Source organism: Streptomyces sp. SYP-A7185 (assembly GCF_046103685.1).
Taxonomy (GTDB): Bacteria; Actinomycetota; Actinomycetes; order Streptomycetales; family Streptomycetaceae; genus Streptomyces.
The window spans coordinates 2746986-2859589 of sequence record NZ_CP122310.1 but is presented as its reverse complement, the minus strand read 5'-3'; the positions used below and the strand labels follow the sequence as shown (position 1 = coordinate 2859589).

Annotated in this window: 105 protein-coding genes (2 of these 105 cut by a window edge); 66 read left to right on the top strand and 39 right to left on the bottom strand. The window is 71.5% G+C overall.

What is annotated here, in order from left to right; all coding sequences use genetic code 11:
* Positions 1 to 435, top strand: partial view of a class I SAM-dependent methyltransferase gene (locus tag QBL25_RS12580; protein ID WP_409057121.1) — the 3' portion only. It extends 258 nt beyond the left edge of the window; 435 of the gene's 693 nt are visible here — the last part of the coding sequence; its start codon lies off the left edge, out of view; it ends in the stop codon at positions 433 to 435.
* A 215-nt stretch (positions 436 to 650) separates the two neighbouring features.
* Here the strand turns inward: QBL25_RS12580 and QBL25_RS12575 are convergent, their stop codons facing one another.
* The gene (locus QBL25_RS12575) at positions 651 to 1169 is read right to left on the bottom strand and encodes an RNA-binding S4 domain-containing protein (RefSeq protein WP_409057120.1); all 519 of its coding nucleotides are present in this window, start codon (positions 1167 to 1169) and stop codon (positions 651 to 653) included.
* Between the two features lie 214 nt (positions 1170 to 1383).
* On the opposite strand from QBL25_RS12575, the gene QBL25_RS12570 reads away from it, so the two are divergent.
* The 4 genes from QBL25_RS12570 to pip all read left to right on the top strand — a co-directional run bounded on the left by QBL25_RS12570 (position 1384) and on the right by pip (position 6604).
* Positions 1384 to 2835 carry a M20/M25/M40 family metallo-hydrolase gene (locus tag QBL25_RS12570; protein WP_409057119.1) on the top strand — a complete coding sequence of 484 codons (1452 nt, stop codon included), beginning with the start codon at positions 1384 to 1386 and terminating at the stop codon, positions 2833 to 2835.
* Positions 2832 to 4358, top strand: a complete 1527-nt coding sequence (locus QBL25_RS12565) for a YfcC family protein (protein WP_409057118.1) — start codon at positions 2832 to 2834, stop codon at positions 4356 to 4358. The genes QBL25_RS12570 and QBL25_RS12565 overlap by 4 nt, the downstream gene beginning before the upstream one ends.
* A complete protein-coding gene (locus QBL25_RS12560; protein WP_409057117.1) occupies positions 4355 to 5566 on the top strand; it encodes an MFS transporter in 1212 nt (403 codons plus the stop codon). The genes QBL25_RS12565 and QBL25_RS12560 overlap by 4 nt, the downstream gene beginning before the upstream one ends.
* Before the next feature lie 84 nt (positions 5567 to 5650).
* The gene (gene pip / locus QBL25_RS12555; RefSeq protein WP_409057116.1) at positions 5651 to 6604 is read left to right on the top strand and encodes a prolyl aminopeptidase; all 954 of its coding nucleotides are present in this window, start codon (positions 5651 to 5653) and stop codon (positions 6602 to 6604) included.
* An 11-nt stretch (positions 6605 to 6615) separates the two neighbouring features.
* On the opposite strand, the gene QBL25_RS12550 is transcribed toward pip, so the two are convergent.
* Positions 6616 to 7395, bottom strand: coding sequence for a GntR family transcriptional regulator (locus QBL25_RS12550; protein ID WP_409062625.1), 780 nt, complete (start codon positions 7393 to 7395; stop codon positions 6616 to 6618).
* 194 nt (positions 7396 to 7589) lie between these two features.
* Between QBL25_RS12550 and QBL25_RS12545 the strand changes: the two genes are divergently transcribed.
* The 3 genes from QBL25_RS12545 (at position 7590) to QBL25_RS12535 (ending at position 11514) form a co-directional block, all read left to right on the top strand.
* Positions 7590 to 9146, top strand: a complete 1557-nt coding sequence (locus QBL25_RS12545; RefSeq protein WP_409057115.1) for an NCS1 family nucleobase:cation symporter-1 — start codon at positions 7590 to 7592, stop codon at positions 9144 to 9146.
* Positions 9146 to 9862 carry an aspartate/glutamate racemase family protein gene (locus QBL25_RS12540; protein WP_409057114.1) on the top strand — a complete coding sequence of 239 codons (717 nt, stop codon included), beginning with the start codon at positions 9146 to 9148 and terminating at the stop codon, positions 9860 to 9862. The genes QBL25_RS12545 and QBL25_RS12540 overlap by 1 nt, the downstream gene beginning before the upstream one ends.
* Before the next feature lie 635 nt (positions 9863 to 10497).
* Positions 10498 to 11514, top strand: a complete 1017-nt coding sequence (locus tag QBL25_RS12535; RefSeq protein WP_409057113.1) for a glycoside hydrolase family 6 protein — start codon at positions 10498 to 10500, stop codon at positions 11512 to 11514.
* Positions 11515 to 11609: 95 nt separating this feature from the next.
* On the opposite strand, the gene QBL25_RS12530 is transcribed toward QBL25_RS12535, so the two are convergent.
* The 4 genes from QBL25_RS12530 to QBL25_RS12515 all read right to left on the bottom strand — a co-directional run bounded on the left by QBL25_RS12530 (position 11610) and on the right by QBL25_RS12515 (position 15478).
* Positions 11610 to 12035, bottom strand: coding sequence for a RidA family protein (locus QBL25_RS12530; RefSeq protein ID WP_409057112.1), 426 nt, complete (start codon positions 12033 to 12035; stop codon positions 11610 to 11612).
* A gap of 186 nt (positions 12036 to 12221) precedes the next feature.
* Positions 12222 to 13220, bottom strand: coding sequence for a TolB family protein (locus QBL25_RS12525; RefSeq protein ID WP_409057111.1), 999 nt, complete (start codon positions 13218 to 13220; stop codon positions 12222 to 12224).
* Positions 13217 to 14488: an MFS transporter gene (locus QBL25_RS12520; protein WP_409057110.1), complete on the bottom strand. Its 1272-nt coding sequence runs from the start codon at positions 14486 to 14488 to the stop codon at positions 13217 to 13219. The genes QBL25_RS12525 and QBL25_RS12520 overlap by 4 nt, the downstream gene beginning before the upstream one ends.
* A 9-nt stretch (positions 14489 to 14497) precedes the next feature.
* Complete coding sequence (locus tag QBL25_RS12515) at positions 14498 to 15478, bottom strand: metallophosphoesterase family protein (protein WP_409057109.1); 981 nt, start codon at positions 15476 to 15478, stop codon at positions 14498 to 14500.
* Positions 15479 to 16129: 651 nt separating this feature from the next.
* Here QBL25_RS12515 and QBL25_RS12510 point away from each other — a divergent pair.
* The 3 genes from QBL25_RS12510 to QBL25_RS12500 all read left to right on the top strand — a co-directional run bounded on the left by QBL25_RS12510 (position 16130) and on the right by QBL25_RS12500 (position 21163).
* Entirely contained in the window at positions 16130 to 19273 is a 3144-nt protein-coding gene (locus QBL25_RS12510; protein ID WP_409062624.1) for a DEAD/DEAH box helicase, read from the top strand.
* On the top strand, positions 19270 to 20538 hold the full coding sequence (locus QBL25_RS12505; RefSeq protein WP_409057108.1) for an SWIM zinc finger family protein: 1269 nt from the start codon (positions 19270 to 19272) through the stop codon (positions 20536 to 20538). Before QBL25_RS12510 ends, QBL25_RS12505 begins: the two co-directional genes overlap by 4 nt.
* A gap of 79 nt (positions 20539 to 20617) precedes the next feature.
* Positions 20618 to 21163, top strand: a complete 546-nt coding sequence (locus QBL25_RS12500; protein ID WP_409057107.1) for a CchlQ — start codon at positions 20618 to 20620, stop codon at positions 21161 to 21163.
* On the opposite strand, the gene QBL25_RS12495 is transcribed toward QBL25_RS12500, so the two are convergent.
* Positions 21160 to 21465, bottom strand: coding sequence for a hypothetical protein (locus tag QBL25_RS12495; protein ID WP_409057106.1), 306 nt, complete (start codon positions 21463 to 21465; stop codon positions 21160 to 21162). The genes QBL25_RS12500 and QBL25_RS12495 overlap by 4 nt on opposite strands.
* A gap of 161 nt (positions 21466 to 21626) precedes the next feature.
* Here QBL25_RS12495 and QBL25_RS12490 point away from each other — a divergent pair, with 161 nt between their 5' ends.
* Positions 21627 to 23504, top strand: coding sequence for an FUSC family protein (locus QBL25_RS12490; RefSeq protein WP_409057105.1), 1878 nt, complete (start codon positions 21627 to 21629; stop codon positions 23502 to 23504).
* A 9-nt stretch (positions 23505 to 23513) separates the two neighbouring features.
* Here QBL25_RS12490 and QBL25_RS12485 read toward each other — a convergent pair whose 3' ends face one another.
* The gene (locus tag QBL25_RS12485) at positions 23514 to 23999 is read right to left on the bottom strand and encodes a DUF3574 domain-containing protein (RefSeq protein WP_409057104.1); all 486 of its coding nucleotides are present in this window, start codon (positions 23997 to 23999) and stop codon (positions 23514 to 23516) included.
* Positions 24000 to 24309: 310 nt separating this feature from the next.
* Here QBL25_RS12485 and QBL25_RS12480 point away from each other — a divergent pair, with 310 nt between their 5' ends.
* Positions 24310 to 25374, top strand: coding sequence for a phosphatidylinositol-specific phospholipase C domain-containing protein (locus tag QBL25_RS12480; protein WP_409057103.1), 1065 nt, complete (start codon positions 24310 to 24312; stop codon positions 25372 to 25374).
* Positions 25375 to 25456: 82 nt separating this feature from the next.
* Here QBL25_RS12480 and QBL25_RS12475 read toward each other — a convergent pair whose 3' ends face one another.
* The gene (locus QBL25_RS12475; protein ID WP_409057102.1) at positions 25457 to 26413 is read right to left on the bottom strand and encodes an endonuclease/exonuclease/phosphatase family protein; all 957 of its coding nucleotides are present in this window, start codon (positions 26411 to 26413) and stop codon (positions 25457 to 25459) included.
* Positions 26414 to 26566: 153 nt separating this feature from the next.
* Here QBL25_RS12475 and QBL25_RS12470 point away from each other — a divergent pair, with 153 nt between their 5' ends.
* The 3 genes from QBL25_RS12470 (at position 26567) to QBL25_RS12460 (ending at position 29133) form a co-directional block, all read left to right on the top strand.
* Positions 26567 to 27928: an amidohydrolase gene (locus QBL25_RS12470; protein WP_409057101.1), complete on the top strand. Its 1362-nt coding sequence runs from the start codon at positions 26567 to 26569 to the stop codon at positions 27926 to 27928.
* A 192-nt stretch (positions 27929 to 28120) separates the two neighbouring features.
* Complete coding sequence (locus QBL25_RS12465) at positions 28121 to 28810, top strand: DUF899 domain-containing protein (RefSeq protein ID WP_409057100.1); 690 nt, start codon at positions 28121 to 28123, stop codon at positions 28808 to 28810.
* 116 nt (positions 28811 to 28926) lie between these two features.
* On the top strand, positions 28927 to 29133 hold the full coding sequence (locus tag QBL25_RS12460) for a hypothetical protein (protein WP_409057099.1): 207 nt from the start codon (positions 28927 to 28929) through the stop codon (positions 29131 to 29133).
* Between the two features lie 22 nt (positions 29134 to 29155).
* Here the strand turns inward: QBL25_RS12460 and QBL25_RS12455 are convergent, their stop codons facing one another.
* On the bottom strand, positions 29156 to 31066 hold the full coding sequence (locus tag QBL25_RS12455; protein WP_409062623.1) for an ABC transporter ATP-binding protein: 1911 nt from the start codon (positions 31064 to 31066) through the stop codon (positions 29156 to 29158).
* A gap of 366 nt (positions 31067 to 31432) precedes the next feature.
* Between QBL25_RS12455 and QBL25_RS12450 the strand changes: the two genes are divergently transcribed.
* On the top strand, positions 31433 to 31750 hold the full coding sequence (locus QBL25_RS12450) for a hypothetical protein (protein WP_409057098.1): 318 nt from the start codon (positions 31433 to 31435) through the stop codon (positions 31748 to 31750).
* Here the strand turns inward: QBL25_RS12450 and QBL25_RS12445 are convergent.
* Positions 31730 to 32182, bottom strand: coding sequence for a hypothetical protein (locus QBL25_RS12445; RefSeq protein ID WP_409057097.1), 453 nt, complete (start codon positions 32180 to 32182; stop codon positions 31730 to 31732). The genes QBL25_RS12450 and QBL25_RS12445 overlap by 21 nt on opposite strands.
* Before the next feature lie 45 nt (positions 32183 to 32227).
* Positions 32228 to 32704 (bottom strand): ATP-binding protein, encoded by a 477-nt coding sequence (locus QBL25_RS12440; protein ID WP_409057096.1) that lies wholly within the window; start codon positions 32702 to 32704, stop codon positions 32228 to 32230.
* Between the two features lie 155 nt (positions 32705 to 32859).
* On the opposite strand from QBL25_RS12440, the gene QBL25_RS12435 reads away from it, so the two are divergent.
* Together QBL25_RS12435 and QBL25_RS12430 are read left to right on the top strand one after the other, a co-directional pair.
* Positions 32860 to 33720 carry a helix-turn-helix domain-containing protein gene (locus tag QBL25_RS12435; RefSeq protein WP_409057095.1) on the top strand — a complete coding sequence of 287 codons (861 nt, stop codon included), beginning with the start codon at positions 32860 to 32862 and terminating at the stop codon, positions 33718 to 33720.
* Positions 33721 to 33813: 93 nt separating this feature from the next.
* Positions 33814 to 34029 (top strand): DUF397 domain-containing protein, encoded by a 216-nt coding sequence (locus QBL25_RS12430; RefSeq protein ID WP_409062622.1) that lies wholly within the window; start codon positions 33814 to 33816, stop codon positions 34027 to 34029.
* A gap of 226 nt (positions 34030 to 34255) precedes the next feature.
* Here the strand turns inward: QBL25_RS12430 and QBL25_RS12425 are convergent, their stop codons facing one another.
* The 3 genes from QBL25_RS12425 to QBL25_RS12415 all read right to left on the bottom strand — a co-directional run bounded on the left by QBL25_RS12425 (position 34256) and on the right by QBL25_RS12415 (position 37565).
* Positions 34256 to 35746, bottom strand: coding sequence for a glutamate synthase subunit beta (locus tag QBL25_RS12425; protein ID WP_409057094.1), 1491 nt, complete (start codon positions 35744 to 35746; stop codon positions 34256 to 34258).
* Between the two features lie 183 nt (positions 35747 to 35929).
* Positions 35930 to 36409 (bottom strand): DUF1772 domain-containing protein, encoded by a 480-nt coding sequence (locus QBL25_RS12420; RefSeq protein ID WP_409057093.1) that lies wholly within the window; start codon positions 36407 to 36409, stop codon positions 35930 to 35932.
* Between the two features lie 463 nt (positions 36410 to 36872).
* The gene (locus tag QBL25_RS12415; RefSeq protein ID WP_409057092.1) at positions 36873 to 37565 is read right to left on the bottom strand and encodes a DUF2293 domain-containing protein; all 693 of its coding nucleotides are present in this window, start codon (positions 37563 to 37565) and stop codon (positions 36873 to 36875) included.
* A gap of 88 nt (positions 37566 to 37653) precedes the next feature.
* Between QBL25_RS12415 and QBL25_RS12410 the strand changes: the two genes are divergently transcribed.
* From QBL25_RS12410 to QBL25_RS12400, 3 genes are all read left to right on the top strand, one after another.
* Positions 37654 to 38316, top strand: a complete 663-nt coding sequence (locus tag QBL25_RS12410) for a uridine kinase (RefSeq protein ID WP_409057091.1) — start codon at positions 37654 to 37656, stop codon at positions 38314 to 38316.
* 171 nt (positions 38317 to 38487) lie between these two features.
* Positions 38488 to 38892, top strand: coding sequence for a PPOX class F420-dependent oxidoreductase (locus QBL25_RS12405; protein WP_409057090.1), 405 nt, complete (start codon positions 38488 to 38490; stop codon positions 38890 to 38892).
* Positions 38893 to 39030: 138 nt separating this feature from the next.
* Positions 39031 to 39450: a CBS domain-containing protein gene (locus QBL25_RS12400; protein ID WP_409057089.1), complete on the top strand. Its 420-nt coding sequence runs from the start codon at positions 39031 to 39033 to the stop codon at positions 39448 to 39450.
* Positions 39451 to 39549: 99 nt separating this feature from the next.
* Here the strand turns inward: QBL25_RS12400 and QBL25_RS12395 are convergent, their stop codons facing one another.
* Both QBL25_RS12395 and corA read right to left on the bottom strand, forming a co-directional pair.
* A complete protein-coding gene (locus tag QBL25_RS12395) occupies positions 39550 to 41853 on the bottom strand; it encodes a protein kinase domain-containing protein (protein ID WP_409057088.1) in 2304 nt (767 codons plus the stop codon).
* A gap of 88 nt (positions 41854 to 41941) precedes the next feature.
* Positions 41942 to 43078: a magnesium/cobalt transporter CorA gene (corA, locus tag QBL25_RS12390; RefSeq protein WP_409057087.1), complete on the bottom strand. Its 1137-nt coding sequence runs from the start codon at positions 43076 to 43078 to the stop codon at positions 41942 to 41944.
* Between the two features lie 147 nt (positions 43079 to 43225).
* On the opposite strand from corA, the gene QBL25_RS12385 reads away from it, so the two are divergent.
* Entirely contained in the window at positions 43226 to 44029 is an 804-nt protein-coding gene (locus QBL25_RS12385) for a methyltransferase domain-containing protein (RefSeq protein ID WP_409057086.1), read from the top strand.
* An 807-nt stretch (positions 44030 to 44836) separates the two neighbouring features.
* Here the strand turns inward: QBL25_RS12385 and QBL25_RS12380 are convergent.
* Both QBL25_RS12380 and QBL25_RS12375 read right to left on the bottom strand, forming a co-directional pair.
* On the bottom strand, positions 44837 to 45778 hold the full coding sequence (locus tag QBL25_RS12380; protein WP_409057085.1) for a carbohydrate kinase family protein: 942 nt from the start codon (positions 45776 to 45778) through the stop codon (positions 44837 to 44839).
* 31 nt (positions 45779 to 45809) lie between these two features.
* A complete protein-coding gene (locus QBL25_RS12375) occupies positions 45810 to 46715 on the bottom strand; it encodes a pseudouridine-5'-phosphate glycosidase (protein ID WP_409057084.1) in 906 nt (301 codons plus the stop codon).
* Positions 46716 to 46814: 99 nt separating this feature from the next.
* Between QBL25_RS12375 and QBL25_RS12370 the strand changes: the two genes are divergently transcribed.
* Both QBL25_RS12370 and QBL25_RS12365 read left to right on the top strand, forming a co-directional pair.
* The gene (locus tag QBL25_RS12370) at positions 46815 to 47267 is read left to right on the top strand and encodes a VOC family protein (RefSeq protein WP_409057083.1); all 453 of its coding nucleotides are present in this window, start codon (positions 46815 to 46817) and stop codon (positions 47265 to 47267) included.
* A 115-nt stretch (positions 47268 to 47382) separates the two neighbouring features.
* Positions 47383 to 47763, top strand: coding sequence for a cupin domain-containing protein (locus tag QBL25_RS12365; protein ID WP_409057082.1), 381 nt, complete (start codon positions 47383 to 47385; stop codon positions 47761 to 47763).
* A gap of 92 nt (positions 47764 to 47855) precedes the next feature.
* Here QBL25_RS12365 and QBL25_RS12360 read toward each other — a convergent pair whose 3' ends face one another.
* The 3 genes from QBL25_RS12360 to QBL25_RS12350 form a co-directional block, all read right to left on the bottom strand.
* Positions 47856 to 49124, bottom strand: coding sequence for an MFS transporter (locus QBL25_RS12360; protein WP_409057081.1), 1269 nt, complete (start codon positions 49122 to 49124; stop codon positions 47856 to 47858).
* Positions 49125 to 49549: 425 nt separating this feature from the next.
* A complete protein-coding gene (locus tag QBL25_RS12355; protein WP_409057080.1) occupies positions 49550 to 50164 on the bottom strand; it encodes a methylated-DNA--[protein]-cysteine S-methyltransferase in 615 nt (204 codons plus the stop codon).
* Positions 50165 to 50272: 108 nt separating this feature from the next.
* Entirely contained in the window at positions 50273 to 51181 is a 909-nt protein-coding gene (locus QBL25_RS12350; RefSeq protein ID WP_409057079.1) for a glycerophosphodiester phosphodiesterase, read from the bottom strand.
* 248 nt (positions 51182 to 51429) lie between these two features.
* On the opposite strand from QBL25_RS12350, the gene QBL25_RS12345 reads away from it, so the two are divergent.
* The 6 genes from QBL25_RS12345 to QBL25_RS12320 all read left to right on the top strand — a co-directional run bounded on the left by QBL25_RS12345 (position 51430) and on the right by QBL25_RS12320 (position 59810).
* Positions 51430 to 52299 (top strand): MHYT domain-containing protein, encoded by an 870-nt coding sequence (locus tag QBL25_RS12345; RefSeq protein ID WP_409057078.1) that lies wholly within the window; start codon positions 51430 to 51432, stop codon positions 52297 to 52299.
* Between the two features lie 40 nt (positions 52300 to 52339).
* A complete protein-coding gene (gene uvrB, locus QBL25_RS12340; RefSeq protein ID WP_409057077.1) occupies positions 52340 to 54472 on the top strand; it encodes an excinuclease ABC subunit UvrB in 2133 nt (710 codons plus the stop codon).
* A 133-nt stretch (positions 54473 to 54605) separates the two neighbouring features.
* Positions 54606 to 55184 carry a TerD family protein gene (locus tag QBL25_RS12335; RefSeq protein ID WP_409057076.1) on the top strand — a complete coding sequence of 193 codons (579 nt, stop codon included), beginning with the start codon at positions 54606 to 54608 and terminating at the stop codon, positions 55182 to 55184.
* A gap of 45 nt (positions 55185 to 55229) precedes the next feature.
* Positions 55230 to 57188 carry a TerD family protein gene (locus QBL25_RS12330; RefSeq protein WP_409057075.1) on the top strand — a complete coding sequence of 653 codons (1959 nt, stop codon included), beginning with the start codon at positions 55230 to 55232 and terminating at the stop codon, positions 57186 to 57188.
* A gap of 376 nt (positions 57189 to 57564) precedes the next feature.
* Positions 57565 to 58554: a TerC family protein gene (locus QBL25_RS12325; protein ID WP_409057074.1), complete on the top strand. Its 990-nt coding sequence runs from the start codon at positions 57565 to 57567 to the stop codon at positions 58552 to 58554.
* A 158-nt stretch (positions 58555 to 58712) separates the two neighbouring features.
* Entirely contained in the window at positions 58713 to 59810 is a 1098-nt protein-coding gene (locus QBL25_RS12320; protein ID WP_409057073.1) for a calcium:proton antiporter, read from the top strand.
* Here QBL25_RS12320 and QBL25_RS12315 read toward each other — a convergent pair.
* A complete protein-coding gene (locus tag QBL25_RS12315; RefSeq protein ID WP_409057072.1) occupies positions 59800 to 61098 on the bottom strand; it encodes an MFS transporter in 1299 nt (432 codons plus the stop codon). The genes QBL25_RS12320 and QBL25_RS12315 overlap by 11 nt on opposite strands.
* A gap of 79 nt (positions 61099 to 61177) precedes the next feature.
* Here QBL25_RS12315 and aroQ point away from each other — a divergent pair, with 79 nt between their 5' ends.
* A complete protein-coding gene (gene aroQ, locus QBL25_RS12310) occupies positions 61178 to 61645 on the top strand; it encodes a type II 3-dehydroquinate dehydratase (protein WP_409057071.1) in 468 nt (155 codons plus the stop codon).
* Here the strand turns inward: aroQ and QBL25_RS12305 are convergent.
* Positions 61630 to 62286: an MBL fold metallo-hydrolase gene (locus tag QBL25_RS12305; protein ID WP_409057070.1), complete on the bottom strand. Its 657-nt coding sequence runs from the start codon at positions 62284 to 62286 to the stop codon at positions 61630 to 61632. The two genes, aroQ and QBL25_RS12305, sit on opposite strands and share 16 nt — an antisense overlap.
* A 10-nt stretch (positions 62287 to 62296) precedes the next feature.
* Positions 62297 to 62980, bottom strand: a complete 684-nt coding sequence (locus QBL25_RS12300) for a maleylpyruvate isomerase family mycothiol-dependent enzyme (RefSeq protein ID WP_409057069.1) — start codon at positions 62978 to 62980, stop codon at positions 62297 to 62299.
* A 223-nt stretch (positions 62981 to 63203) separates the two neighbouring features.
* On the opposite strand from QBL25_RS12300, the gene uvrA reads away from it, so the two are divergent.
* Both uvrA and QBL25_RS12290 read left to right on the top strand, forming a co-directional pair.
* Positions 63204 to 66251, top strand: a complete 3048-nt coding sequence (gene uvrA / locus QBL25_RS12295; protein ID WP_409057068.1) for an excinuclease ABC subunit UvrA — start codon at positions 63204 to 63206, stop codon at positions 66249 to 66251.
* Positions 66252 to 66327: 76 nt separating this feature from the next.
* Positions 66328 to 67128, top strand: a complete 801-nt coding sequence (locus tag QBL25_RS12290) for a crotonase/enoyl-CoA hydratase family protein (RefSeq protein ID WP_409057067.1) — start codon at positions 66328 to 66330, stop codon at positions 67126 to 67128.
* On the opposite strand, the gene QBL25_RS12285 is transcribed toward QBL25_RS12290, so the two are convergent.
* Positions 67125 to 67697: a YceI family protein gene (locus QBL25_RS12285; RefSeq protein ID WP_409057066.1), complete on the bottom strand. Its 573-nt coding sequence runs from the start codon at positions 67695 to 67697 to the stop codon at positions 67125 to 67127. The genes QBL25_RS12290 and QBL25_RS12285 overlap by 4 nt on opposite strands.
* Before the next feature lie 101 nt (positions 67698 to 67798).
* Here QBL25_RS12285 and QBL25_RS12280 point away from each other — a divergent pair, with 101 nt between their 5' ends.
* Positions 67799 to 68653, top strand: a complete 855-nt coding sequence (locus tag QBL25_RS12280; RefSeq protein WP_409057065.1) for a helix-turn-helix domain-containing protein — start codon at positions 67799 to 67801, stop codon at positions 68651 to 68653.
* Positions 68654 to 68668: 15 nt separating this feature from the next.
* Here the strand turns inward: QBL25_RS12280 and QBL25_RS12275 are convergent, their stop codons facing one another.
* A complete protein-coding gene (locus QBL25_RS12275) occupies positions 68669 to 69622 on the bottom strand; it encodes a carbohydrate kinase family protein (protein ID WP_409057064.1) in 954 nt (317 codons plus the stop codon).
* A gap of 192 nt (positions 69623 to 69814) precedes the next feature.
* On the opposite strand from QBL25_RS12275, the gene QBL25_RS12270 reads away from it, so the two are divergent.
* Positions 69815 to 70243 carry a Rieske (2Fe-2S) protein gene (locus QBL25_RS12270; protein ID WP_409057063.1) on the top strand — a complete coding sequence of 143 codons (429 nt, stop codon included), beginning with the start codon at positions 69815 to 69817 and terminating at the stop codon, positions 70241 to 70243.
* A gap of 61 nt (positions 70244 to 70304) precedes the next feature.
* On the opposite strand, the gene QBL25_RS12265 is transcribed toward QBL25_RS12270, so the two are convergent.
* The gene (locus QBL25_RS12265; protein ID WP_409057062.1) at positions 70305 to 71252 is read right to left on the bottom strand and encodes a hypothetical protein; all 948 of its coding nucleotides are present in this window, start codon (positions 71250 to 71252) and stop codon (positions 70305 to 70307) included.
* 229 nt (positions 71253 to 71481) lie between these two features.
* On the opposite strand from QBL25_RS12265, the gene QBL25_RS12260 reads away from it, so the two are divergent.
* The 13 genes from QBL25_RS12260 to pgi all read left to right on the top strand — a co-directional run bounded on the left by QBL25_RS12260 (position 71482) and on the right by pgi (position 87250).
* Positions 71482 to 72135 carry a papain-like cysteine protease family protein gene (locus tag QBL25_RS12260; RefSeq protein ID WP_409057061.1) on the top strand — a complete coding sequence of 218 codons (654 nt, stop codon included), beginning with the start codon at positions 71482 to 71484 and terminating at the stop codon, positions 72133 to 72135.
* Between the two features lie 5 nt (positions 72136 to 72140).
* A complete protein-coding gene (locus QBL25_RS12255; protein WP_409057060.1) occupies positions 72141 to 73025 on the top strand; it encodes a hypothetical protein in 885 nt (294 codons plus the stop codon).
* A gap of 114 nt (positions 73026 to 73139) precedes the next feature.
* Entirely contained in the window at positions 73140 to 75188 is a 2049-nt protein-coding gene (uvrC, locus tag QBL25_RS12250) for an excinuclease ABC subunit UvrC (protein WP_409057059.1), read from the top strand.
* A complete protein-coding gene (rapZ, locus tag QBL25_RS12245; protein WP_409057058.1) occupies positions 75185 to 76117 on the top strand; it encodes an RNase adapter RapZ in 933 nt (310 codons plus the stop codon). Before uvrC ends, rapZ begins: the two co-directional genes overlap by 4 nt.
* Positions 76114 to 77121 (top strand): uridine diphosphate-N-acetylglucosamine-binding protein YvcK, encoded by a 1008-nt coding sequence (yvcK, locus tag QBL25_RS12240; protein ID WP_409057057.1) that lies wholly within the window; start codon positions 76114 to 76116, stop codon positions 77119 to 77121. Before rapZ ends, yvcK begins: the two co-directional genes overlap by 4 nt.
* On the top strand, positions 77112 to 78101 hold the full coding sequence (whiA, locus tag QBL25_RS12235) for a DNA-binding protein WhiA (RefSeq protein WP_409057056.1): 990 nt from the start codon (positions 77112 to 77114) through the stop codon (positions 78099 to 78101). The genes yvcK and whiA overlap by 10 nt, the downstream gene beginning before the upstream one ends.
* Before the next feature lie 160 nt (positions 78102 to 78261).
* Positions 78262 to 81243, top strand: coding sequence for a M14 family zinc carboxypeptidase (locus QBL25_RS12230; RefSeq protein WP_409057055.1), 2982 nt, complete (start codon positions 78262 to 78264; stop codon positions 81241 to 81243).
* A gap of 189 nt (positions 81244 to 81432) precedes the next feature.
* Positions 81433 to 82443 carry a type I glyceraldehyde-3-phosphate dehydrogenase gene (gene gap / locus QBL25_RS12225; RefSeq protein WP_384550680.1) on the top strand — a complete coding sequence of 337 codons (1011 nt, stop codon included), beginning with the start codon at positions 81433 to 81435 and terminating at the stop codon, positions 82441 to 82443.
* Between the two features lie 108 nt (positions 82444 to 82551).
* Positions 82552 to 83763 carry a phosphoglycerate kinase gene (locus tag QBL25_RS12220; RefSeq protein ID WP_409057054.1) on the top strand — a complete coding sequence of 404 codons (1212 nt, stop codon included), beginning with the start codon at positions 82552 to 82554 and terminating at the stop codon, positions 83761 to 83763.
* 6 nt (positions 83764 to 83769) lie between these two features.
* Positions 83770 to 84546 (top strand): triose-phosphate isomerase, encoded by a 777-nt coding sequence (tpiA, locus tag QBL25_RS12215; RefSeq protein ID WP_409057053.1) that lies wholly within the window; start codon positions 83770 to 83772, stop codon positions 84544 to 84546.
* Between the two features lie 113 nt (positions 84547 to 84659).
* On the top strand, positions 84660 to 84890 hold the full coding sequence (gene secG, locus QBL25_RS12210) for a preprotein translocase subunit SecG (RefSeq protein ID WP_135329442.1): 231 nt from the start codon (positions 84660 to 84662) through the stop codon (positions 84888 to 84890).
* A gap of 192 nt (positions 84891 to 85082) precedes the next feature.
* The gene (locus QBL25_RS12205; protein ID WP_078077905.1) at positions 85083 to 85418 is read left to right on the top strand and encodes an RNA polymerase-binding protein RbpA; all 336 of its coding nucleotides are present in this window, start codon (positions 85083 to 85085) and stop codon (positions 85416 to 85418) included.
* A 179-nt stretch (positions 85419 to 85597) separates the two neighbouring features.
* Positions 85598 to 87250, top strand: a complete 1653-nt coding sequence (gene pgi, locus QBL25_RS12200) for a glucose-6-phosphate isomerase (protein ID WP_409057052.1) — start codon at positions 85598 to 85600, stop codon at positions 87248 to 87250.
* 88 nt (positions 87251 to 87338) lie between these two features.
* Here pgi and pgl read toward each other — a convergent pair whose 3' ends face one another.
* The 5 genes from pgl to tkt are packed head-to-tail and all read right to left on the bottom strand — an operon-like array spanning position 87339 to position 93915.
* On the bottom strand, positions 87339 to 88073 hold the full coding sequence (pgl, locus tag QBL25_RS12195; RefSeq protein ID WP_409062621.1) for a 6-phosphogluconolactonase: 735 nt from the start codon (positions 88071 to 88073) through the stop codon (positions 87339 to 87341).
* 41 nt (positions 88074 to 88114) lie between these two features.
* Complete coding sequence (gene opcA / locus QBL25_RS12190) at positions 88115 to 89143, bottom strand: glucose-6-phosphate dehydrogenase assembly protein OpcA (RefSeq protein WP_409057051.1); 1029 nt, start codon at positions 89141 to 89143, stop codon at positions 88115 to 88117.
* Positions 89140 to 90663: a glucose-6-phosphate dehydrogenase gene (gene zwf, locus QBL25_RS12185; RefSeq protein WP_409057050.1), complete on the bottom strand. Its 1524-nt coding sequence runs from the start codon at positions 90661 to 90663 to the stop codon at positions 89140 to 89142. Before zwf ends, opcA begins: the two co-directional genes overlap by 4 nt.
* A 5-nt stretch (positions 90664 to 90668) precedes the next feature.
* Positions 90669 to 91787 (bottom strand): transaldolase, encoded by a 1119-nt coding sequence (tal, locus tag QBL25_RS12180; protein WP_409057049.1) that lies wholly within the window; start codon positions 91785 to 91787, stop codon positions 90669 to 90671.
* 34 nt (positions 91788 to 91821) lie between these two features.
* Entirely contained in the window at positions 91822 to 93915 is a 2094-nt protein-coding gene (gene tkt, locus QBL25_RS12175; RefSeq protein ID WP_409057048.1) for a transketolase, read from the bottom strand.
* 388 nt (positions 93916 to 94303) lie between these two features.
* On the opposite strand from tkt, the gene QBL25_RS12170 reads away from it, so the two are divergent.
* From QBL25_RS12170 to QBL25_RS12160, 3 genes are all read left to right on the top strand, one after another.
* Entirely contained in the window at positions 94304 to 95257 is a 954-nt protein-coding gene (locus QBL25_RS12170; protein ID WP_409062620.1) for a heme o synthase, read from the top strand.
* A gap of 109 nt (positions 95258 to 95366) precedes the next feature.
* Positions 95367 to 95714 (top strand): hypothetical protein, encoded by a 348-nt coding sequence (locus QBL25_RS12165; protein WP_409057047.1) that lies wholly within the window; start codon positions 95367 to 95369, stop codon positions 95712 to 95714.
* 92 nt (positions 95715 to 95806) lie between these two features.
* Positions 95807 to 96895: an amidohydrolase family protein gene (locus QBL25_RS12160; protein WP_409057046.1), complete on the top strand. Its 1089-nt coding sequence runs from the start codon at positions 95807 to 95809 to the stop codon at positions 96893 to 96895.
* A gap of 25 nt (positions 96896 to 96920) precedes the next feature.
* Here QBL25_RS12160 and QBL25_RS12155 read toward each other — a convergent pair whose 3' ends face one another.
* The 4 genes from QBL25_RS12155 to QBL25_RS12140 all read right to left on the bottom strand — a co-directional run bounded on the left by QBL25_RS12155 (position 96921) and on the right by QBL25_RS12140 (position 100569).
* Entirely contained in the window at positions 96921 to 97910 is a 990-nt protein-coding gene (locus QBL25_RS12155; protein WP_409062619.1) for a COX15/CtaA family protein, read from the bottom strand.
* A 106-nt stretch (positions 97911 to 98016) separates the two neighbouring features.
* Entirely contained in the window at positions 98017 to 98787 is a 771-nt protein-coding gene (locus tag QBL25_RS12150; protein WP_409057045.1) for an ABC transporter permease, read from the bottom strand.
* Complete coding sequence (locus QBL25_RS12145; RefSeq protein ID WP_409057044.1) at positions 98784 to 99710, bottom strand: ABC transporter ATP-binding protein; 927 nt, start codon at positions 99708 to 99710, stop codon at positions 98784 to 98786. Before QBL25_RS12145 ends, QBL25_RS12150 begins: the two co-directional genes overlap by 4 nt.
* Before the next feature lie 10 nt (positions 99711 to 99720).
* On the bottom strand, positions 99721 to 100569 hold the full coding sequence (locus QBL25_RS12140; protein WP_409057043.1) for an aminoglycoside N(3)-acetyltransferase: 849 nt from the start codon (positions 100567 to 100569) through the stop codon (positions 99721 to 99723).
* Positions 100570 to 100730: 161 nt separating this feature from the next.
* Between QBL25_RS12140 and QBL25_RS12135 the strand changes: the two genes are divergently transcribed.
* The 8 genes from QBL25_RS12135 (at position 100731) to QBL25_RS12100 (ending at position 107306) form a co-directional block, all read left to right on the top strand.
* Positions 100731 to 101462 carry a helix-turn-helix transcriptional regulator gene (locus tag QBL25_RS12135; protein ID WP_409057042.1) on the top strand — a complete coding sequence of 244 codons (732 nt, stop codon included), beginning with the start codon at positions 100731 to 100733 and terminating at the stop codon, positions 101460 to 101462.
* Entirely contained in the window at positions 101459 to 102880 is a 1422-nt protein-coding gene (gene sufB / locus QBL25_RS12130) for a Fe-S cluster assembly protein SufB (RefSeq protein WP_409057041.1), read from the top strand. The genes QBL25_RS12135 and sufB overlap by 4 nt, the downstream gene beginning before the upstream one ends.
* Positions 102881 to 102944: 64 nt before the next feature.
* On the top strand, positions 102945 to 104126 hold the full coding sequence (gene sufD / locus QBL25_RS12125; RefSeq protein ID WP_409057040.1) for a Fe-S cluster assembly protein SufD: 1182 nt from the start codon (positions 102945 to 102947) through the stop codon (positions 104124 to 104126).
* Entirely contained in the window at positions 104123 to 104440 is a 318-nt protein-coding gene (locus tag QBL25_RS12120) for a bifunctional 3-phenylpropionate/cinnamic acid dioxygenase ferredoxin subunit (RefSeq protein ID WP_409057039.1), read from the top strand. The genes sufD and QBL25_RS12120 overlap by 4 nt, the downstream gene beginning before the upstream one ends.
* A 5-nt stretch (positions 104441 to 104445) precedes the next feature.
* Positions 104446 to 105210, top strand: coding sequence for a Fe-S cluster assembly ATPase SufC (gene sufC, locus QBL25_RS12115; RefSeq protein ID WP_409057038.1), 765 nt, complete (start codon positions 104446 to 104448; stop codon positions 105208 to 105210).
* Positions 105207 to 106475, top strand: coding sequence for a cysteine desulfurase (locus QBL25_RS12110; RefSeq protein WP_409057037.1), 1269 nt, complete (start codon positions 105207 to 105209; stop codon positions 106473 to 106475). Before sufC ends, QBL25_RS12110 begins: the two co-directional genes overlap by 4 nt.
* A gap of 16 nt (positions 106476 to 106491) precedes the next feature.
* On the top strand, positions 106492 to 106974 hold the full coding sequence (gene sufU, locus QBL25_RS12105; RefSeq protein WP_409057036.1) for a Fe-S cluster assembly sulfur transfer protein SufU: 483 nt from the start codon (positions 106492 to 106494) through the stop codon (positions 106972 to 106974).
* Complete coding sequence (locus QBL25_RS12100) at positions 106971 to 107306, top strand: metal-sulfur cluster assembly factor (protein ID WP_160504340.1); 336 nt, start codon at positions 106971 to 106973, stop codon at positions 107304 to 107306. Before sufU ends, QBL25_RS12100 begins: the two co-directional genes overlap by 4 nt.
* Before the next feature lie 67 nt (positions 107307 to 107373).
* On the opposite strand, the gene QBL25_RS12095 is transcribed toward QBL25_RS12100, so the two are convergent.
* Positions 107374 to 108480 (bottom strand): hypothetical protein, encoded by a 1107-nt coding sequence (locus tag QBL25_RS12095; protein WP_409057035.1) that lies wholly within the window; start codon positions 108478 to 108480, stop codon positions 107374 to 107376.
* Positions 108481 to 108620: 140 nt separating this feature from the next.
* Between QBL25_RS12095 and QBL25_RS12090 the strand changes: the two genes are divergently transcribed.
* From QBL25_RS12090 to QBL25_RS12075, 4 genes are all read left to right on the top strand, one after another.
* Entirely contained in the window at positions 108621 to 108941 is a 321-nt protein-coding gene (locus QBL25_RS12090; protein ID WP_409057034.1) for a DMT family transporter, read from the top strand.
* Positions 108941 to 109486, top strand: coding sequence for a TetR/AcrR family transcriptional regulator (locus tag QBL25_RS12085; protein WP_409057033.1), 546 nt, complete (start codon positions 108941 to 108943; stop codon positions 109484 to 109486). Before QBL25_RS12090 ends, QBL25_RS12085 begins: the two co-directional genes overlap by 1 nt.
* Before the next feature lie 98 nt (positions 109487 to 109584).
* Entirely contained in the window at positions 109585 to 110574 is a 990-nt protein-coding gene (gene dapD / locus QBL25_RS12080; protein WP_409057032.1) for a 2,3,4,5-tetrahydropyridine-2,6-dicarboxylate N-succinyltransferase, read from the top strand.
* Between the two features lie 151 nt (positions 110575 to 110725).
* Positions 110726 to 111334 (top strand): hypothetical protein, encoded by a 609-nt coding sequence (locus QBL25_RS12075; protein WP_409057031.1) that lies wholly within the window; start codon positions 110726 to 110728, stop codon positions 111332 to 111334.
* Here the strand turns inward: QBL25_RS12075 and dapA are convergent.
* Positions 111273 to 112223 (bottom strand): 4-hydroxy-tetrahydrodipicolinate synthase, encoded by a 951-nt coding sequence (dapA, locus tag QBL25_RS12070; RefSeq protein WP_409057030.1) that lies wholly within the window; start codon positions 112221 to 112223, stop codon positions 111273 to 111275. The two genes, QBL25_RS12075 and dapA, sit on opposite strands and share 62 nt — an antisense overlap.
* A gap of 182 nt (positions 112224 to 112405) precedes the next feature.
* Between dapA and QBL25_RS12065 the strand changes: the two genes are divergently transcribed.
* Both QBL25_RS12065 and QBL25_RS12060 read left to right on the top strand, forming a co-directional pair.
* On the top strand, positions 112406 to 112573 hold the full coding sequence (locus QBL25_RS12065; RefSeq protein ID WP_409057029.1) for a hypothetical protein: 168 nt from the start codon (positions 112406 to 112408) through the stop codon (positions 112571 to 112573).
* On the top strand, positions 112570 to 112604 hold the 5' portion of the coding sequence (locus QBL25_RS12060; RefSeq protein WP_409057028.1) for a hypothetical protein. Its footprint extends 634 nt past the window's final position; the window shows 35 of its 669 coding nt (coding positions 1-35); it begins with the start codon at positions 112570 to 112572; the stop codon falls past the right edge of the window. Before QBL25_RS12065 ends, QBL25_RS12060 begins: the two co-directional genes overlap by 4 nt.

Here is a 112604-nt window from a genome sequence, read left to right as displayed (position 1 = left end):
CGCACGATCCGGAGCCCGATCGAGAAGCTCGACCTGGGGGAGCGGTTCGAGGTGGTGATGCTCGCGTCGTTCCTCGTGCACGAGGGCGACCCCGCGGTCCGGCGCGGGATGCTGCGGGCCTGCCGGAGCCATGTGACGGACGGCGGATGTGTGCTGATCCAGCGGGAGGGCGCGGATTACCACACCAATCTGCCGAGGGAGCGGGTCGACCCGGCCGGGTACACCGTGCGGATCCTGTCGGCGGAACCGGTCGGGGGCGGGGTGAACGAGGTGCGCGCGGAGTACGTCTTCCCGGACGCCGTATGGACCCAGACGTTCCGCGCCCAGCCCCTCACGAAGGAAGAGTTCGAGCGGACCTTGGAGGAGGCGGGACTGAGGGTCGAGGAGTACCTGACGGAGGACGGCACGTGGGTCCGGGCGGTGCCGGTCCTGTAGGGGGATTTTCGGAACCCGCCGGCCGGCCCCTGAGGAAACCGTGCCTGCACAGCCGGGGTGGTGGTGTCGGGGTGTCGGGGTGTTGGTGTGGCGTATCGGGGTGATGGCGGTGCGTCGGTGGGGGTTCACCTGCGCTGCGGGTGAACCCTCACCACCGAGCCAGGGCGTTCTCAGCGCACTGAGGGCGGGTTGGGTGCGCGGCCTCGCGGGCCTTCTCAGCCTTCGAAGCCGCGGAGGCGTTCCATGTCGCGGCGGTCGCGTTTGGTGGGGCGGCCCGTACCCCTGTCCCGTACGCCGGCGGGGGCCACGGCCTCGCGGGGCGGCGGGGGAGGGCTGTTGTCGACGTAGCACTCGACGGCCACCGGTGCGCCGACGCGCTTGCGGATGAGGCGCTTGACGACGACGACATGTTCGCGGCCGCCCGCGTGGCGCAGGCGTACCTCGTCGCCGACGTGCAGGCCGTAAGCGGGCTTCACGCGCTCGCCGTTGACCCGGACATGGCCACCCTTGCAGGCCGCCCCGCCGGCGGAGCGCGTCTTCACCAGGCGGACGGACCAGATCCAGGCGTCGACCCGCACGGAACCACCACCGGCGCCCGTGCCACCACCCGCGCCCGTGCCGCCACCCGCGCCCGTGCCGCCGCCCGTTGTCGGAGCGGGGCCCGTGGGTGTGTCCGCCGGAGCGGTGCCCGCTCCCTTGGTGTCGTCGTCACCGCCTGAATTCTGCGAAGCCATGCCCCGACTTTAGTGCCTGCCCGGTGGTTCGGGGCCGGGGTCGCGAGGCCCGGGTGCGGCCCCCCGTGGCAGGGGCGGGCGAGGTGGCGCGGGGGTGTGGCAGCAGTGCGGCATCCCTGGCCGTACGGCGAGCCGTGCGGAAACCGTTCGCCCCGGAGTCCGATAATTCGGGCTATTCGCCGCAAAGCAGGACGTAGATCGAGGGGTGCCGCCGATGAAGCTCGAAGCCGCTGTCGATGACCTGATGGAGACGTTGCGCGCCGACCTCGTACGGCTCGCCGAGATTCCGTCGATCGCCTTCCCCGGCTTCCCGGACGCACCGGTGCACGCGGCGCACGATCTGCTGGTCGAACTGCTGCGGGACGCGGGCGTGCCGAGCGTCGAGCGGCTCGACCTGCCGGACACGGCACCCGTGATCTACGGGGAGATCCCGCCACCGACACCCGAGGCGCCGACGGTCCTGCTCTACGGCCATTACGACGTCCAGCCGCCCGGCGACGAGAACCTGTGGAAGTCGCCGCCCTTCGAGCCGACCCCGATCGAGGGCGGCCTGCGCGCCCGTGGCATCGCGGACGACAAGTCCAACGTCATCGCGCACCTGGGCATGCTGCGGGCCTACGGCGGCCGGCCGCCGGTCGGGATCAAGATCGTCATCGAGGGCCAGGAGGAGTACGGCAGCGCCTTCGACGACTATCCGCCCACCGACCCGGAGCGGTTCGCCTGCGACGCCATGGTCGTCGCCGACCTCGGCAACCTCCGGCCGGGCACCCCCACCCTCACCACCGCCCTGCGCGGCGCCTCCGAGGTCGTCGTGGAGGTGCGCACCCTCGACGAACCGCGCCACAGCGGGGAGTTCGGAGGGGCGGCGCCCGACGCGCTGCTCGTGCTCCTCAAGGCCCTGGCCACCCTGCACGACGTACACGGCGACGTGGCCGTGGAGGGGCTGCGGCGGGAGGACTGGAGCGGCACGAGCTACACCGAGGAGGAGTTCCGCGCGCTGGCCGGGGTGCGCGAGGGGGTGCCGCTCGTCGGCAGCGGCAGCCTGGGCGAGCGGCTGTGGAGCGGCCCCGCCATCACGGTGATCGGCCTGGACGCGCCCAGCGTGGAGCACGCGGCGTCGGCCGTCGTGCCGTACGCGCGAGCCAAGTTGAACCTCCGTTTCCACCCCCGGCAGGACGCGCGGGAGGCGCAGGGCAAGCTGGTCGACCACCTGCGCTCGCTCACCCCCTTCGGCGTCTCCCTCACCGTCACGCCCGGCGACACGGGCCCCGGGTACGAGGCCGCCACCGGCGGACCCGCCTACCGCGCCGCACGCGCCGCGCTCAAGGAGGCCTGGGGCGAGGACGCCTCCTTCGTGGCGACCGGCGGCTCCATCCCCCTGGTCAACGGCCTCGCGCAGGCGGCACCCGGCGCCGAGGTCCTGCTCTTCGGCGCCCAGGACAGCATGTGCAATCTGCACGCCCCGAACGAACGCGTCCTCTTCTCCGAGCTGCGCAACACGGTCGTCGCCATGGCCGCCTTCGTCCGCGAGTACGCCGCCGACTTCACCGGCGCCGATACGGACTCCGGCGCCGATGCAAACACCGGATCAGGTACCGGATCAGGCACCGGATCAGGCACCGGCGCGGACTTCGGTCCCGGCGCCGACGGGGAGCGCGGCGCATGAGTACCACCGCGACCGACCCCGGCACCGAAGAGCCGCGGCGCAAAAGGAAGTTCACCTTCCCCAGCGCCCTGACCATCCTCGCGATCGTCACCGTGGCGGTCTGGCTGCTGGCCTTCCTCATCCCCTCAGGGGCCTACGACCGCAACGCCGAAGGCGCCCCCGTAGAGGGCAGCTACCACCGCGTCGACTCGGGACAGACCTTCGTCGACCGGCTCAACGACCTCTTCCTCGCCCCGGTCAACGGCCTGTACGGGATCCAGGACGAGAAGTCGGGCGTCGTCGGGCCCGACCTGGCCGGTGAGCTGTACGGCAGTGCTGGCGTGTTCCTGTTCGTGCTCGCCATCGGCGCGTTCATCACCGTCGTCTTCGCCACCGGCGCCCTCGACCGCGGCATCGGCCGTCTCGCCCACCGGCTGCGCGAGCGCGGCGCGATGCTCATCGCCGGAGTGATGCTCGTCTTCTCCGTCCTCGGCACGGTCGAGGGATTCGCCGAGGAGACACTCGGCTTCTACGGCCTGATCGTGCCGCTGATGCTCGCCCTCGGCTACGACCGGATGGTCGCGGTCGGCGCGATCATCCTGGGCGCGGGGATCGGGGTGCTCTGCTCGACGGTCAACCCGTTCGCCACCGGAGTCGCCTCGTCCGCAGCCGACATCTCGCTGGGCGACGGCATCGTGCTGCGGTTCGTGATGTGGATCGTCCTGACCGCGGTCACCATCGCCTACGTCATCCGCTACGCGAAGCGCGTACGGAAGAATCCCGAACGCTCCCTCACCGGCTTCCTGCCCGGCGACCGCGAGCAGACCGCCGCCGACGCGGGCGAGGTACCCGAGCTGACGCGGCTGCACAAGGCCGTGCTCGTCCTGGTCGGCCTGGTCTTCGCCTTCATGATCTTCTCGGTGGTGCCCTGGTCGAGCGCGCTCACGGGCAAGGCGGACGCGAAGCCGTACGGATTCGAACTGGGCTGGTCCTTTCCGCAGTTGGCGGCGCTGTTCCTCTGCGCGGCCGTACTCGTCGGATGCGTGGCCCGGATGGGCGAGCAGAAGCTCAGCTCGACGATCACTCAGGGCGCGGCGGACTTCATCTCGCCCGCCCTGGTTATCGTGCTCGCCCGCGGCGTCACGGTGATCATGAACAACTCGAAGGTCACCGACACCGTCCTGCACTCCATCGAGGGCGTCGTGAAGGGCACGTCGTCCGGCCTCTTCGCGATCATCGTCTTCGTCGTGAACCTGCCGCTGGCCTTCCTGATCCCCTCCACCTCCGGCCACGCGACCCTCGCCATGCCGATCCTCGCCCCGCTCGCCGATTTCGCCGGGGTCTCGCGGTCCGTCGTCGTCACCGCCTGGCAGGCGGCGAGCGGCTGGATGAACCTGTGGGTCCCCACGACCGCCGTGACCATCGGCGGCGTCGCGCTCGCGAAGGTCGGCTACGACAAATACCTGCGGTTCGTCTGGCCGCTGCTCGCCATCCTGTTCCTCCTCATCTGCGCCTTCGTCGCGCTTGGAGCCGCGCTCACATGACAACGAACCCGTCGGTGACCCCGAAAGCCGTCGCGGCGCGTCCCCCGGCCGCCGCCTACCGCAACCTCGCCGTGGCCACGATCGGCTTCACGCTCACCTTCTGGGCCTGGGACCTGATCGCGCCGCTCGGCAGCGACTTCGGGGAGCGGCTCGGGCTCTCCTCGTTCGCGCAGTCCCTGCTGGTCGCCGTGCCGGTCATCGTCGGCTCGCTCGGCCGCGTCCCGGTCGGCGCGCTCACCGACCGCTACGGCGCCAAGCGGATGTTCCCGCTGGTCTCCGCGCTCACCATCGTGCCGGTGCTCCTGATCATCCCGGCCAGGGACAACTACGTCGCGATGCTGGCGGTCGGCTTCCTCCTCGGCCTGGGCGGCACGACCTTCGCGATCGGCATCCCGCTGGTCAACTCCTGGTTCCCGCCCGCCCACCGCGGCTTCGCGCTCGGTGTGTTCGGGATGGGCATGGGCGGTGTGGCGCTCTCCGGCTACTTCACGCCCCGGATCGCCAAGCACGGCGACAACCTCCCCTTCCTGGTCGTGGCGATCGCCCTCGCGGCCTTCGCGGTGCTCGCCGCCCTGTTCATCTCCGACCGGCCCGACCGCCCGGTGCCGACGAGCCCGCTCACCACGCGCCTGGGGGAGGCAGGCCGGCTGCGGGTGACGTGGGAGCTCTCGGCGCTGTACGCGATCGGCTTCGGCGGCATCGTCGCCTTCGGGGTCTATCTGCCCACGTACCTGAAGACCTGGTACGACCTCTCGCCCACCGACGCGGGCACCAAGGCGGCCGGGTTCGCGCTGGTCACGGTCGTCTTCCGGCCCATCGGCGGCTGGCTCTCGGACCGGATCCACCCGGCGACGGTCACCTCGTGGGCCCTTGCGGTCGTCGCGGTCTTCGCCATCGTGCAGGCCTTCGAGCCGACCCTGAACCCGGGCGGCACGATCTGCTTCCTGGTCATGGCGGCGGGGCTCGGCACGGCCAGCGGCAGCGTCTTCGCCCTCGTCTCCCAGGTGACACCCCAGGCGCAGGTCGGGTCCGTCACCGGCATCGTGGGAGCCGTGGGCGGCCTGGGCGGCTTCGTCCCGCCCCTGGTCATGGGCGCGATCTACAGCGCCAAGGACTCGTACTCCATCGGCTTCATGCTGCTCTCCGATCTCGCGCTCGCGGGCTGTGTGTACGCGTACGGGCGGATGCGGAGCCTGCGGGCCGAGTGAGGCGGGCGGAGAGGGCCGGCCCAGGTAGGTACGAGTGCCCGATGGGGCGCGTGGTGCGCGTGGTGTGCGGGATATCGTCGGTCGATGGGCCTCTATCCGGAGATCGAGCCGTACGACCACGGCATGCTCGAAGTCGGCGACGGCAACCGCGTGTACTGGGAGACCTGCGGCAACCCGCTGGGAAAGCCGGCCCTGGTGCTGCACGGAGGTCCGGGCTCGGGGTGCACACCGTTCTTCCGGCGGTACTTCGACCCCGCCGCGTACCGGGTGGTGCTCCTCGACCAGCGCGGGTGCGGGCGCTCGACCCCGCCCGCGAGCGATCCCCGTACCGACATGAGCGTCAACACGACCGGGCACCTGCTGGCCGACCTGGAGCTGCTGCGGCGGCACCTGGGCATCGAGCGGTGGCTGGTGTGGGGCGCGTCCTGGGGTTCGGTGTTGGGACTCCGGTACGCGCAGACCCACCCCGGCCGCGTCTCGGAGCTGGTGCTCACGGGCCTCGCCACGGGCAGCCGGGCCGAGGTCGACCTGCTGACCCGGGGACTCGGGCGGATCTTCCCGCAGGCGTGGGAGGCGTTCCGGGACGGGGTGCCCGAGGGGGAGCGGGACGGGGATCTCGCCGCCGCCTACGACCGGCTCCTGAACTCTCCCGACGCCGGGGTGCGGGCCGCCGCCGCGCGGTCGTGGACCGATTGGGAGACCGCCTTCGCCTCGCAACCGCCCCGGTCCGTCCCCCGGTACGAGGACGAGACGTTCCGCGCGGGCTTCGCCCGGACCGTCACGCACTACTTCGCCCATGACCATTGGCTGGGCGGGGACGAGGTCGTCCTGCGGGACGCGGGGGCGCTGGCCGGGATCCCGGGGACGATGGTGCAGGGGGCCCTCGATTTCGGGAACCTGCTCGGAATCCCCTGGCGGCTGCGAGGGGCTTGGCCGGACGCCGAGTTGATCCTCGTGGAGGACGTCGGGCACAACGCGGGGGCGCGGGGCATCGCGGAGGAACTGGTGGCGGCCACGGATCGGTACCGGGCGGGGTGAGGGGGAGCTAGCTACTTCTCCTGGGGCCCCTCCTGCGGCCCCTCGTTCTCTGGCCGCTCGTTCCCCGGCCCTTCGTTCCCGGGCTTTTCGTTGCCGGGCCGCTCGTTCCCCGGCCCTTCGTTCCCAGGTCCCTCTTCCTCGCCGAAAAGCTGACGTACCGTCGACCGGTAGTTGGTCCGCACGTGGGCCAGTGCCACCTCCCGGGCGCGGGTCGCGTCGCCCGAGGCCACCGCCTCGTACAACTCCCGGTGCTCCACGAGCAGATGGGCCCACTCCTCGTTCCGCCGCGTCATCCATCGCAGCCGTCCGTCGACCGGTTCCATGACCGACGTCAGCAGGCCGTTGCCCGCCATCGCCAGGATGCGGTCGTGGAAGCGGGTGTTGACGTCCGTGATCGCCTCCGCGTCCGCCGTGCGCGTGGCCTGCGCGGCGCTGTCCAGCAGGGCTGCCAGTTCCGCGAGGCCCTCCTCCGTCGCCCGTTCCGCCGCGCGGCCCGCCGCGAAGACCTCCAACGCCTCGCGCAGCTCGAAGAGTTCGGTGACGTCCGTGCGGGTCAGGCGGCGCACCACGGTCCTGCGCGGCGTCTCGAAGGTGACGAAGCCCTCGGCGACCAGAGCCCGGATCGCCTCGCGGACCGGGACCCTGGACACGCCCAGACGGTCGGCGAGCTCCCGTTCGACCAGGCGGTCGCCCGGGCCGAGGCGTCCGGCGATGATCTCCTGGCGTAGCCCGGTGAGCACGCGTTCGCGTACGGCGGCCAGCGGCTGTTCCACGGTCGTCATGGGGTCCATCATCGCCGAACGCCGCATCGATTTACCGATTCGTAACCGTGCGGACATTGCCGGGCGCCCCTGAGAGCGGGAGCATGACGGAATCTTTGGTATACCAAAATTTGGTATACCAAAGACGCGCCGCATCTCAGTCCCCCCTGGCCGCACACCTCCGTCCCCTTGGCCGCACCTCCGTCCCCCTTGCAGGAGGCACCGTGTCCCTCACCCAGCGCGCCGACGCCCACGCCCCAGGCGCCGCGACCGACTTCGTGCCCGATCCCCGCCTCACCAACGAAGACCTCGCGCCCTCCGCCGAGCGCAAGTGGAAGGTCTTCGACCTCTTCGCCCTGTGGATGTCCGACGTCCACAACCTCGGCAACTACACCTTCGCGGCCGGACTCCTGGTCCTCGGCCTGAACGTCTGGCAGATCTTCACCTCGCTCCTCGTCGGCTTCGTGCTCATCTACCTCGGGATGAACATGATGGGGCGCATCGGCCAGCGCCACGGCGTGCCGTTCCCCGTCGTCAGCCGCATCAGCTTCGGGGTCTGGGGCGCCAACATCCCCGCCCTCATCCGGGCCGTGATCGCCATCATGTGGTACGGAATCCAGACCTATCTGGCCTCCATCGCGGTCAACGTCATGCTCATCGCCGCCTTCCCGAGCCTCGACGCGTGGACCGAGCACTCCTTCCTCGGGCTGCACGCCCTCGGCTGGTGTTCGTTCGTCGCCCTCTGGCTGGTGCAGGGGCTGATCATGACGCGGGGCATGGAATCCGTACGGAAGTTCCAGGACTTCTGCGGGCCCGCCATCTGGATCGTGATGATCGCGCTCGCCGTCTGGATCCTCTGGAAGGCCGGCTGGACCATCTCGCTCACCAGCACCCCTCACCCGGTCTCCACCGGCGAGCAGGTGCGCCAGTGGTTCGGCGCCATCGGGCTCATCCTCGCCACCTACGGCACGCTGATGCTCAACTTCTGCGACTTCTCGCGCTTCGCCCCCGACTACCGCACCGTCAAGCGCGGCAACTTCTGGGGGCTGCCCATCAACTCGACGGCCTTCGTGATCCTCTCCGTCGTCGTCACCGCGGGCAGCCTGGAGGTCTTCGGCAAGGCCATCACCGACCCCGCCGAACTGGTCGCCGAGATCGGCAACACCTGGGTGCTGATCTTCGGGGCGCTCACCTTCGCCGTCGCCACGATGGGCGTGAACATCGTGGCCAACTTCGTCTCGCCCGCGTACGACCTGGCCAACGTCTGGCCGCAGAAGATCACCTTCAAGATCGGCGGTCTCATCTCCACGGTCGCGGCCCTGCTCGTCACCCCGTGGAACCTCTACTCCAACCCGACCGTCGTGAACTACTTCCTCGGCGGCCTCGGCGCCTTCCTCGGGCCGCTGTTCGGGATCATCGCGGTCGACTACTTCTGGGTGAAGCGCGGCCGCATCGACGCCGACGCGCTCTTCAAGGCCGAGCCGGGATCGCCGTACTACTACAGGAAGGGCGTCAACCCGAAGGCGCTGGCGGCCTTCGCGCCGACGGCGGGGTTCGCGGCGGTCTGCGCCCTGGTGCCGTTCTTCGACTACGTGGCGCCCTACTCCTGGTTCATCGGGACGGCCACGGCGGCGCTGCTCTACGGCGCGCTGTGCCGCGCCGAGCGGACGGCGGCGCTTGCGGCCGAGCTGGGCGAGGCGGCTGAGTTGGCCGAGGGTGCCGACGTGACCAAGGGTGCCGACGTGGCCAAGGGTGCCGACGTGGCCGAGGTGGAGGCCTAGTGCGCATCGTCGTCAGCAACTGCAACACCACGCGGGCGATGACCGAGGAGATCGTGCGCGGCGCCCGCGACGCGGCCGCCCCCGGCACCACGATCACCGGGCTCACCCCCGCGTGGGGTCCCGAGTCCGCCGAGGGGTGGCTCGACAGCTACCTCTCGGCGGCCGCCGTCCTCGACACCCTGCGCGGACACGACGAGCCGTACGACGCCGTGGTCATGGCCGGGTTCGGCGAGCACGGACGCGAGGGGGCCCGCGAGTTGCTCGACGTGCCCGTCGTCGACATCACCGAGGCCGCCGCGCACTTGGCCTGTCTGCTGGGGCGGCGGTACGGCGTCGTCACCACGCTCGATCGGGCCCGCGGCCAGATCGAGGACAGCCTGCACGCGGCGGGCGTCGCGCAGAACTGCGCCGCCGTGGTCGGCACCGGCCTCGGGGTCCTCGACCTCGGGGACTCCGAGGTCACCGTCCGCGCCTTCCTCGCCGCCGCCGAGCGGGCCCGGGAGGCGGGGGCGGAGGTCCTGGTGCTCGGCTGCGCGGGGATGACCGGGCTCCAGGAGAAGGTCGGTGCCGCGCTCGACATGCCGGTGGTCGACGGCGTGGCCGCCGCGGTGAAGCTCGCCGAGTCGCTCGTCGGCCTCGGCCTGACCACGAGCCGCGCCGGTGGGTATGCCAAACCCCTGCCGAAGAGACGTACTTGGGGGCGCCCGTCGGAGTGATTCTTCGGGTGATCTGCCGCCCGGACGGCGGTGTACGAGGCATGGCGGGCGCCGGGTGACCGCAGACTCCGGGGAACGCGCCGGGCCGTCCGGCGCCGAGCGACTGGAGGTGCCCGGTGTCGCAGCCGCCCTTCCGATCACCGGAGCGTGCCCGCCCCCGCCTCACCCGGCTCCTGGCCGCCGCGCTCCTGGCGAGCACGGCGGCCACCGCCAGCGGCCCGGCGCTGGCCACCGGCCCACTCACCACCGACAACTCCACGCCGACCGGGACCGCGAGGGCGGCTGCGGCTGCGGCTCCGAAGGCGACGGCGACAGCGACGGTGCTGGCGGTGGCTTCCGGCGCCGCGACTGGGGGCGGTGGGGCCGCCGAGTCCGGCGCTGAGTCTGGCGTGGGGCCGGATGTCGTGCCTGGCACTGTGGCTGGCTTGGGGCCGGCCCTCGCGCCTGGCGCCCCGCCCGGCGTTGTTCCCGGTGCGGAGCCGGGGGTCGCTTCGGGCGGTGAACTCGGCGTGGCTTCCGGCGTTGCGTCGGCCCTCGCGCCCGTCGGTTGGGCGTCGCACCTCCCGCCTGGCGCTGTGGCGTCGAAATTCGCGCCTGGCGCTGCGTCCGGGCTTGCTTCCGGTGCTGCTCCTGGCGTGGCGCCCGACACCGCGTCCGGCGTGGCTCCGTACACCGCGCCCGCCGACGACGCTCCGGGCGCCGTGCCCGCGGATACCGTGCCCAGCGGCGCCGCTCCCGGCGTAGCCCCGGGCACCGCTTCCGGCACCGCCCCCAGCGTCACCTTCTGGGTCGATCCGGATAACTCTGCCGCCCGGCAGGCCGCTCTGTGGCGGCGGCAGGGGCGGGTTGCCGATGCCCGGCTCATTCAGCGGATCGCGTGGCGGCCGCAGGCGGTGTGGCTGCACAGCGCCAACCCCGGGCCCACCGTCCGTGCGGCCACGCTCGCGGCCACCGCCGCCCGCCGCACCGCCGTGCTCGTCGCGTACTTCATCCCGCACCGCGACTGCGGTGACTACTCCGGAGGCGGGGCGGGGAACGCGGCGGAGTACCGGCGGTTCGCCGACGAGCTCGCCGCCGGCATCGGCGACCGCGCCGCGTACGTCATCGTCGAACCGGATGCCGTCGCGCAGAAGATCGCGGGCTGCGTGAAGGCGGACGCCCGCGAGCGGTACGGCCTGCTCGCCTACGCCGTCGCCCGCCTCAAGGCGCGCCCGCACACCAAGGTCTACGTCGACGCGGGCAACTCCGGATGGATCCCCGACCAGCGGCGCCTGGTCGGCCCGCTGCGGCAGGCCGGGATCGGCAGGGCCGACGGTTTCGCCGTCAACACCTCCAACTACCAGACCAACGGCGCGAGCGCGGCGTACGGACACCGCCTCGCCGCAGCTCTCGGCGGCGCCAAGCACTTCGTCGTGGACAGCAGCCGCAACGGCAACGGCCCCTACACCGGCGGCGGCGACCAGGCCTGGTGCAACCCCCCGGGCCGCGCCCTCGGCACCCCGCCCACCACGGCCACCGGCGACTCCGCCATCGACGCCTACCTGTGGATCAAGCGTCCCGGCGAGTCCGACGGAACCTGCCGGGGCGGGCCGAAGGCGGGGCAGTGGTGGCCGCAGTACGCGCTGGGGCTCGCGAGCAGGGCGCGCGGCTAGCGCCGGGCGGGGGTCGGGCCCGGCCAGGCAGCAGCGGATACCCAGGGAGCAGCGGATACCCAGGGAGCATCGGACGCCCAGGTAGCAGCGGATGCCTAAGGAGCGGTGGGCGCGTCCGGGACCACGGCCGTGGCGGTGATCTCGACGAGCTGCCCGGGGTAGCCGAGGCACGTCGTGCCCAGCAGCGTCGACGTGTGCGGGCCCTTCGCGAGCAGATCGGAGCGGCGGACGACCTCCCATGCCTCGGTCAGGGGACCCGGCTCGTCGCTGACGACGTACACCGTGCTGGCCACCACCTGGGTCAGGTCGCTGCCGATCGCGCGCAGGGCCTCGTCGAGATTGGCGACGACCTGTTCGGTCTGGCGCGCCACGTCGCCGGCCCCGACGAGGTTCCCCTCGGCGTCGAGCGGCACCGAACCCGCCATGAACGCGAGCGTGGTGCCGGCCTCGACCAAGGCGGCGTGGGCGTATCCGGGCGGCGGGAAGAGGGTGGGCACGACGGTACGAGGAGTGGAGGTCATGGCCCGATCCTGAGGCAGACGGACACGGGCACGCATCCGAATTCCGCAGGGCCGGGACACCGGGGGGCCGGGACACCGGGGGTCGGGATACCGCCGGGTCGGAATACCGCGGGGCCGGGATTCCGCGGGAAGGGCGGGGGCACCCCGGCTCGCGTGCGGGTGGCCCCCGTGGACATCACGGAGGCGTCAGCGCACCGCCGCAGGTGAAGTCCCGCCCCGTACCAGCAGATTCGCGGACCCCTTGCCGTCCGCCCGTGCCCTCCAGATGTCCTGCTTCCTGCCGTCCGCGCCCGGCAAGGCGTAGGCCACGGTGTCGTCGTCCAGCCACGCGGCCTGGTCGTCGACGCTGCGGGTCTCGGCGAGCGGGTGCTCGCGCATCGTGCGCAGGTCGAGGACGTACAGCCGCCAGGGGTCGGACGTGTCCTTCCGTACCCGCTTCTTGAACGCGATGCGGGTGTTGTCGGGGGACAGCGAAGGACACTCCACGTTCGTGCGCAGCGTGCGCGCCGCCCACTTCTTCATGTCGCCCTCGACCAGGTACGTCTTGCCCTTCGTCGAGACCGTCGCGTAGAAGCGGTTGTCGTCGTCGGCGAAGGTCACGCCCCAGTAGTTGACGTCGGGGGAGTGGTGGCGGCGGCCGTCGAGGGTGAGGGGGATCTCCTCCATGTTCTTGATCAAGTACCCCGTGCGGGTGTCCAGGATCGAGGTGCGGGTGGAGAAGGAGGAGCCCGCGTAGGAGTCCCCCGTCGCGAACATCGTCCAGGACAGCATGTGCCCGGACGCCGAGACCCGGGCCCGGTTGGGGATGCCGGTGAGCGCGATGCGGCGCTTCTCGCGCAGCTTGTCGTCCAGGACCAGGGCGAACGACGCGGGCGGGATGCCGGAGCGCCGCTGGAGGCACAGGGCCGTGCCCGCGGCCGCGTAGAAGCGTTCGCAGGACGGGCCGCCGGTGGTGCGGGGCCCCTTGCCCGACGCGCCGGCGGTACGGGCCACGCGCCCCGCGCCCGCCTCCGTGCGGCGGTAGTAGAGGTGGCCCGCGTCGAGCGCGAACCGCGAGGTGGCGGCCGTCGGTGCGGCGCGGTCCGCCGCGCGGAGGGTGTAGGCGACGGCCACCGTCGCGAGGACGGCCGCGGCCGCCGCCACGGCGATGACGCGGGCGCGCAGAGAGCGCGGGGGAGCGGTCATGCCTGCCTCTCGGGAGTCTGGGGCTGGGGCCGGGGGAGCAGCAGCGCCGCCCCGGCGAGCGCCGCCGTCAGGGCGAGCGCCGCGCACGTCAGCGCCGGGCCGATGCCCCACAGCGTCCAGGCCGCGCCGAACCCGGCCGCCGCGACCAGCCGGGCCAGTGCCTGTCCCGTCTGGAGGACCGCCATGCCGCCGGCCCGGCGCCCCCGCGGGAGCACGGGGGTGGCGAGCGCCATCAGTACGCCGTCGGTGGCGGCGTAGAAGACGCCGAGCAGGAGCAGTACGCCGATGAGCAGGGTCCAGCCGCCGGTGGGGGAGAGCAGCAGGACGTAGCCGCCGAGCAGCGCCACGTGCCCGGCCAGGAACGGGACGCGGCGGCCGACGCGGTCCGCGAGGCGCCCGGCGGGCACCGCGAGCAGCAGATAGACCGCGGCGGCGCCCAGCGGAAGCAGCGGGAACCAGCTGATCGCGAAGTCGAGCCGCCGCTGGAGGAGCAGATAGAGGAAGGCGTCCCCGATGGTGGCGGCGCCCAGGAGGGCCGCGGCACCGAGAACGCGCCGGAAGGCGGGCACCCGAAGGATGTCGAGCACCCTTTCGCGCTTGACCGGTGCGGCGTTCGGCGGCACGCCGCCCGGCACGGGTGGCACGCCGCCCGGCACGAACGCGACCAGCATCAGCACTCCGAGCAGCCCGAAGCAGAAACTGACCACGAACACGGCGTCATACGCGTCCGCCGTCGCCCAGAGCAGCGCGAACGCGGCGAGCGGTCCCAGCAGCGCACCCGTGGTGTCCATCGCGCGGTGCACGCCGAACGCCCGGCCGAGGGCGTCCGGCGGACTGCTGAGCGAGATCAGCGCGTCGCGCGGCGCGGTCCGCACGCCCTTGCCGATGCGGTCCGCGGCGAGCGCCGCGCCGATCCCGGCCGTGGCGCCGCCCGCGAGGAGCAGGCCGAGCCGGGACAGCGCGGAGAGGGCGTAACCGCCGCCCGCGACGAGCTTGTGCCGCCCGCCGCGGTCGGCGGCGTACCCGCCCAGGAGTCGGACGAGGGCGGTCACGCCGTTGTAGAGGCCGTCGAGAAACCCGAACTGGAGTGGGGAGAGGCCGAGTTGGAGGACGAAGTAGAGCGGAAGGACCGCCGTGACCATCTCCGAGGAGATGTCGGTGACCAGGCTGACCGCGCCGAGGGCGATGACCGGCCCGGCGACGCGGCCGCGCGCGGCCTTGGCCTTGGCTCTGTCCTTCGCGACCGTGTCCGTCGATGCCAGATACATCTCGGCGGCTCAGCGGCACTTGTAGGACGGGCTGCTGTCCTTCGTCGCGCCGTTCGTGTCGACGAGGTTCCAGGAGAAGCCGGTGTCGGTGAAGTTCAGCTTGACCACGCCGAAGGTCTTGGTGATCCGCTTCTGGCTGTTGGGCTGGACCTCCTCGATCTTGTACGGGTTGGCGCCGCCCATGCCGCCGAGCAGCTCGACGATTCCGTTGGCGTCGGCCTTCCCGTCCGGGTTCTGCGGGGCGAACCGCTCGTAGTGGTGGTCGTGGCCGTTCATGACGAGCTCGGCCTTGTTGGCGTACAGGAGCTTCCAGACGGGCCTGCTGACCGGGTCGTTGCCGTGCTCGCCCGAGGAGAAGAGCGGGTGGTGCCAGTAGGCGGCCACGCACTTCTTGGAGTTGGCGGCGAGGTCGGCCTTGAGCCAGTCGATCTGCGCCCTGTCGTCGAAGCTGTTGGAGTCCAGGGCGATGAAGTGCCAGTTGTCCTGGTCATAGCTGTAGTAGCTCTCGCCCTTGGGGTACGCGATGTCGCCGAAGTAGGACTTGTAGCCCTCCAGGGCGCCGTCCGGGTCGTACGTCTCGTGGTTGCCCGGGACCGGACGCGTCTTGTCCTTGAACGCGCCCCAGCTGGTCTCGTAGTAGTCCTCGAAGTCCTGGAGCCGGGCGTCGTCGTACTGGTTGTCGCCCATCGTCAGGACGAACGAGGGGTTGAGTTTCTCGACGAGCGCGGCGGTCTTGGGGTGGGCGCAGCCGCTGTCGTCCGAGGTGCACTGTTCGGCTATGTCTCCGGCGGCGACGGCGGTGAACGCCGCCCGCGTGTCCCGGCCGCTCGGCGCGGCGTCGGCCTCGCCGGCCGGGGACCAGAGGAGGACCCCGCCGACGAGCGCGAGCGAGGCGCCGGCGGACAGGGGGACGGCCCAACGGGCCTTCCTGGTGCGGGAGTTGCCGGGGGAGGGGGTGGGGGAGTGCGTGACGCGGGGGGTGGTCGGCATGTCCGTCTCCTAGATCGGCGTGGGGGGCCGTGAGCGGCGCGGAGGCCATTCGCAGGCATCTTGTCGAGGGGGCATGTCCGCGTCAATGACTTCGCCCGATAATTGTTAGGAAAGTTTCCTACCAGCGTGGGTTGGGTGGTGGCTGGCCTAGGCTGGCGTGCGGGAATGACGTATGAGCGGCCGAGGGAGAGCGGGGTGGTGAACGTGCGGGCGGGAAGTGCTGGAGTGGGGGCGGGGGCGGGTGCGGCTGCGGCTGTGGGCGCGGGGGTCGGCGCCGGCGGTGCCTCGGCTTCCACCGGGGCTGGGGCCGCTGCCGCTGCCTCACCTTCTGCCGACGTCACGGCCTCCGCCGCCGCGTCTTCCGTGCCCTCTGCCGACGTCACGGCCTCCGCTGCCTCGTCCGCCGCGCCCTCTGCCGACGCGAGGCCTTCCGTCGGAGCTGCGTCCGCCACCAGGGGTCTCTCCGCTGCCGCACCTTCTGCCGAAGCCACCGAAGCCACCGAAGCCACCGAAGTCGCCGAAGCCCTGCGCTCTGCCGAAGCCTCGCTCTCTGCCACCGCCGTGCCCTCGGCCCACGTCACGCCCTCCGCCGACGCCGTGCCCTCCGCCCACGTCGCGCCCTCCGCCGCTGCCTCGTCCTCCGCCGACGCCGTGCCTTCCGCTGAGCGGCGGCGGCAGTTCGCGGAGCTCGTGCGGTCCTGCGCAGCCGTGTTCCTTCCGGCCGGTTCGGCCGAGGTGCCGAGGCAGGGGCGGGTGGCGTTCTGGGCTCCGGAGGGGGAGCTGCCTGCGGGGCTCCTGGAGCTCGCGGGGGCCGCAGGGGGCGGTGCCACTGCGGGCGGTGCTCCCGAGACCGCTGCCACCGAGGCCGACGCCACTGAAGCCAGCACCACCGAGGCCGGTCCCACCCCGGCCGGCCCCGCCCAGGCCGGTCCCATCGCGGCCAGTCCCGCCGAGGCCGCCCCCGCCGAGGCCGCCCCCGCCGAGGCCCATCCCGCCCCCAGTCCCGCCGAGGCCGGCCCCACCCCCAGCCCCACCCAAGCCGGTCTCACCCAGGAAGACCTCCCCGTCGTCCGCCCCCACGGCAAAGGCGTCCGTACCCGTACCGTCCCCGCCCTCATCCTGCCCGTGGCGCAAGCCCTCCCCCTCCTGTTGCATGCCGCGCCCGCGCACCCCACCGGGGCCTGCTGGGCCGCGGCGATCCGGCACGCCCTGCACCTGGCCGCGCGGGGCAGGCTGCTGCCCGGTCTGACCGGCGGTGACCTGGACGCATGGCGGGCGGGGCCGCTGGACGCCGCCGACGTCACGCAGGTGCGGGCGATCGCCGCCGCGCTGCCGGCCGAGGCGCACGCCGTACCGCTGCCCGGCAGTAAGCCCCTCCTGCTCCCCGAGCCCTTCGCCCTGGTCAGGGCCTTCGTCGACGCGGTGGTCGACACCCTGCCGCGTACGCCCGCCGCCGCGCACGCGGTCGGCGCCCCCTTCGCGGCGCGCGACCCGCAGCGGCTGCCGGGCGCACGGGAGTGGGCCGCCGAGGTGGCGGCCGGGATGGACGCCGGGGTGCGGGTGTCGCTGCGGCTGGATCTGCGGGCCCACGAGGTGTTCGACGGGTCGGCGGGCGACGTACCCGGCGAGAGCGGTTCGGCCGAGCCGCCCGAGGGCATGGCGAGCCCGGCCGCCGCCGTCGTGCAGGTCCACAGCCTCGCCGACCCCACCCTCGTGGCGGACGCCGCCCACATCTGGTCCGGCGCCGACCACTTCGGCCCCCGGGCCCGCATCGACACCCTGCTCGCGGTGCGCCGCGCGGCCCGCGTATGGCCCCCGCTCGGCCGCCTCCTGGAACGCCCGCGCCCCGACGTACTGCCCCTGAGCGAGAGCGAGTTGTACGAGCTGCTCGGCGCTGCGGCGTCCCGGCTCGGCGCGGCCGGGGTGGCCGTGCACTGGCCCCGCGAGCTGACGCGCGGCCTGACCGCCACCGCCGTGGTGCGCCCCGCGCCCGGCACGGCGGCGGACAACTTCGACTTCTTCAAGACCGAGCAACTGCTGGAATTCCGCTGGCAGTTGGCCATCGGTCCCGGTGATGGAGAAGGCGACGAGGCGGGCGGGCCCCTCACCGAGGCGGAGATGGACGTCCTCGCGGAGGCGCACCGCCCGGTCGTACGCCTCCGCGACCAGTGGGTCCTGGTCGACCCCGAACTCGTCCGCAAGGCACGCAAGAGGGACCTGGGGCTCCTGGACCCGGTGGACGCGCTGTCCGTCGCGCTGACGGGAGCGGCGGAGGTGGACGGTGAGCGCGTCGAGGCGGTGCCGGTCGGCGCCCTGGCCCGCCTCCGCGAACGCCTGACCGACGACCTCCGCACCATCGCGCCGCCGCCCGCGCTCGCCGCCACCCTCCGCGACTACCAGCTCCGGGGCCTGGCCTGGCTGGACCGGATGACCTCGCTGGGCCTCGGCGGCTGCCTCGCCGACGACATGGGCCTCGGTAAGACGGTCACGCTGATCGCGCTCCACCTGCACCGGGCCCGGCCGGAGCCGACGCTCGTGGTCTGCCCCGCGTCGCTGCTCGGCAACTGGCAGCGGGAGATCGAGCGGTTCGCGCCGGGGGTCCCGGTGCACCGCTTCCACGGCACGGGCCGCAGCCTGGACGGCGAGCTGGCGGGCGGCTTCGTCCTGACGACGTACGGAACGATGCGGACGAGCGCGCCCGAACTGGCCGGCCAGGCCTGGGGGCTGGTCGTCGCGGACGAGGCGCAGCACGTCAAGAACCCGCACGCGGCGACGGCGAAGGCACTGCGCACGATCCCCTCCGCGGCGCGGGTGGCACTCACCGGCACCCCGGTCGAGAACAACCTCTCCGAGCTCTGGGCCCTCCTCGACTGGACGACCCCCGGCCTGCTCGGCCCGCTCAAGTCCTTCCGCGCACGGCACGCCCGGCTCGCGGAGGGCGGCGAGTACGCCGAGAACGACGAGGCGATGGAGCGCCTTGCACGCCTGGTCCGCCCCTTCCTCCTGCGCCGCAAGAAGTCCGACCCGGGCATCGCCCCGGAACTGCCGCCCAAGACGGAGACGGACCACCCGGTGACGCTCACCCGCGAACAGGCCTCGCTCTACGAGGCGGTCGTGCGCGAGACGCTGGCCCGCATCGAGGCGTCCGAGGGCATCGCGCGCCGGGGCCTGGTCATGAAGCTCCTGATGGCCCTGAAGCAGATCTGCAACCATCCGGCGCAGTACTTGAAGGACGGCGAGATCGTCACACGGGCAGGCCGCTCGCGCTCGGGCAAACTGGACCTCCTGGACGAGCTCCTGGACACGATCCTCTCCGAGGACGGCGCGGTCCTGATCTTCACGCAGTACGTGGAGATGGCCCGCCTCCTCGAAGCGCATCTGTCACGCCGCGGCATCGGCACGCAGCTCCTGCACGGGGGCACGCCGGTCCAGCGCCGGGAGGAGATGGTGGACCGCTTCCAGTCCGGCGAGACCCCGGTGTTCCTCCTCTCCCTCAAGGCGGCGGGCACGGGTCTGAACCTCACCCGGGCGGGCCACGTCATCCACTACGACCGCTGGTGGAACCCGGCGGTGGAGGAGCAGGCCACGGACCGCGCCTACCGCATCGGCCAGACCCAGCCGGTCCAGGTCCACCGCCTCGTCACGGAGGGCACGGTGGAGGACCGCATCGCCGAACTCCTCGCGGCGAAGCAGGCGTTGGCGGACGCGGTCCTGGGCGAGGGCGGCGAAGCGGCCCTCACGGAACTCTCGGACGCGGATCTGGCGGACCTGGTGTCGCTGCGGAGGATGTCGTGAGAGCCGGGACGCGGAACCGCGCCACCGGGGCAGGACGCGTCTTCCCGCCGCTGCCCCGGCATCCCGATCCCCGGGCCCCGTTCGCCACCTCCTGGTGGGGGAACGCCTGGATCGGAGCGCTCGAGTCGACCTCGCTCGACGCGGGGCGCCTGGCCCGCGGGCGCGCGTACGCCCGGGAGGGGCACGTCGACACGATCACCGTGGCGCCGGGCCGCATCGTGGCGTACGTGCACGGCAGCCGCCCGCGCCCCTACCGCGCCGAGATCCGCATGCGCACCCTCACCCCGGAGGACTGGGACGGGTTCCTGGACGCGGTGGCCACGGAACCCGCGCACATCGCGGCGCTCCTGGACAAGGACATGCCGCACGCGCTGGTGGCCGCGGCGGAGCGAGCCGGGGTCCAACTGCTCCCTGGCCCGGGCGACTTGGTGCCGTCCTGCACCTGCCCGGACCACGGCCGCCCCTGCAAGCACGCGGCGGCGCTCACCTACCAGACGGCACGACTGCTGGACGCCGACCCCTTCGTACTCCTCCTCCTGCGCGGCGGGGACGAACAGGCGCTCCTCGACGAGCTGGCCCAGCGCAACGCCCACCGGGCCGCCCGCGAACAGTCCGAGACCGCGCAGGGCCCGCGGGCCGAGGCGTTCCCCGGGACCCTGGCCACGGACCACCGCCCGCCGCTCCCGGCCCCGCTCCCGCCCCCGCCGCACCCGGGCGAACCCCCGCTGCTCCCCTCGCTGCCGGGCGCCCCGAACCCCACGTCCCTGGAGTTCCTGGTCACGGACACGGCGAACAGGGCCCACGCGTACGTGACGTCCGGCGCCGATCCCTTCGCCACGGCCGACCCCTGGCGCGACGCGGTACGCCTGGCCGCGTCCCATCCCGGCCTCACGGGCCGCCGCAGCTTCAGCCGCCAATTCGCCGAGCTGGCACGGTCGGTGGACCACACCCCCGCGGACCTGGCCCGCGCGGCGGCGGCCTGGCGCCAGGGCGGCGAGGAGGGCCTTGCCGTCCTGGAATCCCCGTGGGACCCCCCGGCGGGCCCCTTCGACCGGGCCAGGGGCGCCCTGATCGCGGCGGACCTCCCGCGCATGACGATCCACAGGAACCACCTGACGGACGCGGCAGGCACCCTGCAACTCCGCTTCGGCCGGGACGCCCGCTGGTACCCGTACCGGAGCGAACCGGCCCAGAACGACTGGTGGCCGGACGGAGAAGCGGACGAGGACCCGGTGGGCGCCCTGAGCACGACGATCTGTCCCTGAGCGTGACCCCGGGGGTAGATTCCCCACTCGATACGTGGACACGCGGATGCTGCCGTGATCGTCGTCGCTTGGGGGAGCAGTGGACTGGGGGACGCTCGTCGCGGCGGTGAGCGGGGGCTCCATCGCCATCACCGGCACGGTCCTGGCCGACCACCTGCGCCACCGCCGCGAGGCCGATCAGGGACTCGGCGCCCGGCGGCGGGCGGTGTACATCGAGTTCATCGGCGCCGCCGAGGTGTGCCACGCGCGGCTGCGGCAGATCGCGCAGACGCCCCGCGCGGGAAGCGCCGAGGAGGACGACTTCGACGCGATCACCCGCGCGGCCCTGGCCGAAGCGGCCATCTACGAGGTGCGCGAACGCCTGTACATCGACGCGAGCGCCGACGTCGCCGGCGCGGGACAGGTGATGTTCGAACACCTCCGCACGCTGCGAGGCGTGGTGGCGACAGGCGCAACACACTCGTCCCCGGCCTTCCACGCCGCCTACCACCCGTACATAGGCAGCGTCTGGAACTACCGCGTGGCCGTACGCAAGGAACTGGACGGCCAGTCCCTCACACCCAGGGCCTTCGGCTGGACCAACTGGGACGGCAAAGACCGCTGCCCGGTGTGCCGGGACCGCTAGAGAAGGCTCTCGTCGTGGACCACCCAGCCGTGGCCCAACTCGCGCCGCAGACCGTCCAGGGCCGCGTGCGCTTGCCGTGTGAAGCGCTGGTGCTCCTCGGCTGACCACGGCGACGGGTTCGGTGGGTACTCCCAGTCGATCGACGACTGGTATGTCTCGGCCAGCCTCGCAAGTTCGGCCCGGAGCGGGGGGCTGATCGGGAGACGGTCCAGTTCGCAGGGGTAGCCGTACGGGCTGTCCATGTCCTGCGGCCACAGCGGGGTGTCCACGCCGGCCTCGAAGAAGAATCGCAGGTGGATCATGCCGCATCCTCTCAGGTACCGGGAAGCGTCATCGTGGGGAAACATTTCCGTTCCTCTTTCTCCGGGGGTGGCGTTTATCGTGGGCGGGAGCCCAGGCCGATGTCGTCCGGCGGCATGTATCCGTCAATGCCCCACCCGACGACTGGAGCACGGTGAGCTCGGTGATCCCGCGCGTAGCTTCTCTTCCGCCCTGGCTCGGCCATGCCCTGCGTGCGCAGCGGGGGCCCGTGCCGTGGCATGCCGTGCTGCGGGGTGCGCTGGCCGCGGGGCCGTTGTTGTGCGCGGGCGTGGCCTTCGGGCGGGCCTCCGGGGGAGTCGTGGCCGCGCTCGGGGCCATGCTCGCCGGCTTCAACGACCGGCCCGGCAGTCGTCGCGCCGCCGTGCGGCGGCTCGGAGTGCCCGCGGTCGCCGGTGCGGGCGGGCTCGTCTTCGGGTCGTACGTCGGTGAGGTGGCCGGCGGGGCGTATACGCTGCCCCTCCTCTTCGCCCTCCTCGGGCTCTTCGCCGGTGCCTTCAGTGCCGTCGGGCCCGTCGCCTCGGCCGCCGGCACCCAGCTGCTCGTCGCCGCCGCCATCGGCGCCGGGATGCCGTTGCCTGAGCCCGGGTGGCAGCGGGCCCTGTTCTTCCTCGCCGGGGCCGGGTGGCTGATCGTGCTGCGCCTCGCCCTCCCCTCGCCCGGCAGGGGGCGGGCCGCCGCCGGGCCCTACCGTCTCGACGGCGAACGCGCCGCCGTCCGCGCCGTCTACGAAGCCGTCGCCGCGCTCCTCGACTCCGCGGGCACCCCCGAGTCGACCACCCGCCGTGCCGCCCTCACCGCCGCGCTCGACCACGCCCAGGACGCCCTCTCCGGGCCCCGCCTGCGCCGCCACGCCAGCTCCGCGGCCGAGCGGCGCCTGCACGCGCAGTACCGGGCCGCGCTGCCGCTCGGCGAGGCGGCCACCGCGCTCGCCTGGGCCGGCGAACCGCTCCCGGCACGTACGGGCGAGGGGCCCCGCCGTCTCGCCGCCGCCGTCCGCGACGGCGTCCCCTGCGGGCCGCTGCCCGCGCCCGCCCGGTCCGGCGTCGGTCTCCGCGCCCTCGACGACGCCCTGCTGCACGCCGCCGAAGCCTTCGACAGCGGGTCCGCCCGGCCCCCGCGCGCCGCCCACGGGCACGGACCCGTCGGCGTACTGCGCAAGGCGGCCGGTCCCGGCGGGCGCGAGTACGGGGTGCGGGTCGCCCTCTGCTTCGGGGCGAGCGCCGCGGTCGCGCAGGCCCTGCACCACCCGCACTGGTACTGGCTGCCCGCCACCGCCGTCTTCCTGGTCAAGCCCGACCTCGGGCCGCTGGCGTCCCGCGTCCTGTGCCGCGCGCTCGGCACCGTCCTGGGCGCCGTCGTCTTCGCGGCGCTCGCCGCCCTGCTGCCGCGCCCCGCCGGTCTGGTCGCCGTCGTCGCCGTGTGCGGGGCGCTGATCCCCGTGGCCACCCGGCACTTCGCCGCCCAGACCGCCGTCGTCACCGTCCTCGTCCTCGCCCTGGTCATGGTGGGCGGGGAGCCGCAGGCCTCCTGGGGGCGGATCGGCGAGACGCTGCTGGCCTGCGGGATCGTGCTGCTCGTGGGGCACCTGCCCTGGCCGGTGCGGCGCGGCGGCCGCGTACAGGACCGGCTCTCGGCCGCCCGCACGTCCGCGCACGCCTACCTGCGCCACGTCCTGAGCGACGCCGACGCCGACACCGACGACAGTGACGGTGACGGTGACCGAAGCAGTCGCGGCGGGGCGCCCGGCGCCGACCGCCGCGCCGCCCGCTGGGCCCTGCGGCGCGAGGCCTACCGGACGCTGGCCGAGGCCCGCGCCGCGATCGACCTCGCCGCCGCCGAACTCCCCACCCTGGCCCGGCACTCCGCGGGCTCGGAGCAGGTCGCGGTCACCCTCGAACGCCTCGTCGACGCCACCACGGCCTGCGCGGTACACGTCGACGACACGGGACGCCTGCCCCGGCGGCACGCGGAGCGCATCGACGCGCTGCTCGACGAACTGGAGCTCACCCCCGTGGCGTGAGCGGCCGCCTCAGAAGTCCACCCGCACCCGGTCGTCGAGCCGCGCCACCGAATCCTGCGCGTACTCCTTGACGTAGTCCCCGCGGATCTCCTCGATCGCGGCGTCCCGCTTGTGCGCCTGCGAGGTCGGATACAGCAGGATCAGCTCGTACGACCGCTCACGCTCGATCTTGCCGTTCGAGTCCCGCCACTGGCCGCGGCCGTCCTGCACGGTGAGTCCGTCCGGGAACGACGGCGTCACCTCGTCGTCGATGAACTCCATGAACTGCTTGTCGGTCACGTCGGGACCGCCGTCGGGGCGTTCGGTGCCGAAGAGGAGGCGCGTCTCGGTGTATGCCTCACCGCGGGACACCTGCGAGGTCGTGGTCCTGCCGGGCGCCTGCGTGCCGGTGTCGAACGAGGCGTACGCGGCCGGGGCGCCGATGGCGAGGACCGTGGCGGCGGCCGCGGTCACGGCGAGGCGGGTGCGGGAGATGCGGGAGAGGGTGAGGGGCATGACGGCTGATCCCTTTCTGCGGTCTGTGCGGTCTGTGCGGTCTGTGCGGTCTGCGTCGCGAGTCGTCCGTGGCGTCCGTGGCGGCCGTGTCGGTCGTGACGGCCGTGTGGGCCATGACGCCCGTGACGCCCGCGTACGTTGATCCATAACGGGCGCCGACGGTAGCGGACACGCCGTGCTCCCCGCCCTCCCCCACCCGGCCGCACGGCTGGATATCTCTCCCATCCCGTAAGTCGCCGTCTTCCCATACGACACTCAACTCCCATACGTTGCGGAGGACTTGACCGGAGTGGTGGAGGGGACGGCTGGCATGAGGGCACGTATCGGGACAGGCCTTGCCATGGCGGTCGCGGCGGCGAGCGCACTGGCGTTCGGTACCGCGGGGACCGCGACCGGCACCCCCGCGGCGGCGGCCGGCGATCCCGCACCGCAGTCGCCGTACGCCTCCACCACGGGCGTCGGCGTCCACAACGCCTACGAGAAGGCGAAGTACCCCTACTTCGCCGACGCGCTCGACTCCGGCGCCGGGATGCTCGAACTGGACGTGTGGACCAACGTCTTCGGCAGCGGCTGGCGCGTCTCGCACAGCAACCCGCTCGGCAACGACAACAACTGCGAGAACGCCGCGAGTCCGGCCGAATTGCGCACCAAGTCACGCAACCAGAGCCTCGCCGGGTGCCTCTCGGACATGAAGAGCTGGCACGACGCCCACCCCGGCCACCGGCCCATCCTCGTGAAAATGGAGCTGAAGGACGGCTTCCAGGGCAGGAACGGACGCGGTCCCGCCGACCTCGACACCCTCCTGAAGAGCAAGCTCGGCGACGCCGTCTACCGCCCCGGTCAGCTCACCGGAGGCCACGCCACCCTCGACGACGCCGTACGGAGCGACGGCTGGCCCCAGCGCGGCGCCCTCGCGGGCAAGTTCATCGTCGAGCTCATCCCGGGCACGGTCGAGCAGGGCAACCCGGCCGACACCCTGTGGACCGACCGCGAGTACGCCACCCATCTGCGCGACCTCAAGGCCGCGGGGCGCCTGGGCGATGCCGCCGCCTTCCCCGCGGTGCTCGGCGCGGCGGCGGGCGACCCGCGCGGACGGTACGCGGACGCGGCGATCCGGCCCTGGTTCGTGCTGTTCGACGGCGACGCCTCGGCGTACGCGGGCGGCGGCATCGACACCAAGTGGTACGCGGACCGGCGCTACCTGGTCGTCATGTCCGACGCCCACAACGTCGCCCCGGCCATCGACGCGGTGAACCCGACCGAGGCGCAGGCCCGGGACCGCGTGGCCCTGCTCGCACGGAACAACGCCAGCATCGTGTCGTCGGACTGGTACCCGCTGCCGGGCGTCCTCTCCACGGTGCTCCCGCGCGGCTGACCTGACCGCGCGACCGGCCTCCCGCGCGGCTGACCTGACCGCGCGCCCGACCATCCGTACGACATCGGGCCCGCAGGGAGAGCTAGCGTTCGATCCGTATCCACACCGGCGCGTGGTCCGAACCCGTCGCGTTCCTCCGCTCCGCCGGATCCCCGTCCTCCACCGACGGCAGCGCCATCGCCGTGGCACCCGGCACACCCGTGCCCGCCGCCTTCACCAGGTCCAGGAAGCCGCGGCTCACCAGGACGTGGTCGATCAGCTCGCGGCGCCCCGCGTGGATACGGGACCAGCGCTGCTCGGGCGGCACGAGCGGGGCCACGTTCCACAGCCGCTGGGCGTCGCCCTTGTCCGGCTGGTCGAAGCCGGGGGTGCCGATCTCGGAGCCGGGCGGGCCGAGCAGGATCTGGGTCGTCGCCGCCGACACCTCGTCGTTCAGGTCACCGAGCACCACGACGTCGTGCCGCCGGCCGTCGCCCTTCAGGAGACGGCCGGCCACGGACCGCACCAGCGTGGCCTCCGCCGCGCGCCGGTACAGCGCGTACGCCCCGAAGCGGGCCCGCTCGCCCTCGTCCCGCGGCTGGAAGCGCCCGCCGCCGTACGACAGGAGCTTCGACTTCAGATGGCAGACGGCCACGTCGAAGAAGAAGGCGCGCGTGGTCACCGTCACCGCGAGGACCCCGCGGCCCGCCCGCGACACCGGCCTGCCCGCGTCACCGGACTGCACCGGGCGCAGCGGTTCGGGGAAGCGGTTCTCGTCGGCCACGACGAACACCGGCAGGGAACTGAGGAAGCCGACGCGGATGCCGCGCTCGTCCGTGTGTTCCGACAGCGTGGTGTGCCAGGTGCCCTCCAGCATCCCGGCCAGATCCGCGAGGGCCTCCGGGTCGCCGACCTCCTGCACCCCGAGCACGCTCGGGTTCAGCGCCTCGATCGTCGCCGCGAGCGAGGCCAGCTTCGCCTCGTACGTGGCCTTGTCCTTGGGCCCGAACTTGCCGCCGGGCCGGTAGAGGTTCTCCAGGTTCCACGTGCCGACGAGCATGACGGGCTCCAAATGTGCTGGCGAGGCGTTGGGTTGACGGGCCGACGAGTTCCCGGGATCCCGGGATGCCGGGATGCCGGGATGACGTCAGGGTGCTCGCGAATCCGGCGACGCGACAGGCCACGGGATGCGCACTCCCCGTACCGTGAAGAGATGACGCCGCCTCCCGCGCACGGCCCCGCCGAACTCGTCATCACGGGCTGCACGGCCCTCGTCCACGACGCGAAGGGCCGGGTCGGGTTCCTCGACGACGCGGCCCTCGTCGTACGCGACGGCCGCATCGACGCCGTCACCACCACCCCGGCCGTCGCCGGACTCCAGGCCGCCGAGCACATCGACGCACGCGGCCAGGCGGCCCTGCCCGGACTGATCAACTGCCATACGCACACGCCGATGGTGGCCCTGCGCGGCCTCGCGGAGGATCTGCCGGCGCACGAGTGGTTCAACGACTGGATCTGGCCCATCGAGTCCAACCTGACCGAGCGGGTCGTCGGCCTCGGCGCGCGGCTGGCCTGCGCCGAGCTGATCCGGGGCGGCGTGACGACCTTCGCCGACCACTACTTCGCCATGGACACCGTCGCCGACGTCGTCGCCGAGAGCGGGCTGCGCGCCAACCTGGGCGCGGCCTTCTTCTCCTCGCAGGGGCCCGAGGGCCGCGCCGCCTCGCTCGACTTCGCGCTGCGGCGGCGCGGTGCCGCAGGTGGCCGCATCACCACCTCGCTCGCCCCGCACGCCCCGTACACCGTCGACGACGGCGACCTCGCGGCCACCGCCGAACTCGCCCGCGAGCACGGCCTCATGGTCCATCTGCACGCCGCCGAGAACCGCGCCCAGACCGACAACAGCCTGGAGCGCCACGGCCGCACCCCCATCGAAGTCCTGCACCGCACCGGCCTGCTGGACACCGACGTCCTCATCGCGCACGGCACCGGCATCCTCGACCGCGACCTGCCCGTACTGGAGCGGGCCACGGGGCGGGTCGCCGTGGCTTCCGCGCCCCGCGGGTACCTCAAGTTCGGCTGGGACACCACACCCGTGCGCGCCCTGCGCGAGATCGGCGTCCCGGTGGGCCTGGCCACCGACGGGGCCGCCTCGAACAACACCCTGGACGTCTGGCAGTCCATGGCGCTCACCGCACTCGTCCAGAAGTCCACGCGGCGCGACCCGGCCTGGCTGACCGCACGCCAGGCCCTCGACCACGCCACGCTCCAGAGCGCGCGGGCCGTCGGACTCGGCGAGGAGATCGGCAGCCTCGCGCCGGGCCGCCGCGCCGACATCGTCCTCGTGGACCTCGACGGGCCGCACACGCAACCCGTGCACGACCTCGCGGCCACGCTCGTGCACAGCGCCCGCTCGGCGGACGTCACCACGACGATCGTCGACGGGCGGATCCTGATGCGCGACCGGCGGCTGCTGACCCTCGACGTGCCGGGCACCGTCGCGGAGCTGAGCGCCGAACTGCCCGCTCTGATCGACCGGGGCCACGGGAAGCGCATCCAGGAATACGAGGGCTGAGGGCCGAGGGCTGAGGGCCGACGACTGCGGGGGAGGGAGGGAGAGTGAGTGGGGGAGTGAGGGAGCTTTCCGGCTTCCCCCAGATTTCCGGAAGTTTCTTCGCTGCGACCGATGAGTTCCGGCGATCGCGCAGGTCACCCCTCGCAGAAGGCACGGATCCGAGGGGCGGATCCGCCGGAGGGACTGAGGGACATGGGACTTCCCGACATCGTCACGCGCGAGGAGTGGCTCGCCGCGCGCCAGGAGCTGCTGGCCAAGGAGAAGGCGCAGACACGGGCGCGTGACGCGCTCAACGCCGAGCGGCGGCGGCTCCCGATGGTCGAGATCGGCAAGGAGTATCTGTTCGACGGTTCGGACGGCAAGGCGACCCTGTTCGATCTTTTCGACGGAGACGCCCAACTCATCGTCTACCACTTCATGTTCGCCCCGGAGTGGGACGCGGGCTGCCGCAGCTGCTCCGCGTTTCTCGACCAGATCGGCCACCTGGCCCATCTGCGGGCCCGCGGCACGAACTTCATCGCCGTGTCACGCGCGCCCTTCACCAAGATCCTGCCCTTCAAGGCGCGGATGGGCTGGACGGTGCCGTGGTACTCCTCCCACGACAGCGACTTCAACCACGACTTCGCCGCCACCGTCGGCGACGGCGAGACGTCCTTCGAGCAGCCGGGCCTCAGCTGCTTCCTGCGGGACGGCGACCGCGTCTTCCACACGTACTCGACGTACGACCGCGGCCTCGACTGGATCGCCTCCTATTCGAGCCTCCTCGATCTGACCGCCCTGGGCCGCCAGGAGGAGTGGGAGGAGCCGAAGGGCCGGGCCACGGGGCTCGGGGCGCCGGCGGGCAGCGGCCGCGTGAAGTACCACGACGAGTACGAGATGTGACGGACCGGCACGAACAGGTGTCAGGTCCGTCACGTCGCGAGTCCTTTTCGCCCCTCGGCGCGTTCTACTGCATAAGAGTCCGTATGGACTGCCAACGGGGGAGCAGAAGGACAATCATGAACAGCCGAGTGGTACTTGAACGCTTTCCGGCCGGCGGGCCCCGAGGATCGTGGCCCGCGGAGGAGTTCGCGACGGCTCGCCGCAGGGAGGGGCAGCAGGCGGAGGTCGTCATGGACCTCGCCTCCGACGCCTTCCTGGTGATCGTGCGCGAGCCCGCCGCGGCCGCCGTCACCGACCTGGCGGAGATAGCCGCCGCCGCATAGGCCCGCGTGGACACGCCGCCTCTCAGCGCTCGGCGTGCCCGTTCGGCGAGGGGATCTTCGGGACGGCCTTCGTGAACTGGTCGGCCTGGAGCGCGTACAGCTCCGCGTACACCCCGCCCGTCTTCAGCAGTTCGTCCGGCGTGCCCGACTCCACCAGACGCCCGCCGTCCAGGACATGGACCAGATCCGCGTGGCGCACCGACGCCAGGCGGTGGGTGATCAGGATGACGGTCTGGCCCGTCCCGGCAAGCGCCCTGATCTTCTCGAAGACCTCCAGCTCGGCGCGCGCGTCGAGCGCCGCCGTCGGCTCGTCCACGATGAGGATGCTGCCGCGCCGGTACGCCGCACGCGCGATGCCCAGGCGCTGCCACTGGCCGCCCGACAGCTCGTGCCCGCCGGTGAACGCGCGGGCCAGCAGCGTGTCGAGCCCGCGCGGCAGATCGGCCACGACGTCCCCGGCGCCCGCCTCGCCGACCGACGCGCCGATCCGCTCGTCCGTGAGCGGCACGGACGAGCGGCCGATCGCGATGTTCACGCGCGCCGTGAACGGCCAGCGCTTGAAGTCCTGCGCCACCATCGCGATGCGCTCGGCCAGTTGCCCGCGGTCCGCGGTCGCCGCGTCGACGTCGTCCCACAGGATCCGGCCCTCCTTCGGCGCGTACAGACCCGCCAGGAGCTTGACCAGGGTGGTCTTGCCGGAGCCGTTCTCGCCCACGAGGGCGACGATCTTTCCGGTGGGCAGGGTCAGGGAGACGTCGCTGAGGGCGTCCCTGCCCGAGGTCCCGGGATAGCGGAAGGTGACGTTCTCGAACCGGATCTCCCGTGGATCCGGCGGCAGCGCCGCCCCGCCGACCGGGATCGCGCGGTCCGCCGCCTCCACGAACAGCCGCTCCAGGTCGCCCACGAACAAGGCGTCCTCGTGCAGGGAGTTGATCTCCAGGACGAGGGTGTCGAGATTGGACGCCCCGGTGCGGATCGCGATGACGGCGGTACCGGCGACGGACAGCGCCATCGCCCCGGCGAGCAGCAGCCCGCCGAGCGTCGCGTACGTCGCCGCGGTGGCCACGCCCGTCCAGGCCGCCGCGATCAGCCCCGTCCGGGCGGCGAGCCGCGCCAGGCGTGCCTGCTCCTCCTCCGCGGCCTCCGACATGGACCGGAAGTGCCGCAGCAGGAAGGGGCCCACGCCGTGCACCCGGATCTCGGGGGCCGCCCGCGCCTCGGTGAGCAGGCTCCCGATGAGCCGACCCGCGCGGGCGTGCTGCACCCAGGCGTGGAAGGAGACATAGCGGCGCCGGGCGATCGTGAGGGCGCTCCAGGCGCTCGGCAGCGTCATCGTCACCAGGAGCGGCAGCAGCACCGGGTGCAGGACGGTCAGGACGCTCGCCGCCGCGATCAGGGAGATCATCGCGTTCACCACGCGCGTGGCGATGCCGATCATGCGGCGGGCGGAGGAGGCCCCGTACTGCGCGGTGTCGAGCAGCTTGTGGAACGCGTCGTCCTCGATGGCCGAGAGCTCCACCGAGGCGGCCTTCTCCAGGTACTGCTCGGTGGCGACGCGTTCGACCTTCGGTTCGAGCCGTCCCGTCGCGTACGTCGACGCGGCGCGCAGCAGTGCGGCGATCAGCAGCACGCACGCCATCGTCACCAGGGCGGGCGCCGCGCCCCGCAGCCGGTCGGCGATCGGGGCGTCGGTCATCAGCCGCCCGAGGATGCTGTTGACCGCGAGGAGGCTCACCGCCTGGGCGAGGCCGCGGCCCACCTCGGCCCCGATGACGATGCGGGCCGCGCGCCGGTCGGCCTGCCAGGCGAGGCGGAAGCTGGCGGCGAGGAGCGCGGGGAGGCGCTTCAGCATGGTCCGGAACCCCAGCTGGAGGAAGGCCTCCTCGTACTGGGCCCAGCCCGTGTCGTAGCGCAGGGGGCCGCCGAAGAGCAGGGACTCCGACTCCGAGGTCGTACTGGCGTGTGGTTTTTTGCTCTGTTTGTCGTTCGTCTGCTTCTCCTTGTCGGTTCGCGTCACGCGGTGTGCGGGATCGCAACCCCGGGCAGCTGTCACCGGCGCATCCGAGCAGCTGCCATCGGTTCACCCGAGCAGCCGCCGCCGGTTCACCCGGGCCGCAGTGCCATACCCCATGCAGGCAACCGCGCACCCGCGCAGGCAAGGGAGTTCTTCGGCGACCGACGCTCTCCGGCCAGCCTTGGCCCTCACGAGAGCGAGCCGGAAAGGTCCGCACAGCCGGCCGCGGACCGCACCACGCGTACGGTCCGTGACGACGAGGAGCTGCTCCATGAGGAGATCGCGATGAGCGGCAGCTCCGGTTCCGCGCACTTGTACGCAGGTGAGGAGGCGAAGGAGGCGATGGCCGCCGGGTTCCGCGCACCCGTCGACGAGGAGCGTGCCGTCATCGCCGCCCCGCAGAGGGGTCACGGCCCCCGCGGCGCCGAGCGCGCCGACGGGAAGTCGATGATGGCCGAGATCCATGGGCGCACGACCGGGGCGTGCCACGGCAGAGGCGGCTCCCCGCGCATGGCGCCGAGGCGCGGGCGGCACCCCCGCGCGCCCCCGGCGGCAGGGCGGCCGGGCAGCCAGGCGGTCGGACTAGGCCCGCACGGCCCGTGACCACGTCGGGGTGGTCCCCGTGGCGCCGCACCACGCCAGGTACAGCGGAATCGGCGGCGTGTAGGGAACCTCGCCCCCCGAGGGGCTGTGGATCAGGGACGGGGCGCGGCGGGCGCCCGGCACCACCGCTCCCGCGGCGTAATGCGCGGGGGAGGGCCATTCGAGGGCGACGTCCGAGTCCGCCGGGACGATCCACCACCAGCGGGCCGCGTCCACGTCCTCGTACACGCACCCCACGCGGGGCAGCCGCGCCATGAGGCGGGGGCCGAAGCGTGCGGGCACCGAGACCGCGTCGCACCCCAGGGGCTGCGTCATCCCGGCCGGGACGGCGAGCCGTGTGGGCGGCGGTGGCGAGGCGGCGGCGACCCGCCTCCGTTCGAGGCGGACCAGCGTGTCGAGGTCCAACAGCCGCCGTACCGTCACCGTGCTCACACGCCCCCTGTCCACGTCGTCCTCACGCCCGCACTCTCCGTCACGTCACGCCCGCAGTTCCGCCCATACGGTGAGGCCTGCTCCGGGACCTTCGTCCCGCACACCCCACGCGTTGCTCACCGCCTCGACGAGAAGCAGTCCCCTCCCGTGCTCCTCGTCGGCGTCGGGCCCCTCCTGGGCGGGCCGCGGGACACCTGATCCGTATCCGTCGTCACGCACGGCTATGCGCAGTGACCCGGGCTTCGTGCAGAGCTCGCAGACGATCCGGTGACTCGCGGTGTGCACGATCGCGTTCGTGACCAGCTCGGAGACCACGAGGGCCGCGGCGTCGCGGGCGTCCTCGCCTATGTCCCAGCCCAGCAGCTGGGCGTTCGCGAGCCGTCTGGCCTGTGCGGCGGAGCCCGGCCGTGGCACCAGCGCGAAGCTGACGCAGAGCTCGGAGCCGCTCTCGGCCCACGCGTCGGCGGTGACGCCAACAGGGGCTTCGGCGGCAGCTGTGTGTAACGGCGCGGGCGGAGTCACGCCATCCACTATCGCCCCGCCGGGAACACCTTGGCAAGACCCACTCTGAAAAGTGCACAGTGGCGTGTTCCTTCGAGACGGCACGTGGCACACTGCTCGCAACGGCTCCAGGTGCGGAGTGAATTGGCATGTCATGGAGTACGTGGAGGTAGGACGTGAGCGAACCGCGGTCCGCGCCGACCGTCGGCCAGGTCGTCCTAGGCCGTCGTTTGCAGGACCTGCGTGAGCGCGCGGGCCTCAAACGGGAGGAGGCCGCGCGGATTCTCCGCGTGGCCCCCGCCACGGTCCGCCGCATGGAGATGGCCGAGGTCGCGCTCAAGATCCCGTATCTCCAGCTCCTCCTGAAGTCCTACGGCGTCGCCGACGACGAGGCGGACGCCTTCGTCACGCTCGCCGAAGAAGCGAACAAGCCGGGCTGGTGGCAGCGGTTCCACGACATCCTGCCGGGCTGGTTCAGCATGTACGTCAGCCTGGAGGGCGCGGCCAGCCTCATCAGGTCCTACGAACCGCACTTCGTGCCGGGTCTGCTCCAGACCGAGGAGTACGCACGCGGTGTGATGCGCTCCGGAGCGATCGGCCAGACCAACCCCGACGACATCGAGCGGTACGTGGCGCTGCGCATGGAGCGCCAGTCGCTGCTCACCCGCGAGGACGCGCCACGGGTCTGGATCGTGATGGACGAGACCGCCCTGCGCAGACCCGTGGGCGGTTCCGATGTGATGCGCGAGCAGATCGACAAGCTGCTCGACGCCGTCGAACTTCCTCATGTGACGCTGCAGATCGCGCCGTTCGCGGCGGGTCCGCACCCGGGCACGTACGGCCCGTTCGTGCTGTTCCGCTTCGCCATGGCGGAGCTGCCGGACATGGTCTACAGCGAGTACCTGACCGGCGCCGTCTATCTGGACGCGCGCACCGAGGTGGCGACTCACCTCGAGGTCATGGACCGCATGGCGGCGCAAGCCGCGACGGCACATCGCACAAAGGAGATCCTCCGGGATCTCCGCAAGGAGCTGTGAATGGATCGACACCGAGCCGGAACGCGCCCCGGGGGCAAACCCGGAGCCGGATCCCGCCCCGAGTCCCGGGACGACTCCCGGATATACAACGGCATGCCCGCCCGCGAGCTCGGCAGCGAGGGCTGGCACAAGCCGTGGAGCGGCGGCAACGGCGGCAACTGCCTGGAGGCCATGAAGCTGTCCGACGGCCGGGTGGCGGTCCGCCAGTCGGCTGATCCGGACGGGCCGGCTCTGATCTACACGCACGGCGAGATCAACGCGTTCATCCAGGGGGCGAAGGCCGGGGAGGCCGACTTCCTGCTGTCGTGAACCGTCAGCCGCGGGCCGCCGGCCGTGATCTGCTGGTTCTGAGCTGGTCGTGAGCTGGTCGTGAGCTGATCGTGAGCCCGCCGTGAGCCGTCACCCGAAGTCCGGGGGCGGCTCACAGTCGTTTCTGGTGCTGGGTGCTGGGTGCTGGGTGCTGGGTGCTGGGTGCTGGGTGGTGTCTGCCGCGGGTCTGCTGAGGGTCTGGGGAGGAGCGTCCCTCCGTCGTGCCTCACGCCGTCATGGGCCGGTCGTACGGGCCGATCGGCGCCGCCAGGCGGGTCGCTCCGGTCAGCCACCGGTCGACCGCGGCGGCGGTCGCGCGGCCCTCGGCGATGGCCCAGACGACCAGTGACGGGCCGCGGGCCGCGTCGCCGGTCGCGAAGACCCCTGGCACCCCGGTCCCGAAGTCCGCGTCGCGGGCGAGCGTGCCGCGGCCTTCCACGCCCAGGCCCAGCTGGTCGATCAGGCCGCCCGCGGGCCGCTCGGGCCCGGTGAAACCGAGCGCGAGCAGCACCATGTCTGCGGGGAGCTCACGGCGGGTGCCGGGGCGGGGGCGGCGGTCCGCGTCCACCTCGGTCAGCTCCAGGGCGCGTACCCGGCCCGCCCCGTCACCGCCGAAGCGGAGGGTGGACGCGGCGAACAGGCGGGCGTCGGCGTCCGCCGCGGGGGCGGTGCGCAGCTCCCCCGCCTCCTCGTGCGCCCCGGAGAGGCGGTAGACCTTCGGGTACGTCGGCCAGGGCTCGGCCAGTTCGTCGCGTACGTCACCGGGGCGCTCGTAGATGTCCAGCTGGGTGACGGAGGCCGCGCCCTCACGCACCGCCGTGCCCAGGCAGTCCGCCCCGGTGTCGCCGCCGCCGACGATCACGACGTGCTTCCCCGCGGCGCACAGCGGGGAGGTGTCGAAGTCCCCCTCGCAGGCGCGGTTGGCGAGCGGGAGGTACTCCATGGCCTGGTGGATGCCGTCCAACTCCCGGCCCGGCACGTCGAGTTCGCGCCAGGCCGTGGCGCCGGTGGCGAGCACCACGGCGTCGTGCCTGGCCCGCAGCTCGGCGGCGCCGATGTCCCGCCCGACGTCGACGGACGTACGGAAGACCGTGCCCTCGTCCCGCAGTTGCGCGAGCCGCCGCTCCAGGTGGTGCTTCTCCATCTTGAACGCCGGGATCCCGTACCGCAGGAGTCCGCCGACGCGGTCGTCGCGCTCGTACACGACGACGGTGTGCCCGGCGCGCGTCAGCTGCTGTGCCGCGGCGAGCCCGGCCGGCCCGGAGCCGACGACGGCGACCGCCTTGCCGGAGTGCCGCTCGGGGACGCGGGGCGGGTTGAGGCCGTCCGCCCAGGAGCGGTCGGCGATGGCCGCCTCGACGTTCTTGATGGTCACCGCGGGCTGGTTGATCGCGAGGACGCAGCCCGCCTCGCAGGGGGCGGGGCAGAGGCGGCCGGTGAATTCCGGGAAGTTGTTCGTGGCGTGCAGCCGGTCCGCCGCGGCACGCCAGTCGGCGCGCGAGACGAGGTCGTTCCAGTCGGGGATGAGGTTGCCCAGCGGGCAGGCGTCGTGGCAGAAGGGGATGCCGCAGTCCATGCAGCGGTCGGCCTGCCGCTCGACGAGGGGCAGCAGCGCGCCGGGGACGTACACCTCGTCCCAGTCCTTGACCCGCTCGCCGACGGAGCGGCGGGGCCAGTCCTGCCGGGGGGTGGTGAGGAAGCCTCTGGGGTCGGCCATGGCCGTCTCCCTCGGGTGTTTTCTCAGGCTTTCGGCCACTGTACGACGGGCGGGCGGGGGCGGCACGCGCGCGGGGCCTGGTGGCTGGGCTGGGTGCCGGGCTCGGGTGCCGGGCTTGGCGTGCGGCTCGGGCTGGGCCCAGGGGTGGCTCGGGACTGGGTCAGGCTCAGGACCGGTTCTGGCTCAGGTCAGGGCGAGGATGAAGGACGCCGAGGCGGCCAGGGAGGCGCCGACCCGGACGTGGTTCCACATGGTCCATTCGCGGACGTACGCACGCCAGCGGTCCGCGCTCTCCGGGGCGTGGGCGTCGAGCTTGGCGAGGGCGTCGTTGCGCGGGACGTTCGCGGCGATGGTCACGCCGAACGAGCCGAGCAGGTACAGCGCGCTGCCGAGCAGCAACTCGACGGTGCCTTCGTCGGGCCAGAGCACGAACGTGACGACGGCGACGACCGCGCTGAGGCCCGCGGCGCCCATGAACACGGTCATGAACCCGGCGGTGACCGCCTTGACGTTGATCGACTGCATGGCGGCGATGCCTTGCGCCGGGGGCAGCGCGGCGAGGCCCTGCATCACGAACGTCGAGAACGCGACGAATACTCCGGCGACCAGGCCGCAGGCGAGTGCGCCCAGGACGACGAGCACGAAGTACGGTCCCTCGATCATGGCAACTCCCGCGTGGTGTAAGGCAGCCGTCAGGTGAGCGAGCCGCAGTGATCCTCCATGGCGCGGCGCCGCTCCACAAGTGAATTGCCTGGACGGGGTCCTGGGCCATACGCGGGGCGCGCGGCCCCATACGCGGGCGTCTGGCCCCTGGGCCTCGGGTGGGCCACGACACTTCCCGCCCGCTCCGCGGCGGATGGCCTCCCACCCACCCACCCGATCACCCGGCAGCGTGTCAGTCGACCGCCCTCGCCGGGGGCGCTCCTGGCCCGTCGCCGCGCGACGGATGGTCCCCTCCCGCCCGCGGCCCGATCACCCGGCTGCGGGTCAATCGACTGCCCTCCCGCCCGTTGATGCGGGGTAATCGGGTGGGTGGGTGGGAGAGATCCGCCGCGCAGCGGCGGTTCTGGGGTGGTTTCGGCACGAGAGACCTGCCGGAGACGAGGCGCAGACGGCCCTGCGGCGGTCAGACCGCCAGTTCGGCCCGTCCCGGGCGCCAAGGCCGCAGCGTGGACTCCACCGCCGGGGCTATCCGCCGACGCGCCTCCCCGCGAGGGACCCCGCTCATGAGGAGGCGGTCGTACGGCGTCTCCGTGTGCCGCACGGCAGCCACCACCGCCGCCGTCACCGCCGCGGCGGACAACGCGCGGCCCGCCGCACTCCGCCCCACCCGGCCACTGCCCCGCACCGACGCGTGCGCGGCGATCGCCCGGGCCCGCTCCTGTGGGCACCCCGGGAACAGCCGCCGTATCTCGTCCGCGAACTCCGCGGTGAAGCGGACGTCCTCCAGGGCCCGCCGCGCCGCGTCCCGCGCCCGGCGCCGCGCCCTCGCCTCCGCGTCCGCGAGGCACCGCTCCTCCGCCCGCGCGAGCGCCGCCTCCTCGACGAGGACCCCCTGCCGCTCGTACCGCCCCTGCCGTCGGTTGAGCCGGACGACCACCGCCGAGAGCCCGCTCCCCTCGCGGGCCCGCCGCGTCAGCGCGGTGTCGCCGCGCGGCAGGAAGACGAGATGGTCCAGGTCGGCGCAGTCCAGGCAGTGCGGCTCGCCCTCCTCGACGACCAGGAGGGCGAGCGGCCCGCCGCGGCATTCCGCGCAGTGGCGGCGCCGGAGGGGCTGGACGGCGAGAAGTTCTTTCCGGGCGAGGGGAGTTGCTGCCATGGGGGATTCATTCCCCGGGCGGCGGACGCGTACCACCGCGGGGGAGGGGCGCGAGGGCCCACCGCGAGGGCGGGCGGCGCCCGGCATCATGGGACGGGTGCGACTCGAAGCGATCACCTGGGACCGGCTCACGGACACCCTCGCCGACCGGCTGCTGGACCTCAAGACGGCCGACGCGAGCCCGTGGCCCCGCATCGCCTTCGACGGCGCCCCTGCGGGCAGGCCCGGCGAACTGGCGCAGGGCGTGGCCGACGCGCTGCGGGTCCGCGGACGGTCCGCGCTCGTCGTCGGCACGCACGGCTTCCTGCGCCCCGCCTCCCTCCGCCTCGAATACGGCCGCGAGGACGTGGAGGCGTACTACGGCGGCTGGTTCGACACCGGCGCGCTCTGGCGCGAGGTCTTCGGGCCGCTGGACCCGGGCGGCACGGGCCGGGTGCTCCCCGACCTCTGGGACCCGGAGGCGGACCGCGCCACGCGCAGCCCGTACGTGCAACTCCAGCCCGGAGCAATGCTGTTGCTGCACGGCCCCTTGCTGCTAGGCCACTGGTTCCCCTTCGACCTCACGGTCCACACCAGCCTCTCGCCGGGCGCCCTGCGCCGACGTACGCCCGAGAAGGAGCGATGGACCCTGCCGGCCTTCGAGCGCTACGAGGCGGAGGCGGACCCGGCGTCGGTCGCCGACGTCGTCGTCCGCGCGGACGACCCACGGCACCCGGCGTGGAGCGGCTGGCGACACCGCGAGGGCGCCTGAACACGAGGTTTCCTGAGCGCGAGGGCGCCTGAGTCCGCGACGCAAGATGTCGAGGAGATCCGAGCGGAGCAGAGATGCGAGCAGTGCAGAGATCCGAGCCGAGCAGAGATCCGAGCCGAGGAAAACGAGAAAGCCCTTTTATATGCACGTGCATGTAGTTAGAGTCTGGGCATGGCAACGACGGCGCTCCACTTCAGCGAATCGGTCCGCACTCTCCTCGACGGCAAGAACTTCGCCAGCATCGCGACGCTCGGCCCCGACGGCTCACCCCAGAACTCGGTCGTGTGGATCAAACGGGAGGGCGACACCGTCCTGTTCTCGTCCACGGCCCGGCGGCAGAAGGTCCGCAACCTCGAACGCGACCCGCGTATCAGCGTCTCGGTCTTCGACCTGGCCAATCCGTACACCTCGACGGAGATCCGAGGCGTCGCCGAGATCCTCCCCGACCCGCAGAAGCGGCTTCCGCACGAGCTTTCGCACAAGTACCTGGGCATCGACCCGCCCGGCGAGAAGGACGAGGAGGCCCGGGTGATCATCAGGGTGACCCCGGAGAAGGTGATCGGCTTCTCTGCCTGAGAACCCCGGTCCCTCTGTCCGGGCCTCCTGTCCTCCCGGCTCGGCGTGCGGACCTCCGGGGGCGCGGCGAGAATGAGGGGCGCCGGGACTAGCGGTGCCTCCGCGCCGCGCCGGCCGCCCGGCACCGGGAGGTACTTCATGACCACCGCCGGAGACATCATGCACCGCGGCGCCCAGTGGATCCCCGCACACGAGACCCTGGACCGCGCCGCACAACTGATGCGTCAGCTCGACGTGGGCGCCCTGCCCATCAGCGACCAGAACGAGCGCTTGTGCGGCATCCTCACCGACCGCGACATCGTCGTCGGCTGTGTGGCCATGGGGCACGACCCGTCCCGGGTGACCGCGGGCGACATGGCCAAGGGGACGCCGCGCTGGATCGACTCGGGCGCGGGCGTCGACGAGGTGCTCCAGGAGATGAAGACCAGCCAGATCCGCAGACTCCCGGTCATCGAGAACAAGCGCCTCGTCGGCATGATCAGCGAGGCCGACCTCGCCACGCACCTCACCGACGACCAGCTCGCGGGCTGGGTCGAAAGCGTGTACGCGAAAAACTGACCGCCGCACCCGCCGCACCCGCCGCGCCCGCCGAACCTTCCGGTGGCCCCGGGGAGGGCTCATCCCCTGACGGGAGGGCCGCGCCCCGGACGAGAGGGTCTACCTCTTGGCTCCGGCTCCGCCCCTGGCCTTGGCGGCCACCGAGAACGTCCCCTCGTCCGTGACCCCGTAGATCACGCCCTTCAGCGCGAGCGGGGCCGTCCCGCTCGGCGAGCGGTCGTCGACCGATCCGCCCTTGGGATCCTCGGGGTCCGTGAAGGAGGGAGCCGAACGCCACCGCTCCCTGCCGGTCCGGGTGTCGACGGCGATAACGCTGCTGTCGGGCATCGTGGCGTACAGGGTGTCGCCGCGCACCGACGGCTCGCTGAAGATCCGCAGCTCGCGGGAGGTCGTCCAGAGCGGCTTGCCGCGCTTGAGGTCGAGCGCGAGCACGGTCTCGTTGGCGTAGTCGAAGAGGTACATGGCGTCGCCGCGCACCAGCGGCGGCGCCTCGGGCTCCACGGCCCACGGGAAGTCGATGCCGCGCACCTTTCCCGAGGTCAGGTCCTGGATGAAGAAGCGCGACGAGACACCCGAGCCGTCCTCCCAGCGCGCGAAGTACCCCTTGCCCTCGTGCACCGTGGCCAGCCACAGGTCACCCTTGGGCGCCTTCGTCGCGCCCAGCTTCCGGCCGCTTCGCGCGTCGTAGCGGGCTATCTCCGACGATCCGGGTGCGCCTTTGCGCCCGGCGAGACGCAGATCGGCGAAGAGCGTTCCGTCCGGGCCCGCGTAGAACGCGCCCGCCGCATCGCTCGTCACCTCGTGGCTCCACAGCTCCCTGCCGGACCGCGGGTCGTACGCCGCGTACGTCGACGTGGGCGAGGCGCCCAACTCGCCCTTGTGCACGACCAGTACCCCGCTCAGGAACTGGAACTCCGCGTGCGGCCCGGGCAGTCGCCACAGCCTCTTGCCGCTCCGCGCGTCGTACGCGTCGACGCCTCCGGAGCCCTCCGCGCTGTACACGAACACCGCGCCGGCGCCCAGGACGGGATCGGTGACCGAGTAGCCGGAGACCTGCTTCGGGCGGTGCAGCGGCTTCGTCCAGCTGACCTTGCCCGTCAGGGGATCGCGGCGGGTGAGCGCGGTGGTGGGCGACGAGCAGTAGACGCCCTGGGCGTGCGGAGTGCAGGACTCCGACGAGGGCATCATGCCGTCCTCGTCCTTCTGGGCGGCGACGTGCCACGGCTTCCACCCGGCGGGGACCCCTGCCTTCGCGTCCCCGGCCTCCGCGGTGGCGGGTTCCGTGCCTCCCAGGAACGCCGCCGAGACTCCTGTCCCGATCAAGGCCGCCAGCGCGACGGCGCCCACAAGGGCCACCTTGAACCGGCGGCCTCGCCGCGGCCGTCGGGCCGTGGCCGCCGTCGACAGGGCGAAGGTCGCGTCGCCCGTACGCTCGCGCGGCTCGGACGTCGCGTCGCCCGTACGCTCGCGTGGCTCCGACGGCGTATCCGCGTCCGGCGCGGTGTGCGAGGGTGCGTCCGGCAGCGAGCCCGACCGGGCCTCCGACGGGGCGTCCGGCAGCGCGGCCAGCACGCCGAGGACCTGTACGGGAGTGGGCCGGTCCTGCGGCGACTTGGCCAGGCAAGACATCACCAGCGGGCGCAACTCCTCGGGCAGCGAGCCCAGTTCGGGGTCGTTGTGCACGGTCTGGTAGGCGGCGAGGTAGGCGTTCTCCGCCTCGAACGGGCTGCGCCCCGTGGCCGCGTACACCAGGAGGGCGCCCAGCGCGAAGACGTCGACCGGCGGCCCCACGTCACGTGGGCTGCTGAACTGCTCCGGCGCCATGAACGGCGGCGAGCCCATCACCAGGCCGGTCTGCGTCCGTACGTCGCTGTGCGCGGCGCGGGAGATGCCGAAGTCGATGACGCGCGTCATGCCGCCGTCACCACCACCGCTGCCGTCGTCGCCGCCCGTGCCGCCGGGGGAGTCGAGCAGCAGGACGTTGCTCGGCTTCAGGTCGCGGTGCACCACCTCGGCGCGGTGGATCTCGCGCAGGGCTTCGGCCAGTTCGCCGCCGAGCCGCTTCAGTCGCGGCCAGTCCAGCGGGCCCTGGGCGGCGACGCGCTGGGCGAGGGTGTCGCCGGGGACGTACGCCGTGGCCATCCAGGGCAGCGCGGCCTCCGGATCGGCGTCCACGACGGGCGCGGTGAAGGCGCCGCTGACCCGGCGTGCGGCCGCGACCTCCTGGCGGAACCGGGCGCGGAACTCGGGGTCGTCCGCGTACTGCGTGTGGACCACCTTGACCGCGACCGCGCGGCCCGAGGCCGAGCGGGCGAGGTAGACGACGCCCATGCCTCCGGTGCCGATCCGCGATTCGATCCGATAACCGCCGATCGACTCCGGATCGTCCTCGCGCAGAGGCATCGGTCACCGTCCCCCGGGTTCTTCCGTCGATGGTCGTGATGGTTGAAATGGTTGTGATGGTCATGCCGGTTGGCATGACCCGTACAGCCTAGAGCCAGCCGTTGCGGCGGAAGCCGCGGTAGAGCGTGAAACAGATGGTGGCGATGACGCCGATCACCAGTCCGTACCCGTACTTCCAGTGCAGCTCGGGCATGTGGTCGAAGTTCATTCCGTACAGACCGCAGACCATCGTCGGCACGGCGATCACGGCGGCCCAGGCGGTGATCTTGCGCATGTCCTCGTTCTGCGCGACCGTCACTTGGGCGAGATGGGCCTGGAGGATGGAGTTCAGGAGTTCGTCGAAGGCTGAGATCTGCTCGGTGACCCGCTTGAGGTGGTCGTCGACGTCCCGGAAATAGGCCTGTATCTCCGGGGCGATCACCCGCATCGGCTGGGTGGAGAGGATCTGCAACGGACGGCCGAGCGGCACCACGGCCCGCTTCAGCTCCAGCAGTTCGCGCTTGAGCTGGTAGATGCGGCCGGGGTCGGCGCGCTCTCCTTCCTTGGAGAACACGTCCATCTCCACCTGGTCGATGTCGGCCTGCACCGCGTCCGTCACCACGAGATAGTCGTCCACCACGTGGTCCGCCAAGGCGTGCAGGACCGCTGCGGGGCCCTGGGCGAGCTGCTCGGGCGAGGATTCGAGCTCCTCGCGCAGCGGGCCGAGCGAGCCGTGGCGGCCGTGCCGCACGGTGATGACGAACTCCTTGCCGACGAAGACCATGATCTCGCCGGTGTCCACCACCTCGCTGGTCGCGGTGAGTTCGGCGTGCTCCACGTAGCAAACGGTCTTGAAGACGGCGAACAGCGTGTCGTCGTAACGCTCCACCTTCGGCCGCTGGTGGGCGTGGACCGCGTCCTCCACGGCGAGCGGATGCAGGTCGAAGAGCTCGGCGATGCCCGCGAACTCGTCCTGCGTCGGCTCGTGCAGCCCCAGCCAGACGAAGCCGTCGCCGCTCTTGCGGACGCGCTCGACCTCCTCGACGAGGTCGCGGCCGCCGTCCTGGCGCACTCCGTGCCGGTACGTCACGCACTTGACCACCGCCGAGCCCAGGGGGGAGCGGGCGGGGTGGCTCAGGTCGACGCGGTGGTGCTTGCGCACGAACTGGGCGACCCGCGCGACTCTCCGCAGGCCGCCTACCTTGCGGAGGTTCCCTACCTTTCGCAGGTTGCCTGCCATCGACATGCCTGGCTCCTCGTTCTGGTGACGTGACGTGCCAGTGTGCCAGGACGAGCCGTCATCACGATCGGAGCCTGGGGGAACGGACGACTCCACTCCGGGCCTTCGGGGCTGCCTCCCCGGGGCAAGCCCGGCCATCGTGATAATCGACGTATGACGCTCATCGATGGCCATATGACCGGTAATCGGAATCGGCACGCGGAGGGGGCGGGTGCGGGGCAGCGCTCCGAGGCCTTCGCCGCGCTCTTCGACCCCACGACCTTCCGGCACATCGAGCGGCTCGGGATCGGGCCGGGGTGGCGGTGCTGGGAGGTCGGCGCGGGGGGCTTCTCCGTCGTCTCCTGGCTCGCGAAGCGGGTGGGGCCCACCGGGCGGGTCCTCGCCACGGACACGGACCTCTCCTGGCAGACGTCGGCGGCCCGGCCGCCGGTGGAGGTGCGTACGCATGACGTGGGGGTGGAGGGGCCGCCGCCCGGCGGGGGCTTCGACCTCGTGCACGCGCGGCTGGTCCTCGGGCGGGTGGCGGACCAGGAGGTGGCGTTGCGCTCGATGATCCGGCCGCTGCGGCCCGGGGGGCGGCTGCTGATCGAGGAGGCGGATCCCGCGTTGCAGCCGCTGGCCTGTCCCGACGAGTACGGGCCCGCGCAGCGCTTGGCGAACCGGCTGCGGGGCGCGCTGCTGGCGCAGGCGGGCGCCGATCTCTCGTACGGGCGCGGGTTGCCGCGGCTGCTGCGTGAGGCGGGCCTGTGCCAGGTGGGGGCCGACGCGTACTTCCCGCTGTCATCGCCCGCCTGCGCGGCCCTGGAGACGGCCACGATCCAGCAGTCCCGCGCGGCGCTGGTGGCCACCGGGGCGGCCACGGACGCGGACATCGCGGAACACCTGGCGAACATCACCGCGGCCCCCTTGGACCTGGCGACCTCCCCCCTGATCTCAACCTGGGCCCGCAAGCCGTAAGCCCCCTCCGGGCAACCAGGAAAGGCACGACCTACGACGCGCCCACCCCGCACACCCGCGGTCGGCGGAGTGCCCGAGGCGACATGTCGGTATGTCCACCCGGGAGCACGGCGCGCAGCCCTCGCCCGCCGCAGCAGCAACTGCTCACTCGGCCCGCGCCAGCGAGAACGGACGTACCGGCGCGGGTCCGACCCCGAGCCGACCGGCACCGACGTGGCACGCGTCCGCAGTCGGTGGACTAGGTGAGGGGACGTGTCGGTATGTCTGCCCGGAGCACGGTGCGCAGCCCTCGCCCGCCGCAGTAGCCGGGCGTTCGGACCGTGCTGGCGAGGACGGACATACCGGCGCGGCCCCGCCCCTAAGACGGCCGATGCCGACGCCGCACGCGTCCGCAGTCGGCGACGCGCGGGAAGGACCTGGCGGCGTACCCCGGCCAGGGCGCCCGCAACGTACGGCGACTTCTCAGCCGTGCCTGAGCCGGACGGCACGCCACTACGCGCGCACCCCTATCGCGCCACCGCGCGCGTAGCGGCGTGGCCGAACCCCCGCCCGGCGGACGCCTCCTTCCGCGCCCTCGCCGCCGCCAACTGCCCAGCCCCACCCTCCCCCCGAGCAGTGGTCGGGCCCTCACCAGTTCAGCCGCCCTCGCCCCCGCCTACGCCCAGCCCCCGCTCCGCGAACCAGAAGTTGCGGTCGTAGAACTGCCTCGCCCCCGCCTACGCGCAGCCCCCGCCCTCCCCGAGCAGCGGCCGGCCCCCACCAGTTCGACCGCCCTCCCCAAGCAGCAGCCCGTCGCGCGGCCCCGCCCTACCCCAACACCGGCCGACCCCCCACCAGTTCAACCGCCCTCGCCCCCGCCCCGCACCCCTCCGCCGCAGCCTCGCAGAGATCCGTTCCCGTCAGGGTTGCGGCCAGGAACGCTCCCGTGAACGCGTCGCCCGCTCCCGTCGAGTCCCGTGGGGTGGCCGGCAGGGCCGGGATCTCGGCCCGTACCTCACCGGCCCGCACGACCAGTGCCCCCGCGGCGCCCCGCTTCACCACCACCGAGGGAAACCGCCCGCTCAACTTCACGGCCGCCTCCGTCAAGCCGGCCAGATCCCCTACCTCGGGCGCCCCCGCCAGCACCCGCACCTCACCCTCGCTGGGCAGCAGCACGCCCACCCCCTCCACCCCCGCCAGAAACCGCTCCACGCCCAGCTCGACGAGGAACCCCGCCGAAGCCGGATCCACGCTCACCGGCACCCCACGCGCGCGTGCCTGCGCCAACGCCAGCTCGGCCAGCGCCCTGCTCGACTCCGCGAAGAACAAATACCCCGACAGATGCAGCCACCCCACCCCGTCCAGGAGCGCCGGAGACCAGTCCGCGGGGGACAGCCGCAGGGACGCGCCACTGTCCGTCAGAAACGTGCGCTCGGCCCCGCCACCCCCGTCGACCAGGCAGATCACGGTCCCCGTGGGCGCCTCGTGGTCCACCACGAGGCGCGCCCGCACCCCCGCCCGCGTGAGCGCCTCCTCGTGCCAGGCCACGGAATCCGCCCCCACCCGCCCCAGGAACCGCACGTCACGACAGCCCCAGGCAGCGGCCCAGCAGGCCACGTTGGCACCCGCCCCACCCGGCACCGTACGGATCGCCGCAGCCGTGTCCGTGCCCGCGGCGAGCGGCGCGGCATGCCGGGCGACGATGTCCGTGACGACGTCCCCGACGACCAGCAGCGCCCCACCCCGCCCCGAGGTCACCGCTCCGTCCACGCGGCCCCCGCCCTCCCGCCCCGCCAGGACGTCACCGCCCCGCCCACGCCGCCGCGATCCGCCCCGCGAGCCGTACATTGCCCCGCACCGCCGCGAGGTTGGCGGCCAGCGAGGCGCCGTCCGTGCGCCGCACCAGCTGGTCCAGGAGGAACGGCGTGACCGCCTGCCCGGTGATGCCCCGTTCGGCGCACGCCGCCAACGCCTCGGCGAGCACGCGCGCGTGGAGCGCGGGATCGAGCTGCTCGGAGCGCGGCACGGGGTTCGCGACGAGCAGCGCCGACTCCGGACCGCCCACCGCGTCCTGCGCCCGCATCACCGCCGCGACCTCCGCCGGCGTCCGCAGCGTCCAGTCCACCGGATGCCCGGAGTCCGTGAGGTAGAAGCCGGGGAAGCGGTCCGTCCCGTACCCCGCCACCGCCACGCCCAGCGTCTCCAGGCGTTGCAGCGTCGCCGCCACGTCCAGGATCGACTTCACCCCCGCGCAGACCACCGTGATGCGCGTCCGCGCGAGCAGCCCCAGGTCGGCGGACTCGTCCTGGGTCTGCGCCCACTCCCGGTGCACCCCGCCGAGCCCGCCCGTGGCGAACACCCGTACGCCTGCCCGCGCGGCCAGCAGCGCCGTCGCGGACACCGTCGTGGCCCCGCTCGCGCCCGCCGCCACCGCGAGCGCCACATCGCGGTGGCCCAGTTTGCGGATACCGTCCTCGTTGGCGACCCGCTCCAACTGTTCCTTGTCCAGGCCGACATGGGGACGCCCGTCCAGCACGGCGATCGTCGCAGGGACGGCGCCCTCCTCCCGCACGACCTCTTCGAGTTCCCGCGCGACCCGCAGATTGCGCGGGCGCGGCAGCCCGTGGGCGATGATCGTGGACTCCAGGGCGACAACGGGCCGCCCGTCCGTCACAGCCGTCTGCACCTCGTCGGACACCACCAGCACGGGCCTGCCTCCTGCCTGTCGGGTCTCCCCTCATCCCTGGCGGTCGGCGCGCCCCGCCAAACCCTTGCGGCGCCGGGTGGTGGACAGCAGCCTGGGGGCATGACGGACAACACGACACGTCTCGACCACGTCGTCCTGTGGGTACGCGACCCCGTGGCGGCGGCGTCCGGTTTCTACGAGAAGGTGCTGGGCTTCCGAGCCCTGCGCGTCGACGAGTTCACCGCGGGCAAGGTCTCCTTCCCCTCCGTGCGGCTCAACGAAGAGACCATCTTCGACCTCGCCCCGCTCACGCTCGCCGAGCGCATGGACGTCGTGCCGGGCGCGGCCCAGAGCGCGGGCCACCCGGTCAACCACGTCTGCCTCGCCTTGGCGGTCGCCGACTTCGACGCGTTGCGGGTCCGCCTGGAGGAGCACGGGACGCCGGTGTCGGACATCGCGCACCACGCGTTCGGCGCCCGCGGCGAAGCCGCCCGCAGCTTCTACTTCCGCGACCCGGACGGGAACATCTTCGAAGCGCGGCACTACGAGGAGGAGGGCCGGGACGGGGCGTAGGGGAGCGGGGGCGGCGACGGGGCCGGGGACGCGGACGGAGACGGGGACGGGGACGGGGACGGGAGAGGTGACCCCCGGCCGAGGTGCTCGGAACGCCCGGCTAGGGTGACCGGCCATGACCACGAATGATCAGTCTGCCGCCCACCAGCCGGTCGCGTCTTTCGCCGTGCACATCCCGGACGTCGACCTGGAGGCCGAGCCCCTCGACCCCGAGCAGATCGTCTCGGGCACCCCGGAGGTCACCGGCAAGGTCCTGTGGGAGTCGCCCGACGGCAAGCAGCTGCGCGGCATCTGGCAGATCACGCCCGGCGTGGTCACCGACACCGAGGCGAACGAGCTCTTCGTGGTCGTCAGCGGGCGCGCCACGATCAAGGTCGAGGGCGGCGACGTGATCGAGGTCGGCCCCGGCGACGCGGCGTTCCTGCGCGAGGGCGACCGTACGACGTGGACCGTCCACGAGACGCTGCGCAAGGCGTACCACATCACGCTGGCCTGATCCCCGCCTCCGCCTCCGCCCCCGCCTCCGCCCCCGCCTACGCTCCCGCCGGGGGTGACGCCTCGGGGCCTTCCCCTCCCCGGGGTGCGGCCTCAGGCCTTCTTGACCGTGACCGCCCTGCGCAGCGCCAGCGCCGCAAGCGGCAGCAGGAGGCAGACGCCGATGAGGTTGAGCCAGCCGTAGCTCGCCCGCGCGACGATCAGACCGGCCGCCGCGCCGCCGATGCCCGCCGCCGTGTTCATGGTCAGGTCCGAGAGACCCTGTACGGCGGCCCGGGCCGGCTGCGGCACCGAATCGGTGAGCAGCGCGGATCCCGCGACCAGGCCCGCGGACCAGCCGAGGCCGAGCACGAAGAGTCCGGCGGCGGTCTGGCCGTGGCTGGGCCCCGCCGTACCGGCCAGCAGCGCGGCACAGCACAGCAGCCCGACGGCGAGGCCGATCACCGAGAGCCGTCCGAAGCGGTCGGCGAGCCAGCCCATCAGCGGCGACAGCGCGTACATGCCCGCGATGTGGCCGCTGATGACCAGGCCGACCAGTTGCAGGCTCGCCCCGTGGTGCCCCAGGTCGACCGGGGTCATGACCATGATCGAGACCATCACCGTGTGCGAGGCGGCCACCGTCACCAGCGCGAGCCGGGCCATCGGCGACGCGGCCACCGCGGCGACCCCGGCCCGCAGCGAGCGGCTCTGCGCGGAGTGGTTCTCGTGCGGGGCCAGCGCGCGGGCGGTGAGCAGCGGATCGGGGCGCAGCAGCACCGCCACCACGAGCCCGGCGACGCCGAAGATCCCGGCGGCGAAGAGGAAGGGCCCCGCGGACTCGGGTATGGACGTGCCGGCGAAGGCCCTGCTGGTGGGCGCCGCGATGTTGGGACCGAGCACCGAGCCGATGGTGGTGGCCCAGATGACCAGGGAGATGGCCCGCCCGCGCCGCTCGGGCTCGGCGAGGTCGGCCGCCGCGAAGCGGGCCTGGAGATTGGCCGACGAACCGGCCCCGAAGCCCGCCATCCCGAGCAGCAGCAGGGGGAAGCTGTCGACGACCGCGGCAAGGACCACGAGTCCCGCCCCGAGCGCGCCGATCAGGTAGGCGAGGACGAGCCCCGGCCGCCGCCCGCGTGACGTCATCAGGGCGGCGAGCGGCAGCGAGAGCAGGGCCGTGCCGGCCACGGACGCGGTGGGCGCCAGGCCGGAGAGCGCCTCCGTCCCGCTCACCTCGGTGGCCAGCATCGGCGCGAGGGCGATGCCGATCGGCACTCCGAGCCCGCCCAGGATCTGGCTGGCGACCAGCACCGCGGTGGTACGGCGGCGCAGGCCCGGCAGAGCCTCGGGCGTGGGTATGTCAGGAGCGTCGACGGTCGAAGTCACTGACGCAGTGTGCCAGCAGGCCCGCACACGGGAAACACGGATGTCACACACACGAGAGGAAGCCGCGACCCGCCTGCGGACGGCAGGGAATGCGGCCCGCCTTGCGTGCGACGGGGAATGCGGCCCGCGTGCGTACGACGCGGAGTGCGAACCGCCGCGTACGGCGGGAAAGGCGAACTGCCCTACGTACGAGGGAAGTGCGGACCGCCTATGCGTGCGGGAGACGCAAACCGCCTACGCATCCGGAAGAGGCCGGCCGCCTACGCATGCGGGACGCGGGGATCGCCCAGGTGCGCGAGATACGCGGATCGCCCGGGTACACGGGACGTGCGGATCGCCCAGTTACGCCGCAGACGCGGATTACCCAGGCACGCGAGACACGCGGCCCGCGCAGGCACGCGTCAGTCCGGATGCCACCGCTCACCTCAGAACAACGGCTCCGGCAGTACGCCCTCCAGGGCGAGAAGTCGTCGCTTGGTCTCGACGCCGCCGCCGAAACCGCCGATGCCGCCGTCCCGCTCGACCACGCGGTGGCACGGCACCACGACCGGGAGCGGGTTCGCCCCCATCGCCATGCCGACCGCCTGGGCCGCGCCGGGCTGGCCCACGCGGCGGGCCAGATCTCCGTACCCCACGACGGCGCCGTACGGAACGGTGGTCAGTTCGCGCAGGACCTGGCGGTTGAAGCCGGAGATCAGCGACCAGTCGAGCGGCAGGTCGAAGTCGTGCCGCTCGCCCGTGAAGTACGCGGCGAGCTGGCGTATGGGCTCGGCGAGGAGCGGCGATCCCGGTGCCTCGACCGGCTCGGCCCCCAGCCGGGAGCCGAGTCGCTCGATCACCTGCTCGCGCACCGCGTCCGTGGCGTGGAAGGCGACGCTCACCAGGCCCTCGTCGGTCGCGGCGAGCAGCAGCGGGCCGATGTCGCTCGCGACGACGGCCCACACCACCTGCCGCCGGCCCTCCTGACCCGGCCGGTCCTGTCCGGCTCGCCCCTCGGCCTGCTCCGCGCTCTGCCCCTCGGTCTGCCCCTCGGCGTTCATGGGGACCACCGTACGACCGGGCACTGACAACGGACCCGGCCGAGCAGGCCGGAGCAGGCCGGAGCAGGGCGCCGAGCCGCTCACCGGGCCCGCCGGGCCTCCGCGCGGCTAGCCGGAGACGGCCTTGCGCACGACGTCGGGCGTGTTCGTGATGATGCCGTCGACCCCGAAGCCCGCCACCTTCCGCGCGTTCACCGCGTCGTTCACGGTCCACGTGAAGATCTCCAGGCGCTTGCGGTGCGGCCCCTTGTTGGCGTGGATCGCGGCGACGTACTCACGGGAGATGGAGCCGTGCGTCGAGTTGATCTGGTCGGCGAACTTGGCGTACTCGGGCAGATCCGCGACCGCGGGCGTGCCGAGGAAGCCGGTCTTCACGTCGGGACGCAGCTGGTGGACCTTCTTGACGCTGTCCGCGCTGAAGCTCTGGATGACGAGCTTGCTCTTGACGTGGTGCCGGTCGAGCCAGCCCGTCTTGCGCAGGACGTCGAGGCCCTGCTTCTCGATGCCCGGGTAGAGCTCGGGCTTCTTGAACTCGAAGACGAGCTTCTGGTGGTTGCGCGAGACGCGGTTCATGTACTGCTTCAGGGTCGGCACCCGCTGGCCCGCGTACTTCGGGTCGAACCAGCTGCCCGCGTCCAGCCTGGCGATCTCCGCCGCGGTGAAGTCCGCGACCTTCCACGGCGCGCGGTCCGGGAAGAGCTGCTCGACGTTCGTCGTCCGCTTCAGGTTGTCGTCGTGCATGATCACGAGCTCGCCGTCCTTGGTGCGCTGGACGTCGTTCTCGACCCAGCGGAACCCCATGTCAGCCGCCTTGTCGATGGCTGCGAAAGTGTTCTCGGGCGCATAGGCCGAAGCGCCCCGGTGCGCGACGACCAGTGGCCTGTCGTGCGAGAGGGGCGTCCGGGTGGACGTCTGCGCCGACTTCTGGTCGGCGGCGTGAGCGGTGGCGGAAGGAAGAGCGAGTGCACCGGCTCCAAGAAGAGCGGCGGTGGTGGCAGCGGCAACGCGTGCGTACAACGGTGTCTCCTCGTGCTCTGCGGGCACTGACCGGATGAGAGTGACAGTCCACGGCCAACGCGAGACAGGTGCAGGATGGCCACAGGTTGAACGGAGACAACCGGGTTTCTTTCCCGGAAAATCGTTCGCAAGTTCCGGAGTGAGCTTTACTCTCTGCGTCAGCCCACGGCCTGTCAGTGCAGGGGCGGCTGGGGCCACTTGGGGCAATCCCGGGCATTTGGACACAACAGGCGGAAGGGCTACCGCTCATGCAGGGCACGGTCGACGGTTTCAGCTATGGACTTGTCACGCCGGTGGCGGCTTACCTCATGGCGTGTCTCGGCGGAGCGCTCGGCCTGCGGTGCACCACCAGGTCGCTCCTCGTCGCGCACTCCTGGCGGCCCGGCTGGCTCGCACTCGGGTCGGCGGCCATCGGCTCCGGCATATGGACGATGCACTTCATCGCGATGATGGGCTTCAGCGTCGATGAGGCCCCGATCCACTACGACAAGGCGCTGACCTTCGCGAGCCTCGCCGTCGCCATCGTCATGGTCGGCATCGGGATCTTCATCGTGGGCTACCGCGGCGCGACCGGGACGGCGCTGTTCACCGGGGGCACGATCACCGGCCTGGGCGTCGCCTCGATGCACTATCTGGGAATGGCCGGTATGCGTCTGCGCGGGACGCTGGAGTACAACACCCTCACGGTCTCCGCGTCCGTCGTGATCGCCGTCGTCGCCGCCAGCGCGGCCCTGTGGGCCGCCGCGCAGGTCAGGGGATTCCTCTGGAGCCTGGGCGCGAGCCTCGTCATGGGGCTCGCCGTCAGCGGCATGCACTACACCGGGATGGCCGCCCTCAGCGTCCATCTGCACGGCTCGTCGTCGGAGCCGCCCACGGCGGGCGACTCGCCCGCCGAGCTGCTCGCGCCCATGATGATCGGCCCGCTGGCCTTCCTGCTGCTCGCGGGGGTGATCGTGATGTTCGACCCGCTGATGGTGATGGGCAAGGCCGACCTGGAGCGTGCCGCACAGGGGCAGCGCGCCCCCTATCCCGTGCCGCGCTCGGGCGACCGCCACGCCCCGCGGGCGGGCCGCAGGCCCCCGCAGCGCCCCGGCCCGAAGACCCCGCAGAGCTGGTGATCCGACGCCGTTGTCAGTGCGGGGTCGTACGGTTGGTTCCATGCGGCCCGTATCCAAGATCGAACGCACGGTGGCGCCCTTCGAGGTCGTCAGCAACTACACGCCAAGCGGCGACCAGCCGGCGGCCATCGCCGACCTGGAGCGGCGTATCCGCGCAGGTGAGAAGGATGTCGTCCTGCTCGGCGCGACCGGCACCGGAAAGTCGGCCACCACCGCGTGGATGATCGAGAAGCTTCAGCGCCCCACCCTGGTGATGGCGCCGAACAAGACGCTCGCCGCCCAGCTGGCCAACGAATTCCGAGAGCTCCTCCCGAACAACGCGGTGGAGTACTTCGTCTCGTACTACGACTACTACCAGCCCGAGGCGTACGTCCCCCAGTCGGACACGTACATCGAGAAGGACTCCTCGATCAACGAGGAGGTCGAGCGCCTGCGCCACTCCGCGACGAACTCGCTGCTCACCCGGCGTGACGTGATCGTGGTCGCCTCCGTCTCCTGCATCTACGGCCTCGGCACCCCGCAGGAGTACGTCGATCGGATGGTCTCGCTCAAGGTCGGCGACGAGATCGACCGGGACCAGCTCCTGCGCCGCTTCGTCGACATCCAGTACACCCGGAACGACATGGCCTTCGCCCGCGGCACCTTCCGGGTCCGCGGCGACACCATCGAGATCTTCCCGGTCTACGAGGAGCTGGCCGTCCGCATCGAGATGTTCGGCGACGAGATCGAGGCGCTCTCCACCCTGCACCCGCTCACCGGCGAGGTCATCAGCGACGACGACCACCTGTACGTCTTCCCGGCCTCGCACTACGTGGCCGGCCCCGAGCGCCTGGAGAAGGCGGTCACCGGCATCGAGAAGGAGCTCGCCGAGCGCCTCGCCGAGCTGGAGAAGCAGGGCAAGATGCTGGAGGCCCAGCGCCTGCGCATGCGCACGACGTACGACCTGGAGATGCTCCGCCAGATCGGCTCCTGCTCCGGCGTCGAGAACTACTCCATGCACTTCGACGACCGCGAGCCCGGCTCCGCGCCGAACACCCTCATCGACTACTTCCCGGAGGACTTCCTCCTGGTCATCGACGAGTCGCACGTCACGGTCCCGCAGATCGGCGCGATGTACGAGGGCGACGCGTCCCGCAAGCGCACCCTGGTGGACCACGGCTTCCGGCTGCCCTCCGCCCTGGACAACCGCCCGCTGAAGTGGGAGGAATTCCTCGGCCGCATCGGCCAGACCGTCTACCTCTCGGCGACCCCCGGGAAGTACGAGCTCTCGCGCGGCGACGGCTTCGTCGAGCAGATCATCCGCCCCACCGGCCTGATCGACCCGGAGGTCGTGGTCAAGCCCACGGAGGGCCAGATCGACGACCTGGTGCACGAGATCCGCACCCGCACCGAGAAGGACGAGCGCGTCCTGGTCACCACGCTCACCAAGAAGATGGCCGAGGACCTCACCGACTACTTCCTCGAGCTGGGCATCCAGGTCCGCTACCTCCACAGCGACGTCGACACCCTGCGCCGCGTCGAGCTCCTGCGCGAACTGCGCGCCGGTGAGTACGACGTCCTGGTCGGCATCAACCTCCTGCGCGAGGGGCTGGACCTACCCGAGGTCTCCCTGGTGTCGATCCTCGACGCCGACAAGCAGGGCTTCCTGCGCTCGGGCACTTCCTTGATCCAGACGATCGGCCGAGCGGCCCGGAACGTCTCCGGCCAGGTCCATATGTACGCGGACAAGGTCACCCCCGCGATGGAGCAGGCCATCGAGGAGACGAACCGCCGCCGCGAGAAGCAGATCGCGTACAACAAGGAGAAGGGGATCGACCCCCAGCCGCTGCGCAAGAAGATCAACGACATCGTGTCGGCGATCGCGCGCGAGGAGGTCGACACGGAGCAGCTCCTCGGCACGGACTACCGCAAGTCGAAGGGCGCCGACGCCACGGCCGCCAAGGCCCCGGTGCCCGCGCTCGGCGGCAAGGCGGCCAAGGCCAAGGGCAAGGCCGCCGAAAAGGTCCCCACGAACCGCCCCGCGGCCGAGCTGGCCGAGCAGATCGAGGAGATGACCGCGCGGATGCGCGCGGCCGCCGCGGACCTCCAGTTCGAGATCGCCGCACGCCTGCGTGACGAGGTGTCAGAGATGAAGAAGGAGCTCAGGCAGATGAGGGAGGCGGGGCAGGCGTAGGCGTACTGCCTGGTGTGTTGCAAGACCGACACAAAGTGCTTCCCGCGCTACGGCACCGTCAGTGCCTCTGCATAGGGTGCTGGGCAACCGCACAGACCGGCGGTTGCCCAGGCAGTTCGAGAGGGGACAGCGCGTGACGGTCAACATGACCAAGGGTCAGGCCATCAGCCTGCAGAAGGACGACGGGGGAGCCCTGACCGCGGTGCGCATGGGGCTCGGCTGGCAAGCGGCCCCCAGGCGGGGCCTGTTCGGCACGCGCACGCGTGAGGTCGACCTGGACGCGTCGGCGGTCCTGTTCGCCGACAAGCAGCCGGTGGACGTCGTGTTCTTCCGTCATCTCGTCAGCGACGACGGCTCCGTGCGCCACACCGGCGACAACCTGGTCGGCGGGGTCGGCCAGGGCGGGGACGACGAGGCGATCCTCGTCGACCTCCAGCGCGTCCCGGTCCACATCGACCAGATCGTCTTCACGGTGAACTCGTTCACGGGCCAGACGTTCCAGGAAGTGCAGAACGCGTTCTGCCGCCTGGTCGACGAGACCAACGGCCAGGAGCTCGCCCGGTACACGCTCGACGGCGGCGGTCAGTACACCGCGCAGATCATGGCGAAGGTCCACCGCGCGGGCGCGGGCTGGCAGATGACGGCCATCGGCAATCCCGCCAACGGCCGCACGTTCCAGGACCTGATGCCGTCGATCCTGCCGCAGCTGTAGCCGCGCGGCACCACAAGCACCGAGGGCACGAGGGGGACGAAGGCGATGACGGCCGAGCTGGTCCGGGGGCAGAACCACCCGCTTCCCGAGACCCGTCTGGAGATCCGGGTCTCGGTCGGCAAGCCGATCGTGGCGGGGGTCACGCTCAGCGACGACCAGGGCAAGGTGCGCGGCACGGACTGGGTGGCCCACCCCGGCTCGCCCACGCTGCCGGGCCTGGAAGTGCCCCGGCAGGCCGCCGCCGACCACCGCCTCGCGGTGGACCTCGGCGCGGTGCCCGAAGCGGTGCACCGGGTCAACGTCCTCCTCGCGCTGCCCGTCGGCGTCGGGGGACCGGTCAGCTTCGGCTCCCTCGCCGCCCCCTTCGTCGCCGTCACCGGGCTCGACGGCTCCGAGGTCGCCAGCTACACCATCACCGACCTGGACGCCGAGTCCGCCGTCGTCGCCCTGGAGCTCTACCGCAGGCAGGACGCCTGGAAGGTCCGCGCGGTCGGCCAGGGGTACGCGGGCGGCCTGGCCGCCATGCTCACCGACCAGGGCCTGCCGCAGGCCCGCGAGCTGGCGGGCACGATCAACGAAGCGGTGGCCCAGGGTCTGGCCCGCTCGGTGGCAGCGCCCCCGCCCCGCCCCTCGGACGAGGCCCGCGTCCGCACGGCCGGTCAGCCCGCCGCTTCCGGACCGGGCGCCCCCGGCCCCGGGACCCCGGGCCCGGACGGTGCCGCCGCCCCGCAGCCCGCCCCCGCGCCGCACCAGCCCACGGGTGACCCGAGCCCCGCCACCGGCGGCCCGGTCAACTACACCCACCCCAGCCGCCAGACCAGCGCACCGCCGCCGCCCCCGCCGACCGCCGCGCCGGCCGAGCCGGGCAAGGCCGCCCAGCCCGTGGCGGGCGACGCGACCGGCTGGTCCATGGAGGAGCGCCTCTACAACCAGGTGTGGGGCATGTTCGAGGACCTGGCCCGCACCACGGCCGCGTACCGCAGCGCCGTCGACTTCGCCGAGTCGCGCATGGACCAGGAGCTCGACAAGGTCCTCTCCGACCCGCGCAGCCGCATCGGCAACACCGGGGACCTCGCCCGCGAGGCCGCCCGCGCCAAGCACGGCCTCCTCGTCGACCAGGCCAGGGCCGCCCTCGACCGCGACCTGGGCCAGCTCGCCGCCGAGTCCGATGTCGTCGAGCCCGCGCTGCCCCTGGCGTACGCGGGCTGGGACAGCCCCGTCTGGCACGCCTACCGCACGCCCATGGAGATCCCCATGGCCCTGCGCCTGGGCGACCTCCATCTGCCCGAGCGCCCCGACCTGCACATCCCGATGCTGGTCCGGCTGCCCCTGGAGCGCGGCCTGTGGATCGACAGCGGCCGCTCCTCGGGCACGGACTCCCTGGCCGACACCGACCAGCTGCGCCGCCTCGCCCTGGACAGCGCGGTCGCGCACGCCGCGCGGCTGCTCGCGGTCTATCCCGCGGGCGAGTTCTCGGTGCACGTCATCGACGCGGCGGGATCGGCGGCCGCCGCGCTCACCCCGCTGACGGCCGCCGGAGTGCTCGCCGGGCCGCCGGCCACGGGCGCGGCGGGCGTCTCCGCCCTGCTCGCCAAGCTCACCCAGCGCGTGGACCTCGTCCAGATGGCGATCCGCGCGGGCGCCGCCGACGCGCTGCCGCCGGACCTGGACACCGCCGAGCAGCTCCTGATCGTCAACGACTTCCCGCACGGCTTCGACGACCGCGCCGTCACCCAGCTCCGCTATCTCGCGGACGAGGGCCCGGCGGTCGGCGTCCACCTGATGATGGTCGCCGACCGTGAGGACGCCGCGGAGTACGGCCCGCTGCTCGACCCGCTCTGGCGTGCGCTCCTGCGTCTGACCCCGGTGGCCGACGATCACCTCGCCGATCCCTGGGTCGGCCACGCCTGGACGTACGAACCGCCGATGGTGCCGCGCGGCAGCCGGGTGCTCCAGCAGGTTCTCGACCGGGTCGCGCACGCCCGGCGCACGGGCGGCCGCTGACCCGCCGCTGTCCGCGGGCGGTCGCTGACCCGCCGCTGTCCCACGGATGGCCGCTGACCCGCCGCTGACTCGCCGCTGTCCCGCGGACGGCCCGGGAAGCCATCCGGGCCACTGACGGTAAAGCGACTTTTGACCCCGCCTGACCTGGCCTTTTGGCTCTTGTTTGCCATCCCCTTTACTAAGTCTTGGTGTTTCGCGTACTCTTCTTGCAGCGGAGGGGAGTACTCCCGAACGCGACGTGCCCGTCAATACGGATCGCCATCGATCCCGGGGCGTCGGCCCGCGGGGCGGTGAGCCGCCTCGGGTGGAAGAGACCTCCGGCAGCGACGACGCTGATCAGTAGCCGTACGACGCCGGAGGCGCAGTGGACGTTTCAATGACCCTTTGGGTACTGACCATTATTGGTCTGTGTGCCCTGATCGCGGTCGACTTCTTCATCGGACGCAAGCCGCATGACGTGTCGATCAAGGAAGCCGGAATCTGGACGGTCGTCTGGATCGTGCTGGCCGCGCTCTTCGGAGTGGGCCTGGTGATCTGGGGCGGCGGACAGGCGGGCGGCGAGTTCTTCGCGGGCTTCATCACCGAGAAGTCGCTCAGTGTCGACAACCTCTTCGTCTTCATCCTGATCATGGCGAAGTTCTCGGTCCCCAGCCATCTCCAGCAGCGGGTGCTGCTGTTCGGTGTGCTGATCGCGCTCGTCCTGCGAGCGATCTTCATCGCCGCCGGCGCCGCGGTGATCGCCAACTTCTCCTGGGTCTTCTACATCTTCGGTGCGTTCCTGATCTACACCGCCTGGAAGCTCATCCAGGAGGCGCGCTCCGGTGACGAGGAAGAGGAGTGGGAGGAGAACCGCCTCCTGAAGGCCGCGGAGCGGAAGTTCGGCGTCGCCGACCGGTACCACGGCACGAAGCTGTTCATCCAGAAGAACGGCAAGAAGATCATGACGCCCCTCATGGTCGTCATGCTCGCCATCGGCACCACCGACGTGCTCTTCGCGATGGACTCGATCCCCGCGATCTTCGGCCTCACCCAGGACCCGTACATCGTCTTCACGGCGAACGCCTTCGCCCTGATGGGTCTGCGCCAGCTGTACTTCCTCATCGGCGGACTGCTCAAGAAGCTGGTCCACCTCAGCTACGGCCTCTCGGTCATCCTGGGCTTCATCGGCGTGAAGCTGGTGCTGCACGCCCTGCACGAGAACGGCGTGCACGTCCCGGAGATCTCCATCCCGGTCTCGCTCGGCGTCATCTGCGGTGTCCTGGTGATCACGACGATCACCAGCCTCATGGCCACCAAGAAGCAGGCGAAGAAGGAAGCCGCGGAGAAGGCGGCCGACGAGACTCCCAAGGACAGCATCGGAGCCTGACGGCGCCGGTCACCGGAGTTACCGGTACGGGCGGTGGCCCGCGGCGATCCGCCGCGGGCCACCGCCCGTGTTTTTCGCACTTCCCGGGCTTCTGGGACCGAACGCTCCTGACGTACGTGAAGTAGCGGGGCCCCGCCTCCCGGGAGAGCATCGGAGGCATGATCACTCGGCTCCGGGCACTCGCCACCCAGTGGACCGCGGCCGTGCCGGTCCTCGCCGTCGTCCTGCTCGCCCTCACCTGGGGGCGCGAGCTGCCGGGCGTGGTGGTGGCCGTGGTGACGCTCGTCCTCGCCGGGGCCGTGCTCGCCGCCGTGCACCACGCCGAGGTGATCGCCCACCGCGTGGGCGAACCCTTCGGCTCGCTCGTCCTCGCGGTCGCCGTGACGATCATCGAGGTCGCGCTGATCGTCACCCTCATGGCCGACGGCGGCGACAAGAGCGCCACGCTGGCCCGCGACACCGTGTTCGCCGCGGTGATGATCACCTGCAACGGCATCATCGGCCTGTGTCTGCTGGTGGGCGCCCTGCGCCACCGCATCGTCAACTTCCAGTCCGAGGGCACCGGCGCCGCTCTCGCCACCGTCGCCACGCTGGCCACCCTCAGCCTGGTCCTGCCGACCTTCACCACCAGCAAGCAGGGCCCGGAGTTCTCCACGGCGCAGCTCACCTTCGCCGCCCTCGCCTCGCTCGTCCTGTACGGCCTGTTCGTGACCACGCAGACCGTGCGCCACCGCGAGTACTTCCTGCCCATCACCCGCAAGGGCGAGGTCATCGACTCCGAGGAGGATTCGGGGCCCGCCACCCGGACCGCCCTGATCAGCCTGGGGCTGCTCGGCCTCGCCCTGGTCGGCGTGGTCGGCCTCGCCAAGGGCGTCTCGCCGACCATCGAGTCCGGCGTGGAGAACGCCGGCATGCCGCACGCCGTGGTGGGTGTGATCATCGCGCTGCTCGTGCTGCTCCCGGAGACCATCGCGGCCGTCCGCGCCACCCGCCGCGACCGGGTGCAGACCAGCCTCAACCTCGCCCTCGGGTCCGCGATGGCCAGCATCGGCCTGACCATCCCGGCCGTCGCGGTCGCCTCCGTCTGGCTCTCCGGGCCGCTGGTCCTCGGCCTTGGCCCGACCCACATGGTGCTGCTCGCGCTCACCTTGATCGTCGGCACCCTCACGGTCGTGCCGGGACGCGCCACGCTCCTCCAGGGCGGTGTCCACCTGGTGCTGTTCGCGGCCTACCTGGAGCTCGCGGTCACGCCGTGACGGGGGCGGGCTCCGGTACGGGGCGCGTCTCGGGCAGCAGCGCGAAGCAGCCCAGGCTCAGCAGGGCCACCGCCGTCAGATAGGCCGCGACACCCCACGGCGTGCCGTCGCCGCTCGCCACCGCCGTCGCCACGATCGGGGTCAGCGCGCCCCCGACGACCCCGCCCAGGTTGTAGCCCACCGCGGCGCCCGTGCAGCGCACCCGCGGCTCGTACAGCTCGGGCAGATACGCGGCGATCACGGCGAACATCGTGATGAAGGCCAGCATCGCCACCAGGAAGCCGAGGAACATCAGCAGCGGCTCACCGGTGGCGAGCAGCGCGATCATCGGGAACATCCACAGCGCGGAGAGCGCACAGCCCAGCAGGCACAGGGGCCGCCGCCCGTACCGGTCGCCGAGCAGCGCGGCCACGGGTGTCAGCGCGCCCTTCACCACGACCGCCGCCATGATGCAGGCCAGCATGACCGTACGGCTCACGTCGAGCCGCTCCACCGCGTAGGCCAGGGACCACGTGGTCACCGCGTAGAACACGGCGTATCCGACGGCGAGCGCGCCCGCCGTGAGCAGGACGAGCCGCCAGTGCTCGTGCACCACCTCGGCGAGCGGCACGCGCGCGTGCTCCCGCAGTTCCAGGAAGCTCGGGCTCTCCGCGAGGGACGACCGCAGCGCGAGCCCGGCCGCCGCGAGCACGCCCGCCGCCCAGAAGGGCACCCGCCAGCCCCAGGCGGCGAACTGCGCGTCGGTCAGTGTCGCCGAGAGGACCAGCATGATCCCGTTGGCGAGCAGGAACCCGAGTGAGGGCCCCATCTGCGGAAAGCTCGACCACAGCCCGCGCCGCTCGGCCGGCGCGTGCTCGGCGGTCAGCAGCACGGCCCCGCCCCACTCCCCGCCGAGCCCGAGCCCTTGCAGGAACCGCAGCACCAGGAGCAGCACCGGAGCGGCGATCCCGATCGAGTCGTACGTGGGCACGCAGCCGACGGCGACCGTCGCGATCCCGGTCAGGAGCAGCGAGCCGACGAGGACGGGCCGCCGCCCGCGCCGGTCACCGATGTGCCCGAAGAGGACGGAGCCCAGGGGCCGCGCCACGAAGCCCACCCCGAAGGTCGCGAAGGCGGCGAGCGTCCCGGCGAGCGGCGAGAAGGTCGGGAAGAACAGGGGCCCGAGCACGAGGGCCGCCGCCGTGCCGTAGATGAAGAAGTCGTAGAACTCGATGGCGGTCCCGGCCAGCGAGGCGGCCGCGAGCCGGGGCAGGGAAGGGGTTTTGGCGGGGGAGTGGCTCTTGCGCATGCCGCGTCAACTACCCGCTGTGACGGACGGTTACGGGGGTGTGCGGAGGTGCGGAAGGCGTCGTCAGTACGCTGACGGCATGACGCGCACTCTTGCCAACGCCCCGATCATGATCCTGAACGGCCCCAATCTGAACCTCCTCGGTCAGCGCCAGCCCGAGATCTACGGTTCGGACACGCTCGCCGACGTCGAGGCGCTCTGCGCCAAGGCGGCACAGGCGCACGGCGGCACCGTGGACCTGCGGCAGAGCAACCACGAGGGTCAGTTGGTGGACTGGATCCACGAGGCGCGCGAGCACCACGCGGGCATCGTCATCAACCCCGCGGCCTACTCACACACGTCGGTCGCGATCCTGGACGCGCTCAACACCTGTGACGGGATGCCGGTGGTGGAGGTCCACATCTCCAACATCCACCAGCGCGAGGCGTTCCGGCACCACTCGTACGTCTCCCAGCGCGCCGACGGCGTCATCGCGGGATGCGGCGTGCAGGGGTACGCGTTCGCGGTGGAGCGGGTGGCGGCGCTGGTGGCTCACCAGCCGCGCTGACGCCACTCCGCCAGGTGCGGGCGCTCGGCGCCCAGCGTCGTGTCGCTGCCGTGGCCGGGGTAGACCCAGGTCTCGTCGGGCAGCGTGCCGAAGATCTTCGTCTCGACGTCGTCCAGCAGGGTCGCGAAGGCCTGCGGGTCCTGGTGCGTGTTCCCGATGCCGCCGGGGAAGAGGCAGTCGCCGGTGAAGACGTGCGGGTGGCCGTGCGGGTCGTCGTACACGAGGGCGATCGAGCCCGGCGTGTGGCCGACCAGGTGACGCGCGGTGAGGGTGACGTGCCCGACGTTCACGGTGTCGCCGTCCACGAGCGGGACGTCCGTGGGCACGGGGATGCCGGCGGCGTCCTCGCGGCCCGCGTAGGTCCGGGCGCCGGTGGCCTCGACGACCGCGGCGAGGGCCTGCCAGTGGTCGCCGTGCTGGTGGGTGGTGACGACGGACGTGATGCCGTCGTCACCGATGAGCGTGAGCAGCGTCCTGGCGTCGTTCGCCGCGTCGATCAGGAGCTGCTCGTCCGTGGCCCGGCAGCGCAGCAGGTAGGCGTTGTTGTCCATCGGGCCGACGGCGACCTTCGAGATCATCAGGTCCTGCAGCTCGTGCACGTCCGCCCCGCCGCCGACCTTCACTGCTCCGCTGTACGTCATGGGCCTCAGCCTATAGCGGCGGCAGGGAGGGCAGGAGGCCCCCTTCGGCCGTCAACGCGGAGCCGTCGCGACGACCGGAGAGCCAGCCCACGACGTCCGGCGCGGGGCCAAAGACCGTGACCTCGGGATCGCCGTCCCGGCCGGTGGTCCACGCGTGCGTGCCGTCCGTCACCCGCGTCGGCGGCACCTCGGGGTGCCCGGAGAAGCGGGCCGTCAGGAAGTCGGTCTCCCGTCGCACGAATTCCCCGGGCAGGTCTTCGAGCTCGTACCCGATGCCGAGGTCGACGTGGTGCAGCTCCACCTCGACCCACCGCCGGAACGGCACCCGGGATGCCGAGTCCGTCACACCGTTGCGCAGCTCCACCGTGCGGGACCAGTCCGCGGGGATCTCGCCCGCCGCGTCGAACCGCGCCGCGGACTCGCGCAGGTCGACGAGCTGCTCGGCCAGGGGCCGAGGGGCGTCCCGCTCGATGTCCGCGTCCCGGGCGTCGCCGCTCACATACATGGGCCGCCCGGCCAGGACGTTCACGAGCGCGTCCGCGTTGCGGGCGAGGTGGGCGAGGACATGGCCACGGCTCCAGCCCGGCAGCCGTGACGGCTCGGCGGTCGAATCGTTGTTCAGTTTCGTGGCTGCTGTGAGCAGCCGGTCGGTCGCGTCACGTACAGACGCCAGGTCGCGCACATGATCAATCATGCGCCCGACGATAGTCGCGCCACACGTTCGGGTGAAGGTGTCGGAGCGGCACCGCAAATCGAATGCACGTGCTATATGGTCGAGTGCGGCATCGGGCATTCTTGGCGGTCCGGGTTTGTTATCAACCAGGGCATCCGTCCCGGCGTTGTCAGTGGCTCGCCCTAGTCTGTGAATGACGGGGGTCCCGCCCCTGTCACTTCTCTCAAGAAAGGTGCGGACCGGCGTGGCCGACCGTCTCATCGTCCGTGGCGCGCGCGAGCACAATCTCAAGAACGTCTCGCTCGACCTCCCGCGCGACTCCCTCATCGTCTTCACCGGACTCTCCGGGTCGGGCAAGTCCTCGCTCGCGTTCGACACGATCTTCGCCGAGGGCCAGCGGCGGTACGTGGAATCGCTCTCCTCGTACGCCCGTCAGTTCCTCGGCCAGATGGACAAGCCGGACGTCGACTTCATCGAGGGCCTCTCGCCCGCGGTCTCCATCGACCAGAAGTCGACCTCGCGCAACCCGCGCTCCACGGTCGGCACCATCACCGAGGTCTACGACTACCTCCGCCTGCTCTTCGCGCGCATCGGCAAGCCGCACTGCCCCGAGTGCGGGCGCCCCATCTCCCGGCAGTCGCCGCAGGCCATCGTCGACAAGGTCCTGGAGCTGCCCGAAGGCAGCCGCTTCCAGGTCCTGTCGCCGCTGGTGCGCGAGCGCAAGGGCGAGTTCGTCGACCTCTTCGCCGACCTCCAGACCAAGGGCTACAGCCGCGCCCGGGTCGACGGCGAGACGATCCAGCTCTCCGAGCCGCCCACGCTGAAGAAGCAGGAGAAGCACACCATCGAGGTGGTCATCGACCGCCTCACGGTGAAGGACTCCGCCAAGCGCCGCCTGACCGACTCGGTGGAGACCGCGCTCGGCCTCGCCGGCGGCATGGTCGTGCTCGACTTCGTCGACCTCCCCGAGGACGACCCCGAGCGCGAGCGCATGTACTCCGAGCACCTGTACTGCCCGTACGACGACCTGTCCTTCGAGGAGCTGGAGCCCCGCTCCTTCTCCTTCAACTCGCCCTTCGGCGCCTGCCCGGACTGCACCGGCATCGGCACGCGCATGGAGGTCGACCCCGAGCTGATCGTCCCGGACGAGGACAAGTCGCTCGACGAGGGCGCCATCCACCCCTGGTCGCACGGCCACACCAAGGAGTACTTCGGGCGGCTGGTCGGCGCGCTCGCCGACGCCCTCGGGTTCGCCACGGACATGCCCTGGGCCGGTCTTCCGCAGCGCGCCAAGAAGGCCCTCCTGAACGGCCACAAGACGCAGATCGAGGTGCGCTACAGGAACCGGTACGGCCGCGAGCGGGTCTACACCACCGCGTTCGAAGGCGCCGTCCCGTTCGTCAAGCGCCGCCACAGCGAGGCCGAGAGCGACGCCAGCCGCGAGCGCTTCGAGGGCTACATGCGCGAGGTGCCCTGCCCCACCTGTCAGGGCACGCGCCTCAAGCCGATCGTCCTGGCCGTCACGGTCATGGGGAAGTCCATCGCCGAGGTCTCGGCGATGTCCATCAGCGACTGCGCGGACTTCCTGGCCGAGCTGAAGCTGGGCGCCCGCGACAAGAAGATCGCCGAGCGCGTCCTGAAGGAGGTCAACGAACGCCTGCGGTTCCTGGTCGACGTCGGCCTGGACTATCTGTCCCTGAACCGCGCGGCGGGCACCCTCTCCGGCGGCGAGGCCCAGCGCATCCGCCTGGCCACGCAGATCGGCTCCGGCCTCGTCGGCGTGCTGTACGTCCTGGACGAGCCGTCCATCGGCCTGCACCAGCGCGACAACCACCGCCTGATCGAGACCCTCGTGCGCCTGCGCGACATGGGCAACACGCTCATCGTCGTCGAGCACGACGAGGACACCATCAAGGTCGCCGACTGGGTCGTCGACATCGGCCCCGGCGCGGGCGAGCACGGCGGCAAGGTCGTGCACAGCGGCTCCATGAAGGAGCTCCTGGCGAACGCCGAGTCGGTGACCGGCCAGTATCTGTCGGGCAAGAAGTCCATCCCGGTGCCCGACCTGCGCCGCCCCGCGGACCCCTCCCGCCAGCTGACGGTGCACGGCGCCCGGGAGAACAACCTCCAGGACATCGACGTCTCCTTCCCGCTCGGCGTCCTGACCGCGGTCACGGGTGTCTCGGGCTCCGGCAAGTCCACCCTGGTCAACGACATCCTCTACACGCACCTGGCGCGCGAGCTGAACGGCGCCCGCTCCGTCCCCGGACGGCACACGCGCGTGGAGGGCGACGACCTGGTCGACAAGGTCGTGCACGTCGACCAGTCGCCCATCGGCCGCACCCCGCGGTCGAACCCGGCGACGTACACCGGAGTCTTCGACCACGTCCGCAAGCTGTTCGCGGAGACGATGGAGGCGAAGGTCCGGGGCTATCTCCCCGGCCGCTTCTCCTTCAACGTCAAGGGCGGTCGCTGCGAGAACTGCTCCGGCGACGGCACGATCAAGATCGAGATGAACTTCCTGCCGGACGTGTACGTCCCCTGCGAGGTCTGCCACGGGGCGCGCTACAACCGCGAGACGCTGGACGTCCACTACAAGGGCAAGTCCATCGCCGAGGTCCTGGACATGCCGATCGAGGAAGCACTCGACTTCTTCGAGGCGGTCCCGGCGATCTCCCGCCACCTGCGCACACTGAACGACGTGGGTCTCGGGTACGTCCGGCTCGGCCAGTCCGCGCCGACGCTCTCGGGCGGTGAGGCCCAGCGCGTGAAGCTGGCCTCCGAGCTCCAGAAGCGCTCGACGGGACGGACCGTCTACGTCCTGGACGAGCCGACCACCGGTCTGCACTTCGAGGACATCAGCAAGCTGATCACGGTCCTGTCCGGCCTGGTCGACAAGGGCAACACGGTCATCGTCATCGAGCACAACCTCGACGTCATCAAGACCGCGGACTGGGTCGTCGACATGGGCCCCGAGGGCGGCAACGGCGGCGGTCTCGTCGTCGCCGAGGGCACGCCCGAGGAGGTCGCTGGAGTCACCACGAGCCACACCGGCAAGTTCCTGCGGGACATCCTCGTGGCGGACCGGATCAGCGACGCGGTGCCCTCGCAGGGGCGCAAGCGGGTCGCCGCCTCCGCGGTGAAGAAGCCGGCGGCCAAGGCCACCGCCAAGACGGCCGCCGCGAAGTCGGCCGCCGCCAAGCCCGCCGCGGCCAAGAAGACGGCCGCCGCCAAGAAGGCGACCACGAAGAAGACGGCCGCCAAGAAGACGGCCAAGGCCCGCAAGAGCTGACGGGCCCAGCGCACCGGGCCGCCGGACGAGGGTTCTCCCCTTGTCCGGCGGCCCGTTCGCGTGGTCGCCTGGGGCCATGACCGTCCGTACGGAACGCGCAGGCCCAGTCACCACCGTCGTGTTGTCCCGCCCGGGCGTGCGCAACGCCGTCGACGGGCCCACCGCCCGCGCCCTCGCCGACGCCTTCCGCGCCTTCGACGCCGACCCCGACGCGTACGTCGCCGTGCTGTGGGGCGAGGGCGGCACCTTCTGCGCCGGGGCGGACCTCAAGGCCATCGGGACGCCCACGGGGAACGACGTGACCGAGGTGACCGGGGAGTCCGACGGGCCCATGGGCCCGACCCGTATGCGCCTGTCCAAGCCCGTCATCGCCGCGATCTCCGGACACGCGGTCGCCGGCGGCCTGGAGCTCGCCCTCTGGTGCGATCTGCGGGTCGCCGACGAGGACGCCGTGCTCGGCGTCTTCTGCCGCCGCTGGGGCGTCCCCCTCATCGACGGCGGGACCGTCCGGCTGCCCCGCCTCATCGGCGAGAGCCGGGCCATGGACCTGGTGCTCACCGGCCGCCCCGTCCCCGCCGCCGAGGCGCTCGCGATGGGCCTGGTGAACCGGACCGTACCGCCGGGCACAGCGCGCGCCGCGGCCGAACGCCTCGCCGCGGAGATCGCCGCGTTCCCGCAGACCTGCCTGCGCGGCGACCGGCTCTCCCTCAAAGAACAGGACGGCCTCAGCGAGGAGGAGGCGATGGCGGGCGAACTGCGCCACGGCCTGCGCTCGCTCGCCGAGGCGGCGGACGGCGCCGCCCGCTTCGCCGCGGGAGCCGGGCGCCACGGGGCCTTCCACGAGGGCGGGGGAGCGGCGGGGCCCTCCGGCGGCTAGTCCGCCGCGGGCGCGTCCGCCGGCTCCAGGAACTGCATGTCCAGCTGGATCTTCACCACGTCACCGAGCAGCCCGGCACCGAAGTCGAGCCCGAACTCCTTGCGGCTGATCTCCCCGGTCGCCTCGAACCCCGCATGGCGCCGGGAGTCGCCCGGGAAGGCCTGGAGCCCGCCGAACTCGACGGCGAGAGTCAGGGGCCGGGTGACATCACCGATGGTCAGCTCGCCCTCCAGGGTCCACTCGTCCGCCGTGCCCGCGACCCGCGTCGAGCGGAACGTCATCGTGGGCCTGCGCTCCACGTCGAGGAGGTCCGGCGCGCGGACGTGCGCGTCGCGGTCCTTGTTGCCGGTGTCGACCGAGGCCAGGGCGACCGTCGCCGTCACCGACGAGGTCTCGGCGCTCTCGCCGACGACCAGTCCGGCCGTGACCTCCGTGAACCGCCCCCGGACCTTCGAGATCCCCAGATGGCGGATGGTGAAGTTCACGGCGGAGTGGAACGGGTCGATCTCCCAGCTCCCCGCGGGGAGGGGAAGCGCGGACGGGGCGGCGGTGCTCGTGTCAGAAGTCATGCGTCCACGATGCGAGGCCGCCCGCGCCCGAGGAAGGCCGAGCCGAGACTGGTAGTGACAGGGCCACGATCCGGCCCGGCGGCGGCTGGTACGTTCGGCCGGTGAGCGACAACGAGCTCGGCACCTTCCTGCGCACCTGCCGTGAAGCGGTCACGCCCGCCGAGGTGGGACTGCCCACCGGCCCCCGGCGCCGCACGCCGGGCCTGCGCCGCTCCGAGGTGGCCACGCTCGCCGGCGTCAGCGTCGAGTACCTCGCCCGCCTCGAACAGGGCCGGGACCGCCACCCCTCCCCGCAGGTGATGGGCGCCCTCGCGGACGCCCTGCGGCTCACCGTGGAGGAGCGCTTCCATCTGCGCCGCCTGGAGAAGGAGACGAGCGGCGACCCCTGCTGCCCCACGGCGAGCGAGCCCTCCCGCTCGGTGCGCCCCACCGTGCGGGCGCTCGTCGACCGCATGGAGCCCACCCCCGCCGTCCTGCTCAACCGGCTCGGCGACGTCCTCACGTACACCTCGGGCTACGAGCGGATCGTGCGGCCCCTCGGTCTCCTCGACGACGAGCGGCCCAACCTCATCCGCTTCCTGTTCACCGACGAGCGGGCCCGCGCCGCCTATCCCGACTGGGACCGGATCGCCGACGAGCAGATCGCCTCGCTGCGGGCCGGGTCCCTGCTCTCCGACCCCCACGCCGAGGGTTTCGCCGACGAGCTGACCGTGCTCGCCGGAGCGCCCTTCGCGGACCGGATGGCGGCCGTGCCGCGGCTGCCCCGGCACAGCGGCGTCGATTCCCTGACGCACCCGGAGGCCGGTGCCCTGCGGCTGTCGTACGAGACGCTGACCCTGCCCGACGCCGACGGCCAGCGCCTGGTCGTCCACCTGCCGGCGGACGAGGCGTCATCGGCCGCGCTCGACCGCCTCAACGGCCGCCAGCCCGGGGGCCTGCGCGCCGTGACGGGCTGAGGGGCCCGCCGCGCCTCAGCCCAACTCCTTCGCGTACGGGGGCTCCGCGCCCGCCCGGGACACGGTGACGGCGGCCGCGCGGGCCGCGAAACGCAGGACCTCGCCCCAGCTGTCCGCGCCGAGGTCCGCCAGGGACTGCGCGGACAGCGCGTCCCGGGCACAAAGGCCGTGCAGCAGCGCCGCGTTGACCGTGTCGCCCGCGCCGATGGTGTCCACCACGTCGACCCGCTCACCCGGCACCGACCACTCCCCGCCGTTCCGCGTGAAGACGGTGAGACCCTCACCGCCCCGCGTCACGACCACCGCGCCGGGCCCGGACGCGAGCCATTCGCGCGGGGTTCCGCCCAGCCACTGCGCGTCCTCCTCCGACAGCTTGAGCAGCGCGACCGACGGCAGCCAGCTCTTGAACCGGGCCCGGTAGGCGTCCGCGTCCGGGATCAGACCCGCCCGGATGTTGGGGTCGAGCGCCGTGAAGACGCCCCGCGCGGCCTGTCGGCGCAGCAGCTCCTCGTAGGCGCTCGCCCCCGGTTCGAGGACGAGCGAGCAGGTGCCGAACGACACCGCGCGCACGGCGTCGGGCAGCCGGTCCGGGGCCGTGAAGAGCCGGTCCGCCGTGCCCTCGACGTAGAAGGAGTACCCGGCGGAGCCGTCCGCGCCGATGGAGGCGACCGCGAGCGTCGTCGGCTCGGCGCCCCGCTGGACGTACGACACGTCGACCCCCGCGCCCCGCAGGCCCTCGACCAGGGCTTCGCCGAAGGCGTCCGCCGAGATCCGCGAGCAGAGGGCGACGGGTGAGCCCAGCCGGCCGAGGGCCACCGCGGTGTTGTACGGGCCGCCGCCGAGCCGCGGGACGAGCGCGGGCAGCCCGGTGCCGCCACCGGCACCACCGCCATCCCGGCCGTCGGCATCCCGGCCGGCGGCATCCTGCGGGACGAGGTCGATCAGGGCCTCTCCGGCGACGACGATCACGGGTGGTTCCTCTCGGCTCTGCGGTCGTTGCGCCGCACGCGTGCTCCCTGGCTTGCGCCACAGGCTAGGCCTTCGGGGCGGGCCGGGCCCGGCACGGGCGGCACTCGGGCACGGCCGCGCCCAACGCGGGCAGGCGGCGCCCCACCGGTAGGGTCTGATCCGTCACAGAAGCGCCTGAACCGTGGAGATCCGATGCCCGGCACGCCGCCCCCCGCCCGCCGCACCGTGCTGCGTGCCGCCGCCCTCGTCCCGGCCGCCGGCCTGGGGATCGCGGCCTGCTCGTCCGGCGGCGGTGACGGCGACGGCGGGTCCAACCGTTCGGCGCCGACCGCGCCGGTGGAGCTCGGGAAGTCCGACGCGGTGGAGGTCGGCGCCTCGAAGCTCTACACCGACCAGAACGTGGTCGTCAGCCGCGTCTCGGACGACGAGTACAAGGCGTTCAGCACCATCTGCACGCACGAGAGGTGCCCCATCAACAAGCTCCAGGGGCACAAGCTCATCTGCCCCTGTCACGGCAGCCAGTTCGACGCCACGAACGGCAAGGTGCTGCACGCGCCCGCCGTCTCGCCGCTGGAGGAGCTGCCGGTGAAGGTGGAGGACGGCAAGATCGTCGCGGGCTGAGGGCGGGCTCAGGGCGGGCTGAGCGCTGTCGGCAGTCCCATGGTCCCGCTGCCGCAAGCGTTCACTCCCAGTCCCACGCGATCCCCACGATGCCCGCCCGCACCTGCGGTTCCACGAGATGCACCGACCGGTGGCTGCCGCTCAGCGTCAGCTCCTGGCGTCCGCCGCGCGGTGCGGCGGCCGAGTGCTGCGTGAAGCGGTGGCAGCGCACGGGCAGGGCCTCTTCGTCGAACCGGACCTGGAGCGCGTACTGCCCGCCCGCGAAGCTGAAGCCGCGGAAGTACTCGGTGGCCGGGCCCGCCGTGCCGTCCTCGAAGCCGTACCGGAACAGATGGGTGTCGCCCGCGCGCAGCCGTGCGTCGAACAGCAGCTCGGCGACGAGCACCCCCGTCTCGTGGTGCCGGCGCACGCGCCCCGTGCGGCAGTTCTCCAGGGCGTGCACGCCGACGCGGTCGGGGACGCAGCCGGGGTCGCCGTGGTAGATCGCGAGGTAGCGGTCCACGGCGTCCCGGTGGGCGCGGACGACGTGCTGCGAGTCGCGGCCCAGCAGCTCACGGCGTGCGCCGATCCGGACCCGCTCGTGGTGGCCGACGGTGTGCAGGCCGCCGTCCAGCGGCGAACCCAGCTCGGTGATCAGCTCCTGGACGACGTCGGAGGCGTCGAGCAGGGAGCGGTAGGAGCGGGCGGCGGGCCGCTCGCAGTCGGGGTGGTCTGCGGGCTTGGCGAGCAGCCTGATCAGTGATTCCTCGGGGAGTCCGAGGATCTCCTCCAGGGCGCGCACGGCCCGCAGCGACTCGGTGCGCTGGGGGCGGCGGGCGCCCTGCTGCCAGTAACTGAGGCTCGTCACGCCCACGTGCACGCCGTGGCGCGCGAGATGGTGCCGCACGCGTTGCAGGGGGAGGCGGCGAGCGGCGATCGCGGCCCGCAGCGCCACGTGGAAGGGGCCGGTGCGCAGGGCGGTCTCCAGGTCCGCGGGCGCGCCTTCCGCGAGCTGTGTGCCGTGCCGCATCGCAGGGCCCTTCTGTGAACGTTCACATCGGCCGTCCGGGCGTACGCGCCGGTCGGAGCGGGCCACCAGGTGGGCGTACGGGGGGTGTTCACATCCGTACGCCGTCGTTCACGGCCCAAGTAATCCCGCATTGAACCTTGTTGACCTGCACCCGACAACACTCGATGCTCAATCGCAGCGTCCGGACGCGCTCCTCCACCACCCCCACCCCCCGCTCGGGAGGAACGCGATGCGCCACAGAACCAGCAGGTACGGCGGACAAAGACGGCTGTCCGCGCTCGCCGTCACGGTGGCCGCCCTGGTCGCCGCACCGGCGGCCACCGCCACGGCCGCCCCCGACAGCCCTCCCTCCGGCACGGTCCGGACCCTGGAGGCGGCCGACCCGTCCGGCCCCTCCCTCCTCGCCGCCAAGCGCCTGAACATCACGATGCAGGCCCAGCAGAAGACCAACTGGTGCTGGGCCGCCGCCGGGAACACGATCGCCACCTTCTACGGCAGGAACTACAGCCAGAACCAGTTCTGCAACGCGGCCTTCGGGCGCAGCCAGAACACCGAGTGCCCCAACTCCCAGGCCACGCTCGGCGACGTGCAGAACGGCCTGGACTGGGCGGGCATCAACGCCGGCTCGTACGTCAGCGGCTGGCTGCGCTACCCGACCGTGCAGGCCGAGATCAACGCGGGCCGCCCCGTCGAGACCCGCATCCAGTGGTCGAACGGCGGCGGTCACATGCACGTCCTGTACGGCTACGACGACGCGAGCAGCTGGGTCTACTGGGGCGATCCGTGGCCCTCCAGCGACCGCTACAACTGGGCCTCGCACAGCTGGTACGTCAACAACAACACCTTCTCCTGGACCCACTCGCTGTACCGGATCGGGGCGTGAGCGCGATGAACCGTCACCTTTCCCCTCACCTTTCCCCTCACCTTTCCCCTCGCCTCTCCCGTCCCGCGCTGCGGGCCGCGCTCGCCGGTTCGGCGGCCACCCTGCTGCTCGGCCTCGCGGCCCCGCACGCCACCGCCGACTCCGGTCCCTCGGACGCCGGGCCCTCGGCCGCCTCCCGTGAGGCGGCGCACGACGCCGCGAGCGCCCCCGGGACCCTCGACACGCTCTCCCGCTTCTTCGCGCGGGAGGGGGCCGTCAGCAAGGCGGCGGCCGACCCGCGCGTACAGGGCGAGGCCGTGCCCGTGCGCTACCTCTCCCCGGAGTTCGTCGCCGGTGAGAAGGGCGCGCCGATCGCCCGCGTGGAGTTCCTCGCCAGCAAGGCGGTCTCCTCCGTCGGGCAGGAGGCCTCCCTGTGGACGGTGAGACAGGGGGGCTCCTGGCAGGTCGTGAACATCGCCACCGGGGACGACGAGACGCACTACGCGCGCGTGGGCGCCGACAAGCTCCCCGGGGGCACCGTCTTCCACGAGCCGCAGATCAACGCCTGGTACGTGCGGGGCGCGGGGCGCGTGCTTCCGCTGGACGCGGACGCGAAGCGCGCCGTGGGCGCGGACGGTACCTCGGTCGCCGCGTACCAGCGGCGCGTCCAGAAGGCGTACGGCGACAAGCTGCCCGGCTCTGCGTACGCGAAGTCCGGCAAGGCGGGAGGCTTCGCCCCGAAGGAGCGGGGTGCGCAGCCCCCGGCCCCCGCCACGGCCCCTGCCACGGCCACAGCCGCGGCCGACGGCCCCGTCACGGTCGCCTCGGCCGTGGCCGGAGCCGGCGCCCTGACCGCCCTCGGCCTCTCCGGAGCGGCCCTCCTGCGCCGCCGCGCCCGGCAGCACGGCTGACCTGCCCCGGGCCTCTGACCGGGCCGGCTTCCCCGCCCCTGCCCCACACCGCGGGCGGGGGAGCCGCCCCCCTCAAGACCCTGACTGTCAGCCCCCGCCAGTAGGGTGTGGAGCATGGCAGACCCCTCCAGCTACCGCCCCAAGCCGGGACAGATCCCCGACTCGCCGGGGGTCTATCGGTTCCGCGACGAACACCGCCGGGTGATCTACGTCGGCAAGGCGAAAAGCCTGCGCCAGCGCCTGGCGAGCTACTTCCAGGACATCAGCAACCTCCACCCGCGCACCGCCACGATGGTGACGACGGCCGCCTCCGTGGAGTGGACCGTGGTCTCCACCGAGGTCGAGGCGCTCCAGCTCGAATACTCCTGGATCAAGGAGTTCGACCCCCGGTTCAACGTCAAGTACCGCGACGACAAGAGCTATCCGTACCTCGCGGTGACGATGAACGAGGAGTTCCCGCGCGTCCAGGTGATGCGCGGCCACAAGAAGAAGGGCGTCCGCTACTTCGGGCCGTACGGCCACGCGTGGGCGATCCGCGACACCGTGGACCTCCTCCTGCGCGTCTTCCCCGTCCGCACCTGCTCGGCCGGCGTCTTCAAGAACGCCGAGCGCACCGGCCGCCCCTGCCTCCTCGGGTACATCGGCAAGTGCGCCGCGCCCTGCGTGGGGCGCGTCTCCCCGGAAGAGCACCGCCAACTCGCCGAGGACTTCTGCGAGTTCATGGCGGGCCACACGGGTGCGTTCATCCGCCGCGTCGAGCGGCAGATGGCGGAAGCCGCCGAGGACATGGAGTACGAGAAGGCGGCCCGGCTGCGCGACGACGTCGGGGCGCTCAAGAAGGCCATGGAGAAGAGCGCGGTCGTCCTCGCCGACGCCACGGACGCCGACCTCATCGCCCTCGCCGAGGACGAGCTGGAGGCGGCCGTCCAGATCTTCCACGTCCGCGGCGGCCGGGTGCGCGGTCAGCGCGGCTGGGTCACCGACAAGGTCGAGGCGGTCACCAGCGGCGACCTCGTCGAACACGCGCTCCAGCAGCTCTACGGCGAGGAGAGCGGCGACGCGGTGCCGAAGGAAGTGCTCGTCCCCGCCCTGCCCGAGCCGATAGAGCCCGTCCAGGAGTGGCTCACCGAGCGCCGCGGTTCGAACGTCTCGCTGCGCATCCCGCAGCGCGGCGACAAGAAGGCGCTCATGGAGACCGTGGCGCGCAACGCCCAGCAGTCGCTCGTGCTGCACAAGACCAAGCGCGCCTCGGACCTGACCACCCGCTCCCGCGCCCTGGAGGAGATCGCCGAGGCGCTCGAACTGGACAGCGCCCCGCTGCGCATCGAGTGCTACGACATCTCGCACCTCCAGGGTGACGACGTCGTGGCCTCGATGGTCGTGTTCGAAGACGGCCTCGCACGCAAGAGCGAGTACAGGCGCTTCCAGATCAAGGGCTTCGAGGGCCAGGACGACGTCCGCTCCATGCACGAGGTGCTCACGCGGCGCTTCAAGCGCTACCTCTCCGACAAGGAGAAGACGGGGGAGTGGGACCCCGAGGCCGAGCAGGAGAGCCTGACCGAGGAGGACGGCCGCCCCAAGCGCTTCGCCTATCCGCCCCAGCTCGTGGTCGTGGACGGCGGCAAACCGCAGGTCGCGGCGGCCCAGCGGGCCCTCGACGAGCTCGGCATCGACGACATCGCGGTGTGCGGCCTGGCCAAGCGCCTCGAAGAGGTCTGGGTGCCGGGCGACGACGACCCGGTGATCCTGCCGCGCACCAGCGAAGGCCTGTACCTTCTCCAGCGGGTACGCGACGAAGCGCACCGCTTCGCGATCACCTACCAGCGCGCCAAGCGGGCCAAGCGCTTCCGGGCCGGACCGCTGGACGACGTGCCGGGCCTGGGCGACGGGCGCAAGCAGACGCTGATCAAGCACTTCGGTTCGGTGAAGAAGCTGCGATCCGCGACAATCGACCAGATCTGCGAGGTTCCGGGCATAGGCCGCAAGACCGCGGAGGCGATCCTCGTGGCCTTCGCCGCCGCCGCGCCCGCGGCGCCCGCCGTGAACACGGCGACCGGAGAGATCATTGAAGACGAGGAGCCCGCGCGCGCGGGAGCCTCGGACGACGGCGAGGAGCCCGTGGCCGCGGGCACCTCAGAAGAACGACGGGGGCAGGAGACATGACCGAGCACGACGAAGGCGGCGAGCAAGTGAGTACGGGCACGACCATCACCCCAGGTGAGGCCGCGGAGGTGGTCCCCGAGCTGGTGATCATCTCCGGTATGTCGGGAGCCGGGCGCAGCACCGCGGCGAAGTGTCTCGAGGACCTCGGCTGGTTCGTCGTCGACAACCTGCCGCCCGCGCTGATCCCCACCATGGTGGAGCTCGGCGCCCGGTCGCAGGGGAACGTCGCCCGCATCGCGGTCGTCGTCGACGTGCGCGGCCGCCGCTTCTTCGACAATCTGCGCCAGTCCCTCGCGGACCTGGAGGCCAAGCACGTCACCCGGCGGATCGTCTTCCTGGAGTCCTCGGACGACGCCCTGGTGCGCCGCTTCGAGTCGGTGCGCCGCCCGCACCCGCTCCAGGGCGACGGCCGCATCGTCGACGGCATCGCGGCCGAGCGCGAGCTCCTGCGCGAGCTGCGCGGCGACGCCGACCTGGTGATCGACACCTCCAGCCTGAACGTCCACGAGCTGCGCGCCAAGATGGACGCCCAGTTCGCGGGCGACGAGGAGCCGGAGCTGCGGGCCACGGTGATGTCGTTCGGCTACAAGTACGGCCTGCCGGTCGACGCCGACCTCGTCGTGGACTGCCGCTTCCTGCCCAACCCGCACTGGGTGCCGGAGCTGCGCCCCTTCACGGGGCTGAACGAAGAGGTCTCCGGCTACGTCTTCAACCAGCCGGGCGCCAAGGAGTTCCTCGACCGGTACGCCGAGCTGCTCCAGCTCATCGCCGCGGGCTACCGCCGCGAGGGCAAGCGGTACGTGACGATCGCGGTCGGCTGCACGGGCGGCAAGCACCGCTCCGTGGCCATGTCGGAGAAGCTCGCGGCACGTCTCGTGTCCGAGGGAGTCGAGACCGTCATCGTCCACCGGGACATGGGGCGAGAGTGAAGTCCTCCCTGCGGCTGAACCGTCTGGGCCGCAAGCGGGGCACCCAGCCCAAGGTCGTGGCGCTCGGCGGCGGGATGGGCCTGTCCGCCTCGCTCGCCGGGCTGCGCCGCATCACCGGCGATCTGACCGCCGTGGTCACCGTCGCCGACGACGGCGGCTCCAGCGGGCGCCTGCGCGACGAGCTGGGCGTGCTGCCCCCGGGCGACCTGCGCAAGGCGCTGGCCGCCCTGTGCGGGGACGACGACTGGGGCCAGACGTGGTCCCGCGTCATCCAGCACCGCTTCCAGTCCAAGGGCGACCTGCACGAGCACGCGGTCGGCAATCTGCTGATCGTCGCCCTGTGGGAGCAGCTGGGCGACCACGTCCAGGCCCTGGACCTGGTCGGCAAGCTCCTGGGCGCGCACGGGCGCGTGCTGCCCATGTCGGCGGTGCCGTTGGAGCTCCAGGCCCTGGTCAAGGGGCACGACCCAGAGCGTCCGGAGGACGTGAACACGGTGCGCGGGCAGGCCACGGTCGCGCTCACCCCGGGTGAGGTGCAGTCCGTGCACCTCGTCCCGCACGACCCGCCGGCCGTCCCCGAAGCGGTCGCCGCCGTGCTCGACGCGGACTGGGTGGTGCTCGGCCCCGGCTCCTGGTTCTCCTCGGTGATCCCCCATCTGCTCGTCCCCGAACTGCTCGACGCGCTCATCCAGACGAAGGCCCGCAGGGTGCTCTCGCTCAACCTCGCGCCACAACCCGGTGAAACCGATGGGTTCTCTCCGCAGCGTCATTTGGAGGTTTTGGCCCGACACGCCCCTAAACTCGCCCTGGACGTGGTGCTGGCCGACGACGCCGCCGTGCCCGACCGTGAGTCACTCACCGATGCCGCCAAGCGGCTCGGCGCCACGGTCGAGCTGGCGCCGGTGGCCAGGCACGATGGCACTCCGAGGCACGATCCGGAGCTCCTGGCCACCGCGTACGACCGTATTTTTCGGATGCATGGAAGGATCGGCCCATGGCGATGACGGCAGCGGTGAAGGACGAAATCTCCCGGCTTCCCGTCACCCGGACCTGCTGCAGAAAGGCAGAGGTCTCGGCCATCCTGCGGTTCGCGGGCGGCCTTCACCTGGTGAGTGGCCGCATCGTGATCGAGGCGGAGCTGGACACGGCGATGGCCGCGCGACGGCTGAAGCGGGACATTCTTGAGATTTTCGGGCACAGCTCGGAGCTGATCGTGATGGCTCCCGGCGGCCTGCGGCGCGGCTCGCGCTACGTCGTTCGGGTGGTCGCGGGCGGCGATCAGCTGGCCCGGCAGACGGGCCTCGTGGACGGCCGCGGGCGGCCCATCCGGGGGCTGCCGCCGCAGGTGGTCTCGGGGGCCACCTGTGACGCCGAGGCGGCCTGGCGCGGGGCCTTCCTCGCGCACGGCTCCCTGACCGAGCCGGGCCGCTCGTCCTCCCTGGAGGTCACCTGCCCCGGCCCGGAGGCCGCGCTCGCCCTGGTCGGGGCGGCGCGCCGGCTCCAGATCGCGGCCAAGGCCCGTGAGGTGCGCGGCGTGGACCGCGTGGTCGTCCGGGACGGCGACGCGATCGGCGCCCTGCTCACCCGGCTCGGCGCCCATGAGTCGGTGCTGGCCTGGGAGGAGCGGCGGATGCGCCGCGAGGTGCGCGCCACCGCCAACCGCCTGGCCAATTTCGACGACGCCAACCTGCGCCGCTCGGCCCGCGCGGCCGTGGCCGCCGGCGCCCGTGTGCAGCGCGCCCTGGAGATCCTGGGCGAGGAGGTCCCCGAGCACCTCGCGGCGGCCGGACGGCTGCGCATGGAGCACAAGCAGGCCTCCCTGGAGGAGCTGGGCGCGCTCGCCGAGCCCGCGCTGACCAAGGACGCGGTCGCGGGCCGTATCCGCCGCCTGCTCGCCATGGCGGACAAGCGGGCGCAGGACCTGGGGATTCCTGGCACGGAGTCCAACCTGAGCGAGGAGCTCGCCGACAACATGGCCGTCTGAGGGCCCTCGGCCTCGTCCGGAGCCGTCGGTGCCCACCGGGCGTCGGCGGCTTCTTTGCGTCCTGTTCCACCTCGTCCTTCACGCCATATTGACATGATCATGAAGTGTCACGAGCCTGGCGTTCGCGCACAAACGTGCCGGACAACCGCAAGGGGGGCTCATGAGACGAAGCGCGAGATCCAAGAGATCCAGAGCCGGTTTCAGATCCGTCGTCGCCGCGGGCGCACTGCTCGTCGGCGGCCTTGTCGCAGTGCCGCAGGCCCAGGCCGACAGCGGCCCGAAGGCCCCGCCCGCCGACGATCCGGCGGCCGTGAAGGTCTACGACGCCGAGGTCACCCAGAAGCAGATCCCGATCCTCGTCGAGGCGGGCCAGGACGCCCACGAGCTGGCCGGGCAGGCGCCCGAACGCGGCACCGCCCACGTCGAGGTCTATCTGACCGAGGCGCAGGCCAAGGGCGTCGAGCGCGAGGGCGTCGAGCTCACCGAGCAGAAGGTCTCGGCCGCCGCCCAGCAGAAGCTCAAGGCCGCGGGGGACGGCGTGTTCCGCCCGTACAGCGGCAAGGGCGGGCTCAAGGAGGAGATCGTCAAGACCGGGCAGGCCCACCCCGGCCTGACCAAGGTCGTCTCCATCGGCAAGACGCTCAAGGGCCAGGACATCCTCGCCCTGAAGCTCTCCAAGGGCGCGAGCAAGACCAAGGACGGCGCCAAGCCGTCCACGCTCTACATGTCCAACCAGCACGCGCGCGAGTGGATCACCCCCGAGATGACCCGCCGCCTGATGCACCACTACCTCGACAACTACGGCAAGGACCAGCGCATCACCAAGCTCGTGAACTCCACCGAGCTGTGGTTCGTGCTCTCCGCCAACCCCGACGGATACGACTTCACGCACGCCCCCGACGGCGAGCGCCAGTGGCGCAAGAACCTCCGCGACATCGACGGCGACGGCAGGATCGCGGCGGGCGACGGCGTCGACCTCAACCGCAACTTCGCCTACAAGTGGGGCTACGACAACGAGGGCTCGTCACCCGAGCCCTCCTCCGAGACCTACCGGGGCACGGGCCCGATGTCCGAGCCCGAGACCAAGGCCCTCGACCGCTTCCAGAAGCGCATCGGCTTCACGTACGGCGTCAACTACCACTCCGCGGCCGAACTGCTCCTCTACGGAGTGGGCTGGCAGGTCGCCACGCCGACCCCGGACGACGTCCTGTACCGGGCCCTGAACGGCACCCCGGAGAAGCCCGCCGTCCCCGGCTACCACCCGCAGGTCGCCTCCGAGCTCTACACCACCAACGGCGAGGCGGACGGCCACGCGGGCAACATCAACGGCATCTCGATGTTCACGCCGGAGATGTCCACCTGCCAGACGATCTCCGCCCTCGACCCGAACGACCCCTGGAAGCCCGAGGAGTGCGCCTCGGTCTTCACCTTCCCGGACGACGAGAAGCTGATCCAGCAGGAGTTCGCGAAGAACGTCCCGTTCGCGCTCGCCGTCGCCGAGACCGCCCTCCACCCCGACCAGCCGGTCTCCGTCACCGGCATCGAGGCCCCCGACTTCACGCCGGACGCCTTCACGGCCTCGTACGCCCGCGGCGCCGACCAGGAAGTCGCCGTCACCGCCCGCAAGTCGGTGCGCGACAAGGAGCTCAACTACCGCGTCAACGGCGGCCGTACGCACGACGAGAAGCTCAAGGCCTGGAAGGGCGGCGAGACGTACGGCGGCGAGGACAACCTCCACTTCGACCAGTACCGCGCCGAGGTCGAGGACGCGCGCGTGGGCGACAAGGTCGAGGTGTGGTTCACCGGCCGCAACAAGAAGGGGCGCTCGGAGAGCCCGCACTTCACGTACACCGTCACCGAACGGGCCAAGGCGAACACCCTCGTCGTCGCCGAGGAGGGCGCTCCGGCGACACAGGCCCAGAAGTACGTCGACGCCCTGAAGGCCAACGGCCGGTCGGCCGTCGTCTGGGACGTCGCCAAGCAGGGCGTCCCGCACCCGCTCGGCGTCCTGTCGCACTTCTCCGCGGTCGTGCACTACACCGGCGACCCGGTGCCCGGCGCGGCCACCCAACTCGCCGTCCGCTCCTATCTCAACGAGGGCGGCAAGCTCGTCGAGTCCGGTGAGCGCACGGGCGGCAACGTGGACCTCGGGGAGGCACTGACCGACGACTTCGCGCAGTACTACCTCGGCGCGTACGAACGTCTCTCCGCACCCGGCGCCACCGGCTTCGCCGGCAGCGGCGCGCTCAACGGCGTGAACACGCCGCTCGCCGCGGCCCCGGGCAACCCGCTCGACAAGGCGGGCCGCTACACCGTCACGTCCGACAACCTGCCCGCCGACAAGTTCCCGCAGTTCAAGAGCGCGGCAGCAGGCACCTACCCCGGCCTCACCAACCCCTACGCCCCCTTCGCGGGCCAGGGCATGGCCTCGGCGACCCACGCCGACCAGGACTGGAAGCGGCTGACCCGCACGATCGACCTGACCGGGGTCTCCGCCGCGGACCAGCCGCAGCTGCGGTTCGCGCTCAACTGGAACCTGGAGACCGGCTACGACCACGGCGTCCTGGAGGCGCACACCGCCGGAGCGGACGACTGGACCACGCTCCCGGACGCGAACGGCAACTCGTCCCAGGCCGTGCCCGCCGAATGCGGTGCCGGGTTCTTCATCAACGGCCACCCCTTCCTGCGCCACTACCTGACGCAGTCGGCGACCGGCTGCACGGCGTCGGGAACCAGCGGGGCCTGGAACAGCTTCACCGGGTCCTCCGGCGGCTGGAAGCAGGTGACCTTCGACCTGAGCGCCTACGCGGGCAAGACGGTCGAGGTGTCGCTCAGCTCCATCACCGACCCCTCCAGCGGGGGCCGGGGGCTGTTTGCCGACAACGCGCAGCTCGTGATAGAGGGCAACGCCACGCAGACCGAGGGATTCGAGTCCTCGCTGGGCGCCTGGGCGGTCGCTCCGGCACCCCCCGGCAGCCCCAACATCACGGGTGACTGGGCCCGTACGGGGGAGCTCTACAAGCCCTATGCGGCCGTCACAGCGCGTGACAGCGTCCTGCTCGGCTTCGGGTTCGAGCATGTGCCCGGAAGTGCCGAACGGGCCGCTCTTATGGGCGCATCCCTTGCACATCTGCGCCGCTGACGCTCCGTAATCAGGACCAAGGTCCCGGCGGCCCGTGCTCCCTACCCGGGGGTACGGGCCGCCGTGCCGTCCGGACCCCCTGTCGATGTCACCCAAAGGCCTTCAGAGAGGTAGGGTCGGAGGCGGTCGGGGACATCCCATACAACTCGCCGGCGTCTGAAACCGGCGTACCAACGAGGAGATCGGTTCGTGACGATCCGCGTAGGCATCAACGGCTTCGGCCGCATCGGGCGCAACTACTTCCGGGCGCTGCTTGAGCAGGGTGCGGACATCGAGATCGTGGCTGTCAACGACCTGGGTGACACCGCGACTACGGCGCACCTCCTGAAGTACGACACCATCCTGGGCCGGCTCAAGGCCGAGGTGTCGCACACCGAGGACACCATCACGGTCGACGGCCACACCATCAAGGTGCTGTCCGAGCGCAACCCCGCCGACATCCCGTGGGGGCAGCTCGGCGTCGACATCGTGATCGAGTCGACCGGCATCTTCACCAAGAAGGCCGATGCCGAGAAGCACATCGCCGGTGGCGCCAAGAAGGTCCTCATCTCGGCTCCGGCCAAGGACGAAGACATCACCATCGTGATGGGCGTCAACCAGGACAAGTACGACGCGGCCAACCACCACGTCATCTCGAACGCCTCCTGCACCACCAACTGTGTGGCGCCGATGGCGAAGGTTCTCGACGAGAACTTCGGCATCGTCAAGGGCCTGATGACGACGGTCCACGCGTACACCAACGACCAGCGCATCCTGGACTTCCCGCACTCGGACCTGCGTCGCGCCCGCGCCGCCGCCGAGAACATCATCCCGACCACGACCGGTGCCGCCAAGGCCACCGCTCTGGTCCTTCCGCAGCTCAAGGGCAAGCTCGACGGCATCGCGATGCGCGTCCCGGTCCCGACCGGCTCCGCCACCGACCTCGTCGTGGACCTCCAGCGCGAGGTCACCAAGGACGAGGTCAACGCCGCGTTCAAGAAGGCCGCCGACGACGGCGCCCTCAAGGGCATCCTCTTCTACACCGAGGACCCGATCGTGTCGTCCGACATCGTCAGCGACCCGGCCTCCTGCACCTTCGACTCCTCCCTGACCATGGTCCAGGAGGGCAAGACGGTGAAGATCCTCGGCTGGTACGACAACGAGTGGGGCTACTCCAACCGCCTCGTCGACCTCACGGTCTTCGTCGGCGGTCAGCTCTGATCAGCAGAGCAGGCACCTCGATGTGAGCACAGGGTCCGGACCGCGCGATACTGCGTGGTCCGGGCCTTGTTGCACGTCAGCCCTCTAAAGGAGTCCTGGAGTCCAGCCATGAAGACGATTGACGAACTTCTCGCCGAAGGGGTCGAAGGCAAGCGGGTCTTCGTCCGCGCCGACCTCAACGTGCCGCTCGCCGACGGCACCATCACCGACGACGGCCGCATCCGCGCCGTCCTGCCGACCGTCACCAAGCTCGCCGAGGCGGGCGCCAAGGTGATCGTCGCCTCGCACCTCGGCCGCCCCAAGGGCGCCCCGGACCCGCAGTTCTCGCTGCTTCCCGCCGCCGAGCGGCTCGGTGAACTCCTCGGCAAGCCCGTGGCCTTCGCCCAGGACACCGTCGGCCCCGCCGCGCACGACGCGGTGGACGGTCTCCAGTCCGGCCAGGTCGCCGTCATCGAGAACCTCCGCTTCAACGCGGGCGAGACGTCCAAGGACGACACCGAGCGCGGCGAGTTCGCCGACCGGCTCGCCGCCCTCGCGGACGTCTACGTGGGCGACGGCTTCGGCGCCGTGCACCGCAAGCACGCCTCCGTGTTCGACCTCCCGGCGCGCCTGCCGCACTACGCCGGTTTCCTCATCGCCACCGAGGTCGGCGTCCTGAAGAAGCTCACCGAGGACGTCAAGCGTCCCTACGTCGTCGCGCTGGGCGGCGCCAAGGTCTCCGACAAGCTGGCCGTCATCGACCAGCTGCTCGGCAAGGCCGACCGCCTCCTGATCGGCGGCGGCATGGCGTACACCTTCCTCAAGGCCCAGGGCCACGAGGTCGGCATCTCCCTCCTCCAGGAGGACCAGGTCCCGACCGTCAAGGAGTACATCAAGCGCGCCCAGGAGAGCGGCGTCGAGATCGTCCTCCCCGTCGACGTGCTGGTCTCCACGGAGTTCCCGGACCTGAAGACCAAGGCCCCGGCCCACCCCACCACGGTCGCCGCGGACGCCATCCCGGCCGACCAGGAGGGTCTCGACATCGGGCCCGAGACCCGTAAGCTCTACGCCTCGAAGCTCGCCGACGCGGCCACCGTCTTCTGGAACGGCCCGATGGGCGTCTTCGAGCACCCGGACTACGCCGAGGGCACCAAGGCGGTCGCCCAGGCCCTCCTCGACTCCCCGGCCTTCACGGTCGTCGGCGGTGGCGACTCCGCCGCGGCCGTCCGCACGCTGGGCTTCGACGAGAACGCATTCGGCCACATTTCCACCGGCGGCGGCGCCTCCCTCGAATACCTCGAGGGCAAGACGCTCCCCGGCCTCGCCGCACTGGAGAACTGACACCTGATGACTACGCGTACCCCGCTGATGGCGGGCAACTGGAAGATGAACCTCAACCACCTCGAGGCCATCGCCCACGTCCAGAAGCTCGCCTTCGCCCTGGCCGACAAGGACTACGAGGCCGTCGAGGTCGCCGTCCTGCCCCCCTTCACCGACCTGCGTTCGGTGCAGACCCTGGTCGACGGCGACAAGCTCAAGATCAAGTACGGCGCCCAGGACATCTCGGCGCACGACAGCGGTGCCTACACCGGCGAGATCTCGGGCCCGATGCTCTCCAAGCTGAAGTGCACGTACGTGGCCGTGGGTCACTCCGAGCGCCGCCAGTACCACAACGAGACCGACGAGCTGTGCAACGCCAAGGTGAAGGCCGCCTACCGGCACGGCCTGACCCCGATCCTCTGCATCGGCGAGGGCCTCGACATCCGCGAGGCCGGCCAGCAGATCCAGTACACCCTCGCCCAGCTCGACGGCGGTCTGAAGGACCTGCCCGCCGAGCAGGCCGAGACCATCGTCATCGCGTACGAGCCGGTGTGGGCCATCGGCACCGGTAAGGTCGCGACCCCCGAGGACGCCCAGGAGGTCTGCGGCGCGATCCGTGGCCGCCTGGCCGAGCTGTACTCGCAGGAGCTCGCCGACAAGGTGCGCATCCAGTACGGCGGCTCCGTGAAGTCCGGCAACGTCGCCGCGATCATGGCGCAGCCCGATGTCGACGGCGCCCTCGTGGGCGGCGCGGCGCTGGACCCGGAGGAGTTCGTCAAGATCGTCCGGTTCCGCGACCAGTGAGTATGCGGTAGGGCAGATACGTCGTACCCTTGCGGGGGCCGGACGGCTTCGCAATCCGAGGCACCGGCCCCCGTCGTCTATCCAGATCCGAGGAAGTTGGTCCAGCCGTGGTTATGGGGTTCTCGATCGCCCTGATCGTCTTCAGCCTGCTGATGATGCTGCTGGTGCTGATGCACAAGGGCAAGGGCGGCGGTCTCTCCGACATGTTCGGTGGCGGCATGCAGTCCTCCGTCGGCGGCTCGTCGGTCGCCGAGCGCAACCTCGACCGCATCACCGTCGTGGTCGGTCTTCTCTGGTTCGCGTGCATCGTCGTGCTCGGCCTGTTGATGAAGGTGAACAACTGACCGCGAAAGCGGCTTGATTGCCACCTTGCGAAAGCTTCGCTTAAAGCCCCATGTACGGTGCGCGCCGCACGGCGCGGATTATCATGGGGCTTGCGTCTCTGGGTGGGGTGTAACTCCAAACACTGGACGCGCGTTGGGCCTTACGTAGACTGAGGCGCCCGCAGCAGCACCATCACGCAGGGAGTTACGACCGTGGCAAGTGGCAACGCGATCCGAGGAAGTCGGGTCGGGGCGGGGCCGATGGGCGAGGCCGAGCGCGGTGAGTCCGCGCCGCGACTGCGCATCTCCTTCTGGTGCTCCAACGGACACGAGACGGTGCCCAGCTTCGCCAGCGACGCGCAGGTTCCCGATACTTGGGACTGCCCCCGCTGCGGCTTCCCGGCAGGTCAGGACAGGGACAACCCGCCGGACCCGCCCCGCACCGAGCCGTACAAGACGCACCTGGCGTATGTGCGCGAGCGGCGCAGCGACGCGGACGGCGAGGCGATTCTCGCGGAAGCGCTGGCAAAACTGCGGGGCGAGATCTAGAGCGTGAGAAGGGCCGGACATCGATGGATGTCCGGCCGCTGTGTTTTTCATGCGGTGTTTACTGGCACGTGTGCGGACAGACAGCTCCAGAGATCTCATATCGGGCCCTGATCAATTAGGTTGGAACGTGCAGCGGGGCAAGGTACGTACACAGGTACGAGAGAAGGCTGAAGTCCGAGATGAACGCAGAAAGCCGCGCCAGGCTCAACCGGACGCCCGAATGGGCGGCGATCGGCAAGCACCGTGAGCAGCTGGGGGAGGTGCAGCTGCGTGATCTCTTCGCCGAGGATCCGGCACGCGGCACGCGGTACACGCTCCAGGTCGGCGACCTGCACGTCGACTACTCCAAGCACCTCGTCACGGACGAGACGCTGACGCTCCTGCGCGACCTCGCGGCCGCCACCGACGTCTTCGGTCTGCGGGACGCCATGTTCCGCGGCGAGAAGATCAACACCACCGAGGACCGCGCCGTCCTGCACACGGCACTGCGCGCCCCCCGGGACGCGGTGGTCGAGGTCGACGGCGAGAACGTGGTGCCGGCCGTGCACGCCGTCCTCGACAAGATGTCCGCCTTCGCGGACAAGGTCCGCTCGGGCGAGTGGACCGGACACACCGGCAAGCGCATCAAGAACGTCGTGAACGTCGGCATCGGCGGCTCCGACCTCGGCCCCGCCATGGCGTACGAGGCGCTGCGCTCCTTCACGGACCGCGACCTCACCGTGCGCTTCGTGTCGAACGTGGACGGCGCCGACCTGCACGAGGCCGTGCGGGACCTGGACCCGGCCGAGACGCTGTTCATCATCGCGTCGAAGACGTTCACCACGATCGAGACGATCACGAACGCCACGTCCGCGCGCGACTGGCTCCTGGCCGGCCTCGGCGCCGACCAGAGCGCCGTGGCCAAGCACTTCGTGGCCCTGTCGACCAACGCCGAGAAGGTCTCCGACTTCGGCATCGACACGGCCAACATGTTCGAGTTCTGGGACTGGGTCGGCGGCCGCTACTCCTTCGACTCGGCGATCGGCCTCTCGCTGATGATCGCGGTCGGCCCGGCCGCCTTCCGCGCGATGCTGGACGGCTTCCACCTCGTCGACGAGCACTTCCGCACCGAGCCCGCCGAGTCGAACGTGCCGCTGCTGCTCGGCCTCCTGGGCATCTGGTACGGCAACTTCCACGACGCCCAGTCGCACGCGGTCCTGCCGTACTCGCACTACCTCTCCAAGTTCACGGCCTACCTCCAGCAGCTGGACATGGAGTCCAACGGCAAGTCCGTGAGCCGTGACGGCGAGCCGGTCGACTGGCAGACGGGTCCGGTCGTGTGGGGCACGCCGGGCACCAACGGCCAGCACGCGTACTACCAACTGATCCACCAGGGCACGAAGTTGATCCCGGCCGACTTCATCGGCTTCGCCGAGCCGGTCGCCGATCTGCTCCCCGGCCTGGTCGCCCAGCACGACCTCCTGATGGCCAACTTCTTCGCGCAGACGCAGGCGCTGGCCTTCGGCAAGACGCCCGACGAGGTGCGGGCCCAGGGCGTGCCGGAGGAACTGGTCCCGCACAAGACGTTCCGGGGCAACCACCCGACGACGACGATCCTCGCCAAGGAGCTGACGCCGTCGGTTCTCGGTCAACTCATCGCGCTCTACGAGCACAAGGTGTTCGTGCAGGGCGCCGTGTGGAACATCGACTCCTTCGACCAGTGGGGCGTCGAGCTCGGCAAGGTCCTCGCCAAGCGCATCGAGCCCGCCCTGACCGAAGGCGCGGACGTACCGGACCTCGACGCCTCGACGACGGCGCTGGTCGCCAAGTACCGCACCCTGCGCGGACGTTGATCCCTCGGCGGTAGCCGCCAGTAGCCGCAGACAGTACGGCCCGGTCCGCCGAGAGGCGGACCGGGCCGTACTGCGTCTGCGTGAACCCTCAGGGAGAAGCCGGCGGATACAGGTCGCGGGGCAGCTGCGAGGCCGCCGCCGCGTCGAGCAGCCACAGGGTCCGCGACCTGCCGTACGCACCCGCGGCGGGCGCCTGCACCTCGCCGGCGCCCGACAGGGCGATCGCCGCGGCGTTCGCCTTGTCCTCGCCGGCCGCCAGCAGCCACACCTCGCGCGCCGAGCGGATCGCCGGGAGCGTGAGCGTGATGCGCACGGGCGGCGGCTTGGGCGCGCCGTGCACGCCGACCACCGTCCGCTCGCTCTCGCGGACCGCGGGCAACTCCGGGAAGAGCGAGGCGACATGGGTGTCCGGACCGACGCCCAGCATCAGCACGTCGAACGTCGGCACCGGGCCGTGGTCCTCGGGCCCCGCGGCCGCGGTGAGCTCGGCCGCGTATATCTCGGCCGCCGCGTCCACCTCGTAGGCGCCGTCCGACGCGGGCATCGGGTGCACCCGGGCCGGGTTGAGGGGCACGGCGTCGAGCAGTGCCTCCTTGGCCTGGGTGTAGTTGCGCTCAGGGTCGCCGTCCGGCAGGAAGCGCTCGTCGCCCCACCACAGGTCCAGGCGCGACCAGTCGATCGCGTCCTTCGCCGGGGAGGAACTGAGCGCCGCCAGCAGGCCGTTGCCGTTGCGGCCGCCGGTGAGGACCACCGACGCGGAGCCGCGGGCGGCCTGCGCGTCGACGATCTTCGTGATGAGGCGGGCCGCGGCGGCCTGCGCCATCAGCTCCTTGTCGCGGTGCACCACGAGCTGCGGGGCCGTGCTCACTTCGCCGCCGCCTTCTTGGCCGCGGTCTTCTTGGCGGGGGCGGTCTTCTTCGCCGCCTCCGCGGGCTCTTCCACCGCGGGGACCGTGGTCTCCGCGGCGGTCTCGCCCAGGCGGTCCACGCCGAACTTCAGCGCGGACGCGTAGGTGTCGTCCGGGTCGAGACGGCGCAGCTCCTCGGCGATCAGCTCGGCCGTCTCGCGGCGCTTGAGCGCCACCGCACGGTCGGGCTGCCCCTGGATGGAGAGCGTGGCGAGCGAGCCGTCGGCCCGGCCGAGCACGATGGGACCGCAGTCGGTGTCCATGCGTACGCCGGTGAGGCCGGGGCCCGCGGACAGCGAGCGCTTGACGGGCACGTCGAGCCGGTCCGCGAGCCACATGGCGAGCAGCTCGCAGCTCGGGTTGAACTCCTCGCCCTCCACCTCGACCGACGTCACCCGGCAGGCGACCTGGTCCAGGGCCGCGGCGAGCATCGAGCGCCACGGGGTGATCCGGGTCCACGCGAGGTCCGTGTCGCCGGGGTGGTAGGCGTCGGCGCGCGCGGTCAGCTCGTGGATCGGCTGCTCGGCGGCGTACGTGTCCGTGACGCGGCGCTGGGCGAGCGCGCCGAGCGGGTCCTTGGCCGGGTCGAGCGGCGCGTTGACCGGCCACCACACGACCACGGGGGCGTCCGGGAGCAGCAGCGGCAGGACGACCGACTGGGCGTGGTTGATGACCTCGCCGTACAGACGCAGGACCACCGTCTCTCCGGTGCCCGCGTCCACGCCCACCCGTACCTCGGCGTCCAGGCGCGACGTCGTGCGGTCACGGGGGGAGCGCGCGGCGCGCTTGATGACGACCAGCTTGCGCGAGGGGTGCTCGCGGGACGCGTCGTTGGCGGCCTTCAGCGCGTCGTAGGCGTTCTCCTCGTCGGTGACGATGACGAGGGTGAGCACCATGCCGACGGCCGGAGTGCCGATCGCCCTGCGCCCCTTCACGAGCGCCTTGTTGATCTTGCTGGACGTGGTGTCCGTAAGGTCGATCTTCATGGGCGACGCCAGCTCCGTCCGTCTCGTGCGAGCATTTCGTCCGCCTCGGAAGGGCCCCAGGTCCCGGCCGGATACTGCGCGGGCTTGCCGTGCTTGTCCCAGTACTCCTCGATCGGGTCGAGGATGTTCCAGGAGAGCTCGACCTCCTCCGTGCGCGGGAAGAGGTTGGCGTCGCCGAGCAGGACGTCCAGGATCAGACGCTCGTACGCCTCCGGGCTGGACTCGGTGAAGGACTCGCCGTACGCGAAGTCCATCGACACGTCGCGGATCTCCATCGAGGTGCCGGGCACCTTGGAGCCGAACCGGACCGTGATGCCCTCGTCGGGCTGGACGCGGATGACGATCGCGTTCTGGCCCAGCTCCTCCGTCGCCGTGTGGTCGAAGGGGGAGTGGGGCGCGCGCTGGAAGACGACCGCGATCTCGGTGACGCGGCGGCCGAGACGCTTGCCCGTCCGCAGGTAGAAGGGGACGCCCGCCCAGCGGCGGTTGTCCACCTCCAGCTTGATGGCCGCGTAGGTGTCGGTCTTCGACTTGGGGTCGATGCCGTCTTCCTGGAGGTAGCCGACGGCCTTCTCGCCGCCCTGCCACCCCGCGGCGTACTGACCGCGGACCGTGCTCTCGCCGAGGTCCTTGGGCAGCCGCACGGCGCCCAGGACCTTCGCCTTCTCGGCGACCAGCGCGTTGGCGTCGAAGGAGGCGGGCTCCTCCATCGCGGTCAGCGCCATCAGCTGGAGCAGGTGGTTCTGGATGACGTCACGGGCGGCGCCGATGCCGTCGTAGTAGCCGGCGCGGCCGCCGATGCCGATGTCCTCGGCCATCGTGATCTGGACGTGGTCCACGTAGGACCGGTTCCAGATCGGCTCGAACATCTGGTTGGCGAAGCGGAGCGCCAGGATGTTCTGGACGGTCTCCTTGCCGAGGTAGTGGTCGATCCGGAACACCTGGTCCGGGTCGAACACCTCGTGCACGATCGAGTTGAGCTCCTTGGCGGACGCCAGGTCGTGTCCGAAGGGCTTCTCGATGACCGCGCGGCGCCAGGAGCCCTGCGGGGCGTCGGCGAGCTCGTGCTTCTTGAGCTGCTGGACGACCTGCGGGAAGAACTTCGGGGGCACCGACAGGTAGAAGGCGAAGTTGCCGCCCGTGCCCTGTGCCTTGTCGAGGTCCTGGATGGTGGCCTTGAGCTGCTCGAACGCGGCGTCGTCGTCGAAGTTGCCCTGGACGAAGCGCATCCCCTGGATGAGCTGCTGCCAGACCTCCTCACGGAACGGCGTGCGCGAGTGCTGCTTGACGGCGTCGTGGACGACCTGGGCGAAGTCCTCGTCCTCCCAGTCGCGGCGCGCGAAGCCGATGAGCGAGAAGCCCGGCGGCAACAGGCCTCGGTTGGCGAGGTCATAGACAGCGGGCATCAGCTTTTTACGGGACAAATCGCCCGTGACGCCAAAGATGACCAGGCCCGACGGCCCCGCGATACGCGGGAGCCGTCGGTCTGCGGCGTCACGCAGCGGATTGCTGCTTGACAAGATGGTCAGCCCTCCGAAGGGGTGAGGCGCTTGAGCTCCGCCTCGGTGGACTTGAGCAGGTCGTTCCAGGACGCCTCGAACTTCTCGACGCCCTCGTCCTCGAGCAGCTGCACCACGTCGTCGTAGCTGATGCCGAGCTTCTCGACGGCCTCGATCTCGGCGCGCGCGGTGTCGTACGTCCCGGCGACGGTGTTGCCGGTGATCTGACCGTGGTCGGCGGTGGCCTCCAGGGTCGCCTCCGGCATGGTGTTCACCGTGTTCGGCGCGACCAGGTCGTCGACGTACAGGGTGTCCTTGTACGCCGGGTCCTTGACGCCGGTCGAGGCCCACAGCGGACGCTGCTTGTTGGCCTGCGCCTTGTCGAGCGCGGCCCAGCGGTCCGACGAGAAGACCTCTTCGTACGCCTCGTACGCCAGGCGGGCGTTGGCGAGCGCGGCCTTGCCCTTGAGGGCCTTGGCCTCGTCCGTGCCGATGGCGTCCAGGCGCTTGTCGATCTCGGTGTCCACGCGGGACACGAAGAAGGACGCCACCGAGTGGATCTTGGAAAGGTCCAGGCCGGCGGCCTTCGCCTTCTCCAGGCCCGCCAGGTACGCGTCCATGACCTCGCGGTAGCGCTCGAGCGAGAAGATCAGCGTCACGTTCACGCTGATGCCCCGGCCGATGACCTCGGTGATCGCGGGCAGGCCCGCCTTGGTCGCCGGGATCTTGATGAGCGTGTTCGGGCGGTCCACCAGCCAGGCGAGCTGCTTGGCCTCGGCCACGGTCGACTTGGTGTTGTGCGCCAGGCGCGGGTCGACCTCGATCGACACCCGGCCGTCCTGGCCGCCCGTCGCGTCGAAGACCGGGCGCAGGATGTCGGCGGCGTCACGGACGTCCGCCGTCGTGATCATGCGGATGGCCTCTTCGACCGAGACACCGCGAGAGGCGAGGTCGGAGAGCTGCTGGTCGTAACCGTCGCCCTGCGAGATCGCCTTCTGGAAGATCGACGGGTTCGTCGTGACACCCACGACGTGGCTCTGGTCGATCAGCTCGGCGAGGTTGCCGGACGTGATCCGCTTGCGCGACAGGTCGTCCAGCCAGATCGCGACGCCTTCGTCGGAAAGGCGCTTGAGTGCGTCTGTCATGGGGATTACATCTCCTACGTGTCGTATGTCGGCGTCAGCGCTGAGCGGCGTCGATCGATTCCCGGGCGGCGGACGCGACCGCGTCGGCGGTGAAGCCGAACTCGCGGAACAGCACCTTGCCGTCGGCCGAGGCACCGAAGTGCTCCAGCGAGACGATGCGCCCGGCGTCACCCACGAAGCGGTGCCAGGTCAGGCCGATGCCCGCCTCGACCGCCACGCGCGCCTTGACGGACGGCGGAAGGACGCTGTCGCGGTACCCCTGGTCCTGCGCTTCGAACCACTCGACGCACGGCATCGAGACGACGCGCGTGGGCACGCCCGCGGCCTGGAGCTGCTCGCGCGCCTCGACGGCGAGCTGCACCTCGGAGCCGGTGCCGATGAGGACGACCTCGGGAGTGCCGCCGTCGGCCTCGAACAGGACGTAGCCGCCCTTGACGGCGCCCTCGGTGACCTCGCGGTCGTACGTGGGCACGCCCTGACGGGTCAGCGCGAGGCCGTGCGGGGCGCCCTTGCCGAACTCCTTGGTGTAGCGCTTGAGGATCTCGCGCCACACGACCGCGGTCTCGTTCGCGTCCGCCGGGCGGACGACGTTCAGGCCCGGGATGGCGCGCAGCGAGGCCAGGTGCTCGACCGGCTGGTGCGTCGGGCCGTCCTCGCCGAGACCGATGGAGTCGTGCGTCCACACGTACGTCACCGGGAGGTGCATCAGCGCGGACAGGCGGACGGCGTTGCGCATGTAGTCGGAGAACACCAGGAAGGTGCCGCCGAAGATGCGGGTGTTGCCGTGCAGCGCGATGCCGTTCATCTCCGCGGCCATGGAGTGCTCGCGGATGCCGAAGTGGATCGTTCGGCCGTACGGGTTCGCTCCCGGCAGGGGGTTGCCCGTGGGGAGGAACGACGACGTCTTGTCGATCGTGGTGTTGTTCGAGCCCGCGAGGTCGGCGGAGCCGCCCCACAGCTCGGGGATCACCGCGCCGAGCGCCTGGAGGACCTTGCCGGACGCGGCACGCGTCGCGACGCCCTTGCCCGTCTCGAAGACCGGGAGCTTCTCCTCCCAGCCCTGCGGCAGCTCGCCCGCGGCGATGCGGTCGAACTCGGCGGCGCGCTCGGAGTTCGAGGAGCGCCAGGCGGCGAAGCCCTTCTCCCACTCGGCCTTGGCGTCACGGCCGCGGTCGAGCGCGGCACGGGTGTGCGCGAGGACCTCGTCGGCGACCTCGAAGTTCTTTTCCGGGTCGAAGCCGAGGACGCGCTTGGTGGCCGCGACCTCTTCGTCGCCGAGCGCCGAGCCGTGCGCGGCCTCGGTGTTCTGCGCGTTCGGGGCGGGCCAGGCGATGATCGAGCGCATCGCGATGAAGGAGGGGCGCTCCGTCTCCGCCTTCGCGGCCTGGATCGCGGCGTAGAGGGCGGCCGGGTCGAGGTCGCCGTTCTCCTTGGGCTCCACGCGCTGGACGTGCCAGCCGTAGGCCTCGTACCGCTTCATGGTGTCCTCGGACACCGCGGTCTCCGTGTCGCCCTCGATGGAGATGTGGTTGTCGTCCCACAGCAGCACGAGGTTGCCGAGCTTCTGGTGCCCGGCCAGCGACGACGCCTCGCCGGAGATGCCCTCCTGGAGGCAGCCGTCACCGGCGATCGCGAAGATGTGGTGGTCGAACGGCGACTCGCCGGCAGCGGTCTCCGGGTCGAACAGGCCACGCTCGTAACGGGCGGCCATCGCCATGCCCACGGCGTTGGCGACGCCCTGGCCGAGGGGGCCCGTCGTCGTCTCCACGCCCGTGGTGTGCCCGTACTCCGGGTGGCCGGGGGTCTTCGAGCCCCAGGTGCGGAAGGCCTTCAGGTCATCGAGCTCCAGGCCGAAGCCGGCCAGGTAGAGCTGGATGTAGAGGGTCAGGGACGAGTGGCCCGCGGACAGGACGAACCGGTCGCGCCCGGTCCACTCGGCGTCCGCGGGATCGTGCCGCATCACCTTCTGGAAGAGGGTGTACGCGGCAGGCGCGAGGCTCATGGCCGTACCCGGATGGCCGTTGCCGACCTTCTGTACGGAGTCCATGGCCAGGACGCGGGCAGTATCAACAGCCCGCTGGTCCAGTTCGGTCCACTCGAGGTCTGTGGTGGTCGGCTTGGTGCTCACCCTGAGTCAGGGCTCCTCTCCACATGTCGAATGCCGGCGATGTAGATCCCACCGGCCGATGTCGAGCCTACCGCTGTAAAGACGTGCATTTTTTCGAGTCATTCCAGAGTGCCGGGGTGCGCCGGTATCCGCCTCCCGAAAGGGATCCACGGTGTTCACCATGTGATCCGCGAGCCGCTCATCTGGACTCCGAGAACGAGTACGGCACCGCTCATCTGAACGGGTGTCGGCCCGCGTTTCGGGCGAGCCAACACGCCGCTCAACACGACCCCACCCCCGCGAAGGGCGAGGTATGGGCAACGTCTACAGTGGCGTGGTACGCGCGAGCCTTTACCGGATCTTCATGTCTGAACGTCCGACGCGGCTTGCTGGGAAGTCTCTGTCAGGGGTGTGCGTGACGGCCGTTGAATCCCGTCCAGCGGGAGCGATTGGGACGAGCTCTAGCCCAAGCCACCGGCCGCTCGGGGCCCGTGTCATGGCGTTCGTGGCGCTGACCAAGCCGCGAATCATCGAGCTCCTCCTGATCACCACCGTTCCGGTGATGTTCCTCGCCGAGCAGGGGGTGCCCGACCTCTGGCTGGTCTTCGTGACCTGCCTGGGCGGTTACCTCTCGGCGGGCGGCGCAAACGCGCTCAACATGTACATCGACCGTGACATCGACGCCCTGATGGACCGCACGTCCCAGCGGCCCCTGGTCACGGGGATGGTGAGCCCCCGGGAGTGCCTGGCGTTCGGCGTCGCGCTGGCGGTCGCCTCGACGCTGCTCTTCGGCCTCGTCGTCAACTGGCTGTCCGCGTGGCTCGCCCTCGGGGCGCTGCTCTTCTACGTGGTCGTCTACACGATGATCCTGAAGCGCCGCACCTCGCAGAACATCGTCTGGGGCGGCATCGCGGGCTGCATGCCGGTGCTCATCGGGTGGTCCTCGGTGACCAACTCGCTGTCGTGGGCCCCGGTCATCCTCTTCCTCGTCATGTTCTTCTGGACGCCGCCGCACTACTGGCCGCTGTCCATGAAGGTCAAGGACGACTACGCCCGCGTGGGCGTGCCGATGCTGCCGGTCGTGGCGTCGAACAAGGTGGTCGCCCGCCAGATCGTCCTCTACAGCTGGGTGATGGTCGCCGTCTCGCTGCTGCTCCAGCCCCTCGGCTACACCGGCTGGTTCTACACCGTGGTGGCCGCCGTGACCGGCGGCTGGTGGCTCTGGGAGGCGCACGGCCTCCAGAACCGGGCCAAGGCCGAGGTCACGGGCGGCAAGCTCAAGGAGATGCGGCTCTTCCACTGGTCGATCACCTATGTCTCGCTGCTGTTCGTGGCGGTCGCGGTGGACCCCTTCCTGCGGTGACCCGCTGATCCGCTGATCCGACGACTCGCCGACGGGCGGGGTGCGTGGTGGTGAACGCCACGCACCCCGCCCGTCGCCAGTTGATCTACCCGTCGGTAGCATCCTGGCCATGGCAGACACGCAGCAGGTGGACGACAGCAAGAAGGCCGCCAAGGCCGAGCGCCGGGCGGCCAAGCTGGCCAAGGAGATCGGCGCCTTCGCCCGCGCGCACGGCGGTGCCGAGGGGCAGGTCGCGTACATCGGGCACGAGGGCACCCGTATCGTCCTGGTCGGCGAGGACGGCGCCTGGGGCGACCTGGTGGCGCCCACCCACGCCATCGCGCTGAGCGCCGTGGAGAAGGCCGGGATCACCGTCCACGAGGAGTTCGACGGCGACTTCGCCGCCAAGGTGAAGACGGGCCCGTACGAGTGGTCTCGTATGGCCGGTATTCAGCTCGGCGGTCCGAGCAACGGCTGAGGCCGTCGGGGACAGAACGGCCGTGAGCAACACCTGACACCCGGGTCACCCGTTAGGACGGTAGGAGCACGGTCCGTCCACAGGGAGTCCGGATGATCGAAACGCCGTCCCTGGTGGACCAGTACTGCCACGGAGTGCTGCGCACGGAGTTGGGCCTCGGCACCTTCGAGGCCCACCTCGGCCGCGGCGAGGGGCCGCCCGCGCCCGGGACCACCTTCTTCGACACCCAGACGGGCTTCGCCGTACGCCGCTGGTGCCCGCCCCTGCTGGGCCTGGAACCGCACTGCACGCCGGCCCGCTATCTCGCCCGCCGCCGCGAGCTGGGCGTCCTGGAGGCGGGGCGGCGGCTGCTGCGGGGCAGCGGCATCACCACCTACCTCGTCGACACGGGGCTGCCGGGGGACCTCACGGGGCCCGGCGAGATGGCGTCCGCGGGCGACGCCGAGGCCCATGAGATCGTGCGCCTCGAATTACTGGCCGAACAGGTGGCCGACACCTCCGGGACCGTGGACTCCTTCCTCGCCAATCTCGCCGAGTCGGTCCACGCGGCCGCCGCGCACGCCGTCGCCTTCACCTCCGTGGCCGGTGTCCGGCGCTCGCTCGCCCTGGCCCCCGAACCGCCCGGGCCCGGCGAGGTGCGGGGAGCCGCGGGGCGCTGGCTCGCCCGGCGGCAGGTGGGCGGGGCGCTCCAGGACCCCGTACTGCTCCGGCATCTGCTGTGGATCGCGGTCGCGTCGGGGCGGCCGCTGCAACTCCAGGCGGGCTCCGGCGACCCGGAGGGGTACTTCGGCGGGTTCGCGCGGGCGACCGCGGGGCTCGGCACCGACCTGGTCCTGCTGCACGGCTATCCGTACCACCGCAACGCCGCCGACCTCGCGGGCGTGTTCCCGCACGTGTACGCGGATCTGGGCCCCGCCCTGGTGCGCACGGGGGCCCGCGCGGCGGCCGTGCTCGCCGAGATCCTGGAGCTGGCGCCCTTCGGGAAGCTGCTGTTCTCCAGCGGGGCGCACGGGCTTCCCGAGCTGCACGTGGTGGGGGCGCGGCTGTTCGGGGAGGCGCTGGGGCGCGTGCTCGGCGGCTGGGTCGCCGAGGGGGCGTGGTCGCTGCCGGACGCGCAGCGGGTCGCCGCGCTCATCGCGGCGGGCAACGCCCGGCGCGTCTACGGCCTGTCGGAGAGCTGAGGCCGCAGCCGCCGGACGGGTGAAGTCAGACGGCGGACAGCTGGGAGTCGCCGCTCTGGGCGGGCACCTCGGCGGTGACGGCGGGCCGTTCGCGCAGCGACAGCAGGACGCGCATCACGCCGATCCACACCAGGCACGAGCCGAACATGTGCAGGCCGACCAGGACCTCGGGCAGGTCCGTGAAGTACTGGACGTAGCCGATCGCGCCCTGGGCGAGCAGGATCAGGAACAGGTCGCGGGTGCGGTGCAGGGGGCCCTGGGGGGCGTCGACCGCCTTGAGGACGAACCACAGGGCGAACGTCAGCGTGACCACGATCCAGGCCAGCACCGCGTGCAGCTTGCTGACGGTCTCCCAGTCGAAGCCCATCCGCGGCACCTCGCTGGAGTCGCCCGCGTGCGGCCCCGAGCCCGTCACGACCGTGCCGACCGCGATGAGCAGCACGGACGCCGCGACCAGGAACCACACCAGCTGCGCCACGGCCTTGCCGACCAGCGGACGCGGCGCCCCGTCGCCCTCGCGGGTGCGCTGCCACATCGTGACGGCGACCGCGATCAGGGCGGTGGAGAGCAGGAAGTGCGCCGCCACCGTCCACGGGTTCAGGCCGACGAGCACGACGATGCCGCCGAGCACGGCGTTGCCCATGACCAGCCAGAACTGGGCCCAGCCGAGCCGCGTCAGACCGCGTCGCACCGGCTTCTGCGAGCGCGCCGCGATGATCGCCCAGCCGACGGCCGCGCAGAGCACGTACGTCAGCAGGCGGTTGCCGAACTCGATGACCCCGTGGAAACCCATCTCGTGGGTGGTCGTCAGGGAGTCGGCCGTGCACTTGGGCCAGGTCGGGCAGCCGAGGCCCGACCCGGTGAGGCGGACGGCCCCGCCGGTGACCACGATGCACACCGTCATCGCGAGCGAGATGAGGGCGGCGCGCCGGACGGTCCGCTGCTGCGGGGTCCAGCGTCCGGCGATGAAGGCGAGCGGGTTGCGCACGGCGGAGACGGCGTCGGCTCGGGTCACGTTTGGCACGGGCCCATCGTAGGGGGCCGCTTGTGCACGGCTTCACGAGGGGGACGTATCCGCAGCTTCTGTGACGCGCCTTACGCCCGCGCGGCCCGGTCCGCGGCTACTCCCAGCGGAAGAACCTGCCCGCCGCGCCGAGCCCCGCCACGGCCCAGACGGCCAGGATCCCGAGGTCCCCCCACGGCATCCCCGCGCCGTCCCGGAGCACGTCCCGCAGGCCGTCGGAGAGGGCGGAGATGGGCAGCAGGCCGAGCACGGCCTGGGCCGCGTCCGGGAACTTGTCCAGCGGCACGATGACTCCGCCGCCCACGAGCAGCAGCAGGAAGACCAGGTTCGCGGCGGCGAGCGTCGCCTCGGCCTTCAGGGTTCCGGCCATGAGGAGGCCGAGGCCCGAGAAGGCCGCGGTGCCGAGGACCAGGAGCAGGAGCACGGCGAAGGGGTTGCCGTGCGGCGACCAGCCCAGGGCGAAGGCGATCACCGTGAGGAGCACGATCTGGAGCACCTCGGTGACCAGGACCGACAGGGTCTTGGCCGCCATCAGGGCCCAGCGGGGCAGCGGAGAGGCGCCGAGCCGCTTCAGGACGCCGTAGCGGCGCTCGAAGCCCGTGGCGATGGCCTGGCCGGTGAACGCCGTCGACATCACGGCCAGGGCGAGGACGCCCGGGGCGAGGAAGTCCACGGCCTTGCCCTCGCCGGTGTCGACGATGTCGACCGCGCTGAAGAGCACCAGCAGGAGGGTCGGGATCACCACCGTGAGGAGCAGCTGCTCGCCGTTGCGCAGCAGCATCCTGGTCTCCAGGGCGGCCTGCGCGGCGATCATGCGGGGCAGCGGGGCGGCGCCCGGCTTCGGCGTGTACGTACCGGTGGCGCTCATCCGCGCAGCTCCTTGCCTGTGAGCTCCAGGAAGACGTCTTCCAGGGTGTGGCGTTCGACGGCGATCTTCTCCGGCATCACGCCGTGCTGGGCGCACCAGGAGGTGACGGTGGCGAGCAGCTGCGGGTCGACCGTGCCGCTCACGCGGTAGGCGCCCGGGGTGAGTTCGGCCGCCGCGGAGTCCGGCGGCAGGGCCTTGAGCAGGGAGCCGACGTCGAGTCCGGGGCGGCCGGAGAAGCGCAGGGTGTTCTCGGCGCCGCCGCGGCACAGCTGCTCCGGGGTGCCCTCGGCGATGACCTTGCCCGCGTCGATGATCGCGACCTCGTCGGAGAGCTGCTCGGCCTCGTCCATGTGGTGCGTGGTCAGGATGACGCCGACGCCGTCGGCGCGCAGATCCCGTACGAGATCCCAGGTGGCCCGGCGGGCCTGCGGGTCCAGGCCCGCGGTCGGCTCGTCCAGGAAGACCAGCTCGGGCCGGCCGACCACGGCCATGGCGAGCGCGAGGCGCTGCTGCTGGCCGCCGGACAGGCGCCGGTAGGTGGTGCGGCCGCAGCTCTCCAGGCCCAGGCGCTCGATCAGCGCGTCCACGTCCAGGGGGTGCGCGTGCAGCTTCGCCATGTGGCGCAGCATCTCGTCGGCGCGGGCCCCCGAGTAGACGCCGCCGGACTGGAGCATCACGCCGATGCGCGGCCGCAGCGCGGCGGCCTCGCGGACCGGGTCGAGGCCGAGGACGCGGACCGTGCCCGCGTCCGGTCTGCGATAGCCCTCGCAGGTCTCGATCGTGGTGGTCTTCCCCGCGCCGTTCGGGCCGAGGACGGCGGTGACGGTGCCCGCACGGACCCGGAGGTCGAGGCCGTCCACCGCGGTCTTCTTGCCGTACCGCTTGACCAGGCCGGTGACCTGGACGACGGACTCAGTTCCCATGCCGGGAAGTCTAGAGAGCGCTCCGGGGTGCGCGGGCAGGGGGCTGCTGACCCGCCCACTCGGCGCGCGAGCGGTGGGTGTCGAGCCAGCGCTCGGCGTACGCGACCGCGTCGGCCACCGGGAAGAGGCGGGCGAGCGCCGCGCCGACCGTGCCGCGCACCACGGGCCGGTCCCGCTCGAAGTCCGCGCCGAGTTCGTCGAAGCGCTCCTCGGAGATCGAGGGCTCGCGCACCGTCGTCCAGCGGCGCCCCTCCGGGGTCATGACCGCGAAGGAGTTCGTCTCCTCGGGGCCGGCGAGCCGGTACTCGGCCAGGTGGAAGGAGGTGCAGGAGTCGAAGCCCGCGCCGAGCAGCAGGACGCGGGCGCCCGCCGCCTCCAGGCGGGCCAGCGGGCTGCGCTCGCCCAGGCGGCAGTCCAGCGCGTGCCCCGCCAGGAGCTCCGCCGCGCGGGGGCCGACCGCGGCGAAGGAGGTCTGCGGGTGGGCGCTGCGGTGGGCGCCGGGCCAGGTCCGTACCGTCTCGGGGATCACGCCGACGCCCCGGGTGGGGGTGGTGCGCGGGTCGTAGGCCGGGATGGAGGCGCGGATCTCGGGCCACCAGGACTCCGGCACGGGCGGATTGCCCCACGCGGCCGGGTCGGAGTTGTCGCTGGACTGCGTGGGGACCACGAGCGTTCCCTTTTGGCCCAGTGCGTCGAGGAGCGCCTGGACGACGGCCACGGGGCCGCCGCTGACCCAGCCGAGGGCGCTCAGCGAGGAGTGCGCGAGGAGGGTCTCCCCGGGGGTCACGCCGAGCGCGCGCAGGTCGGCCGCGAGGGACGCGCGCGTACACAAAGGGCCGGTGGGAGGGGGTGTCGACATGGTCAGGCAGTCTCCTCGCGGCTGCCGCCGCGCGCCACCGGTTTGATCGATCAGTGATCATTTCCGCAGGTCAGCTTAGGTATGCCTAAGTGATGCAGCGCACCGGACCGTGATCCCGGCGCGGGTTGTCAGGCTCTGAGGAATTACGCAACAATGGCGTTGTGAAAAACGTTGGCGAGGCTCCGCAGGAGGAACTCGCGACCGGGGAGCGGTCTACACGCAACCGGGTCGCGCGCTCCATCCTGGACCACGGCCCCTCCACGGTCGCCGACCTCGCGGGCCGCCTCGGCCTGACCCAGGCCGCCGTGCGCCGCCACCTCGACACGCTGGCCCACGAGAACGTCGTCGAGCCCCGCGAGCAGCGGATCTACGGCGCACGGACCCGCGGCCGCCCCGCAAAGGTCTTCGCGCTCACCGACTGCGGCCGGGACGCCTTCGACCAGTCGTACGACAAGCTCGCCGCCGACGCCCTGCGCTGGATCAGCGAGCGGCACGGCGAGGAGGCGGTCGTCGAGTTCGCCCGCGAGCGGATGGCGGCCCAGGCCGTCGCCTACCGCAAGACGGTCGAGGCGGCGCCCCCCGAGCAGCGCACCGAGGCTCTGGCGAAGGCGTTGACCGCCGACGGGTACGCTGCTACGGCTCGCAGCGCGCCGGTAGGGGAGCAGCTGTGCCAGCACCACTGCCCGGTCGCCCACGTCGCCGAGCAGTACCCACAACTTTGCGAGGCGGAGACGGAGATCTTCTCCGCCCTCCTGGGGACGCACGTCCAGCGGCTCGCCACCATCGCCCACGGCGACGGCGTCTGCACGACGTTCATCCCCCGCAACACCCCACAGTCTTCACAGACCACTGAAAACGCATCCGCAAGCACGGCCGGGAGGAACCCCGCATGACGCTCCCCACGGAGACTGCCCACCCCGAACTCGAGGGCCTGGGCACGTACGAATACGGCTGGGCCGACTCCGACGTGGCCGGGGCGTCCGCCAAGCGCGGCATCAACGAGGACGTCGTCAAGGACATCTCGGCCAAGAAGTCCGAGCCCGAGTGGATGACCAAGCTGCGCCTCAAGGGCCTGCGCCTCTTCGACAAGAAGCCCATGCCCAACTGGGGCTCGGACCTGTCGGGCATCGACTTCGACAACATCAAGTACTTCGTGCGGTCCACGGAGAAGCAGGCGGAGTCCTGGGAGGACCTGCCCGAGGACATCAAGAACACGTACGACAAGCTCGGCATCCCCGAGGCGGAGAAGCAGCGCCTCGTCGCCGGTGTCGCGGCCCAGTACGAGTCCGAGGTCGTCTACCACCAGATCCGCGAGGACCTGGAGGAGCAGGGCGTCATCTTCCTCGACACGGACACCGCCCTGAAGGAGCACCCGGAGCTCTTCAAGGAGTACTTCGGCACGGTCATCCCGGTCGGCGACAACAAGTTCGCGTCGCTGAACTCCGCCGTGTGGTCCGGTGGCTCGTTCATCTACGTCCCCAAGGGCGTGCACGTCGAGATCCCGCTCCAGGCCTACTTCCGCATCAACACGGAGAACATGGGCCAGTTCGAGCGCACGCTGATCATCGTCGACGAGGACGCCTACGTTCACTACGTCGAAGGCTGCACGGCGCCGATCTACAAGTCGGACTCCCTGCACTCGGCCGTCGTCGAGATCATCGTCAAGAAGGGCGGCCGCTGCCGCTACACGACGATCCAGAACTGGTCGAACAACGTCTACAACCTGGTCACCAAGCGCGCCGTGGCGTACGAGGGCGCGACCATGGAGTGGATCGACGGCAACATCGGCTCCAAGGTGACGATGAAGTACCCCGCCGTCTACCTCATGGGCGAGCACGCCAAGGGCGAGACGCTGTCCATCGCCTTCGCGGGCGAGGGCCAGCACCAGGACGCCGGTTCCAAGATGGTCCACATGGCGCCCAACACGTCCTCGAACATCGTCTCGAAGTCCGTGGCGCGTGGCGGTGGCCGCACCTCCTACCGCGGTCTCGTCGAGATCGGCGAGGGCGCGGCCGGATCGAAGTCGAACGTCCTGTGCGACGCGCTGCTCGTCGACACGATCTCCCGCTCCGACACGTACCCCTACGTGGACGTCCGCGAGGACGACGTGTCCATGGGCCACGAGGCGACCGTCTCCAAGGTCTCCGACGACCAGCTCTTCTACCTGATGAGCCGCGGTCTGACCGAGTTCGAGGCCATGGCGATGATCGTGCGCGGCTTCGTCGAGCCGATCGCCAAGGAGCTGCCCATGGAGTACGCCCTGGAGCTGAACCGGCTGATCGAGCTGCAGATGGAGGGCTCGGTCGGTTAAGACCGGCCGCTTCCCCCGCAGCAGCGACTGACTTCTTACGCAGAGAGAGAGCACGACGACAGCCATGGCTGAGGCTCAGAACATCCCCGTGGGGTCGACGACCGCCGGGTCCATCGCGGTGGCCGCCGAGTCCACCGTCGCCACCCGCATGAGCGCTCCCCCGTCCTTCGACGTGGCGGACTTCCCCGTCCCCCACGGCCGCGAGGAGGAGTGGCGGTTCACGCCGCTGGAGCGTCTGCGCGGGCTGCACGACGGCACGGCGGTCGCCACCGGCGGCATCCGCGTCGAGGTGACCGCCCCGGCGGGCGTGATCCAGGAGACCGTCGGCCGTGACGACGCGCGCGTGGGCAAGGCGGGCAAGCCCGTCGACCGCGTCGCCGCGCAGGCCTACAGCTCCTTCGAGAAGGCGTCGGTGGTGACCGTCCCCAAGGAGACGGTCCTGACCGAGCCGATCCGCATCGCCGTGCACGGCGAGGGCGGTACCGCCTTCGCGCACCAGGTCATCGAGGTGGGCGCGTTCGCCGAGGCCCTGGTCGTCATCGACCACACCGGTGACGCCGTCCTCGCCGCGAACGTCGACTACCTCCTGGGCGACGGCGCCAAGCTGACCGTCGTCTCCGTCCAGGACTGGGACTACAAGGCCGTCCACGTCGCCCAGCACAACGCGCTGGTCGGCCGGGACGCCTCCTTCAAGTCCGTCGTCGTGACCTTCGGCGGCGACGTCGTCCGCCTGCACCCCCGCGTCGAGTACGCGGGCACGGGCGGCGAGGCCGAGTTCTTCGGCCTGTACGTCACCGACGCCGGCCAGCACCAGGAGCACCGCCTCCTGGTCGACCACAACAAGCCGCACTGCAAGTCGAACGTCGTCTACAAGGGCGCGCTCCAGGGCGACGACGCCCACGCGGTGTGGATCGGCGACGTCCTCATCGAGGCCGCCGCCGAGGGCACCGACACGTACGAGATGAACCGCAACCTCGTGCTCACCGACGGCGCCCGTGTCGACTCCGTGCCGAACCTCGAGATCGAGACCGGCGAGATCGTCGGAGCGGGCCACGCCTCGGCGACCGGCCGCTTCGACGACGAGCAGCTCTTCTACCTCCAGTCGCGCGGTATCCCGCAGGACGAGGCGCGCCGCCTCGTGGTCCGCGGATTCTTCGCCGAGCTGATCCAGCAGATCGGCCTGCCCGACATCGAAGAGCGCCTCCTCGCGAAGATCGAAGAGGAGCTGGAGGCGTCGGCGGCATGACATTCGTACGCGCCTGTGGACTGAGCGAGCTGTCGGAGGACACCCCGAAGCGGGTGGAACTCGACGGCACGCCGGTCTCGGTCGTCCGCACCGAGGGCGAGGTGTTCGCGATCAACGACATCTGCTCGCACGCGAACGTCTCCCTCTCCGAGGGCGAGGTGGAGGACTGTCAGATCGAGTGCTGGCTGCACGGCTCCGCCTTCGACCTCCGCACCGGCAAGCCGTCCGGTCTCCCCGCGACGCGCCCCGTCCCCGTATACCCCGTAAAGATCGAAGGGGACGATGTGCTCGTCTCCCTCACCCAGGAGTCCTGAGGCACATGGCAACGCTTGAAATCCACGACCTGCACGTCACCGTCGAGGCCGACAACGCCACGAAGGAGATCCTCAAGGGCGTCGACCTCACCGTGAAGCAGGGCGAGACGCACGCCATCATGGGCCCGAACGGCTCCGGCAAGTCGACTCTCGCCTACTCCATCGCGGGTCACCCCAAGTACACGATCACGCAGGGCACCGTCACCCTCGACGGCGAGGACGTCCTGGAGATGTCCGTCGACGAGCGCGCCCGCGCCGGCATGTTCCTGGCCATGCAGTACCCGGTCGAGGTCCCCGGCGTCTCGGTCTCCAACTTCCTGCGTACGTCGGCGACGGCGATCCGCGGCGAGGCCCCCAAGCTGCGCACGTGGGTGAAGGAGGTCAAGGGTGCGATGGAGCAGCTCCAGATGGACCCGGCCTTCGCCGAGCGCAACGTGAACGAGGGCTTCTCCGGCGGCGAGAAGAAGCGCCACGAGATCCTCCAGATGGAGCTCCTCAAGCCGAAGATCGCGATCCTCGACGAGACGGACTCCGGCCTGGACGTCGACGCCCTGCGCCAGGTCTCGGACGGCGTCAACCGCGTCCGTGAGACCGGCGAGGTCGGCACCCTGCTGATCACGCACTACACGCGCATCCTGCGCTACATCAAGCCCGACTTCGTGCACGTCTTCGCGAACGGCCGCATCGCCGAGTCCGGCGGCGCCGAGCTCGCCGACAAGCTCGAGGCCGAGGGCTACGAGGCTTACACGAAGGGTGGCGTATCCGCGTGACAGTGGCCCACCAGGGGCTCTCCGGCCTCCTCGACACCGAGGCGATCCGCAAGGACTTCCCGATCCTGGATCGCACGATCCACGACGGCAAGAAGCTCGTCTACCTGGACAACGCGGCCACGTCCCAGACGCCGCGTCAGGTGCTCGACGTACTCAACGAGTACTACGAGAAGCACAACGCCAACGTCCACCGCGGCGTGCACGTCCTCGCGGAGGAGGCCACGGCGCTCTACGAGGGCGCCCGTGACAAGGTCGCGGCGTTCATCAACGCGCCGAGCCGCGACGAGGTGATCTTCACCAAGAACGCCTCGGAGTCGCTCAACCTCGTGGCCAACATGCTGGGCTGGGCCGACGAGCCCTACCGCGTGGACCACGAGACCGAGATCGTCATCACGGAGATGGAGCACCACTCCAACATCGTGCCGTGGCAGCTGCTCTCGCAGCGCACGGGCGCGAAGCTGAAGTGGTTCGGTCTCACGGACGACGGCCGGCTCGACCTGTCCAACATCAACGAGATCATCACGGAGAAGACGAAGATCGTCTCCTTCGTCCTGGTCTCGAACATCCTGGGCACGCAGAACCCGGTCGACGCGATCGTGCGCCGTGCCCAGGAGGTCGGCGCCCTGGTGCTGATCGACGCCTCGCAGGCCGCCCCGCACATGGTGCTGGACGTGCAGGCGCTCCAGGCCGACTTCGTGGCCTTCACCGGCCACAAGATGCTCGGCCCGACGGGCATCGGCGTGCTGTGGGGACGGCAGGAGCTCCTGGAGGACCTGCCGCCGTTCCTCGGTGGCGGCGAGATGATCGAGACCGTGTCGATGAGCTCGTCGACCTACGCTCCCGCGCCGCACAAGTTCGAGGCGGGCACGCCCCCGGTCTCCCAGGCCGTCGGCCTGGGCGCGGCCGTGGACTACCTCTCCGCGATCGGCATGGACAAGATCGCCGCTCATGAGCACGCGATCACCGAGTACGCGGTCAAGCGCCTCCTTGAGGTCCCCGACCTTAGGATCATCGGCCCGGCATCGGCCGAGGACCGCGGCGCCGCGATCTCCTTCACGCTCGGCGACATCCACCCGCACGACGTGGGCCAGGTCCTGGACGAGGAAGGCATCGCGGTCCGCGTGGGTCACCACTGCGCCCGCCCGGTCTGCCTGCGGTACGGAATTCCTGCGACCACGCGAGCGTCGTTCTATCTGTACTCCACGCCCGGCGAGATCGACGCTCTGGTCGACGGCCTGGAGCACGTACGGAACTTCTTCGGCTGAGGGGCTGGCTGGGAACGTGAAGCTGGATTCGATGTACCAGGAAGTCATCCTGGACCACTACAAGCACCCGCACGGGCGCGGTCTGCGCGATGGCGACGCCGAGGTGCACCACGTCAACCCGACGTGCGGCGACGAGATCACGCTGCGCGTGAAGTACGACGGGTCGACGATCGCCGACGTGTCGTACGAGGGCCAGGGCTGCTCCATCAGCCAGGCCAGCGCGTCCGTCCTGAACGACCTGCTGGTCGGCAAGGAGCTCGCCGAGGCGCGGAAGGTCCAGGAGGTGTTCCTGGAACTGATGCAGTCCAAGGGCAAGCTGGAGCCGGACGACGCGATGGAGGAGATCCTTGAGGACGCCGTCGCGTTCGCCGGGGTCTCCAAGTACCCGGCGCGGGTGAAGTGTGCTCTGCTGAGCTGGATGGCGTGGAAGGACGCGACCGCCCAGGCGCTCGGTACGGACGCCGACGCCCTCGCCGTCGCCGAGAGGAAGACCGCATGAGCGAGAACGAGACCCTGACCAAGCCCGCCTCCGAAGAAGAGGTCCGCGAGGCGCTGTACGACGTGGTCGACCCCGAGCTGGGCATCGACGTCGTCAACCTCGGCCTGATCTACGGCATTCACGTCGACGACGCGAACATCGCGACGATCGACATGACGCTCACCTCGGCGGCCTGCCCGCTGACGGACGTCATCGAGGACCAGGCGAAGTCCGCCACGGACGGCATCGTCAACGAGCTCCGGATCAACTGGGTCTGGATGCCGCCGTGGGGCCCGGACAAGATCACGGACGACGGCCGCGAGCAGCTGCGCGCGCTCGGGTTCAACGTCTGAGTGATCTGCGGGACGTGATCCCTGATGCGGCCCCCCGTGCTTCTGGCGCGGGGGGCCGCATCGCGTGCTACGGGACTGGCCGCGCAGCCGCCGACGCCTCCGTGAGCGTGTGCGCGAGGTTTTCCTTGCGGATGCGGCGGTCCAGGTAGAGCAGGGCCGTCACCAGGGGCAGGAACACCGTGGCGGCGAGCTGGGCGAGGAAGCTGCCGACCAGGCCGAGGAGCGCGTACAGGCCGAACTGGGAGCGCAGTTGGTCCAGGAAGTAGGCCGACGCGGAGTCGCCGGGGTCCACCGGGGGCGGGGTCGGCGCGGCGAACTGGAGGGGGAGCCGCAGGGCGAGGGAGACGCCCATGACGATGAGGCCCGCGAGCAGCGAGATGCCGAAGGTGCGCCACCAGGCGCCCCGCACCAGGCGCATGGAGCGCCGCAGCGCCGTGAAGGGCCCCGCCGTCTCCAGTGCCGCGGCGGCCGGGGCGAAGGCGAACAGGACGTACAGCCAGGCCGCGAGCGGCAGCGACACCAGGAACAGCGGGAAGACCAGGCCGATGGGGAGGAGCGACTGGGTCATCATCAGGAAGAGGAGCGAGAACAACAGCAGCAGGAACGCGGCCACCGGCAGCATCAGGACGACCGAGAGCAGCAGGGTCACGGCCAGCACGGACGGCGTCCGCGACCAGGCCCTGCGCCACACCGCGCGGAACGTCGCCGGGCGGCCGAGGACCGCCTCGTGCAGCGTGGCGGCGCAGGCCGCCTGGATGAACGAGTTGACGGCCAGCGTGGCGAGCATGAAGACCAGCCACACCAGGCCGAACGCGAACAGGACCGGCCTGCCGTCGTCCCAGGAGAAGTCCCCGCCGGGTTCGCGCAGGGCGCGCAGGTGCTCCCGGCTCGCCCCGTAGGCGAGCACCCCGCCGGCCACGGCGAGGACGGTGAGCAGGCCGTAGGCCGCGGTCGCCGTGCCGAACAGCGGCTTGGCGTAGCGCCGCATGGTCGCGAACGCGCCGCCGAAGATGTCGTTGGCGCCCAGCGGCGCGAGGGGTATCACGCCGGGCTTGGGCGGCGGCGGTGGCGGGGTCCAGCCGTAGCCGTTCCAGCCCCAGCCGGGCGGCGCCCCGTAGGGCCCCGGCGGTCCGCCGTACGGCGCCTGTGGTCCCCACCCCGACGTGTCTGACATCGCTCTTGTGCTCCGTGGTCTCGTACGCCTCTGTGGCCCCCCACAGTGATCGCGTCACCTTAACCGGTGGGATCGAGTTAACCGGCGGGATCGAGCGCGTTTGCGTACGCCCGTACACATCGATATGTACACTCGTACGCATGGGATACGGACTGCTCGCCGGGGCGATCATCGCGGAGGTGGCCGGGACGACGGCCATGAAGTACAGCGAAGGGTTCAGCAAGCTCTGGCCCTCGCTGATCACCGTCGCCGGATATCTGATCGCCTTCACGCTGCTCGCGCAGACCCTGAAGACGCTGTCCGTCGGCACGGCCTACGCGATCTGGGCCGGGATCGGCACCGCCGCGGTCGCCGCCATCGGCATGATCTTCATGGGGGAGTCCGCGGGCCTCGCCAAGATCGCGGGACTGGTCCTGGTGATCGCGGGCGTCGTCCTGCTCAACCTCGGCGGGGCGCATTGATGGCCCGGCGCTATGACCCCGAGCGGCGCCAGCGGATCATCGACGCCGCGATCCGGGTGGTGGCGGACAAGGGGATAGGTGGGCTCAGCCATCGCTCGGTCGCCGCGGAGGCCGACGTGCCGCTCGGCTCGACCACCTACCACTTCAAGACACTCGACGACCTCCTGGTGGCCGCGATGCGGCAGGCCAACGAGGGCTTCGCCAAGGCCGTCACCGCCGGCGGCGCGTTCGAGGACCCGCGGGGCGACCTCGCCGGTGAGCTGGCCGGTCTGCTCGGCCAGTGGCTCGCCGGGGACCGCACGGAGCTCGAGCTGGAGTACGAGCTGTATCTGGCCGCCCTGCGCAAACCCGCGCTGCGGCCCGTCGCCGCCGAGTGCGGGGAGGTGCTCGGCGAGGTCCTGCGGCGGCGCACCGACCCCGTCACCGCGCGGGCGCTCGTCGCGGCCGTGGACGGCATCTGCCTCCAGGTGCTGCTCACGGACGTGCGGTACGACGAGGCGTACGCGCGCGAGGTCTTCCACCGGCTCGTCCCGTCCGGCGGCTGACCTCCGCGGGCTTCGCGCGGTGCGCGACGCGGCGGGCGGGCGGCCCGGAGGCTGAGACCGGTTCGCCCGCGCGGCGCGCCGCCGGTTAGGTTTTCCCCATGACCGACACGAACGCTTCCCGCACCACCGGCGCCGTCGCCGCAGGCCTCGCCACCGTCACCGCCGACGGCACCGTCCTCGACACCTGGTTCCCCGCGCCCGAGCTCGTCGCCGAAGCGGGTCCCGCGGGCACCGAGCGGCTCACCGCCGAGCGTGCCGTGCAGCTGCTCGGCGAGGGCGCGGCCAAGGCCATCCGCCGGGACGACCGCCGTGGCGTGGAGATCGTCGCCGTACGTACGGTCATCGCGTCCCTCGACGAGAAGCCGGTGGACGCCCACGACGTCTACCTCCGGCTGCACCTGCTCTCGCACCGCCTGGTCAAGCCGCACGGCGTGAACCTCGACGGCCAGTTCGCCTTCCTCGCCAACATCGCCTGGACCTCGCTGGGCCCGGTCGCCGTCGACGACGTCGAGAAGGTGCGGCTCAACGCCCGCGCCGAGGGCCTGCACCTCGCCGTGACCTCCGTCGACAAGTTCCCGCGCATGACGGACTACGTGGCCCCCAAGGGCGTGCGCATCGCCGACGCCGACCGGGTGCGCCTGGGCGCGCACCTCGCCGAGGGCACGACGGTCATGCACGAGGGCTTCGTGAACTTCAACGCCGGCACGCTCGGCACCTCCATGGTCGAGGGCCGCATCTCCGCCGGTGTCGTCGTCGGCGACGGCTCCGACATCGGTGGCGGCGCCTCCACGATGGGCACCCTCTCCGGCGGCGGCAACGTCCGCATCGTCATCGGCGAGCGCTGCCTGATCGGCGCCGAGGCGGGCGTGGGCATCGCGCTCGGCGACGAGTGCGTCGTAGAGGCCGGCCTCTACGTCACCGCGGGCACCCGCGTCACGATGCCCGACGGGCAGATCGTGAAGGCCCGCGAGCTCTCCGGTGCCTCGAACATCCTCTTCCGCCGCAACTCGGTCACCGGCGCCGTCGAGGCCCGCCCGAACAACGCGGTGTGGGGCGGCCTGAACGACGTGCTGCACAGCCACAACTGATCGTTCCTCCCACGCCGAGCGCCCTCCGGTTCACCGGAGGGCGCTCGGCGTGGGACGCCGGGGCGCGCGCTGCCTCCCGCGAGGCGGCCCTGGCTGCGTAAGCTGCGCTGCCAGGCGGGCGTGGTGCTCGCGGGACGAACGGGAGTGCGGCATGCGTCGAACGGGGATCAGGGCTCTGGCTCTGGGCGGAGTGACGGTGCTCGGTCTGGTGACCGGGTGCGGGCAGAGCGCCGGGCAGGCGCAGGACACCGGCCGCGGGCCGGCCCGGCAGGTCACGACGGTCGCCACCGGCGATCACGGCTACCCGCTCCAGAAGAGCGACATCCCCTGGAGCGGCAGCCCGAGCCCCTTCAACGCGCAGGTCAAGCTCACGGACGGCCGGCGCGTGGCCATGCACTACCTGAAGGGCAAGGGCCTCTTCGTGCAGGACTACAGCCCCAAGGCCAAGGGCTGGTCCAAGCCGGCCGTCGTCCACAAGACGGCCACCGACGCCTGCCAGGGCATCACGCTCAAGGCCAAGGACGGCACCGTCGCGGCCTTCGGCGACTTCGGCGTCTACTGCGCCGACGGCGAGCCGCCGACCGAGTCGGTCGCCGCGGTCGCCACCGGCCCCCTCACGAAGTGGGCCACGCACCTCACCAAGGACTTCGACGGCTGGGAGAAGATCGCCGTCGCCGCCGGGGGCAAGAAGGCCACGTTCAGCCGTGGCTCCGACACGCTCGTGTGGACGAAGGCGGGGGGCTTCCCCGCCGCGGGCTGAGGTCCTCGTACGCGGCGAGCAGTCCTTCGGTCGCCTCGCGGCCGGCGGGCCGCAGCGGCGCGCGGACGGGACCGCCGGGCAGGCCCAGCGCGCCGAGCAGTGCCTTGGCGGTGACCGTGCCCGGCAGGCCCGCGCCCATCATCGCCTCGATGAGCTCCATGGCCCGCTGCTGAAGCCGCCGTGCCTGTGCCGTGTCGCCCGCGTCGAACGCGTCGATGACAGCCCGCAGATGGCCGGGCACGACGTTGGCCACCGTGCTGATGTATCCCGCGCCGCCCACCGCGTACAGCGCGAGGATGAGCTCGTCGCAGCCGGTGTAGTAGGCCAGATCGGTGCGCGAGAGGACCTTCTGCGTGCCCATCAGGTCGTACGCGCAGTCCTTCACGGCGACGATCCGCGGATGCTCCGCCAGGCGCAGCATCGTCTCCGGCTCGATGCGCGTCCCGGTGCGCCCCGGGATGTCGTAGAGCACGAGCGGGAGCCCCGAGGCGTCGGCGACCTCCAGGAAGTGCGCCTCGACGGCGTCCTGCGGCGGCCTGCTGTAGTAGGGCGTGACCACCAGCAGGGCGTCCGCGCCCGCCTTCTCGGCCTGGAGCGCGAGCTCGACGGTGTGCCGGGTGGCGGAGCTGCCGACACCCGCGACGACCGACGCCCGGTCGCCGACCGCCTCGGCGACGGCCCGCACGAGCGCGGCCTTCTCGTCGTCGGACGTGGTGGGGGACTCGCCGGTGGTACCGGAGAGGACGAGACCGTCGCAGCCGTCGTCCACCAGGCGCTCGGCGAGCAGCTGGGCCCCGTCGAGGTCGAGCAGACCGTCGGCCGTGAAGGGCGTGACCATCGCGCAGAGGGCGCGGCCGAGGAGAACAGGCGCTGCTGGGGGAGAGGTCATGAAGGCAGTGTCGGTACGCCGACGCTGAAGCTCCACTTAATTCTGCTACGAGGTAAGGGTCACGGATGCTGAAAGGTGCCCGTGAGTGGGGCGGGCCCTGGTGCCAACTCGCCCCCGTATGCGCCACCATGGGCCGACGGTAGTCGACGGACGGCCGCGCGGCGGTCGCCACAGGAGGCGTCATGAGGCTGGGCAAAGCACTCGCCACCGGGATCGCCGAGGAAGCCCCGCGGGAGCAGCCGCGGGCACAGGACCGTGAGCTGCACGCGGCGCCCGTACCCGAACCCGCGGTGCCGGCCGAGGAGCCCGCGGCCGGAGCCCCGGCGGCCGAGGTCCCCGCGGTCCGATGAGGCTGCGGCTCCCCGCGGAACGCCCGAAGGA

Excerpts from the sequence above, each read along its gene's own strand:
- QBL25_RS12405 (WP_409057090.1), top strand. The coding sequence starts at position 38,488 with ATGGCAACGACGGCGCTCCACTTCAGCGAATCGGTCCGCACTCTCCTC.
- QBL25_RS12330 (WP_409057075.1), top strand. The coding sequence starts at position 55,230 with ATGACGGCCGAGCTGGTCCGGGGGCAGAACCACCCGCTTCCCGAGACC.
- tpiA (WP_409057053.1), top strand. The coding sequence starts at position 83,770 with ATGACTACGCGTACCCCGCTGATGGCGGGCAACTGGAAGATGAACCTC.
- QBL25_RS12090 (WP_409057034.1), top strand. The coding sequence starts at position 108,621 with ATGGGATACGGACTGCTCGCCGGGGCGATCATCGCGGAGGTGGCCGGG.
- QBL25_RS12265 (WP_409057062.1), bottom strand. The coding sequence starts at position 71,252 with ATGCGGCACGGCACACAGCTCGCGGAAGGCGCGCCCGCGGACCTGGAG.
- QBL25_RS12285 (WP_409057066.1), bottom strand. The coding sequence starts at position 67,697 with ATGACTTCTGACACGAGCACCGCCGCCCCGTCCGCGCTTCCCCTCCCC.
- QBL25_RS12165 (WP_409057047.1), top strand. The coding sequence starts at position 95,367 with ATGGCAGACACGCAGCAGGTGGACGACAGCAAGAAGGCCGCCAAGGCC.
- QBL25_RS12230 (WP_409057055.1), top strand. The coding sequence starts at position 78,262 with ATGAGACGAAGCGCGAGATCCAAGAGATCCAGAGCCGGTTTCAGATCC.
- QBL25_RS12450 (WP_409057098.1), top strand. The coding sequence starts at position 31,433 with ATGAGCGGCAGCTCCGGTTCCGCGCACTTGTACGCAGGTGAGGAGGCG.
- QBL25_RS12365 (WP_409057082.1), top strand. The coding sequence starts at position 47,383 with ATGACCACGAATGATCAGTCTGCCGCCCACCAGCCGGTCGCGTCTTTC.
- QBL25_RS12065 (WP_409057029.1), top strand. The coding sequence starts at position 112,406 with ATGAGGCTGGGCAAAGCACTCGCCACCGGGATCGCCGAGGAAGCCCCG.
- QBL25_RS12465 (WP_409057100.1), top strand. The coding sequence starts at position 28,121 with ATGGGACTTCCCGACATCGTCACGCGCGAGGAGTGGCTCGCCGCGCGC.
- QBL25_RS12150 (WP_409057045.1), bottom strand. The coding sequence starts at position 98,787 with ATGAGCGCCACCGGTACGTACACGCCGAAGCCGGGCGCCGCCCCGCTG.
- QBL25_RS12085 (WP_409057033.1), top strand. The coding sequence starts at position 108,941 with ATGGCCCGGCGCTATGACCCCGAGCGGCGCCAGCGGATCATCGACGCC.
- QBL25_RS12385 (WP_409057086.1), top strand. The coding sequence starts at position 43,226 with ATGACGCTCATCGATGGCCATATGACCGGTAATCGGAATCGGCACGCG.
- QBL25_RS12410 (WP_409057091.1), top strand. The coding sequence starts at position 37,654 with ATGGGACGGGTGCGACTCGAAGCGATCACCTGGGACCGGCTCACGGAC.
- QBL25_RS12315 (WP_409057072.1), bottom strand. The coding sequence starts at position 61,098 with ATGCGCAAGAGCCACTCCCCCGCCAAAACCCCTTCCCTGCCCCGGCTC.
- QBL25_RS12495 (WP_409057106.1), bottom strand. The coding sequence starts at position 21,465 with ATGATCCACCTGCGATTCTTCTTCGAGGCCGGCGTGGACACCCCGCTG.
- opcA (WP_409057051.1), bottom strand. The coding sequence starts at position 89,143 with ATGAAGATCGACCTTACGGACACCACGTCCAGCAAGATCAACAAGGCG.
- QBL25_RS12475 (WP_409057102.1), bottom strand. The coding sequence starts at position 26,413 with ATGCTCGTCGGCACGTGGAACCTGGAGAACCTCTACCGGCCCGGCGGC.
- QBL25_RS12300 (WP_409057069.1), bottom strand. The coding sequence starts at position 62,980 with ATGATTGATCATGTGCGCGACCTGGCGTCTGTACGTGACGCGACCGAC.
- whiA (WP_409057056.1), top strand. The coding sequence starts at position 77,112 with ATGGCGATGACGGCAGCGGTGAAGGACGAAATCTCCCGGCTTCCCGTC.
- QBL25_RS12305 (WP_409057070.1), bottom strand. The coding sequence starts at position 62,286 with ATGACGTACAGCGGAGCAGTGAAGGTCGGCGGCGGGGCGGACGTGCAC.
- QBL25_RS12355 (WP_409057080.1), bottom strand. The coding sequence starts at position 50,164 with ATGAACGCCGAGGGGCAGACCGAGGGGCAGAGCGCGGAGCAGGCCGAG.
- QBL25_RS12370 (WP_409057083.1), top strand. The coding sequence starts at position 46,815 with ATGACGGACAACACGACACGTCTCGACCACGTCGTCCTGTGGGTACGC.
- QBL25_RS12485 (WP_409057104.1), bottom strand. The coding sequence starts at position 23,999 with ATGCCCCTCACCCTCTCCCGCATCTCCCGCACCCGCCTCGCCGTGACC.
- QBL25_RS12560 (WP_409057117.1), top strand. The coding sequence starts at position 4,355 with ATGACAACGAACCCGTCGGTGACCCCGAAAGCCGTCGCGGCGCGTCCC.
- tal (WP_409057049.1), bottom strand. The coding sequence starts at position 91,787 with ATGACAGACGCACTCAAGCGCCTTTCCGACGAAGGCGTCGCGATCTGG.
- QBL25_RS12515 (WP_409057109.1), bottom strand. The coding sequence starts at position 15,478 with ATGCCGACCACCCCCCGCGTCACGCACTCCCCCACCCCCTCCCCCGGC.
- corA (WP_409057087.1), bottom strand. The coding sequence starts at position 43,078 with ATGTCGATGGCAGGCAACCTGCGAAAGGTAGGGAACCTCCGCAAGGTA.
- QBL25_RS12420 (WP_409057093.1), bottom strand. The coding sequence starts at position 36,409 with ATGATCGAGGGACCGTACTTCGTGCTCGTCGTCCTGGGCGCACTCGCC.
- uvrC (WP_409057059.1), top strand. The coding sequence starts at position 73,140 with ATGGCAGACCCCTCCAGCTACCGCCCCAAGCCGGGACAGATCCCCGAC.
- QBL25_RS12530 (WP_409057112.1), bottom strand. The coding sequence starts at position 12,035 with ATGACCTCCACTCCTCGTACCGTCGTGCCCACCCTCTTCCCGCCGCCC.
- QBL25_RS12480 (WP_409057103.1), top strand. The coding sequence starts at position 24,310 with ATGAGGGCACGTATCGGGACAGGCCTTGCCATGGCGGTCGCGGCGGCG.
- QBL25_RS12345 (WP_409057078.1), top strand. The coding sequence starts at position 51,430 with ATGCAGGGCACGGTCGACGGTTTCAGCTATGGACTTGTCACGCCGGTG.
- rapZ (WP_409057058.1), top strand. The coding sequence starts at position 75,185 with ATGACCGAGCACGACGAAGGCGGCGAGCAAGTGAGTACGGGCACGACC.
- QBL25_RS12430 (WP_409062622.1), top strand. The coding sequence starts at position 33,814 with ATGCCCGCCCGCGAGCTCGGCAGCGAGGGCTGGCACAAGCCGTGGAGC.
- QBL25_RS12255 (WP_409057060.1), top strand. The coding sequence starts at position 72,141 with ATGAACCGTCACCTTTCCCCTCACCTTTCCCCTCACCTTTCCCCTCGC.
- QBL25_RS12425 (WP_409057094.1), bottom strand. The coding sequence starts at position 35,746 with ATGGCCGACCCCAGAGGCTTCCTCACCACCCCCCGGCAGGACTGGCCC.
- QBL25_RS12075 (WP_409057031.1), top strand. The coding sequence starts at position 110,726 with ATGCGTCGAACGGGGATCAGGGCTCTGGCTCTGGGCGGAGTGACGGTG.
- QBL25_RS12470 (WP_409057101.1), top strand. The coding sequence starts at position 26,567 with ATGACGCCGCCTCCCGCGCACGGCCCCGCCGAACTCGTCATCACGGGC.
- QBL25_RS12270 (WP_409057063.1), top strand. The coding sequence starts at position 69,815 with ATGCCCGGCACGCCGCCCCCCGCCCGCCGCACCGTGCTGCGTGCCGCC.
- pgi (WP_409057052.1), top strand. The coding sequence starts at position 85,598 with ATGAACGCAGAAAGCCGCGCCAGGCTCAACCGGACGCCCGAATGGGCG.
- uvrB (WP_409057077.1), top strand. The coding sequence starts at position 52,340 with ATGCGGCCCGTATCCAAGATCGAACGCACGGTGGCGCCCTTCGAGGTC.
- QBL25_RS12550 (WP_409062625.1), bottom strand. The coding sequence starts at position 7,395 with ATGGACCCCATGACGACCGTGGAACAGCCGCTGGCCGCCGTACGCGAA.
- pgl (WP_409062621.1), bottom strand. The coding sequence starts at position 88,073 with ATGGCGCAGGCCGCCGCGGCCCGCCTCATCACGAAGATCGTCGACGCG.
- QBL25_RS12145 (WP_409057044.1), bottom strand. The coding sequence starts at position 99,710 with ATGGGAACTGAGTCCGTCGTCCAGGTCACCGGCCTGGTCAAGCGGTAC.
- sufD (WP_409057040.1), top strand. The coding sequence starts at position 102,945 with ATGGCTGAGGCTCAGAACATCCCCGTGGGGTCGACGACCGCCGGGTCC.
- dapA (WP_409057030.1), bottom strand. The coding sequence starts at position 112,223 with ATGACCTCTCCCCCAGCAGCGCCTGTTCTCCTCGGCCGCGCCCTCTGC.
- QBL25_RS12325 (WP_409057074.1), top strand. The coding sequence starts at position 57,565 with ATGACCCTTTGGGTACTGACCATTATTGGTCTGTGTGCCCTGATCGCG.
- QBL25_RS12565 (WP_409057118.1), top strand. The coding sequence starts at position 2,832 with ATGAGTACCACCGCGACCGACCCCGGCACCGAAGAGCCGCGGCGCAAA.
- QBL25_RS12400 (WP_409057089.1), top strand. The coding sequence starts at position 39,031 with ATGACCACCGCCGGAGACATCATGCACCGCGGCGCCCAGTGGATCCCC.
- QBL25_RS12575 (WP_409057120.1), bottom strand. The coding sequence starts at position 1,169 with ATGGCTTCGCAGAATTCAGGCGGTGACGACGACACCAAGGGAGCGGGC.
- sufC (WP_409057038.1), top strand. The coding sequence starts at position 104,446 with ATGGCAACGCTTGAAATCCACGACCTGCACGTCACCGTCGAGGCCGAC.
- QBL25_RS12320 (WP_409057073.1), top strand. The coding sequence starts at position 58,713 with ATGATCACTCGGCTCCGGGCACTCGCCACCCAGTGGACCGCGGCCGTG.
- QBL25_RS12415 (WP_409057092.1), bottom strand. The coding sequence starts at position 37,565 with ATGGCAGCAACTCCCCTCGCCCGGAAAGAACTTCTCGCCGTCCAGCCC.
- QBL25_RS12095 (WP_409057035.1), bottom strand. The coding sequence starts at position 108,480 with ATGTCAGACACGTCGGGGTGGGGACCACAGGCGCCGTACGGCGGACCG.
- aroQ (WP_409057071.1), top strand. The coding sequence starts at position 61,178 with ATGACGCGCACTCTTGCCAACGCCCCGATCATGATCCTGAACGGCCCC.
- QBL25_RS12290 (WP_409057067.1), top strand. The coding sequence starts at position 66,328 with ATGACCGTCCGTACGGAACGCGCAGGCCCAGTCACCACCGTCGTGTTG.
- QBL25_RS12100 (WP_160504340.1), top strand. The coding sequence starts at position 106,971 with ATGAGCGAGAACGAGACCCTGACCAAGCCCGCCTCCGAAGAAGAGGTC.
- QBL25_RS12460 (WP_409057099.1), top strand. The coding sequence starts at position 28,927 with ATGAACAGCCGAGTGGTACTTGAACGCTTTCCGGCCGGCGGGCCCCGA.
- QBL25_RS12140 (WP_409057043.1), bottom strand. The coding sequence starts at position 100,569 with ATGTCGACACCCCCTCCCACCGGCCCTTTGTGTACGCGCGCGTCCCTC.
- QBL25_RS12160 (WP_409057046.1), top strand. The coding sequence starts at position 95,807 with ATGATCGAAACGCCGTCCCTGGTGGACCAGTACTGCCACGGAGTGCTG.
- QBL25_RS12525 (WP_409057111.1), bottom strand. The coding sequence starts at position 13,220 with ATGACCGCTCCCCCGCGCTCTCTGCGCGCCCGCGTCATCGCCGTGGCG.
- QBL25_RS12220 (WP_409057054.1), top strand. The coding sequence starts at position 82,552 with ATGAAGACGATTGACGAACTTCTCGCCGAAGGGGTCGAAGGCAAGCGG.
- sufB (WP_409057041.1), top strand. The coding sequence starts at position 101,459 with ATGACGCTCCCCACGGAGACTGCCCACCCCGAACTCGAGGGCCTGGGC.
- QBL25_RS12395 (WP_409057088.1), bottom strand. The coding sequence starts at position 41,853 with ATGCCTCTGCGCGAGGACGATCCGGAGTCGATCGGCGGTTATCGGATC.
- dapD (WP_409057032.1), top strand. The coding sequence starts at position 109,585 with ATGACCGACACGAACGCTTCCCGCACCACCGGCGCCGTCGCCGCAGGC.
- QBL25_RS12570 (WP_409057119.1), top strand. The coding sequence starts at position 1,384 with ATGAAGCTCGAAGCCGCTGTCGATGACCTGATGGAGACGTTGCGCGCC.
- secG (WP_135329442.1), top strand. The coding sequence starts at position 84,660 with ATGGGGTTCTCGATCGCCCTGATCGTCTTCAGCCTGCTGATGATGCTG.
- pip (WP_409057116.1), top strand. The coding sequence starts at position 5,651 with ATGGGCCTCTATCCGGAGATCGAGCCGTACGACCACGGCATGCTCGAA.
- QBL25_RS12120 (WP_409057039.1), top strand. The coding sequence starts at position 104,123 with ATGACATTCGTACGCGCCTGTGGACTGAGCGAGCTGTCGGAGGACACC.
- QBL25_RS12260 (WP_409057061.1), top strand. The coding sequence starts at position 71,482 with ATGCGCCACAGAACCAGCAGGTACGGCGGACAAAGACGGCTGTCCGCG.
- QBL25_RS12520 (WP_409057110.1), bottom strand. The coding sequence starts at position 14,488 with ATGTATCTGGCATCGACGGACACGGTCGCGAAGGACAGAGCCAAGGCC.